This is a genomic window from Burkholderia stabilis (assembly GCF_001742165.1).
Taxonomy (GTDB): Bacteria; Pseudomonadota; Gammaproteobacteria; order Burkholderiales; family Burkholderiaceae; genus Burkholderia; species Burkholderia stabilis.
In genome coordinates this window covers 2,033,208-2,146,925 of sequence record NZ_CP016442.1, presented here as the reverse complement: position 1 = coordinate 2,146,925, position 113,718 = coordinate 2,033,208, and the positions used below count along the sequence as shown (strand labels likewise).

Below are 113,718 nucleotides of genomic sequence, written 5' to 3'. Positions count from 1 at the left end.
AGCACGTCCAGCAGCGCGAGATCGAAGTGATCGAGTTCCAGCATGAGTATGCTCCGCATTGATTCGTGATTTTATGCACGATTATCGCATCAACAAGCAAATCAACGCCAACTATGCGCCCATTCCGCGCGCACACCGCTCTACACTTGCATGGTTCCCAACCACAGCGTGCAGAGCCTGATCATGTCCACTGTCGTCACCGCGAAACTGCAGGAGCAGTTCGACGCGGGCCTCGAAACCCGCGCAGATTTCACCATCGACCAGCCGCTGGCGCATTACGGCCAGGTCGACCATGCGGTGTGGAAGCAGCTCTATGCGCGCCAGTCGGCGCTGCTGCGCGCTCGCGCATGCGACGCGTTCGTCGCCGGTCTCGGGAAGATCGAGCTGCCGGCCGATCGCGTGCCGTCGTTCGCCGACGTGAATCGCCAGTTGAAGCCCGCGACGGGCTGGGAGATCGTCGCGGTGCCGGGCCTCGTGCCCGACCGCGTGTTCTTCGAGCACCTCGCGAACCGGCGCTTTCCGGTCACCTGGTGGATGCGCCGCCCCGACCAGCTCGACTACCTGCAGGAACCCGACTGCTTCCACGACCTGTTCGGCCATGTGCCGCTGTTGATCGACCCGGTGTTCGCCGACTACATGCAGGCGTACGGCCGCACCGCGCTTGCGGTCGCCGATGACGAAGCGGCGCTTGCCCGCCTCGCGCGGCTCTACTGGTATACGGTCGAATTCGGGCTGATCCGCGACCCGCGCGGCACGCACGGGCTGTCGATCTACGGCGCGGGGATCGTGTCGAGCAAGGGCGAAAGCCTGTACAGCCTCGAAAGTGCGGCGCCGAACCGGCTCGGCTTCGACCTCGAGCGCGTGATGCGCACGAAATACCGGATCGACACGTTCCAGAAAACCTACTTCGTGATCGACGATTTCGCGCAGCTGTTCGCGCTCGCCGATGTCGACGGCCGCGCGCTGGCCGACCGGCTGGCGGCGTTGCCCGAATTCGCGGCCGGCGCGGTGCTCGATACCGACCGCGTGCTGCATCGCGGCACCGGCGAAGGCTGGCCCGACGACGCCGACGCGTGAAGGCATGCGCGGCGCCCGTCGCCGCATGGCCGTCCCCGGATGCCCGTCCCGCAACTATGAAACAATGACCGGTGCCGGCTTCGCCGCGCGGCCTCTGCCGTGCGCGGGCGCCGTTACCGAACGAGGTGCAACATGATCCACAAGCTCACATCAGAAGAACGCAAGACCCGGCTCGAAGGCCTGCCGCTCTGGACGGCCATGCCGGGCCGCGACGCGATCCAGCGCAGCCTGCGCTTCGCCGATTTCAACGAAGCCTTCGGCTTCATGACGCGCGTCGCGATCAAGGCGCAGGAGATGGACCACCATCCGGAATGGTTCAACGTGTACAACCGCGTCGACATCACGCTGTCGACCCACGACGCCGACGGCCTCACCGAACGCGACATCGAACTGGCGCAGTTCATCGACCGGGCCGGCGCGCACGCGAAACCGGCTGCCTGAGCCCTTCCTCTACCGCCGCGCATCTTTCGGTGCGCGGCGCGTCAACTTTTCATTTCGATGAACGTTTTCTAGGATGTAGTCAGCGAAAGCCTTCAGCTTTCCAAGCCATCCTTAAGGCGCACGTAAGTCTCGTACGCTTTCCGCGCCTTGGGGTCCAAACCTTCCAGTTGCAGCGCGCTTTCGCGCTGTACAATCAGCAGCGCATACGGCTTGGAGAGCGCGTTGGCCTCTTCGCAGAGTTTGAGTTCGTCGCCGCTCGACGGCGAGCGGGCGCGCCAGAAATTGATCGCGGCTTCAAGGTCGTGGATCGAAATATCGGACATGTTTGGATGTAATCGTTCGCTGGCCGTCATGCTTGATGTCACGCGATGCGGCGCCCCTGTGGAAACGGCTTCGTGCTGTCCGCGTGCCTGAACCGCCAACCCATTGTACTTGAGCGAACTTCATGCGACTCCTTCTGATCGAAGACGACCGCCCCATCGCACGCGGTATCCAGAGCAGCCTCGAGCAGGCTGGCTTCACCGTCGACATGGTGCATGACGGCATTTTTGCCGAACAGGCGCTGGCACAAAACCGCCACGAACTCGTGATCCTCGACCTCGGCCTGCCGGGCATCGACGGGATGACGCTGCTCACGCGCTTCCGCCAGACCAACCGCCACACGCCCGTCATCGTGCTGACCGCGCGTGACGAGCTGAACGACCGGATCCAGGGCCTGAACTCGGGCGCCGACGATTACATGCTCAAGCCGTTCGAGCCGGCCGAGCTCGAAGCGCGCATCCGCGCGGTGATGCGCCGCAGCGGCCCGCACAGCGACATGCCGCGTCCGGAAGTGTCGCTCGGCGGCGTCCGCCTGTCGGGCGTCGACCGCCGCATCTTCAACGACGACAAGCCGCTCGAACTGTCGCCGCGCGAATTCGCGGTGCTCGAGATGCTGCTGCTGCGTCACGGTCGTGTCGTCAGCAAGGCCCAGTTGCAGGATCACCTCACGCACTTCGGCGGCGATCTCGGCGACACCGCGATCGAAGTCTATGTGCACCGCGTGCGCAAGAAACTCGAGCAGTGCCGTGTCGAAATCGTCACGGTGCGCGGCTTCGGCTACCTGCTGCAGGAAATCCGCCAGACGGCGAGCGTCTGAGCGGCGCCATGCGCCGGCCGGCCGCGTGCCGCCAGCGCCTGCGCCCTGCCCCGCGTCGTCGCCCGGCGCACGACCGCGCCGCTCCCCGTGAGCGGCGCTTATCCATTTGCCCGTCGAAATGTCACCTGATCCGGCTGTGACCACCAGCCTGCGCCGCTCGCTGCTCAGGCGCCTCGCCGCCCCGCTGTCGATGCTCGCGCTGATGAGCGGCCTGATTGCCTACTGGCTCGCGTGGCAATACACGCAGCACGTGATCGACCGCTCGCTCGCCGATCTCGCGACCGCCATCTCGAAACAGATCCAGATCGCCGGCCCCGACGCGCCGTTCACCGTGCCGCCGCTCGCGCAGGCGATGTTCTCCGATCCCGCCGAAGCGCTGATCTACCGGATCAGCGACGGCGAGCAGGAACTCGCCGGCGATCCGAAGCTGCCGCTGCAGGGCATCAACGTGCGCCGCATGCATCACGCGTACGTGTTCGAAGCCGAGTACGACAACCGCGCGGTGCGGGTCGCGCAGGTGCGCGTCGACGATGTCGAGGGCGGCAAGCCGATGGTCGTCGAAGTCGCGCAGCCGGTGCGCCACCGCTACCGGATCGCGGCCGAATTCCTCGTCGCGATCATGATGCCGTTACTGCTGCTGCTGCTCGCGGGCTGGGGCATCGTGTGGCGCGTCGTGAACCAGCAGCTCGGCCCGCTCACGCATCTCGCCGATTCGCTCAACCGGCAGACCCACACATCGCTGGAACCGGTCGACGAAACCGACGTGCCGCTGGAGATCCGGCCGCTCACGAGCGCGATGAACGCACTGCTCGGCCGCCTGAAGACCGCGCTCGATGCGCAGCGCAAGTTCATCGCCGATGCCGCGCACCAGCTGCGCACGCCGCTCACGGCCGTGAAGCTGCATGCCGAGCAGGCGGCCGTCGCGCGCGACCCGCATCAGACTTTCACCGCGGTGCGCGAGCTGCGCGCGGCCGCCGACCGTGCGGTGCGGCTGTCGAACCAGCTGCTGTCGCTCGCCCGGGCGGAACCGGGCGAACAGGCTGCGCGCTTCGTCGACGTCGACCTTGCGGCGATGGCGTTCGAGACCGGCGCCGAATGGGTCCCGCGCGCACTCGCGTCGCACGTCGACCTCGGCTTCCAGCGCAGTGACGAACCCGGCGACGACGAGAAGCTGACCGTGCGCGGCAACCCCGTGCTGCTGCGCGAGGTGATCGCCAACCTGCTCGACAATGCGCTGAAATACGTGCCGCTCGCGCGGCCGAACGGCGCGCGGATCACGGTGAACGTTGCGCGCGGCGCGCTCGACGACGGCCAGCCGGCCGCGGAGATCGTCGTCGAGGACAACGGCCCGGGCGTCCCCGCGAACCAGCAGGCCGACCTGTTCAAGCGCTTCTTCCGCGGCGACGCGCAGAGCGGCAACGGCGTCGAGACCGGCGCGGGGCTCGGCCTCGCGATCGTGCACGACATCATCGCGATGCATGGCGGCACCGTGTCGTACGAGGATGCGTCGGAAGGCGGCTCGCGCTTCGTGGTGAGGGTGCCGCTCGTCGGGCGCACGGAGAAGCCGGCCAGCGAAACACCGGCGGCCGCGTCGACGCACTGAGCGGTTCACGGCGGGCAAGCCTTGGCCAGCCCGCCGGATGAAGCAGCACGAAGAACGGCCGCCCAACCCGGCGGCCGTCCGCTGAAACGGCAGCGGCGGCGCACGATGCGCCGCCGCCTGCGTTACTTCCTGCTTTTCTTGTCCTTCGCCCTGGACTCGGGCTTGCCGTCCTTCTTGTCCTTCTTCTTTTTCTTCTTGTCGCCGTCGTCCGACGTCGCGAGCAGCGTGCCGCGGCACGACGCCGCGCCGCAATGGCATGCGTATTCACGCTTGAGCTTCTTCGTCAGCTTCGCGTCGATCACGAGGCCGTAGTCGTAGAACAGCTCCTCTTCCGGCCCGATGTCGCGCAGCGCGTGAATGTACACGCGGCCTTTGACTTCCTCGGCTTCGCAATTCGGCGCGCACGAATGGTTGATCCAGCGCGCGCTGTTGCCGTCGATCTTGCCGTCGATCACGCCGCCTTCGTCCAGTGCGAAGTAGAACGTATGGTTCGGCTCGCTCGGGTCGTGCGGATGGCGGCGCAGCGCTTCCTTCCACGAAATGCGTTCGCCCTTGTATTCCACTACGCGCTCGCCGGCCTTGATCTGCTCCACCGCGAACACGCCTTTGCCGTGTACTCCCGAGCGGCGCACCGCGATCCTGCGTGAACTCATCGAACGAATCCTTGTGAAGACGACTTGAATGGAAGACGGCCGCGATCACGGCCTGGCGTCGCGCCAAACGAAAACGCGGCACCGGTTGGTGCCGCGTCGGGTCATGCGGCGAATCACCCGCATCCTACACGTTCGAGATTGCTTCGTTCAACATCGCGCGCAATATTGCGCGCTTGATGCTCAACGCTGGCCGAATGCGATGTCGCCGAACAACGCCTTGTGCTCGCGCGGCTGCGAGCGCCAGTACTGCGGCGGCGCCGTCACCTGCGCGCCGAGCTCGGCGGCCGCGTGCCACGGCCAGCGCGGGTCGTACAGCATCGCGCGCGCCATCGCGACGAAATCGGCGTCGCCGGCCTCGATGAGACGGTTCGCATGCGCGGGTTCGTCGATGAGGCCGACCGCGAACGTCGGCATGCCGACCGCACGCTTCACGGCCTGCGCGAACGGCACCTGGTAACCCGGCGACAGCGGAATCTTCTGCAGCGGCGACACGCCGCCGGAGGACACGTCGATCCAGTCGCAGCCGCGGCGCTTCAGTTCGTGCGCGAACGCGATCGTGTCGTCGAGCTCCCAGCCGCCCTCGACCCAATCGGTCGCCGATACGCGCACGCCGACCGGCCGATCCTCCGGAAACGCCGCGCGCACGATCTCGAAGATCTCGAGCGGAAAGCGCATCCGGTTCTCGCGCGAGCCGCCGTATTCGTCGGTGCGCCGGTTCGCGAGCGGCGACAGGAACTGGTGCAGCAGGTAGCCGTGCGCCGCATGCACTTCGATCGCGTCGATGCCGAGCCGCGCGGCACGCTTCGCGGCCGCCGCGAACGCTTCGCGAATCCGGTTCAGGCCGGCCGCATCGAGCGCGAGCGGCGGCGTTTCGCCCTCCTTGTGCGGCACGGCCGACGGCGCATGCGGCAGCCAGCCGCCGTCGGCGACGGACACGAGCTGCCCGCCGTGCCACGGCACCTCGCTCGATGCCTTGCGTCCCGCATGCGACAACTGCATCGCGATGCGGATCGGCGAATGCTTGCGGATCGCGGCCAGCACGGGCTTCAGCGCGGCTTCGGTCACGTCGTCCCAGAGGCCGAGGTCGCCATGCGTGATGCGCCCGTCGGGTTCCACGGCCGTCGCCTCGATGCAGAGCAGGCCCGCGCCGGACAGCGCGAGATGGCCGAGGTGAATCATGTGCCAGTCGGTCGCCTCGCCGCGTTCGGCCGAATACTGGCACATCGGGGAAATCACGATCCGGTTCGGAAGGGTCACGCCGCGCAGCGTGAACGGAGAAAACAGCGCTGTCATGGAAGCCGCTCGCCAGGAAAGGGAAAGAGCGGATGAGCGTAGCACGCAGGCCCGAAGCGTGCAGTTGGCGCGACCGGCAGTAAACGGATGGTCAGGTCGGACCGGCAGCCGGTTGCCGGCGATGCGGCGGATGCGCGGCATGCAGCGATGCGCCGGCCTGCAACGGATGCAGGCCGGGCAGGATGTTCGCGGCGAACGGCGCCGCCCGCAGGGTCAGAGCCCGACGCTGTCGAGCCACTCCGCGAACATGCGTCGCGCGGCCGTCTCGAGCGCGGGGCCGTGCTGCGCGGTATCGGCACGCAACTGGCGCGCATCGACGCCGGGCGTCGACGCGATTTCGCCGGCGTTCGCGATCAGCCACGGTTCGAAGCGGTCGGTGCGGATTTCCGGATGACATTGCAGCGCCAGCACGTGCTGCCCCCATGCGAATGCCTGGTGGCGGCAGGCCGGCGTCGACGCGAGATGGATCGCGCCGCCCGGCAGGTCGAACGTATCGCCATGCCAGTGCAGCATCGACGTCGCCGCGCCATCGAGATGGCGCAACGGCGACGCGCGGCCGGCATCGGTGAGCGTCAGCGGCGTCCAGCCGAGTTCGTGCTGTGCAGCCGGATAGACGCGCGCACCGAGCGCACGGGCGATGAACTGCGAGCCGAGGCAAATGCCGAGGATCGGCAGCCCCGCATCGATGCGCTGGCGCACGAGCGCCGCGAGCGGCGCGATCGTCGGATACTGCGCATCGTCGTACACGCTGATCGGCCCGCCGAGCACGACGAACAGCGACGGTTCGAGCACGTCGAGCACCTCGACCCGCGACGACCCGACGTCGACGTAGCGCACTCGCCGGCCGCGTTCGCCGAGCACCTGCTCGAAGCTCCCGAGATCCTCGAAATGCACGTGGCGGATCGCCACGACTTCAGCGTTCATCATCGGCCTCCCGGTCGATCGACGGACGTCAGCCGGCGAAAATCTTCCAGGTCTTCTTCTGCGTCGCCGCGTCGGCTTCCTCCTGCACCGAGCAGTCGAGGCGCAGGTCGCTGTCGGACATCGAGATGTCGAGCGCCGCGCAATGATGCACGGTCTTCTTCGACAGCTTGCCCGGCTGGAAGTGGGCGCAGGTCACGCACATGCGCTGCGGCGGCGTCGCGCCGGCCACCTGCAGCTCGCGCAGCGTCTTCAGCAGCGCGCGATACAGTGCGCCCTGCTCGTCCGCGCCGAGCTTGCCGACCGCTTTCGTCAGGAATTCCGGCCATTGCAGCGCCTTCTTCGCGGCCGTCCGGCCACGGGCCGACAGGCGCACGGCCAGTGCACGGCCGTCGTCCAGCGCACGGCGCTTCTCGACGAGCCCCTTCGTCTCGAGCGTGCTGACCGCGTCGCTCGTGGTCGCCGCGGTGAGCTGCGTCTCGCGCGCGATCTCGCCGAGCCGCATCGGGCCCTTGCGCTGCAGCAGCAGCACGAGAATCTCGCCCTGCGTCGGCGTCAGGCCTGCGCCTTCCGCCCAATCCCATGCCTCGCTTCGCATGGCCGTACTCAACCGCAGCAGGCTGTGGGTGACACGTCCCGAAGCCTGGTTCCCGTAAACGCCTTCGCTCATAGTCTTTTCGCTTTGCCGCCGCCCGGATTACCGAGCGGCCGTAGTGTGGAGATCGAATGTCTATCTCAAAACAGACGCGCTCTTGCGAGTGCGTCAGCACGGCCGTCGCGAGGCACACGCGGCGGTCGCGTTCGCGGCGACCGGTGAGACACGCGTCGTTCCGGTGTCCGCAAAGCCGACATTCTAAGCGAGAGCGGAAAATCGCACAGCTAAGTTATCCCCTGCATTCTGTGGAAAATCGCTGGATAACTGAAATTTTTCGTTGTGCCTGCAATGCCGCGCGCCCGCGGAACGGGGCGCGCAAACATTTTCCTGTTCGAATCGGCCATCGGGGCGACGGCAATGATCCACCGGGTTATCCCGTCTGCAGATCATTGACTTTGCAGCAGAATATCGGGTTATCCACAGATTTTCAGGACGACGGGCAACGATTTCGGCCTGAAACCGGGCCGCGCGCCGTTCAGTGAATCGCGATGCGGTCGACCCCGCAATCTGCAAAACATATTTTCATTCGCGCCAGCGTAAGCACTGCTGGCGAACCGTCTCGTTCAGCGATTTTTCCTGTTTGAAAACGGTTCTCAACCACGATGCGTCATTCACGCGCGCCTTGGCGAGCGCGCCGATCTCGTCGAGCGCCGCGCGCGAACCGAGCGCGGCCGCATGCGGCGCGATCCGGTCGAGCGTATCGAGGATGTCTTCCGCGATCGTGCGGCGTTCACCCGTCTGAGGATTCACGCAGGTGCCCTCGAGCCCGAAGCGGCACGCTTCGAAACGGTTGAACGTGTAGACGAGGTAGTCGTCCTCCGACAGCTTCAGCGGCCGGTCGGTCAGCAGGTAGCGCGCGAGCGTCTGGATGTAGCAGGCGATCGCCGCCGCGCGGTCGACCGACAGCGGCGTGTCCATCACCCGCACCTCGATCGTCCCGTAGCCCGGCTTCGGGCGGATGTCCCAGTAGAAATCCTTCATCGAGTTGACGACACCCGTGTTCACCATCTTCGTGAAGTACTCCTCGAAGCTGTCCCAGGTCAGCACGAACGGCGCGCGGCCCGACAGCGGGAACGCGAACACCGAATTCAGGCGTGCCGAATGGAAGCCCGTGTCGACGTTCTGCACGAACGGCGACGACGCGGACAGCGCGATGAAGTGCGGAATGAAGCGCGACATCGAGTGCAGCAGGAACAGCGCGCTGTCGGGATCGGGACAGCCGATGTGGACGTGCTGGCCGAACACGGTGAACTGTTTGGCCAGATAACCGTACAGCTCGGAGATGTACTGGAAGCGCGGCGCGTCGTAGATCTGCCGGTCGCTCCATTGCTGGAACGCGTGCGTGCCGCCGCCGGCGAGCCCGACGTTGAGCTGGTCGGCCGCCTTCACGAGCACGTCGCGGATCGCATGCAGCTCGCTGACCGCCTGCTCGTGCGAATGGCAGATGCCGGTCGACAGCTCGATCATGCTTTCGGTGATTTCGGGCGTGATGTTGCCCGGGAAGGTCTCGCCCTGGATCAGGCGCATCAGGTCGGATGCCGCCTTGGTGAGGTCGTAGTTGTGCGTGTTGACGACCTGGATCTCCAGTTCGACGCCGAACGTGAACGGTTCGGAATTGACGAAGGTTTCGAGTGCCATGGCAGGTTCCGGAATCAGTTGCTGTCGCTGCGTTCGCCGACCGCCGACAGGCATCGGTAGACGATGAACGGGCTGACGAGCTGCAGGACCACGATCGAGCACATCACGATCGCGCGCAGGTGCGGGTCGAAATTCGGATAGAGCTGGTAGGTGTCGTCGACGAGCAGGTACGACAGCGCGGACATCGGCGTGAGCGCGATGCCGAGCGCGATGCCTTGCTTCATCCCGATGCCGCTCGGTTTCGCGAACGCGGCGACGCCGGCCAGCTTCGCGACGAGCCGCGTGACGATCAGCACGATCGCGAGCAGCCCGCCGAGCGCGATGTCGCCCCACGTAAACGACGTGAGCGTCAACACGAACAGGACCACCGTCAGCAGCCAGCCGGCCGTGCCGAAATGCTCGGGCCACAGCTGCGGACGCGCTTCGAGGTTCTTCACGATGATGCCGGCGAGCAGCAGCGTGAGCAGCGTCGACAGCTTCAGCGCCTGGGCGACGGCAATCGCGAGCATCACGAGCCCGAACAGTGCGACGAACGAATGCTCGTCGCGCATCGTCGAGGTCATGTGACGGAACAGGAAATTGCACGAACGCGCGACGAGGTACGCGACGATGAACGAACCCGCGATCAGATAGAGCGGCTGCAGGATCGTCGCGAAAACGTTGCCGTACGCTTCCTGGTGCAGCCAGCTCGTCACGAGCTTGGTCAGCACGATCGCGTACACGCTGTTGAGCGCGGTGAGCGTGATGAGCCGCTGCGACACCTGCCCTTCCGCGCGCAGTTCGGTCTTGAGCTGGATCACCATCGACGGCGACGTCGCGATCGCGATCGCCGACAGCACGAGCGCGACCATCCCCGATACGCCGAGCGCGAGCATCACGAACAGCACGAGCACGAACGTCAGCGTGGCTTCCGCGAGGCTCGATGCGATGAGCCACGGATTGCGCCGGATCCAGCGCAGGTCGAGACGACTGCCGAGCTCGAACAGCAGCAGGCCGAGCGCGACGTTCATCAGTAGCCGCGAGGTTTCGTCGGTGCTCGAGTCGATCACGCCGAATCCGAACGAACCGGCGATCAGGCCGATCACCGCATAACCGGTGATGCGCGGCAGGCGCCACGCGCGATAGCACAGCTCGCCACACAGGCCGGCCGCAAACAACGCGAGCCCGGCCCAGAACACGGCATCCGGCGCGAGCGGCCAGTTGGGCAGGAATGAGAACGCCGACTTCATCGTGGTGACTTCTCCTTTGGAAGCAACCGCCAGCGACGCGGGGTCAAGCGTCAGGAATGAGATGCGCGCCGGCTGGGTATCGCCCCGAATGTGATTGTTGTGGTCGACGACGGCGGGACATGGGGTCCGCCTGTTCCGCCATCCGGCGGAAAGTCGTACAGGTTGCCGATCTGGATTGTCGGCCTGGTGTGTGAACGGACTGCGCAGTCTCGAAGATTCAGATTCGAAATCGTGCCGACCGTTCCATTGAAGCATGTCCGGCGCCTGGCCGAACGAACGCGAAGGAAACCGATTGTGCCACAGCTTTTTCGCTCTGGAACCGATTGAATCGACTCGCGGCCCTGTGTGGCACCGCAGGTCTTTGGTTTCAAAGGTTTACTTGTATATATACGTAGTAGAAGTTAACAAGGCGCGCACAGTTCTGTGGATAACTTCGGTTTACGCTGATGGATCAATGTGTTGCGGAATCCATAACCCGTTGCACAGGCTGTTCGTGCACAGAAGTTTGAGTTGAGCAACTTTTGGGCCCTTTCACAGCTGTGCGGAGTTGCCCAGTTTACGTCCACTGTGATTACACACGAAGTGCGTGTGGATTTCGCGCGGTTATCCACAGCATCGGGTGGATAACCTTGCGCAGGAAAGTCGGGAAACTGTGCACAGTTCGCGCAACTGGTCAGCGGGTCGGACCGATGCGGCGGGCGCGCAATGCGCGGATCAGGAAGCGTGCCGGGTCGACGGCGTCGGCGAGCTCGCGTTCGAGCGGCCACGGCTCGCCTTCGAGTTGCGAGGCGATCAGTTCGGCGCCGAGTGCGGCCCACACGAGGCCGCGCGAGCCAAAGCCGAATGCGCCGTAGAGGCCAGGCGTGCGCGGCAGGTCGCGTGCCTTTGCACCGCTCAGCGCACGCGCGTTCGCGATGGCCTGGGCTTCGTCGGCGAGCGGACCGATCAGCGGCAGACGGTCGGCGACGACCCAGCGGAACGCCACGCGGCCGCGCAGCGTATCGAGATCCGGCAGATCGCCGATCAGGCCCGGCAGCAGACGCCGCACGCGGTCGAGGTTTTCGAGGTGGCCGGCCAGCCGCATCGCGGGATCGACGTCGTCGGGCTCGAACGTTGCGCCGATCAGCAGCGTGCCGTCATCGAGCGGCACCGCGTAGCCGTCGCCGATCGCCGGGCACGGCAGCGGCGCCGCACTGCCGGGCGGCAGCAGCGTGAGTTGGCCGCGCACCGGTTGCAGCGCGACATGCTGCAGCCCCGCGAGACGCGCGGCGTCGCCCGCGTTCGCGAGCACGACGACGGGCGCGTCGGCCAGCGTGCCGCCCGCATCGTCGAGTGCATGCCATGTATCGCCCCGCCGCTCGAGCCGCGCGACGCCCGCGGATGCGAGCAATCGCACGCGCTCGCCGGCCGCCGCGCATTGCGCTGCGCAAAGCCCGGCCGGCCAGACGGCGCCGCCGTGCGGGAACAGCAGGCCGCCGTGTGCGACCGTCAGGTTCAGATGTGCGCGCGCGGCATCGACATCGAGCAGCGACGCATAGTCGGACGGCGCGCCGAACGCATCGAACGCGTCGCGCATCCGCGCGAAGTCGTCGGCCGATTCGGCGAGATGGATCATGCCGTGCGTGCTGCGCGCGAACGCGTGTCCTGCGCGTTCGAGTGCGCGCCAGCGTGAGATCGCGTGCAGGAAGCCGCTGCGCGTGAGCCGGCTCGCGACGTTGTCGTCGCGCGTCATCAACGGGTGGAATACACCGGCCGGATTACCCGACGCTTCGCTCGCGATTCGTTCGTGCCGTTCGATCAGCGTGACGTCCCAGCCGCGCGCGGCCAGGCGTTCGACGACCGCGCAGCCGGCCAGGCCCGCGCCGATCACGATCGCGCGGCGCGTCGCAACCGGCAGCGCACGCGGCGGCTCGTGCCGGCGCGTGCGCCAGCGCGGCGCATATTCGCCGACGAGCATCGCGCCCGTACCCGCGCAATCGTCGACCTCGCGATACGTGAAGCCTGCTTCGCCGAGTGCATGCTTCACGATGTCGGAGCGCGAATGCGCCGCGAACGTCGCACCTTCGCCAGCGATTTTCGCAACTGCGCGGATCATGTCGACCGATCGTGAATCTTCGTCCTGCGATGAATCGATGCCATCGAGACAGAACGCATCGGCGCGCGCGACGAGCTTCGTCAAGATGTCGACTGCATCGCCGAATGCGAGGGTGAGCACCACGCGCCCCTCGTCGAATTCAAGCCGGTGCAGGCCCGGCACGAGCATCGGCCACGCGTCGGCAAGCGCATCGACGTCTGCCGATATGGTTGTGTTCGCAACTAATTGGGATGCCGCGAGACGGAGGTCTTCGCGCGAGAACGGATGCGGTTCGACGGCGACGAAATGCAGCCGCTCGCAGCGCGCGGGATCGTCGCGCCACGCGGCCCAGGTCGCGAGGAAGCTGCTGCCCGCGCCGAATTGCGTCGCGACGATCGTGAACGTGCGGCGGCCCTGCCAGCGTGTCGGCAACTGGTTACCGGCGACGAAAACATGATGCGCGAGCGTGACTGACGCGTCGCGATGGAGGTCGCCGAACTCGGGCGACGCGAGCGAGCCGTCGTCGCGAAGCGCGAGCATGGCGGGAACAAGTCGGTCGGGCATGCGAAACAAAAAACGTGGCAGCCAAGCCTGGCAAGGGATTGCGCGGGGGTGCCCGGTCGGCCGTTGGAAAAATCCAACGGGGCGGCGCATGGGCGGACCGCGCTGCGTACCCTGTCCGGTTGGCGCAGGTCAAAAAACGGGCAATCGACGATTCATTCGGCGAAATACCGATGAAAATCTTTGAAACCCTTGTCGTTATTGGGTTTGCGCTGCGCTATCATAGCAACGCCGTACCGCGGGGTGGCCGCCGGCAAGCCGGAGGGCGCGTCGCGCGGGCCAGGATTCGGCGCTGTGCCGTCGGAGTCTGACTCTCGACGGCACGGTTCGCGCACGTATAATCGGCGCGTTCGCGCTGTTCGTGTCAACCTAACCTGATAAAGGAACCTTAATGAACAAACAGGAACTGATCGACGCCGTCGCCGCCCAAACGGGCGCCAGCAAGGCTCAAACCGGCGAAACGCTGGACACGCTGCTCGAAGTCATCAAGAAGGCCGTGTCGAAGGGTGATGCGGTTCAGCTGATCGGCTTCGGCAGCTTCGGTTCGGGCAAGCGCGCAGCACGTACGGGCCGCAACCCGAAGACCGGCGAAACCATCAAGATCCCGGCAGCCAAGACGGTCAAGTTCACGGCTGGCAAGGCGTTCAAGGACGCCGTCAACAAGCGTTAAACCAGCGCCTGTTCCAAGAAAAACCCGCCTTTCGGCGGGTTTTTTGTTGGGCGCGCGCGGCATTTTCGCCACAGTCCGCGCTGCCCTTGCAAGATTTAACGGTTGTTTTTACAAGCCGTTACCGAGTCGTTACGCATGCACGATCTGCGTGTCGCCGTGATCGTCGTCGTCGTGCGAATCGATATCCCACGCCGGGAACGGATCGTCGAACGCGCTCCATCCCGCCGCGCCGAGTGCGAATTCCGCATCGGTCAGCAGGCACGCGTCGAGTTTCGCGCGCCATGCATCGGCGTCGATCGCGATGCCGATCAGCACGAGTTCCTGCCGGCGATCGCCGACCGCGCGATCGTCGAGATCGCCCTGCCATTCCGCGCGGATTTCTCCGAGCAGCTCGTCGTCGTCCGGCCATTCCGCGCGATCCTGCGCGGCCCACCAGAGACCGGCGGGGCCATGCCGGCACACACCGCCCGCCTGCGACAGCGAACCCGCGATGTCGTTGCGCGTCGCGAGCCAGAAGAAGCCCTTGCTGCGCAGCACGCCGGGCCATTCCTGATGCAGCAGCGCCCAGAGTCGCGCCGGGTGAAACGGCCGGCGCGCGCGGTAAACAAAATTGCCGATCCCGAATTCGTCGGCTTCGCCGTGCACGTGCGCATGATGCTGATCGTGGCAGTCGGGATCGTCGCAATGCGTGTGATCGTGATCGAGCGATGCGAGCCAGCCCGGCGCATTCGCGGCTTCGTCGAAATCGAAGCGGCCGGTGTCGAGCACTTCGCCGAGCGGCACGGCGCCGAACGTCGACACGACCTGGTGCGCGCGCGGATTGAGCCGCGCGAGGATGTGCTGCAGGCGCGCGAGTTCGTCGGTGCTGACGAGGTCGGCCTTGTTGATCACCAGCACGTCGCAGAATTCGATCTGCTCGATCAGCAGCTCGACGAGCGTGCGGTCGTCGTCTTCCGACGCGGCGATGCCGCGCGTCGCGAGTGCGTCGTCGGAGCCGTAGTCGCGCAGGAAGTTGTACGCGTCGACCACGGTGACGAGCGTGTCGAGCCGCGCGACTTTCGACAGCGACGCGCCGTCGTCGTCGACGAACGTGAAGGTTTCGGCGATCGGCATCGGCTCCGCGATACCGGTCGATTCGATCACGATCGCGTCGAAGCGGCCTTCGGATGCGAGGTTGCGGATCTCAATGAGCAGGTCGTCGCGCAGCGTGCAGCAGATGCAGCCGTTCGACATTTCGACGAGGCGTTCCTCGACGTGCGACAGCGACTGCGCATCACGCACGAGCGATGCGTCGATGTTGACCGCCGCGAGATCGTTGACGATCACGGCGACTTTCAGGCCCGCGCGGTTCGCGAGGATGTGGTTGAGCAGCGTGGTCTTGCCGGCGCCGAGGAAGCCGGACAGCACGGTGACGGGCAACGGCTGGTTCATTGCGGTATGCACCAACGGAAAAGATGAAAAAGCGGCCGCGGCCCCCCTTCCGGGGCGCGATCGGCCCGCGGGCGGGCGAAATTGCGGCGTGAGCCCGCATTGTGCATCAAACGCGCGCCGGCCGGCCGGCATGGCGTCAGGCCGCGGCCCGGCGCGGTGTCATGGTGCGGGCGGCAGCAGCTTCCACTGCGTCAGGATGGCGGCGATCTGTCGTGCGTACTTGTCGCGCAGCGACGGCGTTTCGGAATGGTAGGCGCCGACGGCCTGCCAGGTATTGCCGTAGCGGTTCATCTTCTGTTTGAGATGCCACGCGGCGATATAGACGTTCTTGCACGGTTCCATCAGCGTGTCGCGGCCGATCCCGTAGCGCGACAGCGTCGACAGATGGATCGAATTGATCTGCATCAGACCGTAGTCGATCGAGCCGTTCGTATTCTTGTTCAGCGCCTCGGGCCGATTGCGCGACTCCTGCCACGCGATCGCGCGCAGGATCAGCGGATTGACCTGCTGGTATTTAGCCGCTTCGTTGAAACAATCCGCGCGTGCGTTTGCGCTGGCGAACCAAGCGCCAGCGGCGATCAACGCGATCGAAGCGAATCGTCTTTTCATGGTGCTGAAACGAAAAGGAATTACGCGAAGGTCGGGAAAACCCGTGCCTGTTATTAATACGACGGGAAACGCGTCGCCCGTATCATACCGACAGTCCGTCAGATTGCGACATGCGGAAATACGGCAGCCCGGGTATACCGCATTTTCGTGTCGATTCATCGCGATACGGGGGCGATGGCCGACACGTCGAAGCGACACAGTATCTTACATATTGCATACGGCTCGCCGGATACATGTCGTATGTGAGACAGTCCTCGGATCAATGTGATATTTCGGACATGAAAAACTGCTAATGTCGCCTTTTTCGGACTTGGATCCCAGCACTACCGCCGGAAGTGGCCTGAGCCGGCATCGACCCATTCATCCATGACAAGAAATCGCTTCGTTATGCGGCGAGTTGCCACGACGTTGATCGTCGCCGGCATCATCGTCTCGCAGGCAGCCTACGCTCAGGTCACGCTCAACTTCGTCAATGCGGATATCGATCAGGTCGCGAAGGCGATCGGCGCCGCGACGGGCAAGACCATCATCGTCGACCCTCGTGTGAAGGGGCAGCTGAACCTCGTTGCCGAACGCCCGGTGCCGGAAGACCAGGCGCTGAAGACGCTGCAATCGGCGTTGCGCATGCAGGGCTTCGCGCTCGTCCAGGATCACGGCGTGCTGAAGGTCGTGCCCGAGGCCGACGCGAAGCTGCAGGGCGTGCCGACCTATGTCGGCAATGCGCCGCAGGCGCGCGGCGACCAGGTGATCACGCAGGTGTTCGAGCTGCACAATGAATCGGCGAACAACCTGCTGCCCGTGCTGCGGCCGCTGATCTCGCCGAACAACACGGTCACGGCCTACCCGGCGAACAACACGCTCGTCGTGACCGACTACGCGGACAACGTGCGTCGCATCGCGCAGATCATCGCGGGTGTCGACAGCGCCGCGGGTGCGCAGGTGCAGGTCATAGCGCTGCGCAACGCCAACGCGATCGACCTCGCCGCGCAGATGCAGAAGATGCTCGACCCGGGCTCGATCGGCAACAGCGACGCGACGCTGAAGGTGTCGGTCACGGCCGATCCGCGCACCAACTCGCTGCTGCTGCGCGCGTCGAACGGCGCGCGCCTCGCCGCCGCGAAGCGCCTCGCGCAGCAACTCGACGCGCCGAGCGCGGTGCCCGGCAACATGCACGTCGTGCCGTTGCGCAATGCCGATGCGGTGAAGCTCGCGAAGACGCTGCGCGGGATGCTCGGCAAGGGCGGCAACGACAGCGGCTCGTCGGCGTCGTCCAACGATGCGAACAGCTTCAACCAGAATGGCGGCTCGTCGTCGAGCGGCAACTTCTCGACCGGCTCGTCCGGCACCCCGCCGCTGCCGTCGGGCGGCCTCGGCGGTTCGTCGTCCTCGTCGGGGGGGTACGGCGGCACGTCCGGCAGCGGCGGCCTCGGCACCGCCGGCCTGCTCGGCGGCGACAAGGACAAGGGCGACGACAACCAGCCGGGCGGGATGATCCAGGCCGATGCGGCGACCAACTCGCTGATCATCACCGCGTCCGATCCGGTTTACCGGAACCTGCGCTCGGTGATCGACCAGCTCGACGCGCGGCGTGCGCAGGTCTATATCGAAGCGCTAATCGTCGAGCTGAATTCGACGACGCAGGGCAACCTCGGCATCCAGTGGCAGGTGGCGAGCGGCCAGTTTCTCGGCGGTACGAACCTGGCGGCCACGGCCGGCAGCGTGGCGGGCAACAGCATCATCAACCTGACGACCGGTGGCACGGCTGCCACCGCTGGGCTGGCGGCCAACATCGCGGGGCTGAACCAGGGCCTCAACATCGGCTGGCTGCACAACATGTTCGGCGTACAGGGGCTCGGTGCGCTGCTGCAGTATTTCGCTGGCGTGAGCGATGCGAACGTGCTGTCGACGCCGAACCTGATCACGCTCGACAACGAGGAAGCGAAGATCGTCGTCGGCCAGAACGTGCCGATCGCGACCGGTTCGTATTCGAACCTGACGAGCGGCACGACGAGCAATGCGTTCAATACCTACGACCGTCGCGACGTCGGCCTGACGCTGCACGTGAAGCCGCAGATCACCGACGGCGGGATTCTGAAGCTGCAGCTCTACACGGAAGATTCGGCGGTCGTCAGCGGTACCACGAGCGCGCAGACCGGCCCGACCTTCACGAAGCGCTCGATCCAGTCGACGATCCTGGCGGACAACGGCGAGATCATCGTGCTCGGCGGTTTGATGCAGGACAACTACCAGGTGTCGAACAGCAAGGTGCCGCTGCTCGGCGACATCCCGTGGATCGGCCAGTTGTTCCGTTCGGAATCGAAGCAGCGCCAGAAAACCAACCTGATGGTGTTCCTGCGCCCCGTGATCATTTCCGATCGCAGTACCGCGCAGGCAGTCACGGCCAACCGCTACGACTACATCCAGGGCGTGACGGGCGCATACAAGTCGGATAACAACGTGATCCGCGACAAGGACGATCCGGTCGTCCCGCCGATGCCGCTCGGCCCGAGCCAGGGCGGCACGCCGGCCGGCAACCTGTTCGACCTCGACAAGATGCGCCGCCAGCAGGTGCAGCGCCAGGTCGTGCCCGTCCCGGCCCAGCCGCTGCCGGAGACGACGCCCGCGCAGCCGCAGAGCGTGCCGCAGCAGGCGGTGCCGCAACAGCCGCTGACCGCCACGCCGGGAGCCTCGCAGTGAGCGACGTGCTCGCGTCTTCCGCCCACGACGGCGCGCCGGGCGAACGGCAGCCGCCGTCGCCGATCGCCGCGCGCCTGTTGCCGTACGGCTTCGCGAAGAGCGGCCAGGTGCTGATCGCGCACCAGCTCGACGACACGCTCGAGGTGTGGATCAGCGAACGCACGAGCGACGCCGCGCTCGCCGAGATCGCGCGCAACTTCGGCTCGATTTCCGTACATCGCGTGCCGGCCGACGAGCTCGCGCAGGCGATCAACCAGGCGTACGCGCGTCATGACGGCAGCGCCGCGCAGGTGGTCGGCGAGGTCGAAGGCGAAGTCGACCTGTCGCGCCTGATGCAGGACATCCCGGAAGTCGAGGATCTGCTCGAATCGGAAGACGACGCGCCGATCATCCGGATGATCAACGCACTGCTCACGCAAGCGGCACGCGAACAGGCGTCGGACATCCACATCGAGCCGTTCGAGAATTCGTCGGTCGTGCGCTTTCGCGTCGACGGCACGCTGCGCGACGTCGTGCGTCCGAAGAAGGCGCTGCACGGCGCACTGATCTCGCGGATCAAGATCATGGCGCAGCTCGACATCGCGGAGAAACGCCTGCCGCAGGACGGCCGCATCACGCTGCGCGTCGGCGGCCGGCCGGTCGACGTGCGGGTGTCGACGCTGCCGACCGGGCACGGCGAGCGCGCGGTGCTGCGTCTGCTGGAAAAGGATGCGCAGCGCCTGAACCTCGAAGCGCTCGGGATGGGGCGCGACACGCTCGTCCAGTTCGACAAGCTGATCGCGCGCCCGCACGGCATCGTGCTCGTCACGGGCCCGACGGGCTCGGGCAAGACGACGACGCTGTACGCGTCGATGTCGCGCCTCGAAACCGCGACGACCAACATCATGACCGTCGAGGACCCGATCGAATACGATCTCGGCGGCATCGGCCAGACGCAGGTGAACGAGCGGATCGGGATGACCTTCGCCCGCGCGCTGCGCTCGATCCTGCGCCAGGATCCGGACGTGATCATGATCGGCGAAATCCGCGACCTCGAAACCGCGCAGATCGCGGTGCAGGCATCGCTGACGGGCCACCTCGTGCTCGCGACGCTGCACACGAACGATGCGGCCTCGGCCGTCACGCGTCTGACCGATATGGGCGTCGAGCCCTATCTGCTCGCGTCGTCGCTGCTCGGCGTGCTCGCGCAGCGCCTGGTGCGCCAGCTCTGCCCCGCCTGCAAGGAAGAGCGGCAGGAGGAAGGCCGCACCGTGTGGCACCCGGTCGGCTGCGACAAGTGCGGGCATTCGGGCTACGCGGGCCGGCGTGGCGTATACGAACTGTTGCTGGTCGACGATTCGATCCGCTCGCTGATCCACCGCAACGCGGCCGACGCTGAAATTCTGGCCGCCGGCCGCGCGGAAGGGATGCGCACGCTGCGCGACGACGCCGAACGCTGGCTCGCGTCCGGTGCGACGTCGCTCGAGGAAGTGCTGCGCGTGACGGGAGGCGCATAGCGCGATGCCGGCATTTCGTTTCGAAGCGATCGATTCGGCGGGACGCGCGCAGAAAGGCGTCATCGATGCCGACAGCGCGCGTGCCGCACGCGGCCAGTTGCGCACGCAAGGGCTCACGCCGCTCGTCGTCGAGCCGGCTGCCAGCGCGACGCGCGGCGCGCGTTCGCAGCGGCTCTCGCTCGGCCGCAAGCTGTCGCAGCGTGAACAGGCGATCCTCACGCGCCAGCTCGCGAGCCTGCTGATCGCCGGGCTGCCGCTCGACGAAGCGCTCGGCGTGCTGACCGAGCAGTCCGAGCGCGACTACATTCGCGAACTGATGGCCGCGATCCGCGCCGAGGTGCTCGGCGGCCATTCGCTCGCGAATGCGCTGGGCCAGCATCCGCGCGATTTTCCGGAGATCTACCGCGCGCTCGTCGCGGCGGGCGAACACACCGGCAAGCTGGGCCTCGTGCTGTCGCGTCTGGCCGACTACATCGAACAGAGCAACGCGCTGAAGCAGAAGATCCTGCTCGCCTTCACGTACCCGGGATCGTCACGCTGATCGCATTCGGCATCGTCACGTTCCTGCTGAGCTACGTCGTGCCGCAGGTCGTCAACGTGTTCGCGAGCACCAAGCAGCAGTTGCCGCTCCTCACGATCGTGATGATGGCGCTGTCCGATTTCGTGCGGCACTGGTGGTGGGCGATCCTGATCGCGGTTGCGCTGATCGTGTGGTTCGTGAAGGCGACGCTGTCGCGCGCCGGCCCGCGTCTCGCGTTCGACCGGTGGCTGCTCACCGCGCCGCTCGCCGGCAAGCTCGTGCGCGGCTACAACACGGTGCGTTTCGCGAGCACGCTCGGCATCCTCACCGCGGCCGGCGTGCCGATCCTGCGCGCGTTGCAGGCAGCCGGCGAGACGCTGTCGAACCGCGCGATGCGCGCGAACATCGACGACGCGATCGTGCGCGTGCGCGAAGGCTCGGCGCTGTCGCGCGCGCTGAACAACGTGAAGACGTTTCCGCCGGTGCTCGTGCACCTGATCCGTTCGGGCGAAGCGACCGGCGACGTGACGACGATGCTCGACCGCGCGGCCGAAGGCGAGGCGCGCGAGCTCGAGCGGCGCACGATGTTCCTGACGAGCCTGCTGGAGCCGCTGCTGATCCTGGCGATGGGCGGCATCGTGCTCGTGATCGTGCTGGCCGTGATGCTGCCGATCATCGAGCTGAACAACATGGTGCAGTGACGGCCTGACCGGTTGGCGAGGCCGCCAGCGTTCAACGCATGTAGATCGCGGGGGGCGGCGTGTTCGCCGGGAGCTGGATTTCGGCGCGGGCGCCGTTGCGGTCGACGATGATCGAGCGGGGGCGGACTTCGGCGAGCTTCGCGCCGGGCGTGACGTCCGCGCCGAGCGACACGGCGCGCGGCGGTTCGCCGCCGATGCCGACGATTGCTGCGGCACCGCGATCGAGCGAGAGGATGCCGAACAGGTGGATGTCCTGCACGGGATTCTTGTCGAGCTGACCGCCGAAGAGCGCCGCGGCGTCCTCGGTGCGGATCGGCGGCCGCGCGGCGGCGGCGGGCAGCGGCGCTTCGCGGGCCGACAGCGTGACGACCCAGTAGGTGGCCGTCGCGCACAAACCCGCGAAGAGGGCTAGGGAAAGGATCCGGATCGAGAGCGCGTTCATGCGCGCTATTGTACGGATGTATATGAAATTTGCGTTGGGTGAAAGCCCTCGGCGATGCGCGCCTTACAATGCGTGCTCCGCGCCCGCGGGTTCGGAAGGTTGCCGTCAGGTAATCGTCCGGGCGCACGGGGTGCGTCACTCAATCGACGACATTTTTTTGGAAAGAGGTAGTCAGTCATGCAAACGTGGATCACTCGCCGCAACGCGGCCGTGCGTCGTCAGCGCGGTTTCACGCTGATCGAGATCATGGTGGTGGTCGCGATCCTCGGGATCCTGGCGGCACTGATCGTGCCGAAGATCATGAGCCGCCCGGACGAGGCACGCCGCATCGCCGCGAAGCAGGACATCGGCACGATCATGCAGGCGCTCAAACTGTACCGTCTCGACAACGGCCGCTATCCGACCCAGGAGCAGGGCCTGAACGCGCTGACCCAGAAGCCGTCCACCGATCCGATCCCGAACAACTGGAAGGACGGCGGCTACCTCGAGCGCCTGCCGAACGATCCGTGGGGCAACGGCTACAAGTACCTGAACCCGGGCGTGCACGGCGAGATCGACGTGTTCAGCTACGGCGCCGACGGCAAGGAAGGCGGCGAAGGCAACGATACCGACATCGGTTCGTGGCAATAAGCCGGCGCTGATCGTCAAGACGCTTCGTTCCGGCTCTTCATGCTCGCCATTCGCACGACTTCCCGCTGCGGCCGCGATTGCCGTGCGCATCGCGGCGCGGCGCCGTCCGTATCGGCGCATGCCGTTGGCGGGCCGATGAAGCACGGCGGGCGACGCGCGCGCGGCTTCACGCTGCTCGAGATGCTGGTCGTGCTCGTGATCGCGGGGCTGCTCGTATCGCTCGCGTCGCTGTCGCTGACGCGCAATCCGCGCACCGACCTGCGCGAAGAAGCGCAACGCATCGCGCTGCTGTTCGAGACCGCCGGCGACGAAGCGCAGGTGCGCGCGCGTCCGATCGCGTGGCAACCGACCGCGCACGGTTTTCGTTTCGACGTGAGTTCGTCTGACGGCTGGCGCACGCTGCGCGACGACCTGCTGCGCCCGCGCGACTGGGACGGCGGCGTGACGGGCGCCGACATCGACTACCCGGGCTCCGACACGCATGCGAGCCGCGTCGTGTTCGGTACCGAGAGCATCGACACGCCGGTGCGCGTGACGCTGCATTCGGCGGCCGGCAGCGCGACGATCGTCGGCACCGGCAACGGCCGCTACGAGGTGCAATGACGATGCGTCGTCGCGTGCCCTTCCCCGTTCCCGCATCGCATCCCAGCCCCGCAACGAAATGTCCTGCGGGGCCGGACGCTTCCTGCGAAAACCGGCCTGCGTCCGGTTTTCCCGGCGCGTGCGCCCCAAGGCGACTTCTTGCGGCGCGCGGCTTCACGATGATCGAGGTGCTCGTCGCGCTGGCGATCATCGCGGTCGCACTCGCCGCGTCGATCCGGGCGGTCGGCACGATGGCGACCAACGCTTCCGATCTGCATCGCCGGCTGCTGGCCGGCTGGAGCGCCGACAACGCACTCGCACAGTTGCGGCTCACGCATGCGTGGCCGGAGATCGGCGAGCAGAGCTTCGACTGTTCGCAAGGCAACGTGCAGCTCGTCTGCACGCAGCGCGTGAGCACCACGCCGAATCCCGTGTTCCGGCGCGTCCGGGTGTCGGTGAGCGCGCCCGGGCATGCCGGCGTGCTCGCGCAGATGGTGACGGTGGTCGCGAATGAAACCAGCCGTCCGCTCTGACGCGCCGATGCGACGCCCGTCCGCCCGCCGCGCCCGCGGCTTCACGCTGATCGAGCTGATGATCGCGATCGCGATCCTCGCGGTGGTCGCGATTCTCGCGTGGCGCGGGCTCGACCAGATCATGCGCGGCCGCGACAAGGTCGCGTCCGCGATGGAAGACGAGCGCGTCTTCGCGCAGATGTTCGACCAGATGCGCATCGACGCGCGGCTCGCCGCGACCGACGACGAAGCCGGCCAGCCGGCGATCGGCGTCGCCGGCAATACGCTGCAGATCGTCCGCGAACTCGAGGTGCCGGGCGCCGCGCCGCGGCTGCAGGTGGTCCGCTACCGGATCGCCGGCGGGCGCGTCGTGCGCTATGCGTCGCCGCCGATCGACGACGCGAACCGGCTGCGCAGCATGCTGAAGGACGGCAGCGTCGAAGGCTGGAGCTGGGTCGCGCTGATGGGCGGCGTCGGCGCGATCGACGCGAAGCTGTACGTGCCGCGCGTGGGCTGGACCACCAACCTGCAGACGGCCGACGAAGCGCTCGCGCAAAACAACGATGCGCTCAAGGTGCCGCAGATCGGCAACGCGCCGCCGGCGCGCGCGGTGACGGGGCTGCAGGTCAGCATCGGCGCGACGTCGCTGCGCGTGCCGGTCACGCGCATCTTCCTCGTCGGGGAATGACGATGCGCGCGCGCCCTCCTCACCCTCCTCGCGCGACGAACGCCGCTCGTGCCGCCGTGCGTGTGCGTGCGCGCGGCCGCGAGCGTGGTGCGGCGATCATCACGGCGCTGCTCGTCGTCGCGCTGTCGGCGATCCTCGTATCGGGGATGCTGTGGCGCCAGCAGGTGCAGATCCGCCGCATCGAGAACCAGCGCGTGATCGCGCAGGCGCAGTGGGTCGCGCGCGGCGCGCTCGACTGGACGCGGATGATCCTGCGCTCCGAAGGCGACACGGCGCCCGGCATCACGTATCTCGGCGGGATCTGGGGCGTGCCGATCGCGAAGACGAAGCTGTCGGATTTCCTCGGCCGGATCGGCGCGCCGAACGACAACGGCGGCGAAGACACCTATATCTCCGGCTCGATCGAGGACGCACAGGCGAAGTTCAACCTGCGCAACCTCGTGGCGTCGCCGGCGCCCGGCGTGCTGCAGCTGAACGTCACGCAGCTCCAGGCTTTCCAGCGCCTGCTGACGACGCTCGGCTTCGACGGTGCGTTTGCGAAGCGCATCGCGCTGCAGGTGCGCGCGGGCCTGATGCATTCGGCGACGCGCTTCCAGATGCCGACCTTGCCCGGCGGCGGCGGCACGGCGCCGGCCATCGCGCCGGTCACCACCGACCAGGGCGGCGGCAGCGGCTTTACCGACGATCCCGGCATGTCCGGCGGCGACCGCGGACCGGCACCGCTGATGATGACGGGCGTCGACAGCCTGCTCGACGTCGACGGCGTGACGCCCGAGATGGTCGCGCGGCTGCGCCCGTTCGTCACCGTGCTGCCGACCACGACGCCGGTGAACATGAACACCGCGCCGGCCGAGGTGATCGCGGCGCTCGTGCCGGGGATGAGCGTGTCGTCCGCGCAGGCGCTGGTATCGCGCCGCGAGACCGTGTTTTTCCGCAACGTCGGCGACGTGCAGCTCGCGCTGCGCGGCGCCGGTGCGCCGCCGAACGTGGCGATCGACTCGAGCCTCGTCGACGTCAATTCGAGTTATTTCATCGTGCATGGCCGGATCCAGCACGACCGCGCGGAGGTAGACCGCACGTCGCTCGTGTATCGTGATCCGACCACGCACTCGACACGGGTCGTGCGTATCCGCGACCAGCTATAACGACGCCAATCGGGAGAGGAGCTCTTGTGAGCACGTTGATTGTTTCTTTGCCGCCGCGCGAGCCTGCCGTGCCGTTGCAGGAATGGCAGTGGCCCGAGCTGCCGTTCACGCTCGTCGACAAGGCCGGCCACGTGCAGCGCGCGGGCCGTGCCGCGCTCGCGCTGCTGCCGCGCGCGAACGCGACGGTACTGATCGTCGCCGCGCGCGACGTGCTGCTGCTGGCCGCGGCCGTGCCGCCGCTCAAGGGTCCGAAGCTGCGCCAGGCGCTGCCCAACATCGTCGAGGATCAGCTGATCCAGGATCCGCTCGGCTGCCATATCGCGCTCGATCCGGCGGCGCTGCCCGACGGGCGCCGCGTGCTGGCCATCGTCGACCGCGCGTGGTTTCGCACGATCTGCGAAGCGTTCGCAGCGGCCGGCCACCGGCACCTGAGCGCCGTGCCCGCGACACGCTGCCTGCCGGCGCCGCGCGCGCCGGCCGAAACGGTGTCGACCGCACCGGCCGATGGTGACGCTGCCATCATGGAGGCCGTCGAGCCGCCCGCTCACCCGCCTGCGGTCGCCGCGGTGCTGGGGCTCGCGGCGTCGGTTGAACCGGTGCTCGTCGAGGCGGGTGCGCTGCCGGCCGCGGCCGGTGCCCCGCGCCTCGAACTCGCCGTCGCGCGCGGCGCGCTCGGCGAAGGCTTCGCGGCGCCCGCGTCGCGCGCGGCCGGCACGCTTGCCGCGCTCGCGGGCGGCGGCGCCGTCGAACTGTACGAGCTCGGCGAACCGGGTGCGGAGCCGCGGCTCGCGTCGGTGGGCCGCACCGACGGCCCGCTGCTGCCGGGCGCCGTGCCGCTGTCGTTCGACGCGTTCGCACGGCGCGCGCTCACCGAGCCTTTCGATCTGTGCCAGTTCGAATTCGAGTCGCAGCCATGGCGCTTCGACCGCGCGACGGTGAAGCGCCTGCGCGTGCCGCTCGCACTCGTCGCGGCGACGCTCGGCGTCGCGGTGATCGGGATGAACCTGCATTGGTGGAAGCTGTCGCGCGAGCGCGATGCGCTGTCCGCGCAGATCACCGAGACGCTGTTGTCCGCGTTCCCGAAGACGACGACGGTGCTCGATCCGCCCGCGCAGATGCAGCGCCAGCTCGACCAGTTGCGCCTGGCGGCCGGCGAGCTGTCGCCGAACGATTTCCTCGCGCTGTCGAGCGGGCTGACGCGCTCGATGGGCGCGCTGCCGCTGAACGGTATCGCGTCGCTCGACTATCACGACCGGCGGCTCGACGTCGGCTTCAAGCCGGAGGTCAAGGTCGATCCCGATTTCTCGCAGCGCCTCGCGCGTAACGGACTGTCCGGCGAAGTCGACAGCAACACGGGCAAATGGACGATCCGGAGCCGCTCATGAAAACGGAACAACTGAATCAGACGCTGGCCCAGTTCTGGGGTGAGCGCTCACAGCGCGAGAAGACATTGCTCGGCTGGGGCGGCGCCTTGCTGGCGGTCGTGATCGCGTATTCGGTGCTGTGGTCGCCTGCGCAGGAAGGCCGCGCGCGAATCCAGCGCGAGCTGCCGACGATGCGCCGCGAGCTCGCGCAGATGACCGCGCAGGCGAACGAGGCGAAGTCGCTGACGGCTGCCGCGCAAGGCGTCGCGCCGACCGGGCTCGCACTGAAGGACGCGCTGACCGCGTCGCTGTCCGATCACGGGCTGCAGGGCGCGCAGGTGCAGATCGTTGGCAACGGCGTGCAGGTCCAGATGAAGAACGCGTCGTTCCCGGCGTGGACGCAGTGGCTCGACGATGCCCGCAAGCAGTTCAAGGTGCAGGTCGGCGAGGCGCATGCAACCGCGCTGAAGGAAGACGGTCAGGTCGACCTGACGGCCGTGATGCAACCTTCCGTACAGAAATAAATGACGCAGTGGATGACGCAAGTGGCGGTCGGCCGATGAGGCCGTGGACGAAGCGGCTCGCCGCCGTATTGCCGTGGGTACTGGCGGGGGGCTGGCGACGGCGGTGACGCTCGTCGCGCTCGCGCCGGCTGCGTGGATCGCGCCGCAGTTCGCGCGGGCGACCGGCGCTCACGTGAATCTCGTCGATCCGGAAGGGTCGCTGTGGCACGGCTCGGGCACGCTGATGCTCGCGCCGGGCGCCGACCAGAGCGCGGCGACGCTGCTGCCGGGCCGGGTCGAATGGACCACGCGCTTCTGGCCGCTGCTGACCGGGCGCGTGCAGATGCGCATGCGGCAGACCGAGGCGATGCCCGACGCCGTCACGCTCGATGCGACGTGGCGCGGCGCGGTGCTGTCGGCCGGCGCGATGGCCGTGCCCGCGTCGCTGCTCGCGGGGCTCGGCACGCCGTTCAACACGCTCGACCTGCAGGGTGACGTGCGGCTCGGCTGGACCGACTGGCGCCTGATCGGCAACAACGCGTTCGGCCAGTTGACGGTGACGATCGACTCGATGAGCTCGCGCGTGTCGCGCGTGAAGCCGCTCGGTTCGTACCGCGCGGTGCTGCAGGCGAAGGGTGCGGGTGCCGATCTCGACCTGTCGACGACGCAGGGCCCGCTGTTCCTCGACGGACACGGCAACTTCGGCCCCGGCCAGGGATCGTTCCGCGGCACCGCGCATGCGGCGCCCGAGCAGCAGGCGAACCTCGCGGGGCTGCTGAACCTGCTCGGTCACCCGATCGGGAACAACGAGGTGTCGCTGATCTTCGGCGACGCGACGCGCTGACGCGCGCGTCGCCCCTTCCTTTTTTACTTCTGCGCGAGCGGCGTGGCGGCCGCACCGGACGCCGGCACGGGTGCCGGCGCCGCCATGCCGCCGTTCTCGCGCGCCATGTCCGCCGCATCCCAGCCGCCGCCGAGCGCCTTCACGAGCCCGACCGACGACGTCATCCGCTGCCCGGAGATCGTCGCGAGCTTCTGCTGCGCGGTGAATGCAGTGGTCTGCGCGGTCAGCACGTTCAGGTACGCGACCGTGCCGGCCTTGTACTGGTTCGTGACGATCGCGAGCGCGTGCTCGGCACTGTCGACGGCCTGCCGCTGCACGTCGATTTCGCGCGCGAGGATGCGTTGCGACGCGAGGTTGTCCTCGACATCCTGGAACGCGGTGAGCACCGCGAGGCGATACGCGGCGACATCCTGGTCGTAGGTCGCGCGCGCAGCGTCGGTCTGCGCGGCGCGCAAGCCCGCGTCGAACAGCGTGGCCGCCAGCTGCGGGCCGACCGTCCAGAAACGCGCCGGCAGCGTGAACAACTGCGACCACACCGAGCTCTGCACGCCGCCGGTGGCCGAGAGCGTGAGCGTCGGGAAGAATGCCGAAATCGCGACGCCGATCTGCTCGTTCGCGGCGGCCGCACGGCGCTCGGCGGCCGCGATGTCGGGCCGGCGCTCGAGCAGCGCGGACGGCACGTCGACCGGCGTGATCGGCGGCTCGGCCGTGAGCGGGTTCACCGGCAGCGAGAAGGTCGACGCCGGTTCGCCGATCAGCGTCGCGATCGCATGTTCGTACTGCGCGCGCGCGACGCCGTTGTCGATCGCCGCCGCCTGCGCGCTTTGCAGCTGCGTCTGCGCCTGGATCACGTCCGCGCGCGCGGCGACGCCTTGCGCGTACTGGTTCTGCGTGAGCTTCAACGACTGTTCGTACGACTTCACGGTGTCGTCGAGCAGCTTCTGCAGCGCATCGGACGTGCGCAGCTGGAAATAGGTCTGCGCGAGCAGCGCCTGCTGCGACAACCGCGCGTTCGCGAGATCGGCCGCGGCGGCGGCTTCGCCGGCGCGCTGCGCGCTGACGGTGCGGCTTACCTTGCCCCACAGGTCGGGTTCCCAGCTCGCGTCGAGGCCGACGCTGTAGCTGTTGCTGATCGATCCGGACGAGCCGCTGCCGAAACTCGACGACGACGAGCCGGACGACAGCGACGTGCGCGGCGTGCGTGCGCGCGAGCCCGATGCGGTCAGCCCGACGGTCGGGAAATACGCGGCGCGGGCCTCGGTGACGAGTGCGCGCGCCTGCCGATAGGCGGCTGCCGATTGTGCGATGGTCTGGTTCGATGCGTTGAGCTTGCCGATCAGCGCATCGAGCTGCGGATCGTTGTAGACCGCCCACCACGCGCCGCGGTCGGTGCGGTCCGCGGGCTGCGCGACCTTCCAGCCGGCCGGCGCTTCCTTGAACGCGGCGGGAATCGACGTGTCGGGCCGGTGATAGTCGGGCCCGACGGCGCAGCCGGCGAGCAGCACGGCCGTCGCAACGGCGACGGCGGCGCTCAGCGGGCGAAGGGCGCGCGGGAGGGAGGCGTACGGCATCGTGGTTTTCCTGTCTGGGCGCGACGGCCGGCGAGCGGCGTCGCGCGATGCGGTCGTCATGCCGCTGGCGGACAAATGGTAACTGACGGTGGGGTTGCTGCGCAGCCCTAAGGGTACGGCGCGCGGCGACAGGAATGTGTTACCGGCGCGAGCAGCCGGTTTACCGGCCATTACGGATCGCTTGCGGCGAGACAGGCGCGCGACGGCCGCCGCGGGAGGCGCGGGAGGCGCGGCCGGCGGTCAATCGGAATGGCGGGAACGGTGCGGCGTCAGTGGCAGCGCACGGGCATCGGGACGGGTTCGGCGGCGGGGCGCCATGTCGACGGTTCCGTCGCGGCCGGCTGGCTCGTGCGGCGGGCGCCGCCTTTCGCGTTGTGCTGCCGGCGATGATCGAACCATGCGAACCCGAGCGCCGCGAGCGAGCCGCCAGGCACGACCAGCATCGTCACGTACAACGCGATCTTCCAGCCGCGGTGCGGCCCGGAAAACACATGATGAGCGGTATCGGTCAGGTTGCGGCGCAGCGCGCCGGCGGCATTTTTCAGGAACAGCATCGCGAACATCCTCGGGTGCCCGGCAGCGCGGGCGAATCGGTCAGAACATAGTCTCCGGCAGTGCAACATGCACGTCGTAACTGGTTGCCTCAAATAATATTGACTAAGCAATCATTTTTCAAGATACTGGGCGCGTTTAAATCCGAAACGCACTATTGCTGCGCGCGCAATCGAATGACCGGCGGCCTCTACGATCCCGAGAACATCGCGCTGGAAACGAGCCTCGGCTATTACCTGTCGAAGGCGAAGCAGGCGCTCGTCGAGCGGATGGACCGTGCGCTCGAGCCGCTCGACCTCACCGCGCAGCAGATCGGCGTGATCCTGCTGTTGTCGCGCGGTTATGCAAGCACGCCGTTCGAGCTGTCCCGCAAGATGTCGTACGACAGCGGTTCGATGACGCGGATGCTCGACCGGCTCGAACGCAAGGGGCTGGTCGCGCGCTCGCGCAGCGAGCAGGACCGCCGGATGATCGAGCTGACGCTGACCGAGCGCGGCGCCGAAGCGGCCCGCGCGCTGCCGTCGCTGATCGCGACCGCGCTCAACGCGCAGCTCGACGGCTTCTCGGCCGACGAACTCGCGACGCTCACCGGCCTGCTGCAGCGCTTCATCGCCAACGGGCCCGGCACGTCCGGTTGCCCGAAGCCTGACGAAGCGGACTGCTGAGGCGCGCGGAGGCCCCATGTCTAGGTTAAGCATTCGCTTATTTCTCTGTCTGGGCAGAAGATGACAAGGCACGCGCTCTGTTGTTTCTCCCGATTTTTCCCTTTTCCGTTCCACCCGGCCGGGCCGCGCTGCGTTGCGCGCCCGTGCATTGCGCCGGCGCGTCGCGCGCGCCGCGTCTAGGAGATTCCGATGTCCGCCACCACGGCATCCGCCGCCTCCCCCGCCGCCGGGCCCGCCCCGCTCTCCGGTGGCGCGCTCGCGCTGCTCACCGTCGGGCTTGCGCTCGGCACCTTCATGGAAGTGCTCGACACGTCGATCGCGAACGTCGCGGTGCCGACCATCTCGGGCAGCCTCGGCGTCGCGACGAGCGAAGGCACGTGGGTGATCTCGTCCTATTCGGTGGCGTCCGCGATCGCGGTGCCGCTCACCGGCTGGCTCGCGCGGCGGGTCGGCGAGGTGCGCCTGTTCACGCTGTCGGTGCTCGCGTTCACGATCGCGTCGGCGTTATGCGGCCTCGCGACCAACTTCGAGACGCTGATCGCGTTCCGGCTGCTGCAGGGGCTCGTATCGGGGCCGATGGTGCCGCTGTCGCAGACGATCCTGATGCGCAGCTACCCGCCCGCGAAGCGCGGGCTCGCGCTCGGGTTATGGGCGATGACGGTGATCGTCGCGCCCATCTTCGGCCCGCTCCTCGGCGGCTGGATCAGCGACAACTACACGTGGCCGTGGATCTTCTACATCAACCTGCCGATCGGCCTCTTCTCGGCGGCCTGCGCGTACCTCCTGCTGCGCGGCCGCGAGACGAAGACGTCGAAGCAGCGGATCGACGCGATCGGCCTCGCGCTGCTCGTGATCGGCGTGTCGTGCCTGCAGATGATGCTCGACCTCGGCAAGGACCGCGACTGGTTCAACTCGTCGTTCATCGTCGCGCTCGCGCTGATCGCGGTCGTGTCGCTCGCGTTCATGCTGGTGTGGGAGGCGACCGAGAAGGAGCCCGTCGTCGACCTGTCGCTGTTCAAGGACCGCAACTTCGCGCTCGGCGCGCTGATCATCTCGTTCGGCTTCATGGCGTTCTTCGGCTCGGTCGTGATCTTCCCGCTGTGGCTGCAGACGGTGATGGGCTACACGGCCGGCAAGGCCGGCCTCGCGACCGCGCCGGTCGGGCTGCTCGCGCTCGTGCTGTCACCGCTGATCGGGCGCAACATGCACCGGCTCGACCTGCGGATGGTCGCGAGCTTCGCGTTCATCGTGTTCGCGGGCGTGTCGCTGTGGAACGCGACGTTTACGCTCGACGTGCCGTTCAACCACGTGATCCTGCCGCGGCTCGTGCAGGGGATCGGCGTCGCGTGCTTCTTCGTGCCGATGACGACGATCACCTTGTCGAGCATCTCCGACGAGCGGCTCGCGAGCGCGTCGGGGCTGTCGAACTTCCTGCGCACGCTGTCGGGCGCGATCGGCACCGCGGCCAGCTCGACGTTCTGGGAGAACGACGCGATCTACCACCATGCGCGGCTGTCGGAGTCGGTCAGCATCTACGCGCAGAACACGACCGACTACCAGGGTGCGCTCGCGCAGCTCGGCATCGTCGGGCAGACGGCCAATGCGCAGCTCAACCAGCTCGTCACACAGCAGGGCTTCATGATGGCGACCAACGACTTCTTCCACCTGTCGGCGGGGATGTTCATCGCGCTCGCGGCGCTCGTGTGGATCACGAAGCCGAAGAAGGGCGCGGGGCCGGCGATGGGGCACTGAGCCTGCGGCGGGCGGCCGTTGCGCCTGCCTCTTCCGTCTCTTCCGCTTCATCGCGCGGCGTCGCGGGCATTACTCCCTCGCCCGCAATCCGCCGAACGCGAGATCGTCGCCGGGCGCGACCGGCAGCGTCGCCCGCGCGACGTCGAGCCATGCGCGCGCCGCATGCGACAGGTAGCCCTTCTTCAGCCAGCCGAGCGCGATCGCCCACGTGATTTCCGGCTCGACGATCGGCCGGCACGTGAACTGCCCCACGTCGAGCCGCCGGCAGTAAGGCTCGGGCAGCAGCGCGATGCCGACGCCCGCATGCACGAGCGCGGCCATGAAATCCCAGTGGCCGCTGCGGCTTACGATCGACGGCGTGAAGCCGACCTGCCGGCACGCATCGAGCACCGCGTCGTGCAGCGCAAGACTTTCCGCATAGAACACGAACGACTCGCGCGCGAGATCCGCGAGCGGCACGGTCGCGTGCTCCTCCCAGCGCGACTCGCGCGGCGCGACGAGCCACAGCGGCGCGCGCACCATCGGCAGCCGCTCGAACGTGCCGGGATCGACCGGCTCCAGCAGCCCACCGAGCTCGAGCTCGCCCGTCATCAGCGCGGCCTCGATCATCCGCGCGCCCTGCTCGAACAGCTTCAGCTCGATGTTCGGGTAGCGCTGCTTGTACGCGGCGATGATCGGCGTGAACAGCGACCCGCCGAGCGGCGGGATGCCGATCGTCAGTTCGCCGCGCCCGAGCGTGCCGAGATCGTTCAGCTCCGACTGCAGCTGCGCCTGCGCGGCGAGCACGTCCTGGCCGCGCTGGAACACGATCCGCCCCGCGTCGGTCAGCACCATCTGCCGGCCGTCGCGCAGCAGCAGCGGCGAGCCGATCTCGTCCTCGAGCGCCTTCACCATCTTGCTGATGGTCGGCTGGGTCACGAACAGCCGGTCGGCGGCCGCGGTGAAGCTCTGCTGGCGGACCACCTCGACGAAGTACCGCAGCGCGCGCAATTCCATCGATGTCTCCCCAAGTTGGTGCAACGATCAAAAGAGAATTCCGAATTGGAATATGAAGGATAGAGACAAGTCATTTTATTTATGGTTAGGGGAAACCCTATACTCACACCATCGATGAAACAAATCTGTATGGAGCCTGCCATGAACAAGCCGACCGCTGTTGCCGCCGCCCGCCCCGCCGAGCCGGGCAGCATGACGCGCACGGGCCGGATCGTGCTGCAGTCCGCCGCGCTCGGCGCGCTGTGGCTGGCGGTCGACTGGGCCGTGCGGATGATCGGGCTGCCGATTCCGTCCGGCGTGATCGGACTCGCGGTGCTCCTCGTGCTGCTGTTCTCGGGCCGCGTCGCGCCCGCGTGGGTGAAGGACGGCGCGAACTGGCTGCTGTCCGACATGCTGCTGTTCTTCGTGCCGGCCGCCGTCGCGGCCGTCCAGTACGGCGGGCTGTTCCGCGAGGACGGCTGGCGCATCGCGCTGGTCATGCTCGCGGGCACCGCGTTCGTGATGGTCGCGGTGGCCGTCGCGGTCGACCTCGCCGCGAAGCTCGAGCGCCGGCTCGCCGCGCAGCGCGTGTTCGCTGAACGCCGCCGCGCGCGCCTGAGCGCCGCCTCCGCCCACTGAGCGGGAGCCGAACATGCTTGCGCTGCTGTCGAATCTGCCTGCCGACCACGTGAATACCGCGATTTCGCTCGGCTGCTTCGTGCTGACGGTCGTGCTGTATTTCGCGTCGAAGCGGCTCTATGCGTACAAGAAGACGCTGCTGTTCTCGCCGCTCGTGTTCGTGCCGGGCGTGCTGGTGCTGCTCGTCGTGCTGACCGGCATCCCTTATTCGGTCTACTTCCGCGACACGCGCTGGCTGATGTGGCTGCTCGGCCCGGCGACGATCGCGTTCGCGGTGCCGATCTACGAGTATCGCGACCTGATCCGCCGCCACTGGCTGTCGCTGTCGGTCGGCGTCGCGGTCGGGATCGGCGCGGGCGTGTGCGGGTCGCTGCTGCTCGCGAAGCTGCTGCACCTGTCGCCCGAACTGCAGCGCTCGCTGATGACGCGCTCGGTGTCGACGCCGTTCGCGCTCGCCGTGTCGGACAAGATCCACGCGCCGAAGGACCTCACCGCGTTGTTCGTGATCGCGACCGGCATCATCGGGATGTTGCTCGGCGAGATCGTGCTCGCGCTCGTGCCGATGCGCACGCGGCTCGCGCGCGGCGCGCTGTTCGGTGCGGCCGCCCACGGCGTGGGCACCGCGAAGGCGCGCGAGATCGGCAGCGAGGAAGGCGTCGTGTCGAGCCTCACGATGATGATCGCGGGCGTCGCGATGGTGCTGATCGCGCCGCTGCTGACGCTGTTGCCGATCTGACTGCGCGGCGGGCGTCGGCGCAGCCCGGCGCGATCGTGCCTGTCCTCGTCGGCGCGGCAGGCCCCGCACAGCAAGCGGGAGCGGCACCGCCGCCCGTACCGTTGCCGCCTCCCGGCCGCAGGCCCGGCGGCCGTTTCCGCTTCCCCCAACCCTGCATCGGGCCGACACCCGGCCGACAATCGGCTGAGATAGCCGCAAATCCCCCCTCTTTTCCGCCCATCGGGCTCGGCCCGGATGCCGAACAATGCATGCTACGAGACATCACGCACGCATTCACATGGCCTCCACGACCGCAAACCCGACCGCCGACAAGCCGGCTTCGTCCGGCAAGTTCAAGCGCATCGCGCTCATCGCCGTCATCGCGCTGGGCGCGGCCGCGGCCGCCGCCGGCGGCATGTACGTGTTCCTGAGCAAGGAAGGCGTCGGCCATGCGAGCGCGCCCGCCGAGCCGGCGCCGCTTGCCGCGCCGGTGTTCTTCCCGCTCGACCCGCTGACCGTGAACCTGCAGTCCGACGACGGCGCGCAGCATTACCTTCGCGTCGGCCTGTCGCTGAAGCTCACCGACCCGAAGGCGCAGGAGCAACTGACCGCGCGGATGCCGGAGATCCGCAGCCGGATCCTGCTCGCGCTGTCGAACAAGCATCCCGAGGAACTCGCGACACCGGACGGCAAACGTTCGCTCGCGAAGGAACTGCGGGACCTGATCGAACAACCGACGCAGCCGGGCAACCAGCGCGCGAAGGTCGACGACGTGCTGTTCACCGAATTCGTCGTCCAGTAACGCGACGGCGAAAGGAGCGCGCATGGGCCACCAGGAGTTCATGTCCCAGGAGGAGGTCGATGCCCTCCTCAAGGGCGTCACGGGCGAAACCGATGCAGTCGACGAGCAGCGCGACACATCGGGCGTCCGCCCCTACAACATCGCGACGCAGGAGCGGATCGTCCGCGGCCGGATGCCCGGCCTCGAGATCATCAACGACCGCTTCGCGCGCCTGCTGCGGATCGGCATCTTCAACTTCATGCGGCGCACGGCGGAAATCTCCGTGAGCCAGGTGAAGGTGCAGAAGTACAGCGAGTTCACCCGCAACCTGCCGATCCCGACGAACCTGAACCTCGTGCACGTGAAACCGCTGCGCGGCACGTCGCTGTTCGTGTTCGACCCGAACCTCGTGTTCTTCGTCGTCGACAACCTGTTCGGCGGCGACGGGCGCTTTCACACGCGTGTCGAAGGCCGCGATTTCACGGCGACCGAGCAGCGGATCATCGGCAAGCTGCTGAACCTCGTGTTCGAGCACTACACGGCCGCGTGGAAGAGCGTGCGGCCGCTGCAGTTCGAATTCGTGCGCTCTGAAATGCACACGCAGTTCGCGAACGTCGCGACGCCGAACGAGATCGTGATCGTCACGCAGTTCTCGATCGAGTTCGGGCCGACGGGCGGCACGCTGCACATCTGCATGCCGTACTCGATGATCGAGCCGATCCGCGACGTGCTGAGCTCGCCGATCCAGGGCGAGGCGCTCGAAGTCGACCGCCGCTGGGTGCGCGTGCTGTCGCAGCAGGTGCAGGCCGCCGAGGTCGAGCTGACCGCGAATCTCGCCGAGGTCCCGACGACCTTCGAGAAGATCCTGAACCTGCGCGCGGGCGATGTGCTGCCGCTGGAAATCGACGACACGATCACCGCGAAGGTCGATGGCGTGCCGGTGATGGAATGCGGCTACGGAATTTTCAATGGTCAATATGCGTTGCGCGTGCAGAAGATGATCAGCGCGGGCGACACGATGAAGGAAGGTGGATATGAGTGAGCTGAACCAGACGCCCGAGGACGACGCGCAAGCCATCGCCGACGCGGCTCTTGCGGCATCGGCCGCCGACGCACAGGCGGCGCCGGCCGCCGCGGAAGAGGATCCGGGCATGGACGACTGGGCCGCCGCGCTCGCCGAGCAGAACCAGCAGCCGGTACAGGCGGGCGCGACCGGCGCCGGCGTGTTCCAGCCGCTGTCGAAGGCCGCGGCGAGCTCGACGCACAACGACATCGAGATGATCCTCGACATCCCGGTCAAGATGACCGTGGAGCTCGGCCGCACGAAGATCGCGATCCGCAACCTGCTGCAGCTCGCGCAGGGTTCGGTCGTCGAGCTCGACGGCCTCGCCGGCGAGCCGATGGACGTGCTCGTGAACGGCTGCCTGATCGCGCAGGGCGAGGTCGTGGTCGTCAACGACAAGTTCGGCATTCGCCTGACCGACATCATCACGCCGGCCGAACGCATCCGGAAGCTGAATCGATGAGCTTCGCGCAGCCCGGCCGCCGCGTGCGCCGTGCGATCGCGGCGGCGTTTGCCGTCGCCGCTTCGTTCGGCGTGTCGCTTGCCTGCGCCGCCGATATGAACGCGGTGAACCACGCCGGCGCGATCGCGTCGAGCGTGGTGGTCGGTTCGGCCGCGCCGTCGCTCGGCTTCGGCGCGGTGCTGCAGACGCTCGTCGGGCTCGCGGTCGTGATCGGTCTCGTATTCGCGTGCGCGTGGCTCGCGCGCCGTTTCGGCTTCCAGCCCGCGCGGCGCGGCGGCCCGTTGAAGGTCGTGTCGAGCGTCGCGGTCGGTGCGAAGGAAAGCGCGACGATCGTCGAGATCGGCGATACCTGGCTCGTGCTCGGCGTCGCGCCGGGCAACGTGCGACTGCTGCATACGCTGCCGGCCGGCTCGCCTTCGGCCACCGCGCCGGTCGACGCGCCCGCCGGCGCCGCATCGCCCGACGGCGTGCTGCCCGGCACGTTCGGCTCGCGGTTTCGCGACGCGCTCGCGGGCGAAGCCGCGAAACGCCTCGGTCGCGGCAAGGACCGCTGACATGGCGCCGCGCCCTCTTTCCGTTCCCGCATTCCGATGAAACACGAATTCCTGCGTCGCGTGGCGCGCTTCGCGCCCGTGCTGATCCTCTGCCTGGCCCCCGCGCTCGCCTGCGCGCAGACGAACGGCCTGCCCGCGTTCAACGCGAGCCCGGGCCCGCACGGCGGCACCACGTATTCGCTGAGCGTGCAGACGATGCTGCTGCTCACGATGCTGTCGTTCCTGCCGGCGATGGTGCTGATGATGACGAGCTTCACGCGCATCATCATCGTGCTGTCGCTGCTGCGCCAGGCGCTCGGCACCTCGACGACGCCGCCGAACCAGGTGCTCGTCGGCCTCGCGATGTTCCTCACCTTCTTCGTGATGTCGCCGGTGCTCGACCGTGCGTACAACGACGGCTACAAGCCGTTCTCCGACGGCGCGATGCCGATGGAGCAGGCCGTGCAGCGCGGCATAGCGCCGTTCAAGACCTTCATGCTGAAGCAGACCCGCGAGACCGATCTCGCGCTGTTCGCGAAGATCTCGAAGGCCGCGCCGATGCAGGGGCCCGAGGACGTGCCGCTGTCGCTGCTCGTGCCCGCGTTCGTCACGAGCGAGCTGAAGACGGGCTTCCAGATCGGCTTCACGGTCTTCATCCCGTTTTTGATCATCGACATGGTCGTCGCGAGCGTGCTGATGTCGATGGGGATGATGATGGTGTCGCCGTCCACCGTGTCGCTGCCGTTCAAGCTGATGCTGTTCGTGCTGGTCGACGGCTGGCAGCTGCTGATCGGCTCGCTCGCGCAAAGCTTCACGTAAGCGGCGGAGGAAAACGCGCGATGACGCCCGAACAAGTCATGACCCTTGCGCACCAGGCGATGATGGTCGGCCTGCTGCTCGCTGCCCCGCTGCTGCTGGTCGCGCTCGCGGTCGGCCTCGTCGTGAGCCTGTTCCAGGCCGCGACGCAGATCAACGAGGCGACGCTGTCGTTCATCCCGAAGCTGCTCGCGGTCGCCGCGACGCTCGTGATCGCCGGCCCGTGGATGATGACGACGATGCTCGACTACCTGCGGCAGACGCTGCTGCACGTCGCGACGCTCGGCGTCGGCTGAGCCGCGCGCAGCACCCCGCGGCGATGTTCTCGGTTACCTACGCGCAGCTCAACGGCTGGCTCACCGCCTTCCTGTGGCCGTTCGTGCGGATGCTCGCGCTCGTCGCGACGGCGCCCGTCGTGGGCCATGCGTCGGTGCCCATCCGCGTGAAGATCGGCCTCGGCGCGTTCATGGCGCTGGTCGTCGCGCCGACGCTCGGCGCGATGCCGGACGTCACCGTGTTCTCCGCGCAGGGCATCTGGATTCTCGTCACGCAGTTCCTGATCGGCGTCGCGATGGGCTTCACGATGCAGATCGTGTTCGCGGCCGTCGAGGCGGCCGGCGACTTCATCGGGCTGTCGATGGGGCTCGGTTTCGCGACCTTCTTCGATCCGCACACGAGCGGCGCGACGCCGGTGATGGGCCGCTTCCTGAACGCGATCGCGATGCTCGCGTTCCTCGCGGTGGACGGGCACCTGCAGGTGTTCGCCGCGCTCGCCGCGTCGTTCCAGTCGCTGCCGGTGTCGGCCGACCTGCTGCACGCGCCCGGCTGGCGCACGGTCGCCGCGTTCGGCGCGACCGTGTTCGAGATGGGGCTGCTGCTGTCGCTGCCGGTGGTCGCGGCGCTGCTGATCGCGAACCTCGCGCTCGGCATCCTGAACCGTGCGGCGCCGCAGATCGGCGTGTTCCAGGTCGGCTTTCCGGTCACGATGCTCGTCGGGCTGTTGCTCGTGCAACTGATGGTGCCGAACCTCGTGCCGTTCGTGTCGCACCTGTTCGACATGGGGGTCGATGCGATGGGGCGAGTGTTGATCGGGTGGCGCTGACGAATGGAGCGCCTCGCTCAGTCGCGTTTTCTGAAAAGACATACGAACGACTCGCTCAATCCCACACCTAGCGCCGTCGCAAACAGTGCGGAGAGCGTTCCGGACGGCAGAATCGCGAACTTGAGATTGAGGAAATGCATCGCCACGCAATAGACCATCGTGTTGAGTATCCTGGCGATAAAAACGGCGGTGAATCGAATCACGAATCTCTCCAATCTGAGGGGCGACGTTTGGGCAGCAAAAAATAATCAACCGAAATCGGGCCACCCGGAACCATCTAATGGCATTGCTTGCGCTGGCGACCTGGCCGAGACGGCGCCCGTCTCACGTCCGATGCGCCAATCAAGTCCATTGAAAAAATTGCGCATTCGCACATTTGCCAAACGCAGCATGTTCGCTGTTGAATCCGGCCCGGGCGGCCTGCAGGTCGCTCCTGCCTCCATTTGAATTTGAGCGAATGGGGAGATATCGGATTGCCTCTCGCTGTCCTCTCTATCCCAATTGCTGGAAAACCCCTAACCGAACCACCACCCCGCGAAAGGTTGCGGAAGGTTTCGCCTCCCTATACTCGTCGTGACGATGCAGCAAGCATCGCGCCACACGAATACAACGAACGGAGACGACCCGATGCGACCCATCCTGCGCACCCTCGCCGTTGCAGCCAGCCTGAGCTGCGCGCTTGCCGCTCACCCCGCTTTCGCCGACGACGGCGGCAAGATCACGATCATGGTCGGCGGGATCGCGAAACTGATCTACCTGCCCGCGCGGCTCACGCAGGAACTCGGCTACTTCAAGGCCGAAGGGCTCGACGTCGAGCTGCTGTCGCAACCGGCCGGCGTCGACGCCGAGAACGAGCTGCTCGCGGGCGCCGTGCAGGGCGTCGTCGGCTTCTACGACCACACGATCGACCTGCAGAGCAAGGGCAAGGACGTGAAGGCGATCGCCGTATTCGGCCAGGTGCCGGGCGAAGTCGAGATGGTGTCGACCAAGGCCGCGCCGACGTTCAAGTCGATGGCCGACGCGAAGGGCAAGACGCTCGGCGTGACCGGCCTCGGCTCGTCGACGAGCTTCCTCACGCAATACCTCGCGCTTGCGCACGGCGTGCCGTCGACGCAGTACACGATGCTGCCGGTCGGCGCTGACGCGAGCTTCATCGCCGCGATCAAGCAGGGCCGCATCGACGCCGGGATGACGACCGAGCCGACGGTGTCCGCGCTCGAGAAGATGGGCGACGCGAAGGTGCTGGTCGACCTGCGCACGCTGGAAGGCACGCGTGCCGCGCTCGGCGGCACCTACCCGGCTGCGAGCCTGTACGTGCAATCCGCATGGGCCGATTCGCACAAGGAGCAGGCCGTGAAGCTCGCGCACGCGTTCGCGAAGACGATGCAGTTCATCCACACGCACAGCGCCGAGGACATCGCCGCGAAGATGCCGGCCGACTACCAGAAGGACAAGTCGCTGTACGTGACCGCGCTGAAGGCGTCGCTGCCGATGTATACGGCCGACGGGAAGATGCCGGCCGATGGCCCGGCGACCGTGCTGAAGGTGCTGTCGGCGTTCAATCCGTCGGTGAAGGGCAAGCACATCGACCTCGCGCGCACCTACACGAACGATTTCGTGAACGCGAAGTAAGTTGCAGCGCCGGCGGCGGCGATCCCGCCGCCGTGCGTTCCCCGTTCCGGCCCGCTGACCGGCCCGGCGTTGCGTCACGACGCGACGCTTTCCTCACCCGCAGGACGAATGCGATGAACCAGGCAGTTTCCCCGAGCACACCGGCGATCGAGTTTCGCAATGTGTCGTGCCGCTTCATTTCGCCGGAAGGCAAGGCCACCGTCGCGCTGCGCGACTTCAGCATGAGCGTCGCGCGCGGCGAATTCATCGCGATCGTCGGGCCGACCGGCTGCGGCAAGTCGACGACGCTCAACCTGATCACCGGGCTGCTCAAGCCCGTGTCGGGCGAAGTGCGCGTGATGGGCCGCCCGGTCGACGGCATCGATCCGCGCATCGGCTTCGTGTTCCAGGCCGACGCGGTGTTCCCGTGGCGCAACGTGATCGACAACGTCGCGGCGGGCCCGCTGTTTCGCGGCCGCTCGAAGGACGTGGCCTATGCGCAGGCCGAGGAATGGATCCGCAAGGTCGGCCTCGACAAGTTCACGAAGCACTACCCGCACCAGCTCTCCGGCGGGATGCGCAAGCGTGTCGCGCTCGCGCAGACCTTCATCAACCAGCCGGAAATCCTGCTGATGGACGAGCCGTTCTCCGCGCTCGACATGCAGACGCGCACGCTGATGCAGGACGAGCTGCTGCAGCTCTGGTCCGCGAACAAGGGCTCGGTCGTGTTCGTCACGCACGATCTCGAAGAAGCGATCGCGCTCGCCGACCGCGTGTTCGTGCTGACCGCGCGCCCCGCGACGCTCAAGCGCGTGTATGAGATCGACCTGCCGCGCCCGCGCGTCACGTCGGAGATTCGCTACGACGCGCGCTTCATCGAAATTTCCAAGGACATCTGGCACGACCTGCGCGAAGAAGTGCAGATCGGCTGACGCATACGCCGCACGGCAAGGACAGCAAGGACAGGAGCATGACCGACATGACGCTTCCCCCCACCGCCACTCCGGCAACGACGCTCGAGGACGACGAGCGCGCCGCGCAACGCCGGCTGCGCCGCCGGCGCAACCTCATCGTCACGCTGCGGATCGCCGTGCTCGTCATCGTGCTAGGCGGGTGGGAACTCGCCGCACGACTCAAGTGGATCGATCCGTTCTTCTTCTCGATGCCGTCGCTGATCTTCGAACAGATCCAGGACTGGTTCGTGAACGGCACGTCGCAGGGCCCGCTGCTCACGCAGGTCTGGGTCACGCTGGAAGAAACCGGGATCGGCTTCATCATCGGCTCGGTCGCCGGCGTGATCTGCGGGATCGTGCTCGGCCGCAACAAGCTGATGGCCGACGTGTTCGGTCTCTATATCCAGATCGCGAACTCGATTCCGCGCGTCGTGCTCGGCTCGATCTTCGTGATCGCGCTCGGCCTCGGGATGGCGTCGAAGATCGCGCTGGCCGTCGTGATGGTGTTCTTCGTCGTGTTCGGCAACGCGTTCCAGGGCGTGCGCGAAGCCGACCGCTACCTGATCGCGAACGCGCAGATCCTCGGCGCGTCGCGCCGGCAGATCACCACGGCGGTCGTGATCCCGTCCGCGCTCTCCTGGATTCTCGCGAGCCTGCACGTGAGCTTCGGTTTCGCGCTGGTCGGCGCGGTCGTCGGCGAATTCCTGGGTTCCAAGCAAGGGATCGGCCTGCTAATCTCCACCGCCCAGGGCGCGTTCAACGCGAGCGGCGTGTTCGCGGCGATGATCGTGCTGGCCGTGGTCGCGCTGGCCGCCGATTACCTGCTGACCTGGCTCGAGAAGCGGCTGCTGAAGTGGCGCCCCGCCGCGTTCTGAGCGCGGCTGCCGGACGCATGACATGACAACCCCGACCGCGCCGGCGCCCCCGGCGCGGTTCGGCATTTCGGAGAAGGAGCGCAACAGGATGGCGCACAGCCTGCGCGGTCGGCTGCTGTGGTGGCTGCTGCTGCCGCTCGCGGCCTTCGTGCTGATCGCGGGCGCGATGTCGTACGACACCGCGCGGCGCACGGCCGGGCTCGTGCAGGACAGCGCGCTCGTGGCGTCCGCACGCACGATCGGCGAGGACGTCGAATGGCGCGACGGCTATCTCGCGGCCGACGTGCCGCCCGCCGCGCTGGAGATCTTCGAGTCGCCTTCGGCCGATTCGGTCTACTACAAGGTGATCGACAGCCGCGAGCGCCTGCTCGCCGGCAATCCGGCGCTCGACCTGCCCGCACGGCACGGCGTCGAGCCGACGCTGTACGACACGGCGCTCGACGGCGTGCCGCTGCGCGCGGTGATCTACGACCGCCAGCTGTACAACGAGGGCAAGGTCGAGACGGTCACGGTCGTCGTCGCGAAGACGACACGCTCGCGCAATGCGATGGTCGACACGATCTGGCGGCCGCAGCTCGTGCGCCTGTCGCTGATGCTGATGCTCGCGGTGGTGCTCGTGTATCTCGGCCTGACGCTGGAGCTTCGCCCGCTGATGAAGCTGAAGGACGATGTCGCCGACCGCGGGCCGATGGAGCTGGAGCCGATTCGCCCCGAGCGGCTGCAGCACGAGCTGCGGCCGATCGTCGACGCGATCAACCGGTGCATCGCGCGGCTCAACACGCATACGGCCACGCAGCGCCGTTTCATCGCGGACGCCGCGCACCAGTTGCGCACGCCGATCGCGGTGCTCGACACGCAGATCCAGTACGCGCAGCGGCGCGGCCACGACGATCCGGAGCTGGTGGCCGTGCTCGACAGCATGCAGCGCAGCAGCCGCAAGATGGCCGCCGTGACCGACAAGCTGCTGCTGCTCGCGCATGCGGAAGCCACGCCGTCGACGCTGCTGACCCATCGCGTCGATCTCGCGGCCGTGGTGTCGAGCGTGCTGGAGGAGACGATCGTGCTCGCGCAGCAGCGCGACATCGATCTCGGCGCCGATCTGGGCGAACGGCTCGACGTCGCGGGCAGCGACAGCCTGCTGACCGCGCTGGTGATGAACCTCGTCGACAACGCGGTGCGCTACACGCAGCCGGGCGGCTGCGTGACGGTTGCCGCGCGGCGCGACGGCGAGACGATCGTGCTGGAGGTGGTCGACAACGGCCCGGGCATCCCCGCTGAAGCGCGACCGCACGTGTTCAAGCGGTTCTACCGCGTGTCGGCCGATACCGAAGGCTCGGGCCTCGGCCTCGCGATCGTCCGCGAGATCGCGCAGGCGCACGGCGGCAGCGCGTCGCTCGCGCCGGGCCCCGGCAATCGCGGTATCGTCCTGACCGTACGGCTGCCCGCCTACGAATGAAGAGAACGCAGTCATGAAACTCCTGCTGGTCGAAGACAACGCCGAACTCGCGCACTGGATCGTGAACCTGCTGCGCGGCGAGGATTTCGCGGTCGACTGCGTCGGCGACGGCGAACGCGCCGACACGGTGCTGAAGACCGAACGCTACGATGCGGTGCTGCTCGACATGCGGCTGCCCGGCATCAGCGGCAAGGAAGTGCTCGCGCGGCTGCGCCGCCGCAACGACAACGTGCCGGTGCTGATGCTGACCGCGCACGGCTCGGTCGACGACAAGGTCGACTGCTTCGGCGCGGGCGCCGACGATTACGTCGTGAAGCCGTTCGAGTCGCGCGAGCTGGTTGCGCGGATTCGCGCGCTGATCCGCCGGCAGGCCGGCGTCGGCACGACGCAGCTCGTGTGCGGCGATCTCGTCTATGCGTTCGGCACACGCGAATTCCGCTGCGGCGATGCGGTGCTCGCGCTGCGCCGCCGCGAGCACGCGATCCTCGAAACACTGATGCTGCAGCAGAACAAGACGGTGTCGAAGGCGCGGCTGATGGACAGCGTGTTCGCCCTCGACGACGAACCGAGCGCCGACGCGATCGACATCTACATCCACCGGCTGCGCAAGCATCTCGCGGGCAGCACGGCGGAAATCATCACGCTGCGCGGGCTCGGTTACATCCTGCGCACGAAGAGCGCGCAGGACTGACGGGCGCGCCCGCTCCTTCGAATATCGATTCGTAGCACGAAACATTATCGTCGCCAGCCGGATGCCCGGCAGGCGCGCATGCGCGCGTCTGCATGATTCGCGATTGTTGTGCGTTCGGTGTTTTCACCGATCCGATTCTTGCGCCCGGGAAAGCGTCGTGAAGGATTGCACCCTCTACGATGCTACGCGTCGGCCCTCTCGCTGTGGCCGGCAAGAGTCGGCAGACGTTGCGTACTGCCAACGACCGAATTCAATGCGGCAGCTCGGAGGAGACGATCTTGAAACGAAAAACCCTTGCCCTTTCCATCGCGGCGGCTGGCCTGTGCGCCGGCACCCAGGCGCATGCGCAATCGAGCGTGCAGCTCTACGGCCTGATGGACCTGAGCTTTCCGACCTACCGGACCCACGCCGACGCGAATGGCAATCACGTGATCGGGATGGGCAATGAAGGCGAACCGTGGTTCAGCGGCAGCCGCTGGGGCCTGCGAGGCGCCGAAGACATCGGCGGCGGCACGAAGATCATCTTCCGCCTCGAAAGCGAATTCGTGGTCGCGAACGGCCAGATGGAAGACAACGGCCAGATCTTCGACCGCGATGCGTGGGTCGGCGTCGAGGACGAACGCTTCGGCAAGCTGACAGCCGGCTTCCAGAACACGATCGCGCGCGACGCGGCCGCGATCTACGGCGACCCGTACGGCTCCGCGAGGCTGTCGACCGAGGAAGGCGGCTGGACCAACTCGAACAACTTCAAGCAGATGATCTTCTACGCGGCCGGCCCGACCGGCACGCGCTACAACAACGGCATCGCGTGGAAGAAGCTGTTCAGCAACGGCATCTTCGCGAGCGCCGGCTACCAGTTCAGCAACTCGACGCAGTTCGCGACCGGCTCCGCGTACCAGGTCGCGCTCGGCTACAACGGCGGGCCGTTCAACGTGTCGGGCTTCTACAACCATGTGAACAACGGCGGCTTCACGAACCAGACGTTCTCGGTCGGCGGCAACTACACGTTCAGCATCGTGCGCCTGAATGCCGGCTACTTCCGCTACAACGGCGACCAGGGCTCGCTCGGCCAGCGCCACGACGATTCGTGGACGGTGTCGATGAAGATCGCGCCGAAGGGCGCGCTCGACTACGAGCTCGGCTACCAGCAGATGCGCGTCAAGAACGCCGCGAACAACTCGGACGGCTTCACGCCGAACGCGAACCTCGGCGCATTCAGCCTGACGAACGGCGTCGCCAACGGCTTCAAGGAGACGATCTACGGGTCGGTGTTCTATCACCTGAGCAAGCGCACCGAGGTGTACCTGGCCGGCGACTACATGAAGCTGCACGGCGGCTACACGGTGTCGTCGACGTTCGGCGCGAAGAACCAGCTCGAACTGACCTCGGGCATCCGTACGCGCTTCTGACCTCGAGGCCGGCCATCCGGCGCGGGGCCATCGGGCCCCGTCGTACCCTCCGTCCGGGATTCTCCATGCGGGCACGCCGGCGCTTTGCGCCGACCGTGCCCTTTTTTTCGTCATTTCGGGGGGGCCGCGCGGCCCCGGGAAGCGGCCGCCGGCCGGCGGTGCGACAACCGGCCCGAAGCCGCTTGCGGCCCGTGGGGCGGGCGATCGCGGCCGATGCGCGCACGATCGGCTCACATCGGTGCTTGACCTGCGCCGACCGACTCGCTAGCGTTTCGGGTTTGCCCGGGCGGCCATTGCCGCCGGTGCCGCGAGCGCGCCCGACGTCCTGGCGCGCGCGGCCGGGCTCCGATGGAAAAGACGATGCAGAAACTCGATGCGGCCAGCCCGCAGGCGATGTCGACGGATTTCACCGCCGACAACGTCGCGCGCCTGAAGGCGCTGTTCCCCGAACTCGTGACCGAAGGCCCCGGCGGCGCGTCGGTCGACGTCGACGTGCTGAAGGCGCTGATCGGCGAGCGCACGGTCGGCGACGCCGACGAGCGCTACGGCTTCCACTGGCACGGCAAGCGCAGCGCGCGCCAGGCCGCGCTCACGCCGTCGACGGGCACGCTGCGGCCCTGCCCCGACGACAGCGTCGCGTGGGACGACACGCGCCATCTCGTGATCGAGGGCGACAACCTCGACGTGATGAAGCTGCTGCACAAGAGCTACGCGGGCAAGGTGAAACTCGTCTACATCGACCCGCCGTACAACACGGGCAGCGATTTCGTCTATCCGGACGACTTCAGCGACAGCATCCGTCACTACCTGTCGATCACGGGCCAGGCCGAAGGCGGCGTGAAACGCAGCACGAACACCGAGGCGAACGGCCGGTTCCATACCGACTGGCTGAACATGATGTATCCGCGCCTGAAGCTCGCGCACGCGCTGCTGTCCGACGAAGGGCTGATCGCCGTGCACATCGACGAGCACGAAGTGCATGCACTCGTGCTGATGCTGCGCGAGATCTTCGGCGAGGAGAACGAGCTCGGCGTCGCCGTGTGGGACAAACGCAATCCGAAGGGCGACGCGCGCGGCGTCGCGTACCAGCACGAATCGCTGGTGCTGTTCGCGCGCAACGCCGAGACGCTGCTCGAACAGGCGCCGCTCAAGCGACCGAAGCGCAACGCGCAGCGCATGCTCGACGCCGCGCACGACGCGGTGTACCGCAGCGGCAACGCGAAGGACGCGCAGAAGGCCTACCGCGCGTGGATGAAGGCGCAAACCGGCCTGTCGGGCGGCGAAGTGATGTACGACCGGCTGTCGGAAGAAGGCCGCGTGTACCGCCTCGTGTCGATGGCGTGGCCGAACAAGAAGAAGGCGCCCGACGAATATTTCACGCCGCTGATCCACCCGGTCACCGGCAAGCCGTGCGCGATGCCGGCGCGCGGCTGGCGCAACCCGCCCGCGACGATGCAGGCGCTGATCGAGCGCGGCCAGATCGAATTCGGTGCGGACGAAACCACGCAGCCGCAGCGGATCTACTACCTCGACGAGAACATGTACGAGAACGTGCCGTCGGTGCTGCCGTTCGCGGGCTCCGACGACGCGTTGCTGAAGACGCTCGGCATCCCGTTCGACCTGCCGAAGCCGGTCGATTTCGCGGCGGCCGTGATCGGCTGGTGCACGCGCGGCGACGACATCGTGCTCGACTGCTTCGCGGGCTCCGGCTCGACCGGCCACGCGGTGATGCAGGTGAACGCGACCGACGGCGGCGCGCGCCGCTACGTGCTCGTGCAGCTGCCCGAAGCGCTCGACCGCCGCGACAAGACGCAAACGAGCGCGGCCGATTTCTGCGCGAAGCTGAAAAAGCCCGCGACGCTCGCCGAAATCACCAAGGAACGCCTGCGCCGCGCCGCGCAGCAGGTTGCGCGCGACTATCCGGAAAGCTATGGCGACCTCGGCTTCCGCGTGTATCGGCTCGACACGACCAACGTGATCGAGTGGGACCCGCGCCGTGACGATTTCGACCATGCGCTCTTCGCCTCCGTCGAGCACGTGAAGACCGGCCGCACCGAGGACGACCTGCTCGCCGAGCTGACGCTGAAGCTCGGCCTGGACCTGTGCACGCCGGTCGAGCATCACCAGGTGGCTGGCAAGGCCGTACACCTGATCGGCCGCTCGATCGTCGCGTGCTTCGACGCGCGCATCGCGCGCGACGACGCGGGCCCGCTCGCCGACGGCATCGTCGCGCTCCTCGACGCGAGCGGCGCGACGCGCGACGTCACGTGCCTGTTCCGCGACAGCGGCTTCGTCGACGACGTCGCGAAGCTCAATCTCGCCGCGCTGCTCGAACAGCACGGCGTGAAGCGCGTGCGGAGCCTGTGATGCGGCTGCATTTCGAAGCGGATCTCGACTACCAGCGCGAGGCGATCGACGCCGTCTGCGACCTGTTTCGCGGCCAGGAATCGTATCGCGGCGACTTCAGCGTGCTCGCGAACGCCGCGCCCGGCACCACGGCTGCCGCGCAAGGCTCGCTCGGCTTCGCGGTGTCGGAACAGGGCGTCGGCAACCGGCTGTCGCTGACCGACGACGCACTCGCGCGCAATCTCGCCGACGTGCAGCTGCGCGGCGGACTGCCGCCGTCCGGCCTGCCCGGCTCGCGCGACTTCACCGTCGAGATGGAAACCGGCACCGGCAAGACCTACGTGTACCTGCGCACGATCTTCGAGCTGAACCGCCGCTACGGCTTCACGAAATTCGTGATCGTCGTGCCGTCGATCGCGATCAAGGAAGGCGTGCACAAGACGCTGTCCATCACCGAGGATCACTTCCGCGCGCTGTACGCGGGCGTGCCGTACGACTACTTCCTGTACGACTCCGCGAAGCTCGGCCAGGTGCGCCACTTCGCGGCGAGCGCGGCGATCCAAATCATGGTGATGACGGTCGCCGCGATCAACAAGAAGGAAATCAACAACCTCTACAAGGACAGCGAGAAGACCGGCGGCGAGAAGCCGATCGACCTGATCCGTGCGACGCGCCCGATCGTGATCGTCGACGAGCCGCAGAGCGTGGACGGCGGGCTCGAGGGGCGCGGCCGCGAAGCGCTGGCCGCGATGGCGCCGCTCTGCACGCTGCGCTATTCGGCCACGCACGTCGATCGTCACCACATGGTGTACCGGCTCGACGCGGTCGACGCGTACGAGCGCAAGCTCGTCAAGCAGATCGAGATCGCGTCGGCGATCGTCGAGGATGCGCACAACAAGCCGTACGTGCGGCTCGTGGGCGTGTCGAACCGGCGCGGCGCGATTAGCGCGCGCGTCGAGCTCGACGTCGCGACGGCGGCCGGCGTGAAGCGCCAGATCGTGTCGGCCACCGACGGCGACGATCTCGAGCGCCTGACCAAGCGCGCGCTGTACGCGGGGCTGCGCGTCGGCGAAGTGCATGCGGTGAAGGGCGCCGAATACGTCGAGCTGCGCCATCCGGAAGGCGAGGCATTCCTGTCGCTCGGCGAGGCGTTCGGCGACATCGACACGCTCGCCGTGCAGCGCGAGATGATCCGCCGCACGATCCGCGAGCATCTCGACAAGGAGCTGCGCCTCGCGGAGCGCGGCGTGAAGGTGCTGTCGCTGTTCTTCGTCGATTCGGTCGAGCGCTATCGTCGCTACGACGAGAACGGCATGCCCGTGAAGGGCGACTACGCGCTGATCTTCGAAGAGGAATATGCGCGCGCGGCGCGCGTGCCGGCCTATCGCGCGCTGTTCGACGGCGTCGACGTCGCGCTCGAAGTCGAGCGTGCGCACAACGGCTACTTCTCGATCGACCGCAAGGGCGGCTGGACCGACACGAGCGAGAGCAGCGCCGCGGCGCGCGAGAACGCGGAGCGCGCGTACGGCCTCATCATGCGCGAGAAGGAAGCGCTGCTGTCGTTCGACACGCCGCTGAAGTTCATCTTCTCGCACTCGGCGCTGAAGGAAGGCTGGGACAACCCGAACGTGTTCCAGATCTGCACGCTGCGTGACATCCAGACCGAACGCGAGCGTCGCCAGACGCTCGGCCGCGGGCTGCGTCTCGCCGTCGACCAGGACGGCGAACGCGTGCGCGATGCGGGCGTGAACACACTCACCGTGATCGCGACCGAGCGCTACGAGTCGTTCGCGGAGAACCTGCAGAAGGAAATCGAGGCCGATACGGGCATCCGTTTCGGAATCGTCGAGGAACACCAGTTCGCGGCGCTGCCCGTGCAGGAAGGCGACGGGCCCGCACATGCGCTCGGCATCGAGCTGTCGCGCGTGCTGTGGAACCATCTGCACGAGCAGGGTTACGTCGACGCGCAGGGCAAGGTGCTCGACCGGCTGAAGGATGCGCTGCGCCAGAGCGCGCTCGTGCTGCCTGATGCGTTCGAGGTGCTGCGCGCGCCGATCGTCGCGACGCTGCGCAAGCTGTCGGGCCGCTTCGCGGTGCGCAACGCGGACGAGCGCCGCGCGATCGCATTGCGGCGCGATGCGTCGGGCAAGGCAGTCGTGTTCGGCGCGGATTTCCGTGCGCTGTGGGACCGTATCCGCCATCGCACCGTGTACCGCGTCGAGTTCGACAACGCGAAGCTCGTGCGCGATTGCGCGACCGCGCTGCACGACGCGCCGGACATCGCGCGCGCACGGCTGCAGTGGCGCAAGGCCGAGATCGACATCGGCAAGGCCGGCATCGAGGCGATCGAGATCGCGGGCGCCGGCACGGTGCTGCTCGACGAAGGCGAGCTGCCGCTGCCCGACCTGCTCACCGAGCTGCAGGACCGCACGCAGCTCACGCGCCGTTCGCTCGCGACAATCCTGGCCGACAGCGGCCGGCTTGACGATTTCCGCGTGAATCCGCAGCAGTTCATCGCGGTCGCGGCCGATGCGATCAACCGCTGCAAGCGGCTCGCGCTCGTCGCGGGCATCGCGTACCGCAAGCTCGGCGAGCGTCACGTGCATGCGCTCGAATCGTTCGAGAGCGAAGCGTTGACCGGCTATCTGCGCAACCTGCGGCCCGATGCGCAGAAGTCGATCCACGAAGCGGTCGTGTGCGAGACGGACGCGGAGCGCGCGTTCGCCGATGCGCTCGAAGCGCACGACGGCGTGAAGCTGTACGCGAAACTGCCCGCGTGGTTCCGCGTGCCGACGCCGCTCGGCAGCTATCACCCGGACTGGGCCGTGCTCGCGGAACAGGACGGCGGCGAGCGGCTGTACTTCGTCGTCGATACGCCGAATGCGGACGGCAACGTGCCGAGCGAGCACGAGCGCGCGAAGCTCGCGTGCGGCGAAGCGCATTTCCGTGCGCTGGTGGATGGAGATGGCGCGGCGCGCTTCGTGCGCGTCAGGCATGCGGACGCGTTGTTCGGGCCTGAGGCGACACCGGCGAGCGCCGGGCGCTGAAACGAAGGGTGGCGATGAGCCGCCCTTTTTTATCGGCCGGAGGACCGTGCGCGGGCACCGTGACGATGCCCTTTCCTCGCGCCGGTTTTCCGTCTGTTATCCGCGTGAAAGCGAATCGTATTGGCGCGTATCCGCGGCGCGGTTACGGCTGGTTGCAAATCGGGTCGGCTCGATGTTTTCACGCGACAGCGGGGTTGCGTCTCCGCCATGAAAAAAGGGCGCCGAAGCGCCCTTTCATCGCATTGTCGCGCCGCGCTTACAGCGTCCGGCCGAATGCGTTGTGATGCGAATGATGCGTGGATGCCGACGCATGCGTGGTATGGCCATGCGCATGTGCGTGCGTGTGGCCGCGGCCCGGCTGCGCGCCGGCGCGATCGGCGATCGTATCGGAACGGTCGGCCGCGCGCGACAGGCCCTTGTCGCGGTCGCCCGCATGCATGCCGTTCGAGTTGCTCGACGCGTCGCCGCTCATGTGGCCGCCGGACATGCCGCCCGCGTTGCCGCCGGAGCCGCCTGCGCCATGACCGCCGCCGTTGCCACCGCCATTCCCGCCGGCGGCCGCATGGGCGGAAACCGCACCGAGCGCGAACAGCGCGGCAGCCAGTACGGACAGATACCGTTGATGCTTCATTGTGTGCTCTCCCTGGAGCGTTCGAATGGTTGCATTCTAGGAACGCGCGGAATGCGTGCCGCACGACGTTGTAAATGATCGTAACGATGCACGTTGCGCGTATTCGTCGGATCAATGCGTGTGCGTTCCCGGGAGGTGCGGCGCGCGCGAGTGCCCGGCCGGAGGAAACGGGCGCGGCGCCGCAGCGCCGCGCCGGTGACGCTTACTGCGCCGGCTGCATGCCCTGCGCAGCGGCCTTGTGTTGCGCGGCCTGCTCTTCCGCGTGCTTCTTCGCCATGTGGTGGCCGACGATACAGCCGCCGACCGCACCGACGACCGCGTGATGTCCGGCGTAGTGGCCGGCGACGCCGCCCACCACCGCGCCCTTCATGCAGCCCGCCGCGTGCGCGCTGCCGATCGTTGCGAGCGCAACGATGGCGGCGGTGGCGCACAGCCTGATGTGTCGAATGGGCATCATGTGTTCACTCTCCTCTTGTTGTGATCGTTGAACCGCTTAATCCCAGCGGCCGCCGCGCCAGCCGCCGCGATCGTGCCACTCGTGCTCGCGCCATTCACGGCGGCGCCACTCGTGTTCGCGCCATTCGCGCGCACGCCAGCCGTCGCCACGCCAGCCGTCATCGCGATAGCCGACCGGCGCGTACATCACGGGCGGCGGCGGCGCCACGTAGACGGGCGCCGGCGCATAGACGCCAGGCACGCCGATGCCGACCGACAGGTCGACGTGAGCCGATGCGACGCCCGAAGCTGCCAGCGCCGCTACACCGAGAACTGCACCGAGAATAAGTTTCTTGTTCATCTCGCGACTCCCTGCACGTGTCGTGCGTCATGTGAATACGGTTCGGAGTCTAGGCACGGGGTGCAGACACAGGTGAAACGGGTATGCGAGACCGGTAACGGACGTTTACCGGTACGCGCAAAGCCTTGTGGAGCAAGGGAAAGGCGGGGCTCTACGTGCCGTTGCAACGGCGCATCGAATCGGTAAAAAGGGGATTTTCGGCACGAAACCGGGCAATCGGCACGCGCCGGAGCACACGGAAGGCGAACCCGCCCGCACCGTGTGCGAGCGGGTCGCAAGCGCAGGCGTTACGCGCGGATATCGTCGACGCTGCGCAGCCAGTGCACGCTGAACAGGTTGTCCGCGTCGGTCCACACGGTATCGGGCTCGAATCCCGCGCGGCGCGCAATCGTATGAAATCCGTCGATCGTGAACTTGTGCGAGTTCTCGGTGTGGATGCGCTCACCGGCCTCGAAGCGGAACACGTGGCCGCGCACGTGCACGGTCTGCGCGACGTCGCTGACGAGATGCATCTCGATGCGCTGCCGCTCGCGGTCGTAAAACGCGCAATGCGAGAACGCGTCGAGATCGAAATCCGCGCCGAGCTCGGCGTTCGCGCGCACGAGCAGGTTCAGGTTGAACCGTGCGGTCACGCCCTGCGCGTCGTTGTACGCGTGATGCAGCGTGCGCTCGTCCTTCACGAGATCGGCGCCGACCAGCAAGCCGCCGCCGCGCAGCAGCTGTGCGGCATCGCGCAGGAACGCGTCGGCTTCTTCCGGCGAGAAGTTGCCGATCGTCGAACCGGGAAAAAAGCCGATGCGCCGCCGCGGCGTCGCACTCAGTTCGGCCAGCTGCTCGGCCTTCGTGTAGTCGGCCGCGATCGGCGCGACGTCGAGCCACGGATAGGCCGAACGCAGCCGCGCAGCCGCGTCGTGCAGGTAATCGGCCGAGATGTCGACCGGCACGTAGCGCGCCGGCGCGTTCGCGTAGTTGCCCACGAACGCGTCGAGCAGCACGCGGATCTTCTCGAGCGAGCCCGCGCCGAACTCGACGATGTCCGCATGCGGGCCGACGCGCCGCACGATCTCGGCGGCGCGATCGCGCAGGATGCCGAGCTCGGTGCGGGTCGGATAGTACTCGGGCAACTCGCAGATGCGGTCGAACAGCGCGGAGCCGGCCGCATCGTAGAAGTATTTCGGCGAAATGCTGCGCGGCGTGCGCGACAGTCCGTCGATCAGGTCGCGCTCGAACGCGCTCGGCCGCGAATCGCGGGCGGGTTGCTGGCCACCGCTCGTGGCCGTCAGGTCAGACGTCTCGCGCAAGTCGCACTCCCGTGAATTGCCAGCGCGCGGCCGGCGGAAAGAAATTGCGGTACGTCGGCCGCTCGTGCCCGGGCGGCGTCGCGATGCTGCTGCCGCGCAGGACCTGCTGGCCGACCATGAACTTGCCGTTGTATTCGGCCGCGACACCCGCGAGCGGCCGGAAGCCCGGATACGGTTCGTAGGACGAGCGCGTCCATTGCCACACGTGCCCGAGCATCTGCGTGAGGCCTTCGGCGCCGAACGCTGCTTCCCACTCGAATTCGGTCGGCAGCCGCGCGCCGGCCCATTCCGCATACGCGGCCGCTTCGTAGAAGCTCACGTGGCACACCGGCGCGTCGGGCGCGAGCGCTTCGGCACCGTGCAGGCCGAACGTGCGCCGCACGCGCGTGGCGGCAACATCGTCGTCGTCGGGCATCCAGTACGCGGGCCCTTGCCACCCTTCCCGCTGCACCATCGCCCAGCCGTCGGACAGCCAGTACTCGGGGCGCGTATAGCCGCCGTCGGCGATGAAGGCCGCGAATTCCGCGTTCGTCACGAGGCGGCTCGCGATCTCGTACGGCCGCACGAGCGCCGTGTGGCGCGGCCGTTCGTTGTCGAACGAAAACGCTTCGCCGTCGTGGCCGATCTCGACGAGCCCGCCCGGCTGGCGCAGCCAGCGCTGCGCGCCGGCATCGCCCGCGGCCAGCGCGTGCCCGTCCATCCCGTTGCGCGGCCGGAACGCCGGCTTCAGCGGGTTGCACGAGAACGCATGCAGCATGTCCGTGACGATCAGCTCCTGGTGCTGCTGCTCGTGATGCAGGCCGAGCTCGATCTCGGGCGCAATCGCATCGAGCAGTGCCGGATCGGCGTCGGCGAGCGCGCGCAGCATCGCTTCGTCGACGTACTGCCGGTACGCGTGCACCTCGTCGAGCGACGGACGCGTGAGCAGCCCGCGCTGCGGCCGCGGATGGCGCGGGCCGAGCGCTTCGTAATAGGAATTGAAGAGGAACTGGAACGCGTGATCGAACGGCGCGTAGCCGGGCACGCGGCGCATCAGCACGACGGTTTCGAAGAACCAGGTCGTATGCGCGAGATGCCATTTCGTCGGGCTCGCGTCGGGCATCGACTGTACGGCCTGGTCCTCGGCGGACAGCGTCGCGGTCAACGCGACACTATGGGCGCGCACGTCCTTGTAACGGCGCTGAAGCTGTGATGCAGGGAGGCTCATCGGTTTACCGTCCACGTCGCGATTCGCTGCGTTGCGTTGCCGGAAAAGGGAAAGCCTTGCGCATGATGCGCGCGGCTGACGTGCGACCTACTGCTGCGTCGTCGGGCAGCCGGCGCGCGCGCCGGGCCGCGAATGCGGCGTCACTTCATCTGCCCGTGCAGAACAGTATGGTCCAGAAATGTGAATGCTGCGAATCGGGATGCCGATGAAGCGCGATCGAAAGAAAAATGAAAGTGTGGGCCGCACGCGCATCGCACGAGCGGCAACCCGCCGATGCCAATCGGGGCGGGCGTGCGACGCCGTTCGCCACGCGCTTGCCTGCGCACGCGGCTACTGACGGCCCATGACAGCCGCGCGGGCGTTCGTGACGGCACCGTGACGCGCGGATTCATCGGACGAACCGCCCCGCCCTCGCCGGCGGCCCGCATCCGCGCGCGCTTCGAAAATTTTTTTGCACCGATGTCACACGCGCGGGGTGCTCGCTCGTCATATCACCGGAACCCACACGAAAGGAGAAGGAACCATGACTGCGAAACTCAATCCGTTTGCCGCCGCTCCCGCACTGATGAAGAACTGGATGACCGTATCGGTCGCCGCCGCGAAGAGCCTCGAGCCGACGCTGATCGAGCTGGTCAAGATCCGCGCGTCGCAGATCAACGCGTGCGCCAACTGCATTAACATGCACACCGTCGAAGCGCGCGAGCAAGGCGAGACCGAGCAGCGCATCTACCTGCTCGCCGCGTGGCGTGAAGCGCCCTGCTACACCGACCGCGAACGCGCGGCGCTCGGCTGGACCGAGGCGCTCACGCGGCTGTCGGAAGGCCATGCGGCGCACGAAGCTGCGTATGCGGCGCTGAACGACCACTTCAGCCAGGAGGAACAGGTGAAACTCACGCTGATGATCAACGTGATCAACGGCTGGAACCGGCTCGCCGTCGGCTTCGGGCTGTGGATCGATCCGGCCGACGCGAAGGCTGCCGCCGCGAAGATGGTGGCCTGATGACGAACCTCGAGCCGGCCAAGGGCAGCGCCGAAGAACGGGCCGATGCGGCGGCGAGCTTCGACCCGCTGCGCCGCACGCTGATCCGCGTTGCGTACCGGATGCTCGGTTCCGTCGCGGATGCCGAGGACATGGTGCAGGAGGCGTTCATCCGCTGGATGGACGTCGACCGTACCGAAGTGCGCGTGCCCGAGGCGTTCCTGCGCCGCATGGTGATGCGCATGTGCCTCGATCAGCTGAAGTCCGCGCGGCACCAGCGCGAGACGTATATCGGCCCGTGGCTGCCCGAGCCGGTCGTCGAGGAAGACGAGCAGGAAGATGTCACGCTGCCGCTGATGCTCGCGCTCGAACGGCTCTCGCCGCTCGAACGCGCGGCGTTCCTGCTGCACGACGTGTTCGGCCTCGAGTTCGACGAAGTCGCGACGACGATCCAGCGCGACCCGGCCGCATGCCGGCAGCTCGCCGCGCGGGCACGCACGCATGTGCGCGAGGCGCGGCCGCGTTTTCATGTCGAGAAGCAGCGCGGGATCGAGCTGGCCGAGGCATTTTTCGCGGCATCGCGCAGCGGCGACATGCGCGCGCTCGGCGCGATGCTCGCCGAAGACGTGAGCCTGCACTCGGACGGCGGCGGCAAGCGTTCCGCCGCGGGCAAGCCGGTGTTCGGCTTCGAGCGCGTGATGAAGGTGCACGAATACCTGGCCGAGCTGTTCTCGACGCATGCGTCGAAGCTCGTGCGAGCCGGGTTCATCAACGGGCTGCCGGGTTTCGTCACGCTCGAATCCGACGGCGAGCTGCAGACGACGGCGCTAGAAATCGAGGACGGGAAGATCGTCGCGATCTATGTCGTGCGGAATCCCGACAAGCTGAAGCATCTGCATTGAGGGCGGCGGGATGGCGCGCCGAGTGCCGTGTGGATGCACGGCAACGGCGCCCTCCGCCCGCTTCTTTCCGCCCTGCCTTGCCGGCCGCCGGCTAACGCGATCCATACGTCGCGATCAATACGTCCCGGCCACGAGGTTGCGAATCATGATCATCAGGAAACCGAGCAGCGGCGTCGCGACGGCGAAGCCGGCCGCCGCGAGCCAGTTCGTGCCGCCCTGCGCTTCCAGCAGCGCGAGAAACGATTCGCGGGATGTCGCGTTCGGGCGCAGCTTTTCGATCTTGCGTTCGACGTACGTCTTGTAGATGCCGTTCCCGTACCAGCCGAGCGACACCGCGATCGCGATCGTGACCGGGTCGAGCGTGCTCGATTCGAAGTACTTCGGGAAGTACAGCAACTCGACCAGCGTGATGCCAAGCGTGACGCCCAGCACGGCGGACGCTTGCCAGTACATGCATCGATACGCCATCCAGACCGGGCCCAGGAAGCAGGCCGCCCAGTTCCAGGACTGCCGGCTCTTGCGCGATTCGGCGATCGCCCATTTCCGCTCGAACCACGTCGCTTTCTTGCCGACGTAAGCGGCGATTTCGTCGTTGCTCGCGGACGATGCGGTGCTCGTGACCTCGGACATGGTCGTTTGCTCTCAATCGCGCGGTTCGCGCGTTGTTGTCTTGATGCGGAGGGAATCGGGCGGCATGCGTCGACGCCGCTTCGACTGGCACACGATTCTACTCGTCGTGCAGCGGCCGTTGTGTGGCCGGTCGGGATGCGGGTGATGAACGAGGATGCAATGCCGTGGATCACGCGATGCATCGGGGCACCATGCGCTGTTTCGCGTTGTTTCGGCCGGAAAAAGAAAAACGCCACGCGATGTTGCCGCGTGGCGTTTGTATGTTTGGCGAGCCGCATTGCCTGTAGGCAATGTGTGCTGCCGGACCCCTTCATTTTGTTCGTTGGTAGGCTCGATTGGATTCGAACCAACGACCCCCACCATGTCAAGGTGGTGCTCTAACCAACTGAGCTACGAGCCTAAGAAGCCGCGAATTATAGAGAGGGTTTTTGCAGAGCACAAGCCCCTTCGTGAAAATTTTTTGAATCGAGGGTGACGTGTGTGTGCCGGTGGTGTTGCTCGTTGCGGTGAGTGCGTGAGGTTGAGCGTCACAGCGAAACGCTTCGGTGCTGCAACGTTATCCACATTCCCCTCTGGATAACCGTCCTGCAAGCCTCTGGATTCACAGTGGAACGATTGAGGATATGTCGCCGCGGCTGTGAATCGACGAAAAGTTGTTCTGTGCTGCGCGGAGCTGTTCACGTGAGGTGCCCATGGTTATGCATCCTGCTTCGTGTTGATAATTCAGTGCGTTACGGAGGTTATCCACTGTGAGGCACAGGGCTTGTTAACTATCACTACGTATGTATACGAACCCTGTTAACACCTTTGGATAAGCACAGTGCATCGACTGTGATTCGCGCAGGATATGCACTGCGTGCAGCAGAGCGACGGACGAATCGGAAGGCTGTGAGGCGTGTGGGTGAGAAGTCGTCCGCAGTGTCTGTAGAATCGCCGTCGTTCAGGATGCGAAGGCCTGGCGGACAGGCTCACAGCAAATGGCTGATTCTTCATCGACCCGTCTCGATGCACTCGACATCGATGCCGTCGTACGCCGGTTGCAGCAACACTCAGGCGGCATCGTGTTCGAGCAACGCGTGTCGATACCGGAAGCCGATGTCTTGTGTTGCCGCTACAAGGGCGAGCGATTCAACGTGAAGTTCGATCTCGACTACGGGGTGTTCGTCGATCGAGTCGGCGAGTTGTCCGATGAAGATATCGCGGAGATCGTCGGATGGCTCACAGCGGTATGAGTCGGATGGACCGAAGGGGCTAGCCACATGATCGATTCGTTGACTGCGCTGCAGTGCTGGTACGAATCCCGTTGCGATGGCGTGTGGGAACACGCGCACGGCATCAGGATCGCCACGCTCGACAATCCAGGATGGGAATTGAAGCTCGATGGAGCGTCGGCCGGCAAGGTGATCGATCTGGCGATCGAGCGTGACGAGTCGGATTGGGTATCCGTTCGCGCAACCGAAACTGAATTTGCTGGCTACGGCGGCCCGCGTAACTTGTCCGAGCTGTTGGTGCTTGCGGTCGACTGGAGCAGGGACGGAGATAAGGTGAAGGCATCAAACGACGATGGACGAGGCGTTTGATGAAGGCGCCCGTCAATGAGACGCTTGTGATGGATATTGCCGGCCACGTCGCCGTTGTCGTGACTGATGTGGCAGCCGTCGCTGAGGTGCTGGTCCGGTTGGACTTCGCCTGGCATTCCGATCGCTGGGAACGCACGATCGTGGACGATGATGATCGTCGCTCGTTGTCACGCTTGTCGAGCTCGATGCGTTGTTCTCCGCAGGCCGGGACTGGAGCCCGCAAGCGCTCGTCGAGTATTACCGAGAGATCGGTGTCGTTCGGCGCGGGTACCGTTCGATTGCGTGGCGCGGCCCGGAGCAATACGTCATCGAGCAGCATTGACGCGATAAGCCGGTGTGGATAACCGAGCAGGAAAACAACCCGAAACGCTGTGCATCCCGTCGGTGAGCGTGCGTCTGAATCGCAAGCTGGGTGCGGATTCCAGCGAATCCGGATCGAGACAAGCCAAACCGGACATGTGAGCGAATGATTGGACGGAGGGCTCTCGATCGCATGTTTTTCGCGACGCGATCGCGGGCGGAATATCCACCGCGTTTCTTGCCGGCATGTGGACAACCCGCACACCAACCAGTCGAATCTCTGTGCACTTGACCGGTGAGTGTTCTGCCTTCGATCAGGCGTATCGACCTGAATGCCTTGTCTGTCGGGGCTTTTCGGGAATCGATCGGGCGATGCGATTCGGTTCTCGAGCATCCCCGCGAGTTTGGATGTCTTGTGGATATCGAGGCGCCAAAGAACTCGAAAGCCTGTGCATCCAACGGGTGAGAGTAATCGAACTCGGCACGGAGATTCGTTTTACCGGAAGGGTTGTGGATATAGCAGCCCCAAAACAACCCGAAACGCTGTGTGGACCAAAGGTGAGCGAACCGCCCGATGTCCACATGCGGCACCGACACGATCGATGTGGATATCCCGCTTCGCGGCGACTCGAAACCCTGTGATTTTAAAGGTGAGGATGCCGACGCTGTTCCGATGTGGACAACAGACCGGCAAAGTCAATCGAAACGCTGTGCGCGCGAGTGGTGAGCGTGAGCACGCTCAAGCCGGCAAAGCCGCATGCCTCAAGGCGCCGGCGGCCACCAGCGACCGCCGGCAGGGCGCGCATCGTACCACTCAAGTCTGCTGATCGAGCGCCTGCGCGACCGCTTTTTCCCCGAGGCTCCCGGCCGGCCCGACCACCGCGTAGTTGAGCCCGTTCAGCGACCCATACCGCGCCAGCAGCGCGCCATCCACGCGCTGCCCGGCCGGCAGCAGCCGATTGGCCGATTCCGCCGGCCGGAGATAGAAGCTCAGTGTCCGCCCGGCGTCGTCCTCATAGAGCACCATCGCGGCCGTGCCCCCACGGTCCGTCGTAAACAACCGCCCGCCGACCGGCCTGAACCCGGCCGCGCTCAAATCCGGCAGCTTCGCCGATGCACCCACCCGTCGGGTGAGCCACCCCTGCAAATCGCCCGCACGCGTCGGCCGATAATCGACCTTCGCCGTCTGATCGACCACCGTCATCCGGTAAGCCTCGATCGCATCGCTCATCGGCGCGATGGGCGGCGGCGCGTTCCACCCGCGCGCCTGCCAGCCGCCGAACGTCCCCAGCCCGACGCAGAACACGAACGAAGCCGCCATCGCGAACCGCATCCGCGTGCGCTCCGCCCGCCGCGCGCGAATCGCCGCCGGATCGAGCGCCGGGTTCTCCGCGGGCATCCGCACGCTCTCAAGCGCGGCCCTCAACCGCTGCGCATCCTGCTGCCATTGCTTCACCTGTTCCGCGCGCTCGGGATGCAGCGCGAGATAGCGCTCGACCGCGGCGCGCGCATCGTCGTCGAGCTGGCCGTCGACGTAGGCCTGAAGGTCGTGTTCGTTCGGAGGCGTGTTCATTTCTTCATCAATCGCAGAGAAGGAGCGGGAAGCTCGCCGTCGCTGAGCTGGCGCAGCGCCTGGCGCGCGCGGGAGAGCCGCGACATCACGGTGCCGATCGGCACGTCGAGCAGGTCGGCGACTTCCTGATACGTGAAACCCTCGACCGCGACGAGCAGCAGCAGGCTGCGTTGCTCGTCCGAGAGCCGGCCGAACGCTTCGAGCGTCGCGCGCGCCGCGAATTCGCGTTCGGCGGACGGCCAGTGCGCTTCATCGTCGTCGCGGATGCGGCCGAGCAGCCACGCGTAGCGCTTCGCGCTGCGTTTGCCGTCGAGGAACTGCCGATACAGGATCGTGAAGAGCCAGCTGCGCAGCGACGCGTCGTCGCGACGGCTCGTCCAGCGCGACAGCGCGCGCTCGAGCGTCGACTGGACGAGATCGTCGGCCGCGTGGACGTCGCGCGCGAGCCAGAGCGCGAAACGTCGCAGCCTGGGGAGGAGTTCGCGCAACGCTTCGTCGTCGAGGGCGGTGGAGGGCATGGCCGGGCCGGTTGCCGAAAGGGTCGAGATGCCGCGTAGGACGCCGGGCGGCGCCGATTATTCCATCAAGCATAGGAAAAAAATTTTCCTGGAATAAAGCGGCGCGGGCGGCGTCCTACGCGCGTTCGACAATGATCTGACGATCGGGAGTGCATCCATGAAGCAATCTTCCTCTTCTTCGCCGCAGCGCGAGCCCGGGCGCGGGTGGTGGCGCTGGGCCGTGATCGGCGGCGCGGTGGCCGGCGTGGCCGTCGCGTTCGGGTACGCCGGCGGGTGGCTCGCGCCGGCGCGTCTGACCCCGCAGCGGCTCGTCGACGCGCTGCAGACCAACAGCGGCGTTCATCCCGGCTTCCGGCGCAATCACGCGAAGGGCGTGTGCGTGACCGGTTATTTCGAAGGCAACGGCGCCGCGAGCGCGTATTCGGTCGCGCCGTTCTTCAAGGCGGTGCGTACGCCGGTGGTCGGGCGGTTCGCGCTGCCCGGCGGGAATCCGTATGCGCCCGACAGCAGTGTGCCGATCCGCAGTCTCGCGCTGAAGCTCACCGCGCCGGACGGCGAGCAATGGCGCACCGGGATGAACGCGATGCCCGTGTTTCCGGTGGCGACGCCGCAGGCGTTCTACCAGCAGACGGTGGCGACCCGGCCCGATCCGAAGACGGGCAAGCCTGATCCGGCGAAGGTGAAGGCGTTTTTCGGCGCGCATCCGGAGACGGCTGCGTTCCTGCAGTGGGTGAAGGGTGCGAAGCCGAGCGCGAGCTACGTCACCGAAAGCTATTACGGGTTGAACGCGTTTTACTTCGTCGACGCGAGCGGCAAGCGGCAGCCGGTGCGGTGGCGTGTCGTGCCGGAGCAGACGGCCGGCGCCGGGGACGTCGCGACGGCCGCGGATCCGAACGTGTTGCAGCAGGACGTGACGCAGCGGATCGCGGCGGGGCCGCAGAAGTGGAAGCTGCTGGTCACGCTGGCGGAGCCCGGCGATCCGGTGGACGACGCGACGAAGGTCTGGCCCGCGCAGCGGACGACGATCGATGCGGGCACGCTCGTGCTCGACCGCGTGGAGGCGCAGGACAGCGGGCCGTGCCGCGACGTGAATTACGACCCGACGGTGCTGCCGCAGGGGATTCAGGTGTCGGGAGATCCGTTGCTGGCGGCCAGGTCGGCGGCTTATGCGGATTCGTATCTGCGGCGGACCAGTGAAGAGGCTGGCGTGGCGGGCGTGGCCAAGTTGAGTTCGGAGGGGCGGTGATGAAGACTTCTACGACGTTTAGTCTGCCGGCGCGGGTGCTGCATTGGGTGATGGCCGCGATGATCGTCGCGATGCTGTTTATCGGCGTGGGGATGGTGTCGTCCGTCTCCGAGCGGCATGCGGTGCTGGTGGCGATTCACAAGCCGCTGGGTGTGGCCGTGCTGGTGCTGGTGTGTGTGCGGATCGTGGTGCGGGTTTTGTCGAAGCCGCCGGCGTTGCCTGAAGACTTGCCGTGGTGGCAGAAGCTTGCCGCGCATGGGTCGCATCTCGTGCTGTATGCGCTGATGGTCGCGATGCCGCTGATCGGGTGGGCGATGCTGTCGGCCGGCGGATATCCGGTGACGCTGGGCGGTGGCGTGCAGCTGCCTGCGATCGTTTCGGCTGACCCGGTGACGTTCGCCTGGCTCAGGGTCGCGCATCGGGTGGTGGCATATCTGTTCTTCGCGACGTTCCTCGCGCACTTTGCGGCGGCGCTGTATCACGGGTTGATTCGGCGGGACGGCGTGGTGAGGGCGATGGTGGGGCGGTGAGCGACGGCGGGTTGGTTTCGATACGGCGGGGCGGTTCACGGGCGACCGAGGCTGCTCCTGCCGTGTCGCTTATATATAACCGCCAGGGAGGCTCGGCGGCCTTCGGAACGGCACGTCAAAAAAATTTCACAAAGGGGGTTGCGGAGATCGGGGCGGATGCTTAGAATCTCGCCTCTTTCGCGCTAACGGAAACACGGCGCGGAGGGAAAAAAGGAAGCGGTGCTGTTGAAGTCGATTTTTAGCGACTCCAGTGCACACGAAATTAAACCGCAGTCGTCGCAACGAAGTAGTTAAAAAAGTTGTTGACGAGTTTTAAAAAACGGTTAATAATCTCGCTTCTCTGCTGCTGAAAACGCGGCGCTGCTGAGAAATCAGCGGTTTCTCGCAGAAATGCTCTTTAAAAATTAACAGCCGATAAGTGTGGGCGCTTGATGGAAGCGAGCTGATCTTCGGATCAGAAAGCGAAAGTATCAAGAGTCTCACACTAAAGTAAGTCAGGTTTATGAAGCAATTCATATACCTGTCAGCTTTGAGTGAGCGACCGGTTCTTAACAGAACCGAAAACAGTAACAGGTTTGAACTGAAGAGTTTGATCCTGGCTCAGATTGAACGCTGGCGGCATGCCTTACACATGCAAGTCGAACGGCAGCACGGGTGCTTGCACCTGGTGGCGAGTGGCGAACGGGTGAGTAATACATCGGAACATGTCCTGTAGTGGGGGATAGCCCGGCGAAAGCCGGATTAATACCGCATACGATCTACGGATGAAAGCGGGGGACCTTCGGGCCTCGCGCTATAGGGTTGGCCGATGGCTGATTAGCTAGTTGGTGGGGTAAAGGCCTACCAAGGCGACGATCAGTAGCTGGTCTGAGAGGACGACCAGCCACACTGGGACTGAGACACGGCCCAGACTCCTACGGGAGGCAGCAGTGGGGAATTTTGGACAATGGGCGAAAGCCTGATCCAGCAATGCCGCGTGTGTGAAGAAGGCCTTCGGGTTGTAAAGCACTTTTGTCCGGAAAGAAATCCTTGGTTCTAATATAGCCGGGGGATGACGGTACCGGAAGAATAAGCACCGGCTAACTACGTGCCAGCAGCCGCGGTAATACGTAGGGTGCGAGCGTTAATCGGAATTACTGGGCGTAAAGCGTGCGCAGGCGGTTTGCTAAGACCGATGTGAAATCCCCGGGCTCAACCTGGGAACTGCATTGGTGACTGGCAGGCTAGAGTATGGCAGAGGGGGGTAGAATTCCACGTGTAGCAGTGAAATGCGTAGAGATGTGGAGGAATACCGATGGCGAAGGCAGCCCCCTGGGCCAATACTGACGCTCATGCACGAAAGCGTGGGGAGCAAACAGGATTAGATACCCTGGTAGTCCACGCCCTAAACGATGTCAACTAGTTGTTGGGGATTCATTTCCTTAGTAACGTAGCTAACGCGTGAAGTTGACCGCCTGGGGAGTACGGTCGCAAGATTAAAACTCAAAGGAATTGACGGGGACCCGCACAAGCGGTGGATGATGTGGATTAATTCGATGCAACGCGAAAAACCTTACCTACCCTTGACATGGTCGGAATCCTGCTGAGAGGTGGGAGTGCTCGAAAGAGAACCGATACACAGGTGCTGCATGGCTGTCGTCAGCTCGTGTCGTGAGATGTTGGGTTAAGTCCCGCAACGAGCGCAACCCTTGTCCTTAGTTGCTACGCAAGAGCACTCTAAGGAGACTGCCGGTGACAAACCGGAGGAAGGTGGGGATGACGTCAAGTCCTCATGGCCCTTATGGGTAGGGCTTCACACGTCATACAATGGTCGGAACAGAGGGTTGCCAACCCGCGAGGGGGAGCTAATCCCAGAAAACCGATCGTAGTCCGGATTGCACTCTGCAACTCGAGTGCATGAAGCTGGAATCGCTAGTAATCGCGGATCAGCATGCCGCGGTGAATACGTTCCCGGGTCTTGTACACACCGCCCGTCACACCATGGGAGTGGGTTTTACCAGAAGTGGCTAGTCTAACCGCAAGGAGGACGGTCACCACGGTAGGATTCATGACTGGGGTGAAGTCGTAACAAGGTAGCCGTATCGGAAGGTGCGGCTGGATCACCTCCTTTCCAGAGCTATCTCGCAAAGTTGAGCGCTCACGCTTATCGGCTGTAAATTAAAGACAGACTCAGGGGTCTGTAGCTCAGTCGGTTAGAGCACCGTCTTGATAAGGCGGGGGTCGTTGGTTCGAATCCAACCAGACCCACCATTGTCTTGTCTGGCGGTAGTACCTGAGGAATCTGTACTCATGGGGGCATAGCTCAGCTGGGAGAGCACCTGCTTTGCAAGCAGGGGGTCGTCGGTTCGATCCCGTCTGCCTCCACCAATCTTCAATGGGAAGCGTTTGGATCACACGAAAGTGACGTGTGAGACGAGCATTTGCCATTGGCGATTGAGCCAGTCAGAGTGATATCAAAAGATATCGGCTGTCGTTCTTTAACAATCTGGAAGAAGTAAGTAATTTGGATAGCGGAAGCGTCTTGAGATGGACGTGAAAGTTATCCGGGTTGTGATTGTATCGATGTATCTCAAGATGATTCGAACTCTATGTTTGACTCAATTGGAATACGGCACAACGCGAAAACTCAACCTGTAACGACTGTCGGAGAGACAGACTCGTTATAGGGTCAAGCGAACAAGTGCATGTGGTGGATGCCTTGGCGATCACAGGCGATGAAGGACGCGGTAGCCTGCGAAAAGCTACGGGGAGCTGGCAAACGAGCTTTGATCCGTAGATGTCCGAATGGGGAAACCCACTCCTTTTGGAGTATCCATGGCTGAATACATAGGCCATGAGAAGCGAACGCGGTGAACTGAAACATCTAAGTAACCGCAGGAAAAGAAATCAACCGAGATTCCCAAAGTAGTGGCGAGCGAAATGGGATGAGCCTTGCACTCTTTATTTGTATTGTTAGCCGAACGCTTTGGAAAGTGCGGCCATAGCGGGTGATAGCCCCGTAGGCGAAAACAGTATGAAAGAACTAGGTGTGCGACAAGTAGGGCGGGACACGTGAAATCCTGTCTGAAGATGGGGGGACCATCCTCCAAGGCTAAATACTCGTGATCGACCGATAGTGAACCAGTACCGTGAGGGAAAGGCGAAAAGAACCCCGGGAGGGGAGTGAAATAGATCCTGAAACCGCATGCATACAAACAGTCGGAGCCTCGTAAGGGGTGACGGCGTACCTTTTGTATAATGGGTCAGCGACTTACGTTCAGTAGCAAGCTTAACCGTATAGGGCAGGCGTAGCGAAAGCGAGTCCGAATAGGGCGTTCAGTTGCTGGGCGTAGACCCGAAACCAAGTGATCTATCCATGGCCAGGATGAAGGTGCGGTAACACGTACTGGAGGTCCGAACCCACTAACGTTGAAAAGTTAGGGGATGAGCTGTGGATAGGGGTGAAAGGCTAAACAAACTTGGAAATAGCTGGTTCTCTCCGAAAACTATTTAGGTAGTGCCTCGTGTCTCACCTTCGGGGGTAGAGCACTGTCATGGTTGGGGGGTCTATTGCAGATTACCCCGCCATAGCAAACTCCGAATACCGAAGAGTGCAATCACGGGAGACAGACATCGGGTGCTAACGTCCGGTGTCAAGAGGGAAACAACCCAGACCGCCAGCTAAGGTCCCCAAATATAGCTAAGTGGGAAACGAAGTGGGAAGGCTAAAACAGTCAGGAGGTTGGCTTAGAAGCAGCCACCCTTTAAAGAAAGCGTAATAGCTCACTGATCGAGTCGTCCTGCGCGGAAGATGTAACGGGGCTAAGCTATATACCGAAGCTGCGGATGCGAGCTATGCTCGCATGGTAGGAGAGCGTTCTGTAAGCCTGCGAAGGTGTCTCGGAAGGGATGCTGGAGGTATCAGAAGTGCGAATGCTGACATGAGTAGCGATAAAGGGGGTGAAAGGCCCCCTCGCCGTAAGCCCAAGGTTTCCTACGCAACGTTCATCGGCGTAGGGTGAGTCGGCCCCTAAGGCGAGGCAGAAATGCGTAGCTGATGGGAAGCAGGTCAATATTCCTGCACCATTGTTAGATGCGACGGGGGGACGGATCGCGGAAGGTTGTCCGGGTGTTGGAAGTCCCGGTCGCTGCATTGGAGAAGGCGCTTAGGCAAATCCGGGCGCGGAATTCAAGGGTGTGGCGCGAGCTCCTTAGGGAGCGAAGCAATTGGAAGTGGTTCCAAGAAAAGCCTCTAAGCTTCAGTCTAACGATGACCGTACCGCAAACCGACACAGGTGGGCGAGATGAGTATTCTAAGGCGCTTGAGAGAACTCGGGAGAAGGAACTCGGCAAATTGGTACCGTAACTTCGGGATAAGGTACGCCCTTGTAGCTTGATGCCCCTGCGGGCAAAGGGTGAAGGGGTTGCAATAAACTGGTGGCTGCGACTGTTTAATAAAAACACAGCACTCTGCAAACACGAAAGTGGACGTATAGGGTGTGACGCCTGCCCGGTGCCGGAAGATTAAATGATGGGGTGCAAGCTCTTGATTGAAGTCCCGGTAAACGGCGGCCGTAACTATAACGGTCCTAAGGTAGCGAAATTCCTTGTCGGGTAAGTTCCGACCTGCACGAATGGCGTAACGATGGCCACACTGTCTCCTCCCGAGACTCAGCGAAGTTGAAGTGTTTGTGATGATGCAATCTACCCGCGGCTAGACGGAAAGACCCCATGAACCTTTACTGTAGCTTTGCATTGGACTTTGAACCGATCTGTGTAGGATAGGTGGGAGGCTATGAAACCGGAACGCTAGTTTCGGTGGAGCCGTCCTTGAAATACCACCCTGGTTTGTTTGAGGTTCTAACCTTGGCCCGTGATCCGGGTCGGGGACAGTGCATGGTAGGCAGTTTGACTGGGGCGGTCTCCTCCCAAAGCGTAACGGAGGAGTACGAAGGTACGCTAGGTACGGTCGGAAATCGTGCTGATAGTGCAATGGCATAAGCGTGCTTAACTGCGAGACCGACAAGTCGAGCAGGTGCGAAAGCAGGTCATAGTGATCCGGTGGTTCTGTATGGAAGGGCCATCGCTCAACGGATAAAAGGTACTCTGGGGATAACAGGCTGATACCGCCCAAGAGTTCATATCGACGGCGGTGTTTGGCACCTCGATGTCGGCTCATCTCATCCTGGGGCTGTAGCCGGTCCCAAGGGTATGGCTGTTCGCCATTTAAAGAGGTACGTGAGCTGGGTTTAAAACGTCGTGAGACAGTTTGGTCCCTATCTGCCGTGGGCGTTGGATATTTGAAGGGGGCTGCTCCTAGTACGAGAGGACCGGAGTGGACGAACCTCTGGTGTACCGGTTGTCACGCCAGTGGCATCGCCGGGTAGCTATGTTCGGAAGAGATAACCGCTGAAAGCATCTAAGCGGGAAACTCGCCTTAAGATGAGATATCCCTGGGGACTAGATCCCCTTGAAGGGTCGTTCGAGACCAGGACGTTGATAGGTCAGGTGTGTAAGCGCAGTAATGCGTTCAGCTAACTGATACTAATTGCCCGTAAGGCTTGATCCTATAACAAGTCTGTTTTACAGACAGCGGTTGAATGACCGCGATGTGCTGATACGCACAACCTCAAAAATTACTGCTTCTTCCCGATTGGTTGCGTTGCGAAGCAACGTGACAACCCTCTTTGCCTGATGACCATAGCGAGTCGGTCCCACCCCTTCCCATCCCGAACAGGACCGTGAAACGACTCTACGCCGATGATAGTGCGGATTCCCGTGTGAAAGTAGGTAATCGTCAGGCTCCCTAAGCCAGAAACCCCCGCCCGACCAGGCGGGGGTTTTTGCATTTCGGTGATGGAAATGTGTGCGCGAGAGGAGGGATAGCTTGGCCCGAGCTGGCCGCAGCGCGCCTCGAAACGTACCCGACGGGCCGGGGTCCCGCCATCCCCAAGAGGCCAAAGTCGTTCCGCAATGGCCGCTATCTTCCTCAATTCACTGGCCTATTGGCTGTATCTTCGCTCAAATCTGCAGTCGCTTCCTCTCTACGCATCGGCGCGCACGGTCATGCGTGACCAATCGCATTCCATCGCCCTCGACGAATGCAACGTTGGCGATTCAATTTTCTCCGCGAGAAAAACGCGTATCGCAGCCGAAACCCCCATCCCTTCGAATCATTCCTTAGTCAAAAAAACCCCGGATCCGCACGAAGTGAACGCTTTATCCGGCGCGCCCACGTAAAATTTGCGAACCCCCATCTCTCATTCAAAACGATGAACGCCGCCACACAGGTAGCCCGGGCCGTCTGCCCGCATGATTGTCCGGACACGTGCGCAATGCGTGTAACCGTCGAGAACGGCAAGGCTATCAAGGTCACGGGCGATCCCGACCATCCGCCGACGCAGGGCGTGCTTTGCACGAAAGTCAGTCGATACGCCGATCGCGTTCATCATCCGGATCGCCTCACCGTTCCGCTCAAGCGCGTCGGCGCGAAGGGGGAAGGAAGCTTCGTGCCGATCAGCTGGAACGAAGCGTTCGACGAGATCGGCCGCCGCCTCGGGGAGATCGCCGCGCGAGCACCGGAAGCGATCGTGCCGTACAGCTACGCGGGGACGATGGGGCTCGTGCAAGGCGAGGGCATCGCCCAGCGGTTCTTCCACAAGCTCGGCGCGTCGCGGCTCGAGCGGGCGATTTGCGCCGCGGCAGGCGCAGCGGGGCTGCGCTACACATACGGCGGAAGCCTCGGCATGCACCTCGAGCATTTCGAGGAAAGCGAGCTGATCCTGATCTGGGGCGCGAACCCGATTGCGTCGAGCCTGCACTTCTGGACGCGCGCACAGGAAGCCAAACGTCGCGGTGCGCGTCTCGTCGCGATCGACCCGTATCGCTCGCTGACAGCGGAGAAATGCCATCAGCACATCGCACTGAAGCCGGGTACCGATGGCGCGTTTGCGCTCGGCATGATGCATGTGTTGATTACCGAAGACCTGCTCGATCACGACTACATCGCCAACCATACGCTCGGCTTCGACGCGCTCAAAGCGCGGGCGATGTCGTATCCGCCGGAGCGCGTTGCGGAGATCTGCGGAATCGACGTGTCGGAACTGGTCGATCTCGCGCGGCGTTATGGCGCCACTCGCAAAGCGTCGATCCGTCTTAACTACGGCATGCAGCGCGTACGCGGCGGCGGTAATGCCGTGCGTGCGATCGCGAGCTTGCCGGCGCTGACGGGGGCGTGGCGGGATCGGGCTGGCGGAATGTTGCTTTCGTCGTCGGAGTCCGCACCGGTCAACCAGGCGGCGCTGCTGCGCCCGGATTTGATGCCGGGCTGGCCGCACAAGCTGCCGCGCATCATCAACATGAACGCGATCGGTGACGCGCTGCTACACCCGGGCGACGCGACCTTCGGGCCGAAGGTCGAAGCGGTGATCGTGTACAACTCGAATCCGGTGGCGGTCGCGCCCGACTCGTCGAAGGTTGCCGCAGGGTTCGCGCGAGACGATCTGTTCACGGTCGTTCTCGAGCATTTCAAGACAGATACCGTCGATTTCGCCGACATTGTGTTGCCCGCGACCACGCAGCTGGAGCATCTGGATATCCACAAATCGTACGGTCACACCTACGTGATGGCGAATCTGCCTTCGATTCCGCCGGTGGGAGAGGCGCGGCCGAACACCGAGATCTTCCGCGGCATCGCGCGCAGCATGGGGCTCGACGAACCGGCGCTCTATCAGAGCGACGAAGAGGTCGCGCGCGCGGCGCTCCGATGGGACGATCCGGCGCTCGACAGCGACTGGGACACGTTGAAGCGCGCCGGCTGGCTGAAACTCAAGTTGCCGGACGCGCCGTTCGCGAATGGCGGTTTCCGCACGCCGTCCGGCAAGTGCGAGTTCTATAGCGCCCGGCTCGAACAGATGGGCATGGATCCCGTTCCCGACTACCTGCCGCCGTTCGAATCGGCCGAGGCCGCGCCCGAGCTCGCCGCGCGCTATCCGCTCGCAATGATCTCGCCGCCGGCCCGTCACTTCCTGAATAGCACGTTCGTGAACGTCGACAGCCTGCGGACCACGGAAGGCGAGCCGCACCTCGACATGCATCCGTCCGATGCCGATGCGCGCGGTATCACGGAGGGAGACGTCGTGCGCATCTTCAACGACCGCGGTTCGATGCAGGCGCTCGCGAGAGTTACCGATCGTGCGCGCGCCGGGCTCGTCGTCGGGCTGTCGATCTGGTGGAAGAAGCTGTCGCCGGACGGCCGGAACGCGAACGAGGTGACGAGCCAGGCGTTGACCGATCTCGGCAATTCGGCGACGTTTTACGATTGCCTGGTCGAGGTTGAGCGCATTTGATCGAACATCCGCGTATGATCGGACGAATTCCCCCGGAAGTTCGAAGTGGACATCTAACCCTGTTGTCTCGGGGCGGGCGAGCCGTTACGATGCGTTTTAGCACGACTGACCTGCCCCCTTCGATAGGGCCACGGAGCTTCTAGTAAAGTCCTGTTCAAACATGCTCCTGCAAGACAGGAGCGCCTACTGGTGCCGGATGCTTCGCCGCGAATTCGGCCGGCGACTGGTAGTTCAATGCGCTGTGCGGCCGTGCCTCGTTGTAGTCCCGGCGCCATGCCGACACCACGGCCCGGGCGTGGGCGAGCGTCGTGAACCAGTGCTCGTTCAGACACTCGTCACGAAACTTGCCATTGAACGACTCGATGTACGCATTCTGCGTCGGCTTGCCCGCCTGAATCAATTTCAACGTCACGCCGTTGGCGTAGGCCCACTGGTCCAGCGCGCGGCTCGTGAATTCGGGTCCCTGGTCCGTGCGCAACGCTTTCGGGTAGCCCCTGAAGCGCGCCACCCGGTCCAGCACGCGCGTCACATACCGACCCGAGATGCCGTGGTCCACCACGATCTCGACCGCTTCCTTGGTGAAGTCGTCGACAATGGTCAGGCACTTCAGGCGACGCCCGTTGGACAATGCGTCCATCACGAAATCGAGGGACCACACCTCGTTCGGCGTACTCGGCAAAGCCAGCTGCTCGCGCTCGACCATCACGCCGTGGCGCCGTCGCCGGCGCCGCACGGCCAGTCCGGCCTCGCGATACAGCCGGTGCACGCGCTTGTGGTTTACGTGCCTTCCTTCGCGCGCCAGCAGCGCGTGTAGCCGCCGATAGCCGAAACGCCGCCTCTGGTGCCCCAGCTCGATGAGGCGCGCCTTGAGCGCCTCATTCTCGTGGTCCGGCTGCGCTTCATAATGCAGCACGCTGCGCGAAAGCCCGACAAGCCGGCAGGCACGGCGCTCGGAGACATTGACCTTCTGCCGAATCGCCGCGACCGCCTCGCGCCTGGCCTGCGGGCTCAGGGCTTTCCCTTCACGACCACCTTCAGGGCTTCCATATCGAGCATCGCCTCGGCCAGCAGCTTCTTCAGCCTCGCGTTCTCGGCTTCCAGCTCCTTGAGCCGACGGGCTTCCGACACCTCCATGCCGCCGAACTTCGCGCGCCACGTGTAGAACGAGGCGTCACTGAACCCATGCTTCCTGCACAGCTCCTTCACCGGCAGGCCCGCCTCCGCTTCCTTCAGGAAGCCGATGATCTGTTCTTCCGAAAAGCGCTTCTTCATGTCCGTCTTCCTCTCCGAAAACGGACTTTACTAGATTCCGACTGGCCCGGTTTACGGGGAGCAGGTCACGACCATTCGAAAATCCGTGAGGAGACGCGCAGTATGGACAAAATTTGGCTGAAATCGTACCCACCCGGCGTTCCAGCCGAAATTGACGCGTCTCCCTATCCCTCTGTCCCGGATCTGCTCGACGAAAGCTTCCGGCAGTATCGCGATCGCACCGCGTTCGTCTGCATGGGCAAGGGCATCACCTACGGCGAGCTCGACAAGCTGTCGCGCCAGTTCGGCGCTTGGCTGCAATCCCGCGGCCTGGCGCGTGGCGCACGCGTCGCGATCATGATGCCGAACGTGCTGCAGTATCCGGTGGCGATCGCCGCGGTACTGCGCGCCGGTTACGCCGTCGTCAACGTCAACCCGCTCTACACGCCGCGCGAGCTTGAGCATCAGCTGAAGGACAGCGGTGCGGAAGCGATCGTCATCCTCGAGAATTTCGCGTCGACGCTGCAGGCCGTCATTGCGAATACGGCCGTCAAGCATGTCGTCGTCGCGTCGATGGGCGACCTGCTGGGCCTCAAGGGGTGGCTCGTCAATTACGTCGTGCGCAACGTGAAGAAGATGGTGCCTGCATGGCAGCTTCCGTCGTTCACGCGCTTCAAGGCCGCGTTGTCCGAGGGGGCGCGGCAGGCGTTCAAGCCGCAGAAGATCGGCCCCGACGACGTCGCATTCCTGCAGTACACGGGCGGGACGACCGGCGTGGCGAAGGGCGCGACGCTGCTGCACCGGAACATCGTGTCGAACGTGCTGCAGGCCGGCGCGTGGCACCACCCTGCTCACGAGAAGTACCCGGAGGTGAAGCAGTTCGTGACGGTTGTCGCGCTGCCGCTCTATCACGTGTTCGCGCTGACCGTCTGCGGTTTCCTGACGATGCGCACGGGCGGCATGGGCATCCTGATCCCGAATCCGCGCGACATCGCCGGCATGATCAAGGAGTTGAAGGGGTACCAGATCTCGACGATTCCGGCGGTCAATACGCTGTACAACGCACTGTTGAACCATCCCGAATTCAGTCAGCTCGACCTGTCGAAGCTCGTGATCGCCAACGGCGGCGGCATGGCGATCCAGGAAGGCGTCGCGAAGCGCTGGTACGAAAAGACCCATACCGCGATCATCGAAGGATACGGGCTGTCCGAAACGTCGCCGGTCGCGACCTGCAACCCCGTGACGGCGACCGAATACAGCGGGACGATCGGTCTGCCGCTGCCGTCGACCGAGGTTGCGATTCGCGATGACGCCGGCAACGACGTTGCGCTCGGCGAGCCTGGCGAGATCTGCATCCGCGGGCCACAGGTGATGGCCGGCTACTGGAACCGGCCGGACGAGACCGCGAAGGTCATGTTCCCGGACGGCTTCTTCAAGACGGGCGACGTCGGCGTGATGGATGCGCGCGGTTACGTGAAGATCGTCGACCGGAAGAAGGACATGATTCTCGTATCCGGCTTCAACGTGTACCCGAACGAAGTCGAGGACGTGGTGGCGTCGCATCCTGGCGTGTTCGAGGTGGCGGCGGTCGGCGTGCCGGACGAGCATTCCGGCGAAGCCGTGAAGTTGTTCATCGTGAAGAAGGACCCGGCGCTCACGGACAAGGACATCCTGGCTTATTGCAAGGAGCGGCTCACCGGCTACAAGCGGCCGAAACTGGTCGAATTCCGCACCGAGCTGCCGAAGACGAACGTCGGCAAGATTCTGCGGCGCGAGCTGCGCGACGGACGCGCGTAACGGCGTGGTCGAACGGAAGAGCCCGGCTTGTGCCGGGCTTTTTTGTTTGTGGCGCGAGCGCGGATCGGCGGAGATTGATTCCCGCTGCGGCTGACGGCTGGCCGTGCGTCTGGAAGTCGCGCACGGGTACGGAGCCTCCGGCGCTGCGTGCTGCGTGACTGGCTGATGTCGGACGAGGTTGTCCCCGCAGCGGCTGGCGGCCTGCCGTACGTTTCGAGGCCGCGCACGGGCACGGAGTCCCGGCGCCGCGTGGCGCGCAATCGGCTGATATCGGAACAGGCTGTTCCCGCTACGGTTGGGGGCTGGCCGTGCGTTTCGAAGCCGTACACGGTCACGGAGCCCCGGCGCCGCGTGCTGCATGACCGGCTGATTTCGGAAGCGGTTTTATCCCGCTACGGATGGCGACTGGCCGTGCGTTTTGAAGCCGCGTACGGTCACGAAGCTCTGGCGCCGCGCGTTGCGCGACCGGCTGATATAGGAGCGGTTGTATCCCGCTACGGATGGCGACTGGCCGTGCGTTTTGAAGCCGCGCACGGTCACGGAGCTCCTGGGCGCCGCGTGCTGCGCGACCGGTCCATATCGAAAGAGGCCGTTTCCGCCGGCTGCCGGCGGCAGGCCTACACGGGCGCGGAACCCCGGCGACGCGTACTGCGCGGCCCGGCCCATCCACTGCGCACCGGTCATGCCGCCGCACCGAAAAAGAAAAAGGCGCCCGAAGGCGCCTTCAATATGCTGCGGCTTGTCAGGCAAGCTGATTAGAACTTGTGACGGATACCGACACGTGCTGCGACCTGGTTGCTGGTGCTCGAACCTGCGAGACCGTTGATCGCTGCCGTTGCCTGGATGACGTTGCCGTTCGCGTCGAGCACGTTGCCCGATGCGTGCTGGTACACGCCGATCGCGTAGACGTCGGTGCGCTTCGACAGGAAGTAGTCGACACCCAGCGAGCCTTGGTGGTACTTGGCTGCCGAGCTGCCGTTGATCTTGCTGCCTTGCGTGTAGTCGTATGCTGCGCCGAGAATCAACGCCGGGGTCAACTGATACTTGAAGTTGAGTTCGCCGTTGTTGAACGTCGCGCTTTGGTTCACGAACGGACCGGCCGAGAAGCCCTTGAACTTCGTGTTCGAGTACGTTGCGCCGATCGTTGCTGCGCCGAACGTGTATGCGCCGCCTGCACCGATGACCTGGTACGTGTTCGCATTGTTCGCGTACGTGCCGTAGACCGGCGAAGAAACCGATGCGGACGCGGAGCCGTTGTTGAACATGCCGCCGAATTGATTCGGCGTGCGTGCGTTCAAGTAGCCGACACCCAAGACCAGCGGGCCGTTGTTGTAGCCTGCGCCGAGCGACCAGACCTGGTTCTTCGAGAACTGGCCTGCCTGACCGCCGAAGCTGTACATGCCGCCGAACGAGAAGCCGCCGTAGGTGTTGCTCGTGAACTTGACTGCGTTGTTCACGCGGTACGCGTTGTTGAAGTTGTCGAGGTCGCCCGGGTGAGCGGCGATGTAGCCGCCCCACTGGTCGCCTGCCTCGAGCGGGCCGACGAAGTCGACGACGGAGTCGTATTGACGACCCAGCGTGACCGTACCGTACTGGCTCGACAGGCCGACGTAAGCCTGGCGGCCGAACATCAGGCCGCCCTGACCGAGCTTGCCGCTGTTCACGTCGAAACCGTTTTCGAGGGTGAAGATCGCCTTCAGGCCGCCACCGAGGTCTTCGGTGCCGCGCATGCCGAAGCGGCTGCCTTGCATCACGCCGCTGGCCATGCTGTACAGGTGCTTGCCGCCTGCGTTGTTGTTGAACAGCAGGCCTTCATCGATGATGCCGTAAAGCGTCACGCTGCTTTGCGCATGGGCAGCGCCAGCGAACGCGCCCAGCGCGACGAGCGCGAGAAGCGACTTTTTCATTAACGGATCTCCAAGAATCACTGAATTTTTTTGGCGGGGCAGATAGTTATGTTCTGTTGACGGGCCCCATCAACTTCGCAAGAAGTCGCACGTAATGTAGCAAAACCGTTTTTTGCCACAAAGCGAAATGCCGTCGCTCAAGGTCGCCATGTTTCGTTTATGCAACAATGGTTAAAATCACGGGTTAACCGCAATTTCCGCTGAATAATCAAGTCGGTTACGCAGCGGACTCGTGCCCTTGCCGCTCGCGGCGGCACACGCAGCCAGGAGAACAGGATGGTGTTGGATGAACTGATCAGCGAATTCGATCGCGGCCTGCGATCGCTGACCGGCATTAGCCGGATGAGCCGCCCGGTACCCGTGCCGGCCGAGGCGCCGGCCGACGAACTGACGCCCGCCGAGCGGACGCATGCGGCCGGGCTGATGCGCGTGAACCATGTCGGCGAAGTGTGCGCGCAGGCGCTCTACCAGGCGCAGAAGCTCACCGCGCGTACGGCGACGGCGAAGGCGATGTTCGAAGAGGCTGCGCGCGAGGAGGAGGACCACCTCGCATGGACCGCGCACCGCCTGAAGGAGCTCGACTCGCGCCCGAGCCTGCTGAACCCGTTGTGGTATGCCGGCGCGCTCGCGATCGGCGTGGCGGCCGGCACGCTTGGCGACAAAGTCAGCCTCGGGTTCATGGCCGAGACCGAACGGCAGGTCGAGAATCACCTGGAAGGCCATATGTCCGAGCTGCCGGCGGGCGATAGCGCGTCGCGCGCGATCGTCGACCAGATGCGCATCGACGAGGTGAAGCACGGCAAGGCCGCGACCGACGCCGGCGGGATCGAGCTGCCGCTGCCCGCGCGGATGCTGATGCGCGCCGCGTCGAAAGTCATGACGAGCACTGCGTACTATCTCTGAGATTTGCGCCGGGGCGGCGTGCGACGCCGCCCCGGTTCGCCGCCCCCGATACCGCCCGTTTATTCCTCGTTTTCCCGCCCCCGAAAGCCCCGTCCGCACGCCAGTCTGGCCCGTCTTTCTCATGTATCACCTTCACAGGTTGCACTAGCTCATTCATTTATAACGGTTTTTGGAATGAGGGGCCGCATGAGCATGTGCGCGTAAGTCCTTGTTCTAACTAACAAAATTCGTCAAAAAAGCGGGCCGCTCCCTTGACCGTGCCAAACCCTTCCTCTAAAGTGGGAGACAGTGTGAGAAAGTGTATTTTTGTGTGATTTGGCGGGCTATTCCGGCTAAATTCTCAGCATTGGTCGGGTACTTCGGTGCCCTGAACGGGAGAGCGGAAAGTGTTCCAAGGGGCGTCGGCGCTGACGCTCGATGCGAAAGGGCGGATGTCGGTGCCGGCTCGCTATCGCGAAGCGCTGCAAGGACAGGCAGAAGGACGGGTGACTGTGACCAAGCACCCGGACGGCTGCCTGTTGCTGTTTCCGCGCCCCGAATGGGAAGTATTCCGCGCCAAGATCGCCGCGCTGCCGATGGACGCGCACTGGTGGCGGCGAATTTTTCTCGGCAATGCGATGGACGTCGATCTCGACAGCGCCGGCCGGATTCTTGTATCGCCCGAGCTGCGCATGGCAGCCGGACTGGAAAAGGAAGTCATGTTGTTGGGAATGGGTAGTCACTTCGAGCTGTGGGATTCGCAGACCTACAACGCGAAGGAGCAGGCAGCGATGGCGCAGGGCATGCCCGACGCGCTGAAGAATTTCACGTTCTGATTGCGGTGACGGAGACGCCCGCGATGGGAAACGAATTGCGGCATCGGACGGTGCTGTTGGATGAAGCGGTCGAGTCGCTCGTGACGCGGCCGGACGGCGTGTATGTCGACGGCACGTTCGGGCGCGGCGGCCATAGCCGCGCGGTGCTCGCGCGGCTGGCGGCGGCTGGGCGGCTGATCGCGTTCGACAAGGACCCGAGGGCGATCGAGACGGCGCAGGGCATCGAGGATGCGCGCTTCTCGATCGTGCATGACAGCTTTGCATCGATGCGCGACGCGCTTGCGGCGCGCGGCGTCGAGAAGGTGTCGGGTGTGTTGCTGGACCTGGGCGTGTCCTCGCCGCAGGTGGACGATCCGGCGCGCGGCTTCAGCTTCCGCGCCGATGGTCCGCTGGACATGCGAATGGATCCGACGCGTGGCGAGTCGGCGGCCGAATGGCTCGCACGGGCTTCGGTGCAGGAATTGACGGAGGTGATACGGGATTATGGGGAAGAACGGTTTGCTTTTCAGATTGCAAAGGCGCTTGTTGCTCGCCGGGCAGAGTCCGACCGTCTTGGGCCTCTCGACACCACGGGCGAGCTTGCCCAAATCGTGGGTCACGTCGTCAAAACCCGTGAGAAGGGCAAGGATCCGGCAACCCGCACCTTTCAGGCTATACGGATTCACGTCAATCAAGAGCTTGCGGACCTGCAAGTCGTACTAGACGCGGCATTGTCGTTGCTGGAGCAAGGGGGGCGGCTGGTGGTCATCAGCTTTCATTCACTCGAGGACCGGATCGTCAAACGATTCATGCAGGCGCACGCGAGTGCGCCTGCGGTCGATCGTCGCCTGCCGATCCGCGCCGTCGACCTCCCGAGCCCGCCGCTCAAGATCATCAGCCGCCAGTTTCCGAGTGAAGCGGAAGTCGCCGCGAATCCGCGCGCCCGGTCCGCCGTGATGCGCATTGCGGAGCGCGTCACGCCATGAGCCGCTTCAACATCTTCCTGCTGATCATCGTGATGGGTTGCGCGCTGTCGGTCGTCAACTCGACGAACCAGCAGCGCCAGATCTTCATCCAGTTGCAGCGCGCGCAGTCGCAGGAGCGTCAGCTCCAGCAGGACTACGCGCAGCTTCAATATCAGCAGAGCGCGCTGTCGAAGACGTCGCGCATCGAGCAGCTCGCGAACGATTCGCTGAAGATGCAGCCGATCACGACCGGCCGCACGCAATACCTGACGCTGTCGCCGGGCGCCGCGAAGGCGATCGACGCGCCGATCCCGGCTTCCGCCGACACGGCCGGCAAGGGGGGCGCACGATGAAGCCGTCGCCGAAGCGCCAGAACGTGAAGTTCTCGTCGAGCCCCGTGCTGGGCGTGCATCTGCCGATGTGGCGCTCGAAGCTCGTCGTGTTCATGCTGTTCATGGCGTTCGTCGCGCTGGCCGCGCGGGCGTTCTGGATCCAGGGCCCGGGCAACGCGTTCTATCAGAAGCAGGGCGAGAGCCGCTACCAGCGCACGCTCGAGCTGCCCGCGACGCGCGGCAAGATTCTCGACCGTAACGGGCTCGTGCTCGCGACGAGCCTGCCCGTGCGCGCGATCTGGGCGATTCCCGACGCGGTGCCGGACGATCTCGACGCCGACAAGGTCAACCAGCTCGGCAAGCTCCTCGGCATGACGTCGAAGGAACTGCGCGTGAAGCTGTCGGAAGACAAGGGTTTCGTCTACGTGAAGCGCCAGGTGCCGATCGACATCGCGGACAAGGTCGCCGCGCTCGACATCCCGGGCATCTATCAGCGCAACGAATACAAGCGCTTCTATCCGGAAGGCGAGATCACCGCTCACCTGATCGGCTTCACGAACGTCGAGGACGAAGGGCAGGAGGGCGTCGAACTCGGCGACCAGAAGATGCTGTCCGGCACGTCGGGCGTACGCCGCGTGATCAAGGACCGGATGGGGCACATCGTCGAGGACGTCGCCGAGCAGATCCCGCCGCACAACGGAACCGACGTCGACCTGTCGATCGACAGCAAGATCCAGTACATCGCGTACGCGAACCTGAAGGCCGCCGTCGAGAAGTTCAAGGCGAAGGCCGGCGCGGCGATGGTCGTCGACGTGCGCACCGGCGAAGTGCTCGCGCTCGTCAACTACCCGACGTACAACCCGAACGACCGCTCGCGCATGACGGGCGAGCAGTTGCGCAACCGGATCATGACCGACGTGTTCGAGCCGGGCTCGATCATGAAGCCGTTCACGGTGTCGCTCGCGCTCGACCTGCATCGTGTGACGCCGAACACGCTCGTCGAGACGGGCAACGGGCATTTCGTGCTCGACGGCGCGCCGATCACCGACGACGCAGGCTTCGGCACGCTGACGGTCGGCGGCGTGATCCAGAAGTCGAGCAACATCGGCGCGACGAAGATCGCGATGACGATGCGGCCCGAGGAAATGTGGAATATGTATACGAGCATCGGCCTCGGCCAGGCGCCGAAGGTCGGCTTCCCGGGCGCGGTGGCCGGCCGCCTGCGGCCGTGGAAGAGCTGGCGGCGCATCGAGCAGGCGACGATGTCGTACGGCTACGGCCTGTCGGTGTCGCTGTTCCAGCTCGCACGGGCATACACGGCGATCGCGCACGACGGCGAGCTGATGCCCGTGACCATTTTCAAGACCGACCCCAACCAGCCGGTCGTGGGCACGCAGGTGTTCAACCCGACCACCGCGCGCGAGGTTCGCGCGATGCTCGAGACGGTGGTGGCGCCGGGCGGCACGTCGCCGGATGCGGCGGTGCCGGGCTATCGCGTCGGCGGCAAGAGCGGTACCGCGTACAAGCATGAAGGCCACGGCTACACGCGCAAGTACCGCGCGTCGTTCGTCGGGATGGCGCCGATGCCGAATCCGCGCATCGTCGTCGCGGTGTCGGTCGACGAGCCGACCGCCGGCAGCCACTTTGGTGGCGCGGTGTCGGGCCCCGTATTCTCGGCGATCGCCGGCGACACGATGCGTGCGCTGAACGTGCCGCCGAACATGCCGATCAAGCAGCTCGTCGTGTCTGACGATTCGCCGGCGGCACCGGCTGCGACGGGCCCGCAAAAGCTCGCCGCGGGTAGCGGTGCGAAGCATATGATCGTGTCCAGCACGACGCGTAATTCACCAGGAGTTGTTCGATGAGCGCCGCCCGCAGTTCCCATCCGGCGCATCAGCAGATCGCAGCCGCGCTTGCGTGGCTGCGTCAGCATGTGGCCCCCGCCGCGCAACTGCATGCCGACACGCGCAGCCTCAAGGCCGGCGACGTGTTTCTCGCGTATGCGGTCGACGGGGCAGACAACCGCGCTTTCATGACCGATGCCGTCGCTCGCGATGCGGCCGCCGTGCTGTATCAGCCGGAAGGGCTGGCCGCCGCGCCGGCCGTTCCGGTCGCGCTCGCGGTGCCGGCGCTCGACCAGCTGGCAGGCGAGATCGCCAGCGGCTGGTACGGCGATCCGAGCGACAGCCTGCTCGCGGTCGGCGTGACCGGCACCAACGGCAAGACCTCGTGCACGCAATGGATCGCCGCCGCGCTGACGGCGCTGCACCAGCCGTGCGCGGTGATCGGTACGCTGGGCAGCGGGATGCCCGGCCAGCTCGTGCCGACGGGTTTCACCACACCCGACGCGCCGCAACTTCAGCGCAGCCTTGCGCAGTTGCGCGACGCGGGCGCGAAGGCCGTGGCGATGGAGGTGTCGTCGCACGCGCTGCACCAGGGGCGCGTGAACGGCACGGCATTCGACATCGCGGTATTCACGAATCTCACGCAGGATCACCTCGACTATCACGGCACGTTCGACGCATACGAGGCCGCGAAGGCGAAGCTGTTCGCATGGCGCGGCCTGCGCGCGGCGGTCGTCAATCGCGACGATGCGGCGGGCCGGCGCCTGCTCGAAATGCTGGCCGGCCGCGTGCGCACGATTGCGTACGGGATCGGCGACGCACCGGCGCCCGACGCCGATCGCGAACTGGTCGCGCTCGACGTGCGCGCCACCGCGACCGGCACGGCATTCCGCCTGCGTTCGTCGTGGGGCGACGCGGACGTCGAGGTCGGTACGCTCGGCACGTTCAACGTCAGCAACCTGCTCGCGGTGCTCGGCTCGCTGCTCGCGGCCGACGTGCCGTTCGACGCGGCGATCGCCGAGATCGCGCGACTCGAATCCGTCAACGGCCGGATGCAGCGGCTCGGCGGCCGGCTGCAGAACGACGAACCGCTCGTCGTGATCGACTACGCACACACGCCCGATGCGCTCGAGAAGACGCTCGACGCGCTGCGCCCGATCGCTGCCGCGCGCGGCGGCCGGCTCGTGTGCATGTTCGGCTGCGGCGGCGATCGCGATGCGACGAAGCGGCCGCTGATGGGCGCGATCGCCGAACGGCTCGCCGACGAAACCGTCGTCACGAGCGACAACCCGCGCAGCGAAGATCCGCAGCGCATCATCGACCAGGTCGTCGCGGGCATGACCGCGCCCGAGCGCGCACGCCGTATCGAGGATCGCGCGAGCGCAATCCTGCAGGCCGTGCGCGGCGCCGCACGCGAGGACGTCGTCGTGCTGGCCGGCAAGGGCCACGAGGCAACGCAGGAAATCATGGGCAAGAAACGTACGTTCTCCGACCAGGATCACGCGCGGCTCGCGCTGGCAGCACGTGCGACGCACGGCAAGGGAGGCGGCGAATGACGATGCTCAGCCTCGGCGAAGCCGCTCGCCTGATTCCCGGCGCAACCGTCCACGGCGATGCGGGCGTCACGTTCGAACGCGTGTCGACCGACAGCCGCACGGTCGGCCCGGGCGACCTGTTCGTCGCGCTGAAAGGCGAGCGCTTCGACGCGCACGATTTTCTCGTCGACGTGGCCGCGCGCGGCGCGTCGGCGGCGCTCGTCGCGCACGTGCCGGCAGGTCTCGCGATGCCGGCGATCGAAGGCGGCGAAACGCGTGCCGCGCTCGGCGCGCTCGCACACGGCTGGCGCAAACGATTTCCGCTGCCGCTCGTCGCGGTGACGGGCAGCAACGGCAAGACGACCGTCAAGGAAATGATCGCGTCGATCTTCGCGGCGGCGGTCGGCGCCGACGCGCGGCTCGCGACCGCCGGCAACCTGAACAACGACGTCGGCCTGCCGCTGACGCTGCTGCGCCTGTCGGCTGCACATCGCCTCGCGGTGATCGAGCTCGGGATGAATCACCCCGGCGAGACCGAAGTGCTCGCGCGTCTCACCGCGCCGACGGTCGCGCTCGTGAACAACGCGCAGCGCGAGCACCAGGAATTCATGGCGACGGTCGAAGCCGTCGCGCTCGAACACGCGGCCGTGATCCACGCGCTGCCGCCGGACGGTGTCGCCGTGTTCCCGGCCGACGATGCGTATGCGGGCATCTGGCGTGTCGCGGCGACGGGCAACCGGATCCTCGATTTCGCGCTGAACGATGCGGAACGGCAGACCGAAGCGCAGGTCACGGGCCGTCTGCACGGCGGCGAACTCGCGATCGACACGCCGGCCGGCGCCGTCACGGTGCGGCTGCGTGCGCTCGGCGAGCACAACGCCTGCAACGCGCTGGCCGCGACGGCCGCAGCGCTGGGCGCTGGCGTCGCGCTGCCGGCGATCCGGCAAGGCCTCGAATCGTTCGAGCCGGTCAAGGGCCGGCTGCAGGTGAGGCAGGCGAGCGCCGGCAGTCTCGCGGGCGCGACGGTCGTCGACGATACGTACAACGCGAACCCCGATTCGATGCGCGCCGCGATCGACGTGCTCGCCGCGCAACCGGCGCCGCGCGTGCTGGTGATCGGCGACATGGGCGAGGTCGGCGACGAAGGGCCGGCGTTCCATCGCGAGATCGGTGCGTACGCGCGCGAGCGCGGGATCGACGCGCTGTTCGCGCTCGGCGATGCGTCGCGCGATGCGTGTACGGCATACGGCGACACGGCCCGCCATTTCGGCGACGTCGGCACGCTGGTCGACGCGCTGCTCGCGGCGGGCTACGGCGCGCAGGCGACGGTGCTCGTGAAGGGCTCGCGGTACATGAAGATGGAGCGCGTGGTCGACGCGCTGACGAACCAACCCGCGGCGGGCACGGCGCCCGCTGCACACTGAGTAGAAGGAAGGAAGCATGCTGCTGGCGCTGGCGCAATGGCTGCAAGGTGACGCAAGCTTTTTGCGCTTGTTCACGTACCTCACGTTCCGGGCGGTGATGGCCACCATCACTGCGCTCGGGATCGGGCTCGTGTGCGGACCGTGGGTGATCCGCAAGCTGACGCAAATGAAGGTCGGGCAGGCCGTGCGCAAGGACGGCCCGCAGACGCACCTCGTCAAGTCGGGCACGCCGACGATGGGCGGCGTGCTGATCCTGATCGGCATCGCGGTCGCGACGCTGCTGTGGGGCGACCTGACGAACCGTTTCATCTGGATCGTGATGCTCGTCACGTTCGGTTTCGGCGTGATCGGCTGGGTGGACGACTACCGCAAGGTCGTCCACAAGGACCCGCGCGGGATGTCGTCGCGCGAGAAGTATTTCTGGCAGTCGGTGATCGGGCTGTTCGCGGCCGTCTACCTCGCCTTCAGCGTGTCCGAGGCGAACAACGTGCGCGTGTTCGACCTGTTCATGGCGTGGGTGAGGAGCGGCCTGTCGATGGGGCTGCCGGCGCGCGCCGACCTGATGCTGCCGTTCCTGAAGTCGATCAGCTATCCGCTGGGCGTCTGGGGTTTCATCGTGCTGACCTACTTCGTGATCGTCGGCGCGAGTAACGCGGTGAACCTGACCGACGGCCTCGACGGCCTCGTCATCATGCCGGTCGTGCTGGTCGGGGCGTCGCTGGGTGTGTTCGCGTACGTGATGGGCAGCGCGGTCTATTCAAAATACCTGCTGTTCCCGCACATCCCGGGCGCGGGCGAACTGCTGATCTTCTGTTCCGCGATGGGCGGGGCAGGGCTCGCGTTCCTCTGGTACAACACGCACCCCGCGCAGGTGTTCATGGGCGACGTCGGCGCGCTGGCGCTCGGCGGCGCGCTCGGCACGGTCGCGGTGATCGTGCGCCAGGAAATCGTGCTGTTCATCATGGGCGGCATCTTCGTCGCGGAAACGCTGTCGGTGATGCTGCAGGTGTCGTGGTTCAAGTACACGAAAAAGCGTTACGGCGAAGGGCGCCGCCTGCTGAAGATGGCGCCGCTGCATCACCATTTCGAATTGTCCGGCTGGAAGGAAACGCAGGTGGTGGTGCGTTTCTGGATCATCACGCTGATGCTGTGCCTGTTCGGTTTGACCACCCTCAAGTTGCGGTAAAGGAAAGGTAACAAGGATGTCTGGCGAGATGTTTGGAGATCGGCAACGGCCGATGGTGCTCGTACTGGGGCTCGGGGAATCGGGTCTCGCGATCGCGCGATGGTGCGCGAGGCACGGGTGCCGGCTGCGCATTGCCGATACCCGCGAGGCGCCCCCGAACCTTGCCTCGCTGCAGGCTGAAGGCATCGATGCGGAATTCGTCGGCGGGGCGTTCGCGCCCGCGCTGCTCGACGGCGGCGTCGAACTCGTCGGGCTGAGCCCCGGGCTGTCGCCGCTCGAACCGGAACTCGCTGCGCTGGTCGCGGCCGCGAACGAGCTCGGGATCGCGGTGTGGGGCGAGCTGGAATTCTTCGCACAGGCGCTGCGCGCGCTCGGCACGAGCGGCTACCAGCCGAAGGTGCTCGCGATCACCGGCACCAACGGCAAGACCACGACGACGAGCCTCACGGGCCTGTTGTGCCAGCGCGCGGGCAAGAAGGTCGCCGTTGCCGGCAACATCAGCCCCGCGATGCTCGACCGGCTCGCGGGCGCGATCGACGAAACGGCGCTGCCCGACGTGTGGGTGCTCGAACTGTCGAGCTTCCAGCTCGAGACCGCGCGCACGTTCGCGCCCGATGCGGCCGCGATCCTCAACATCACGCAGGACCACCTCGACTGGCACGGCAGCTTCGACGCCTACGCGAAGGCAAAGGGCCGGATCTTCGGCGCGACGACGACGCGCGTTCTGAACCGCGACGATGCCGCCGTGATGAAGTTCGCGCCGGCCGCCGGCGCGGCCGACGCGCCGCGTACGGTCACGTTCGGCCTGCACGAACCGACGCAGGACGGCGACTACGGGCTGTCGCGCGACAACGGCATCGCGTGGCTGGTGGAAGCCGTCGATCGCGACGCGCCCGATGAAGCGACGACGAGCCGCCGGCGCAAGCGCGACGCCGCGCATACGCCCGACATCGCGCAGAAGCGCCTGATGCCGGCCGACGCGCTGCGCATTCGCGGGCTGCACAACGCGGCGAACGCGCTGGCCGCGTTCGCGCTCGCGCGTGCGATCGACCTGCCGGCCGCGCCGCTGCTGCATGCGCTGCGCGAATACCGCGGCGAAGCGCATCGTGTCGAAGTGATCGCGACGATCGACGACGTCGACTACGTCGACGACAGCAAGGGAACGAACGTCGGTGCGACGGTTGCCGCGCTCGACGGGCTCGCGCAGAAGATCGTGCTGATCGCAGGCGGCGACGGCAAGGGCCAGGATTTCGCGCCGCTGGTCGCGCCGGTCGCGCGCTGGTGCCGCGCGGTGATGCTGATCGGCCGCGATGCGCCGGCGATTCGCGACACGCTCGCCGAAACGGGCGTGCCGCTCGCCGACCACGAAACGCTCGAAGGCGCGGTGCACGCGGCGGCCGATCTCGCGGAGCCGGGCGACGCGGTGCTGCTGTCGCCTGCGTGCGCGAGCCTCGACATGTTCAGGAATTACGCCCATCGCGCGGATGTGTTCCGCGCGGCGGTCGACGAAATCGCCATCGACAAAGGAGCGACGCCATGAGCTGGTCCGATCGCCTCGTCTCCCGTTTCAACGACCGGCGCGAGGCCGGCGGCAATGCCGCGGGCGGCCGTGTCGCGTCCGCCACGCGCGCCGCGACGGGCGGCCTCGCGAGCGTCGTCAACGGCGTGCGCCCGAGCCGTTCGCGGATGCTCGACTTCGATTACTCGCTGCTGTGGGTGGCGATCGCGCTGCTCGGGCTCGGCGTCGTGATGGTGTATTCGGCGTCGATCGCGATGCCGGATTCGCCGAAATACGCGCAGTACCACGATTACGCGTTCCTGATGCGCCACTGCGTGTCGCTCGTCGTCGCGTTCGTCGCGGCGGTGGTCGCGTTCCGCGTGCCGGTATCGACGTGGGACAAGTACGCGCCGCATCTCTTCCTGATCGCGCTCGTCAGCCTCGTGATCGTGCTGATCCCGCACGTCGGCAAGGGCGTGAACGGCGCGCGCCGCTGGATTCCGCTCGGCATCACGAACATGCAGCCGTCGGAAATCATGAAGCTTGCGGTGACGATCTACGCGGCGAACTACACGGTGCGCAAGCAGGAGTACATGCAGAGCTTCGCGAAGGGCTTCCTGCCGATGGCGTTCGCGGTCGGCCTGGTCGGCGCGCTGCTGCTGCTCGAGCCTGACATGGGCGCGTTCATGGTGGTCGCCGCGATCGCGATGGGCGTGCTGTTCCTCGGCGGCGTGAACGGCAAGCTGTTCGGCGGCCTCGTCGCGACGGCGGTCGGCACGTTCACGATGCTGGTGTGGCTGTCGCCGTGGCGTCGCGAGCGGATCTTCGCGTATCTCGATCCGTGGGACGAGCGCTATGCGCAGGGCAAGGCGTACCAGCTCACGCATTCGCTGATCGCGTTCGGCCGCGGCGAATGGTTCGGCGTCGGCCTCGGCGGCAGCGTCGAGAAGCTGAACTACCTGCCGGAAGCGCATACCGACTTCATCCTCGCGGTGATCGGCGAGGAGCTCGGCTTCATCGGCGTGCTGGTCGTGATCCTGCTGTTCTACTGGATCGTGCGTCGCGCGTTCGAGATCGGCCGCCAGGCGCTCGCGCTCGATCGCACGTTCGCGGGCCTGACGGCAAAGGGCATCGGCATCTGGTTCGGCGCGCAGGCGTTCATCAACATGGGCGTGAACCTCGGGCTGCTGCCGACCAAGGGCCTCACGCTGCCGCTCGTGAGCTACGGCGGCTCGGGCATTCTGCTGAACTGCGTCGCGCTCGCGGTGCTGCTGCGGGTCGACTATGAAAACCGGGTGTTGATGCGCGGAGGGAAGGTATGACCGCGTCGCGACGCACGCTGATGGTGATGGCAGGCGGCACCGGGGGCCACGTGTTCCCGGGGCTCGCGGTCGCGCACCGGATGGAAGCGGCGGGCTGGCGCGTCGTATGGCTCGGCAATCCGGCCGGGATGGAAGCGACGCTCGTGCCGAAGCACGGCATTCCGATGGAATACGTGCGGTTCGGCGGGCTGCGCGGCAAGGGCCTGAAGACCAAGCTGACGCTGCCGGTCAACCTGCTGCGCGCGTGCTGGCAGAGCCTCGGCGCGCTGCGCCGAGTGCGGCCGGACGTCGTGCTCGGGATGGGCGGCTACATCACGTTCCCGGCGGGCGTGATGGCTGCGCTGTCGGGTCGTCCGCTCGTGCTGCACGAACAGAATTCGATCGCGGGCCTCACGAACAAGGTGCTCGCGAAACTCGCGAAACGCGTGCTCGTCGCGTTCCCCGGCGCGCTGCCGCACGCGGAATGGACAGGTAACCCGATCCGCACGGAACTTGCGCGCACGGAACCGCCCAAAGCACGCTATGCGTCGCGCAGCGGCCCGTTGAACGTGCTCGTCGTCGGCGGCAGCCTCGGCGCGACCGCGCTGAACGAAGTGGTGCCGCGCGCACTGGCGATGCTGGTGCCGGGCGAACGCCCGCGCATCGTGCATCAGGCCGGCGCGAAGCATATCGATGCACTGAAGGCGAATTACGAAGCGGCCGGTTTCGCGGCCGGCGAAGACGTGCGGCTCGTGCCGTTCATCGACGACATGGCGGCCGCATATGCGGCGGCGGATCTCGTGATCTGCCGGTCGGGGGCGATGACGGTGTCGGAGATCGCGGCGGTGGGCGTGGCGGCGCTGTTCGTGCCGTTCCCGTACGCGGTCGACGATCACCAGACGACCAATGCCGCGTTCCTCGCCGATGCGGGCGCGGCCGTGCTGGTGCAACAACGCGACCTGTCGGCGGACCTGCTCGCCGACTGGCTGCGCGGTCAGTCGCGGGCATCGCTCGCCGACATGGCGGAACGTTCGCGCGCACTGGCGAAGCCCGAGGCCACCGAGGAAGTCGCGCGCGTGTGCGCGAAGGCGGCCGGCGCGAACCTGGAACAATTGCAATGAAACACATCGTCAAACACATTCATTTCGTCGGGATCGGCGGCGCGGGCATGAGCGGCATCGCCGAAGTGCTCGTCAACCTCGGCTACGAGGTCAGCGGCTCGGACCTGTCGCGCAACGCGGTGACCGATCGTCTGCAGGCGCTCGGCGCGCGGATCGCGATCGGCCACGATGCGGCGAACATCGAGGGCGCGAACGCGGTCGTCGTGTCGACGGCCGTGCGCTCGGACAACCCGGAAGTGCTGGCCGCGCGCGCGAAGCGCGTGCCGATCGTGCAGCGCGCGGTGATGCTCGCGGAACTGATGCGCCTGAAGCAGGGCATCGCTATCGCCGGAACGCACGGCAAGACCACGACGACGAGCCTCGTCGCGAGCGTGCTCGCGGCGGGCGGGCTCGACCCGACCTTCGTGATCGGCGGGCGGCTGATCAGCGCCGGCGCGAACGCGCGGCTCGGCACGGGCGACTTCATCGTCGCCGAGGCCGACGAGTCGGACGCGTCGTTCCTGAACCTGTATCCGGTGATCGAAGTCATCACGAACATCGACGCCGATCACATGGACACCTACGGCCACGATTTCGCGCGGCTCAAGCAGGCGTTCATCGAATTCACGCAGCGCCTGCCGTTCTACGGCAGCGCGGTCGTGTGCGTCGACGATCCGAACGTGCGGCAGATCATCCCGTTCATCTCGAAGCCGGTCGTGCGCTACGGCCTGTCGCCGGACGCGCAGGTGCGCGCCGAGGACATCGACGCGCGCGACGGCCGGATGCATTTCACGGTGATCCGCGAAGGGCGCGCGCCGCTCGCGGTCGTACTGAACATGCCGGGCCTGCACAACGTGCAGAACGCGCTCGCGGCGATCGCGATCGCGACCGACCTCGGCGTGACGGACGACGCGATCCAGCTGGCGCTCGCGGAATTCAACGGTGTAGGCCGGCGCTTCCAGCGTTACGGCGACGTACCGACCGCGGACGGCGGCCAGTACACGCTGATCGACGACTACGGCCATCACCCGGTCGAAATGGCCGCGACGATCGCGGCCGCGCGCGGCGCATTCCCGGGCCGCCGCCTCGTGCTGGCGTTCCAGCCGCACCGCTACACGCGCACGCGCGACTGCTTCGACGATTTCGTCAACGTGCTGTCGACGGTCGATGCGCTGGTGCTGACGGAAGTCTATGCGGCCGGCGAGGCCGCGATCGCGACGGCCAGCGGCGACGCGCTGTCGCGTGCGCTGCGCGCGATAGGGAAGGTTGACCCGGTGTTCGTCGCAACGGTCGACGACGTGCCGGATGCATTGGCGAAGGTCGCGCAGAACGGCGACGTGGTGATCACGATGGGCGCGGGTTCGATCGGCGGCGTGCCGGCGAAGGTCGTGCAGAACACGCAACAGAAGGGATGACATGAGCGGGATCGATCCGAAACGTTTCGGCAAGGTGGCGGTGTTGTTCGGCGGCGAATCCGCCGAGCGCGAGGTGTCGCTCACCTCGGGCCGCCTCGTGCTGCAGGGCCTGCGTGACGCGGGCGTCGATGCGCATCCGTTCGACCCGGCCGAGCGGCCGCTGTCGGCGCTGAAGGACGAAGGCTTCGTGCGCGCATTCAACGCGCTGCACGGCGGCTACGGCGAGAACGGCCAGATCCAGGGCGCGCTCGATTTCTACGGGATCCGCTACACGGGCAGCGGCGTGCTCGGGTCGGCGCTCGGCCTCGACAAGTTCCGCACGAAGCTCGTGTGGCAGCAGACGGGTGTGCCGACGCCGCCGTTCGAGACGGTGATGCGCGGCGACGACCTCGCGGTGCGCGCGACGGAAATCGTCGCGAAGCTCGGCCTGCCGCTGTTCGTGAAGCCGGCGAGCGAAGGCTCGAGCGTCGCGGTGCTGAAGGTGAAGACGGCCGACGCGCTGCCGGCCGCGCTCGCGGAAGCTGCGACGCACGACAAGATCGTGATCGTCGAGAAGAGCATCGAAGGCGGCGGCGAATACACCGCGTGCATCGCCGGCGATCTCGATCTGCCGCTGATCAAGATCGTGCCGGCGGGCGAGTTCTACGACTACCACGCGAAGTACGTCGCCGACGACACGCAGTACCTGATCCCGTGCGGCCTGCCGGCCGCACAGGAGGCGGAACTGAAGCGCATCGCGCGCCGCGCGTTCGACGTGCTCGGCTGTACCGACTGGGGCCGCGCGGATTTCATGCTCGACGCAGCCGGCAACGCGTATTTCCTGGAAGTGAACACGGCCCCCGGGATGACCGACCACTCGCTGCCGCCGAAGGCCGCGCGCGCGGTCGGCATCAGCTATTCGGAGCTGGTCGTGAAGGTGCTGTCGCTCACGCTCAACGACTGACGCAGGAACGGAACGACGTATGTGGAACAACGTTCGCCAACTCAACCTTGCCGCCAGCGCGCTGTACGCGCTGTTGCTGCTCGTGTTGGCGGCGGCCGGCTGCTACTGGCTGATCCAGCGCCCGACGTTCGCGCTGCGCGAGATCAAGATCGACGGCGACACCGAGCACATCAACACGCCGACGGTGCGTGCGGGCGTGGTCGGCCGGCTGAAGGGCAATTTCTTCACGGTGGATCTCGACACGGCGCGCGCCGCGTTCGAGCAGATGCCCTGGGTGCGCCATGCGAGCGTGCGCCGGGTGTGGCCGAATGCGCTGGCTGTCACGCTCGAGGAGTACAAACCGCTCGGGACCTGGGGCAGCGACCAGCTCGTGAGCGTCGACGGCGAGCTGTTCACCGCGAACCAGGGCGAGCTGGAGCAGGAGCTGCCCGCGTTCGACGGCCCGGAAGGCAGTGCAAAGGAAGTCGTCACGCGGTACCACGACTTCGGGAAATGGTTTGCGCCGCTGAAGGCGGCGCCGGAAGAAGTGACGCTGTCGGCGCGGTACGCGTGGACGGTGAAGCTGTCGAACGGCATGCAGGTCGAGCTGGGCAAGGAACGCAACAGTGAATCACTGCATGACCGGAGCCAGCGCCTGGTGGCCGCATGGCCGGCCGTCACGGAGCGTTGGGGCAACGACATCGAGTACGCGGACCTGCGCTATCCGAACGGATTCGCGATTCGCGCGGCAGGCATGCGGTTCCTGACCGATACCGACAAGCGCAAGAAGTAACGAGAGATCACACGCAAGAGCACTTTATGAGCAAAGACTACAAGGATCTGCTGGTTTCCCTCGACATCGGCACGTCGAAGGTGGTGGCCATCGTCGCCGAGCTGAAGGGCGAAGGCCACTACGAGGTGATCGGTCTCGGCCAGAGCGAGTCGAAGGGTCTGAAAAAAGGCGTGGTGGTCAACATCGAGGCCACCGTGCAGTCGATCCAGCGCGCGCTCGAGGAAGCCGAGCTGATGGCCGACTGCAAGATCACCAACGTGTTCACGGGGATCGCGGGCAGCCATATCCGCAGCTTCAACTCGAGCGGGATGGTCGCGATCAAGGACAAGGAAGTCACGCAGACGGACGTCGCGCGCGTGATCGAGACCGCGAAGGCGATCAACATCCCGACCGACCAGCAGGTGCTGCACATCCTCACGCAGGAATTCATCATCGACGGCCAGGAAGACGTGCGCGAGCCGATCGGGATGAGCGGCATCCGCCTCGAGGTGAAGGTGCACATCGTGACGGGCGCGGTGAGCGCCGCGCAGAACATCGTCAAGTGCGTGCGCCGCTGCGGGCTCGAAGTGAACGACCTGATCCTGCAGCCGCTCGCGTCGTCGCTGGCGGTGCTGACGGAAGACGAGAAGGATCTCGGCGTGGTGCTGGTCGACATCGGCGGCGGCACGACCGACATCGCGATCTTCGCCGAAGGCGCGATCCGCCACACCGCGGTGATCCCGATCGCCGGCGACCAGATCACGAGCGACATCGCGATGGCGCTGCGCACGCCGACGCCGGATGCGGAAGACATCAAGGTCGGCTACGGGATCGCGAAGCAGGCGCTCGCCGATCCGGACGAGATGGTCGAAGTGCCGGGTCTCGGCGAACGCGGCCCGCGCACGCTGTCGCGCCAGGCGCTGGCGGCCGTGATCGAGCCGCGCGTCGAGGAACTGTTCTCGCTCGTGCAGCAGGTGGTGCGCGAGTCGGGTTACGAAGAACTGTTGAGCTCCGGCGTGGTCATTACCGGCGGTGCATCGATGATGCCGGGCATGGTCGAGCTCGGCGAAGACATTTTCCTGAAACCGGTGCGCATCGGCGCGCCGGAATATGCAGGCGGCCTCTCCGACGTCGTGCGCAATCCGCGCTACTCGACGGCGATGGGGCTGCTCGTCGAAGGCAGCGCTCAGCGCATGCGCGGCCGCAAGGTCGCCGTGCAGTCCGGCAACGCGGGGCAAGTGTTCTCGCGGATGAAGGAATGGTTCTTGAGCAACTTCTGACGAACCGAATCGAAATTCGCGCCGGTGCCGGCGGCTGGCGCGCGACAGGGGGTTGCCCGATCTCCTGCCGAATAACGGCCGAGTAAGTAATTCTCTTGACGGAGGCAACATGGAATTCGAAATGCTGGAAACCGAAACCAACGGCACCATCATCAAGGTGGTGGGCGTTGGCGGCGCTGGCGGCAATGCCGTCCAGCACATGATCAACCGCGGCGTGCAGGGCGTCGACTTCATCGTGATGAACACGGACGCCCAGGCGCTGTCGCGTTCGCGCGCATCGTCGGTCATCCAGCTCGGCAACACGGGTCTTGGCGCCGGTGCAAAGCCGGAAATGGGTCGTGCGGCAGCGGAAGAAGCGCGTGAGCGCATCGCCGATGCACTGCGCGGCGCGCACATGGTGTTCATCACGGCCGGCATGGGCGGCGGTACGGGCACGGGCGCGGCACCGGTGGTCGCGCAGATCGCGAAGGAGATGGGCATCCTGACGGTTGGTGTCGTCAGCAAGCCGTTCGAGTTCGAAGGCGGCAAGCGCATGCGCGTCGCTGAAGCAGGTTCGCAGCAACTGGAGGATCACGTCGACTCGCTGATCGTCGTGCTGAACGACAAGCTGTTCGACGTGATGGGCGACGACGCCGAGATGGACAAGTGCTTCCAGTGCGCGGACGACGTGTTGAACAACGCGGTCGCAGGCATCGCTGAAATCATCAATGTCGATGGCCTCGTGAACGTCGACTTCGAAGACGTGAAGACGGTGATGGGCGAGCAGGGCAAGGCGATGATGGGCACGGCGACGGTCGCCGGCGTCGATCGCGCACGCCTCGCGGCGGAACAGGCCGTGGCGAGCCCGCTGCTCGAAGGCGTCGATCTGTCGGGCGCGCGCGGCGTGCTGGTCAACATCACGTCGAGCCGTTCGCTGCGCCTGTCGGAAACGCGCGAAGTGATGAACACGATCAAGAGCTACGCGGCGGAAGATGCCACGGTGATCTTCGGTGCGGTGTACGACGACGCGATGGGCGATGCGCTGCGCGTGACGGTCGTGGCGACGGGTCTGGGCCGTGCTGCGAAGAAGCAGCAGTCGGCTCCGATGACGCTGCTGCGCACGGGTACGGACAACCAGCCGGTCAGCGCGGTGTCGCACGGTTATGCGCAATCGCATCACGTCAGCACGGCCGACTACGGCGCGCTCGATACGCCGGCGGTGTGGCGCAACTCGCGCGAAACCGCGGCATCGCACGTGCAGGCGCTGCAGGAGAAGGGTGTCGACACCTACGACATCCCGGCTTTCCTGCGCAAGCAGGCTGACTGACGCAAACACAGGCGAAGCCGCGGCGAAGTCGCCGCGGTATCGCCGGCGTGACGGATGCTACGGACCACGACAGGCCGCGTCGGATGCGACGCCGGGCCGGGAAACGTGCCCTCTTCGCTCAGGCGGGGCGGGATGGGCCGTGCTGTCCGCAACACGCTGAAAAACCGTATCGCTATGAGGGACCAGCCATGATTCAAGTGGGCGACGCGCTGCCCGACGCGCAGTTGTTCGAGTTCATCGACGACACGCGCGAAGGCTGCACGCTGGGGCCGAACGCCTTCAGCGTGCGCGACCAGGTCGCGGGAAAGCGGGTGGTGATCTTCGGATTGCCGGGCGCTTTCACGCCGACCTGCTCGGCGCAGCATGTGCCGGGCTACGTCGAACACGCCGAGCAACTGCGCTCGGCGGGTATCGACGAGATCTGGTGCGTGTCTGTCAACGACGCATTCGTGATGGGCGCATGGGGACGTGATCTGCACACCGCGGGCAAGGTGCGCATGATGGCGGACGGCAGCGCGGCTTTCACTCATGCGCTGGGGCTGACGCAGGATTTGTCCGCGCGTGGCATGGGAATTCGTTCCCTGCGCTACGCGATGGTGATTGACGGCGGTGTGGTCAAGACGCTGGCCGTCGAGGCGCCGGGCAAATTCGAAGTGAGCGATGCGGCGAGTGTTCTCGCGACGTTGACGTCCTGATCGTGCGGTGGGCCGTTGCCTGCGGGCAACGCTGCTCACCGGCCTCAGGGCAGTTGTAACACGGGCCGATGACCGGAAACGCCTCCGTTCCGGGCATCGGCCCGTCCCGTATCGGCGCGGGTAAACTGTCGAAACAGATTGATACGCAGTTTCAAACAGCGTTGAATAGGGAATTACGCTATAATCCCGCCTATCGAATATAACTCCTGATTGACATCTTCAATCACGACGAAGAACACCATGCTGAAGCAGCGCACCATCAAATCCATCGTCAAGACCGTGGGTATCGGTGTCCACTCGGGCCGCAAGATCGAGCTGACGCTCCGTCCCGCCGCGCCGGGCACGGGCATCGTTTTTTCCCGCGTTGACCTGCCCACGCCCGTCGACATTCCCGCCTCGGCGATGTCGATCGGCGACACGCGGCTCGCGTCGGTGCTGCAGAAGGATGGCGTGCGCGTGTCGACGGTCGAGCACCTGATGTCCGCGTGCGCGGGCCTCGGCATCGACAACCTGTATGTCGACGTGACGGCCGAGGAAATCCCGATCATGGACGGCAGCGCGGCGACCTTCGTGTTCCTGATCCAGTCCGCCGGCATCGAGGAACAGAACGCGCCGAAGCGCTTCATCAAGGTGAAGAAGACGGTCGAAATCCGAGATGGCGACAAGTTCGCGCGTCTCGATCCGTACTTCGGCTTCAAGCTGAAGTTCTCGATCGATTTCCGTCACCCGGCCGTCGATAAAACGGGCCAGGAACTCGAGGTCGATTTCGCGAATACGTCGTACGTGCGCGAGATCGCGCGTGCGCGCACGTTCGGCTTCGCGCACGAGGCAGAGATGCTGCGCGAGATCGGTCTGGCGCGCGGCGGCAGCATGGACAATGCGATCGTGCTCGACGAGTACCGCATCCTGAACAACGACGGGCTGCGTTACGACGACGAATTCGTGAAGCACAAGATGCTCGACGCGATCGGCGACCTGTACGTGATCGGTCATCCGCTGCTGGCGTCGTACACCGCGTACAAGTCGGGCCACGGGCTGAACAACGCGCTGCTGCGCGAACTGCTCGCGCACGAGGATGCGTACGAGATCGTCACGTTCGACGATCCGCAGGCCGCCCCGCGCGGCTTCGCGTTCGACGCGCAGACGGCCTTCGCCTGATCGGCGTTCGGCACCAGCGATAAAAAAAGCGGCCTGCGGGCCGCTTTTTTGTTGGCCGTTCGCGCCGGCGGCGCGCTCAGCGCGGCGATTTCGCGCCGTGTCGCGCAGCCATCCGGGCGAGCGCGGCCTGCAGCGGTGACGGTTCGAGGTGGTCGGCGAGGTCGCGCAATGCGGCGGCGCCGACGGACGTCATCCGCGCCTGCTTCACGTGCGGCGGCTCCGGCGCGTCCTTCGGCCGTACGCGCACGCGCAGCGCCGAGACCGGCCAGCCGCGTTTCTGGAGATCGCCGAGCAGCCGCGGCTCGACCTGCCGCAACCGGGCGGCGAGCGCATTGTGCGCGGCAAAGAGGGTCAGGGTGCCGTCCTTGATGGAGCCCGGTTCGACATGATTCGCCAGGTAGTCGGGCAGGAGCGCGCCCAGATCGCGCTGCAGCGACGCGACCTGCTCGACGCCGGCGCGCAGCGCCGCGAACGCGTCGGTGCGGTTGAGCACTTCGGACACGGGTTGCGGGCGATACGCGGCGAGCGGGCCGAAACGCTTGGAAAATCGGTTCATCGAGGCATTCTTCGGGCGCGTACATGCGCGGACGTTGACGCCGATTGTACCCGCGCCGGCCCGCACACAGGCGGCTTTCGCCCCGTCAGCCCGGGCGCCGGCACGCAATGCCTGTCCGGCGGAGACACGGGCGCACGCGTTCCCGCGTGCTAAAATTCACCGTTTGAGTCCACTAATTCGCTAAGCCGCCGAGGCTCGGGCGCCGGGGCGCGCATCACGCGCCGGGCGCCGGTGCTGCGACGCAGGATCCGATCCGATGACAACCGGTTTTCTCCAGAAAATTTTTGGCAGCCGCAACCAGCGGCTCGTCAAGCAATACCAAAAGACCGTCACGACGATCAATGCGCTCGAAACGCAGATCGAGAAGCTGACGGACGACCAGTTGCGCGGCAAGACGGACGAATTCCGCCAGCGGGTCGCGGCCGGCGAGTCGCTCGACAAGCTGTTGCCCGAAGCATTCGCGGTCTGTCGCGAGGCGAGCCGCCGCGTGCTGAAGATGCGCCACTTCGACGTGCAGATGATCGGCGGCATGGTGCTCCACTACGGCAAGATCGCGGAAATGCGCACCGGCGAGGGCAAGACGCTCGTCGCGACGCTGCCCGTGTACCTGAATGCGCTGGCGGGCCGCGGCGTGCACGTCGTGACCGTCAACGATTACCTCGCGCAGCGCGACGCCGAATGGATGGCGCGCCTCTACAACTTCCTCGGTCTGTCGGTCGGCATCAACCTGTCCGGCATGGAGCACGACCAGAAGCAGGAAGCTTACGCAGCGGACATCACGTACGGCACGAACAACGAGTTCGGCTTCGACTACCTGCGCGACAACATGGTCTACGAGACCGACGCGCGCGTGCAGCGGGCGCTGAATTTCGCGGTCGTCGACGAAGTGGACTCGATCCTGATCGACGAGGCGCGCACGCCGCTGATCATTTCGGGCCAGGCGGAAGATCACACCGAGCTGTACGTGCGGATGAACGCGCTGCCGCCGCTGCTCGAGCGCCAGATCGGCGAGGAGAAGGCCGACGGCACGGGCGTCGAGAAGCCGGGCGACTACACGCTCGACGAGAAGGCACGCCAGGTGTTCCTGACGGAATCGGGCCACGAGAAGGCCGAGCGCCTGCTCGCCGAATGGGGCCTGATTGGCGAGGGCGAAAGCCTGTACGCGCCGCAGAACATCACGCTGATGCACCACGTGTACGCGGCGCTGCGCGCACACACGCTGTTCCACAAGGATCAGCACTACGTCGTGCAGAACGGCGAAGTGGTGATCGTCGACGAATTCACGGGCCGCCTGATGGCCGGCCGCCGCTGGTCCGACGGCCTGCACCAGGCCGTCGAGGCGAAGGAGCACGTGAAGATCCAGAGCGAGAACCAGACGCTCGCATCGATCACGTTCCAGAACTACTTCCGCATGTACGCGAAGCTGGCGGGCATGACGGGCACGGCGGATACCGAAGCGTACGAATTCAACGAGATCTACGGCCTCGAGACGGTCGTGATCCCGACCAACCGCCCGCCGAAGCGGATCGACAAGCAGGACCAGATCTACAAGACGGCCAAGGAGCGTTACGACGCGGTGATCCGCGACATCCGCGACTGCTACGAGCGCGGCCAGCCGGTGCTGGTCGGCACGACGTCGATCGAGAACTCCGAGCTGCTGTCGCACCTGCTGAAGCAGGCCGGGCTGCCGCACGAGGTGCTGAACGCGAAGCAGCACGAGCGTGAAGCCGCGATCGTCGCGGAAGCCGGTCGTCCGAAGCGCGTCACGATCGCGACCAACATGGCCGGCCGCGGTACCGACATCGTGCTCGGCGGCAATGCCGAGAAGCAGGCCGCGTTCATCGAGGCCGACGAAGCGATTCCGGCCGACGAAAAGGCGCGCCGCATCAAGCAGCTGCACGACGAGTGGGAAACGCTGCACGAGCAGGTGAAGGCCGCGGGCGGCCTGCACATCATCGGCACCGAGCGCCACGAATCGCGCCGGATCGACAACCAGCTGCGCGGCCGTGCGGGCCGCCAGGGCGATCCGGGCTCGTCGCGCTTCTACCTGTCGCTCGACGATCCGCTGCTGCGCATCTTCGCGGGCGACCGCGTGCGCTCGATCATGGATCGCCTGAAGATGCCGGAAGGCGAGGCGATCGAGGCCGGCATCGTCACGCGTTCGATCGAATCCGCGCAGCGCAAGGTCGAGGCGCGCAACTTCGACATCCGCAAGCAGCTGCTCGAATACGACGACGTGTCGAACGACCAGCGCAAGGTCATCTACCAGCAGCGCAACGAACTGCTCGAAGCCCACGACATCACCGAGACGATCAGCGCGATGCGCCACGGCGTGGTTGCCGAAGTCGTCCGCCAGTTCGTGCCGGAAGGCAGCATCGAGGAGCAGTGGGACGTGCCCGAGCTCGAGGAAGCGCTGCGCAACGACTGGCAGCTCGACCTCGCGATCCAGGAAATGGTGAACGAATCGTCGTCGATCACGGCCGAGGAGATTCTCGACGCCGTGACGACGGCCGCCGACGAGCAGTACGAGGCCAAGGTCGCGATGGTCGGCCGCGAATCGTTCAGCGCATTCGAGCGCTCGGTGATGCTGCAGACGGTCGACCGCCTGTGGCGCGAGCACCTCGCGGCGCTCGACCACCTGCGCCAGGGCATCCACCTGCGCGGCTATGCGCAGAAGAACCCGAAGCAGGAATACAAGCGCGAAGCGTTCGAACTGTTCGCCGCGATGCTCGACGCGATCAAGCAGGAAGTCACGCGGATCGTGATGAACGTGCAGATCCAGTCGCCGGAGCAGCTCGAGGAAGCGGCCGAGCAGATCGAGGAGCGCGGCGGCCATCTCGAGAACGTCGAGTACCAGCACGCCGAGTTCGCCGAAGCCGCCGCGCCGGTGGCCGGCGGGGCAGCCGTTGCGGCTGCCGCTGCGACGGCCGACATGGTCGGCAGCGCAATGGCGCACAGCGGCCCCGGCGGCGAGATGCCGAAGGTCGGCCGCAACGACCCGTGCCCGTGCGGCAGCGGCAAGAAGTACAAGCAGTGTCACGGGAAGCTGTCATGATCGACGGCGGCACGCGTCTCGCGTGCCGCTTCGTTCGCAGCTTCGAGTGACTGATGTGTGAGTTGCGGCGGCCCGCGCGTGCGGCCGCCGGTTCTTCCAATCGATGCCGGCACGTGCCGGCATTTTCCATCCGGCAGGTGTGCCCCATGGCTGTCAATTTTCCGTCGATCGATCCCGCCCAACTGCATCCCGTCGCCGGCGTCACCCTCGGCTGGGCGGAAGCGAATATCCGCAAGCCGAATCGCAAGGACGTGCTGGTCATTTCCGTCGACGAAGGTGCGACGGTCGCGGGCGTCTTCACCGAGAACCGCTTCTGCGCGGCGCCGGTCACCGTTTGCCGTGAGCATCTGGCGAAGGTGCGTGCGGGCGGCGCGGGCATTCGCGCGCTGGTCGTGAATACGGGCAATGCGAACGCGGGCACCGGCGAACCGGGCCTCGTGAACGCACGCGAGACCTGCACGGAACTCGCGCGCCTCGCGGGCATCGAGCCGGCGCAGGTGTTGCCGTTCTCGACCGGCGTGATCCTCGAGCCGCTGCCGATCGACCGTCTGAAGGCCGGACTGCCGGCCGCGCTCGCGAACCGCAAGGCCGCGAACTGGTATGACGCCGCGCAGGCGATCATGACGACCGACACGCTGCCGAAGGCCACGTCGCGCCAGGTCGCGATCGACGGCCACACGGTCACGCTGACGGGCATCAGCAAGGGCGCGGGCATGATCAAGCCGAACATGGCGACGATGCTCGGGTTCCTCGCGTTCGACGCGAACGTCGCGCAGCCCGTGCTCGACACGCTCGTGAAGGAAGTGGCCGACCGCTCGTTCAACTGCATCACGATCGACGGCGATACGTCGACGAACGACTCGTTCATCCTGATCGCGTCGGGCAAGAGCTCGCTGCCGGCCATCACGTCGACCGAGTCGCCGGCCTATGCGGCGCTGCGCACTGCGGTGACGGAAGTGGCCCAGGTGTTGTCGCAACTGATCGTGCGCGACGGCGAAGGCGCGACGAAATTCATGACGGTGCAGGTCGAAGGCGGCAAGAGCGTCGCCGAATGCCGCCAGATCGCGTACGCGATCGGCCATTCGCCGCTCGTGAAGACGGCCTTCTACGCATCCGACCCCAACCTCGGCCGGATTCTCGCGGCGATCGGCTATGCGGGCGTCGCGGATCTCGACGTCGGCAAGATCGACCTCTATCTCGACGATGTGCTCGTCGCGAAGGCAGGCGGCCGCAACCCGGCCTACCAGGAAGAGGACGGCCAGCGCGTGATGAAGCAGAGCGAAATCACGATCCGCGTGTTGCTCGGCCGCGGCGACGCGCAGGCAACCGTCTGGACGTGCGACCTGTCGCACGATTACGTGAGCATCAACGCGGATTACCGCTCCTGATCGGGAGCGCTCGAACGATATGGACAAGCTCGAACAGTTTCTGACGCGCGCGGAAGCGATGCTCGGCCGTCTCGAGGCGATGCTGCCGCCTGCCCAGGCGGCCGTCGACTGGAGTGCCGCCCACGCCTTCCGCTGGCGCAAGCGCCAGGGGCGCGGCTACCTGCAGCCCGTGCCGGCCGTTTCGTCGATCACGCTCGACGACCTGCACAACATCGATCGCCAGAAAGGGCTTATCGAACAGAACACGCGGCAGTTCGTGCAGAAGAAGCCGGCCAACAACGTGCTGCTGACCGGCGCGCGCGGCACCGGCAAATCGTCGCTCATCAAGGCATGCCTGAACGCGTACGCGAAGGACGGGCTGCGCCTGATCGAAGTCGACAAGGACGACCTGCACGATCTCGGCGACATCGTCGATCTGATCTCGCAGCGTCCCGAGCGGTTCATCGTGTTTTGCGATGACCTGTCGTTCGAGGAAGGCGAATCGGGCTACAAGGCGCTGAAGGTCGCGCTCGACGGATCGATCGCCGCGCAGTCGGACAACGTGCTGATCTACGCGACGTCGAACCGCCGCCATCTGCTGCCCGAGTACATGAGCGACAACGAGACGTACAAGCATCTCCCGGATGGCGAGATTCACCCCGGCGAAGTCGTCGAGGAGAAGATCTCGCTGTCGGAGCGCTTCGGCCTGTGGGTCAGCTTCTATCCGTTCAAGCAGGACGACTACCTCGATATCGTCGCGCACTGGCTGCGCCATTTCGGCTGCGCGGATGCGGAGATCGCGACCGCGCGCGGCGACGCGCTCGTGTGGGCGCTCGAGCGCGGCTCGCGGTCGGGGCGTGTCGCGTGGCAGTTTGCGCGCGACTGGTCGGGCCGCAAGGAGCAGGCATGAGTACGGATCTCGCAGCGGGCGCGGTGCGCGCGCCGGATGGCCGCAAGGTGACGGAAGTCGCGGTCGGCGTGATGGTGCAGCCGGACGGTCGTTATCTGCTCGCGCAGCGCCTGCTGGGCAAGCCGTACGAAGGCTACTGGGAGTTTCCGGGCGGCAAGCTGGAAGCTGGCGAGAGCGTCGAGGACGCGCTGGCGCGCGAGCTGCACGAGGAGCTCGGCATCGTCGTCACGGCGAGCCACCGCTGGCATACGCTCGAGCACGACTATCCGCACGCGTACGTGCGGCTTTATTTCTGCAAGGTGACGGGCTGGACGGGCGAACCGCACAGCAAGGAAGGGCAGGCGTTCGTGTGGCAGCAGCTGCCGGTTGAAGTCGCGCCGTTGCTGCCGGCTGCGTTGCCGGTGCTCGAACTGCTCGAGAAGGAAGCGGCGTCGCAATGACGCCGCTGCGGCCTGCCTGAAAGGCGGGCCATATCGCCGACGGGCGGCGCGCCGCTCAGCTGTCGCGGCGCTCGTTCGTGCCGTCTTCCTCCGAAGACGGGCCCTCGTCGGCGGTGCCACCGATCCGGTACTTTTCAGCGGCCCATGCGCCGAGGTCGAGCTGCTTGCAGCGGGCCGAGCAGAACGGGCGGAACTGATTTTCAGGTGTCCAGCGCACTTCGGCGCTGCACGACGGGCATTTCACAACGGTAGTCATACGAAAGCATTGATTCGGCACGCGGCCGTTACAGATTGCACAGTGTCAGGTGGAACGGCACGTCGATGTCCACCGCGCGCGGCCGGACGTCGCCATCCTGCGTGGTGAACCGTACCCACAACATGTATTTGTTGGCGCTCGCCTCGGGAATGACGCGCAACTCGGGCGGCACACGCACTTGCATCAGCTGGTAGGTGCGGCCGGACAGCATCTGCTGGTAGCTGCCCTGCATCGCCATGACCTTCGACGCCTGGCCCGATTCGCGTGCGAGCCGCAGCACGATCGTTGCGGCGTCGCGCAGCGGCAGCATCGGCATGACCCATTTCGCGATGTCCTGGCGCCGCTGCTCGGCGGGCCATTGCTGCCAAGCGTAGTACGACGGCAGGTCGAACTTGCACGTGCCGCCGGGAATGACGGCGCGGCTGCGGATGCTGGCAAGCCACTCGTTGTCGACGAGATGCTGCCCGGTCTTGCCCTGCATCTGCGCGAGATTCGCGAGCGTCTGCTCGATTTCGCCGAGCACGGCTTCGAGCGCGTTCTGCTCGATGCCCGGATTGCCGCGAAAGGGGGCGAGCGTCTGGCGTTGACGTTCGAGCTCCTTCATCAGATCCGATTTCAGGTCCGCGCGGCCGGTTACCTCGGCGATTTCGAACAGCGTCGTCAGCGCGACGTGGTGTTCACGCGGGTCCTCCTGAGCCAAAAAGAACGCGAAGCGCTCGAATAGATCTTCGAGACGCAACAGCGTGCGAATTCGCTCGTTGAACGGATACTCGTAAAGAATCAAGCGCGCTCGCCTCTTGGGTAGGGATTGAAACAATGCAGGACATTCTAATGCTCACTCTCTACCCTAGCAACGCGCCAATTTCGTACACCATCACGATCGCGCACGATGCTCAGTGCTGCGCGGCGGCTGCGAACCCGAGATAGCGTTGGTGCAGTGCATCGATTTGCGCGGCGAGCGCATCGGGTGTCGTCGCGTCGTTGACGATCACGTCGTCGGCCGCCGCGAGCCGGGCCTCGCGGGTCGCCTGTCTGGCGATGATCGCTTCGACCTGTTCGCGCGTGAAGCCGTTGCGCCGCATCACGCGTGCGATCTGCGTTTCGACCGGACAGTCGACGACGAGCACGCGATCGCTGCGCGCCTTCCAGTTGCCCGATTCGACGAGCAGCGGCACGACGAACATCACGTACGGGCCCTGCGCTTCGCACGCCTCGCGATCGGTCTCCGCGCGGATCAGCGGGTGCGTGATCGCTTCGAGGCGCTGGCGTGCGTCGTCGTCGCCGAATATCAGCGTGCGCATCTTCGCGCGGTCGAGCGAGCCGTCGGCGGCAACGAAGTCGCGGCCGAATGCCTGCTCGATCGCCGGCATCGCGACGCCGCCCGGCGCGGTGATGCGGTGGGCGATCAGATCGGTATCGACGAGCGATGCGCCGCGCGCGGCGAACAGGTCGGCAACGGTCGTCTTGCCGCTGCCGATGCCGCCGGTGAGTCCTACAGCGAACATGTCAGCCTCCGAGCGCGGAATAGAAAGGGGTGCCGAAAAACAGCGTCGCGACGCCGCCGGCTGCGAGGAACGGGCCGAACGGGATCGGCTCCTCGAAGCGCATGCGGCCGCGCCAGGTCGCGATGAGCCCGACGACCGCGCCCGTCACCGCGGCGAACAGCACGACCTGCGGCAGCGCGGCCCAGCCCATCCATGCGCCGAGCGCGGCAAGCAGCTTCAGGTCACCGAAGCCGATGCCCTCGATGCCGCGCAGCCATTTGAACAGCCAGTAGATCGACCACAGGAACAGGTAGCCTGCCATTGCGCCGATCACGGCCGAGCGCAGCGACGTGAACGTGCCGCCGAGGTTCAGCACGAGCCCGGCCCAGAGAAGCGGCAGCGTCATCGAGTCGGGCAGGTAGCCGGTCCGGATATCGATCGCGCTCATCGCCAGCAGCGCAGCGCACAGCGCAAAGGCGGCCAGCGCGGCGACGGTCGGACCGAACGCGGCGAGCGAGCCGGCGGCGAGCAGCGCGCACGCGAGCTCGACGAGCGGATAACGGATGCTGATCGCGTGGCCGCAGCGCCGGCAGCGCCCGCGCAGCATCAGGTAGCTGACGACCGGGATGTTCTCCCATGCGCGCAGCACGTGGCCGCAATGCGGGCATGCGCTGCGCGGGCGCCACAGATCGTAGCGCGGCGGATAGCCGTCGTCGGGGGCGGCCTCCGCGTTGCCTGTCGCTTCGGCGATTTCGGCCTGCCATGCGCGCTGCATCATCACGGGCAGACGGTGCACGACCACGTTCAGGAAGCTGCCGACGCAGAGGCCGATGACGACCGCGAACACGTACTGCACCACGGGCGGCAGCATCGCCAGCGCGAGCAGCGTGCTCTCGGGCGAATCGGGAACGGCATACAGGGGCGCTGGCGTCATGAGGCTCAAGGTTCGGACTTAAAAGGCGACAGAATCGGTTGCGATGCTACACCACGTTGCCCAGCTGAAGGATGGGCAGGTACATCGCGATTACGAGGCCGCCGACGAGCGCGCCCAGCACGATCACGATCAGCGGTTCGCCGAGCGCGGCGAGCGCTTCGAGGCGCGCGTCGAGCTGGCGTTCGCACAGTGCGGCGATGTCGGCGAGCATCGTGTCGAGCGCACCGGTCTCCTCGGCGACGGCGATCGGCTGGACGACGTCGTCCGGAAAGCAGCCGGCCGACTGCATCGCGTCGGCGAGACGCGCACCGCGCAGCACGCGTGCCGAGATGTGCGCGGTAGCCTGCTCGAACACCGGATGGCCGGCCGTGCGCTCGAGTGTCGAGAACGCATCGGCGAGCGGTACGCCGGCGCCGAGCAGCGTCGCAAGCGAGCGGCACCAGCGTGCGGTCGCGAACCGCGCGAGCGCGCTGCCCGCAAGGGGGGCGTGCAGCAGGCGCCGCGCGACCGCGTGGCGCAGCGGCGGCGACCGCCGAAGCGCGTGATGGGCGACCAGCCCCGTTGCTGCCGCAACGGCCAGGAGTACACCGCCCCACGCCGACAGCGCGGACGACAGCGCGAGCAGCGCACGGGTCGGCGCCGGCAGTGCGGCGCCGAAACCGTCGAAGATCTGCCGGAACGTCGGCACGACCCACACCATCAGCGCGGCCGAAATCGCGAGCGCGAACAGGATCACGGCCGCCGGATACGCGAGTGCGGCGCGCAGCTTGCGCCACTGCGCATCGGCGCGCTCGCGGTGTTCCGCGACCCGTGTCAGCACGATGCCGAGCGAGCCCGACGCTTCGCCGACCTCGATCAGCTGGCGATAGAGCGTGCCGAACTGGGACGGATAGCGAGCAAGCGCGTCGGCGAAGCGCCGGCCGCCGATGATCTCGCGAGCGAGGCCCGCGGCGATGCGCGGCAGGCCGTCGCGCGTTCTGGTGCGGGCGAGCATCTCGAGCGACGGCGCGAGCGGCAGCCCGGCCTGCAGCAGGCTTGCTAGCTGGCGTGTGAAGCGGGTGATGTCCCGGGCGCCGGCCGACGGCGGCCGGGCCGGCCCGCGGGCGTTGAGCGACAGCACCGCGATGCCGTCGCGCGCGAGCGCGGCGCGCGCAGCGGCGGCGTCGAAGGCGATGACGGTCCCGCGACGCGGTGCGCCATCGCGATGGCGGCCGCGCCATGCGAAGCGGGTTTCGCGCGGCGGCGCGCGCATGCTCACGCCACGGGCGTCGCGGCGATGGCTTCCGCGATGCTCGTCGTGCCGTCCTGGACGCGTGCGAAAGCCGCGTCGCGCAGATTGCGCACGCCTTCGGCCGCCGCGCTTTGCGCGAGTTCGCCGACGCTCGCCCGCGCGACGATGCGCTCCGCCAGCCCGGGCGATACCGGCATCGTCTGGTGGAGCCCGATACGGCCGCGATAGCCGATGCCGTGGCAGGCGGGACAGCCTCGCGCGACGAACGGCCGCCATCCGGCGGCGAGGGCCGCCGGGTCGCACCCGGCTTCCAGCAGCACGCGCGCCGGTGCGTCCGAGCGCACGCGGCATGCGACGCACAGGCGCCGCACGAGGCGCTGAGCGGTGACGAGGTGCAGCGCGGCCGCAAGGTTGTAGGGCGCGACGCCGATGTCGAGCAGCCGCGCGACGGCGGCCGGCGCGTCGTTCGTGTGCAGCGTCGACAGCACGAGATGGCCGGTTTGCGCGGCCTTGATCGCGACGTCGGCCGTCTCCGCATCGCGAATCTCGCCGACCATGATGATGTCCGGGTCCTGCCGCAACAGCGCGCGCAGCGCGGTCGCGAACGTAAGCCCGGCCTTCTCCGCGACACCGACCTGGCTGATGCCGTCGAGCTGGATTTCGGCGGGATCTTCGACGGTGCAGACGTTGTGCGTGTCGCGATCGAGCATCTGCAGCGCGCAGTAGAGCGACAGCGTCTTGCCGCTGCCGGTCGGGCCCGTGACGAGCACGAGGCCGTGCGGTGCGCGTATCGCGGCCTCCATCGCGGCCGCCTGTTGCGCATCGAAGCCGAGGCGGGCGAGCGTGAGATCGGGCGGCATCGTTTCGAGGCGCCGCAGCACGAGCTTTTCGCCGAACAGCGTGGGGAGCGAACTCACGCGGTAGTCGCCGCGCACGCCGCCGTCGATCGCGATGCGCAGCCTGCCGTCCTGCGGGAGCCGCCGTTCGGCGATGTCCATGCGCGCGAGGACCTTGATCCGGGTGACGAGCGCGTCGCGCAGGTGAAGGGGCGGCCGCGCATGTTCGTGCAGCACGCCGTCGATGCGCAGGCGGATGCGCCAGCCGGTTTCGAACGGTTCGACGTGGATGTCGGACGCGTCGCGCACGCGTGCAGCATGCAGCGTGTCGGTCAGCAGCCGCACGGCTGGCGCATCGTCGAGCTGGGCTGCGTCGAGCGCGCGTGGCGCGGCGGCAGCCGACGCATCGGAATGAGCGGACGGCGGTTGCGTGTGCAGCGCCGCCGCGGGAGGAGGGAAATGCATGTGAGCCGGCACGTTGGCCGCCTGTTGACCGTGACCTGCAGATGGTCGCGCGTCGCGGGCGGCGCCGGCAGTCAGCCGTTCGGCTAGTGCGTGGCGGTGCGTGCCGCGCGCGTGCCGCGCGGCTTGAAGAGCTTGACGGTGCGCACGGCCTGGTCGTCGCTGCGCATCACCTCGAGCATCACGTCGCCGATTTTCAGGCACACGTCGTCTTCCGGAATCTCCTCGAGGATTTCGAGAATCAGCCCGTTCAGCGTTTTCGGCCCGTTGGTCGGCAGCTTCAGGTGCAGCCAGCGGTTCAGTTCGCGCAGCGGCATGCTGGCCGCGACGATGCATTCGCCGTTGTCGTCCCAGCCGCCCGCGCGTTCGCTGCGCGGCATCGACGTCGTGAATTCGCCGATCAGCTCCTCGATGATGTCCTCGGGCGTGACGAGCCCTTCGAGCTCGCCGTATTCGTTGACGACGAGCGCGGTACGCTGCCGGGACTCTTGGAAATACTGGAGCTGTTGAACGACCGGCGTGCCCGACGGCACGTAGTACGGCTCGGCGAGCAGCGAGCGCAGCGTTTCGCGGTCGAACTCCTGGTTGTGCAGCGCGGTGAGCGTCTTGCGCACGTGCAGCACGCCGAGCACCTTGTCGATGTCGCCTTCGTAGACGACGAGCCGGTTGTGATAGCAGGTTTCGAGCTGGTGCAGGACGTCGTCGAGCGGCGCGTAGAAGTTGAGCGACTCGATCTGGCGGCGCGGCACCATCACGTCGTCGACCGTGATGTTCTCGAGGTCGAACAGGTTGAGCAGGATGCTGCGGTGCTTGGTCGGCATGAAACTGCTCGACTCGAGCACGATGGCGCGCAACTCGTCGGCCGACATCCGCTGGTCGCGGCCCTTCTTCGTGTTGATGCGCAGTACCCACAACACGCCGTTCGCGAGCGCGTTGACGAACCAGACGACCGGCTTGAACACGCGCATCAGCGGCGCGATCACGAGGCTCGCCGGCAGGGCGATGCGCTCGGGGAAGGTGGCGCCGACGATCTTCGGCGCGATTTCCGCGAACACGATGATCAGGAACGCGACGATGCCGGTCGCGATCGACAACGCGAGGTTGTTGCGGCCGAACGTATGGAGCGCGAGCGACGTCGTCAGGACCGGGATGATCGTGTTGAACAGGTTGTTGCCGATCAGGATCACGCTGAGCAGCAGGTCAGTGCGCGTCAGCAGGCCCTGCGTGGTTTTCGCACCGAGCGCGCCCTGGCCGGCGAGATGCTTCAGCCGATGGCGGTTGAGCGCCATCATCGCGGTCTCGGAAATCGAAAAGAAGCTGGAACAGAGGAGAAGCAGGAAGACGGCGCCGATTTGCGCCCATAAGGGAATTTGGTCCACGCGTCGGAAAGGGCAGTGAAGGACAGGGATGGAGGGAATATAGCAGAGGCCGGCGACCACGATGTGTCATGCGCGACACGATGGGCTCGCGGCGACCAGGCAAAAAAAAACCGTGTACGGAGTACACGGTTTTTTAAAAATCTGGTCGGGGTGAGAGGATTCGAACCTCCGGCCTCTACGTCCCGAACGCGATTTCCCCGCCTGATACGGTGCTCCGGATTGCGGTCACTGCATTATAAATCAATGGCTTGCGCTTGGCTTCGCTCCGTTTCGCGCACCTGCGCGCAGTGGCGAGGTTGGCTGATTTGCCACTGATTTGCCACTGATTTCGCCGCGCGTAGTGAGCATCGGGCGCGGGTGGTCGTCGATTTCGCGAAATAGTTCGGGCCATGCCCGGCAGGCGGTTCTATACGGCCGAACCTTGACTTCGGTGCGTACTGCCATGCCCTCTCATCACGAATCCTTTACACCTCTTACGAAGCAGGCAGTTGCCGACGTCCTGGGCATTTCAGTCCGGTCCGTGGAAAACTGGATAAACGACGGTACCTTACCGGCGCCGGTGAAGCTGGGTAATCGCGTTTACTGGCACCCCGATGTGTTTTTCGGTTGGCTGTCACTGCGGTTGCTCGAGCCAGGTGCCGAAGAGGAGGTGGTTACATCCCCCTCCGCGCTCGCCCCGACGCCGACGTCTCAAAAACAGGTCCCTAGTCGGTCCGAATCGGTCGCGACCAGTCTGCGAGCAAGTACGAACAAGAAACTGGCGAGGCTGCGGACAACGCCTTGACGAGGGGGCCACCCGGTGAATGCGCGAGGGAGGCTGACTCCACGGTCGGACCGCCGTCTCATAGCACTTAGGTTCCTCGTCGTCTTGGCGACACGTCCGAGCGAGCTCGCAGAGCCTCGTAAAGCTGCGCAGGCCCCAGCAAAATATCCTTCAGACCGTCGCGCACGCGCGCCGAATCGAGCGCCTGCTTGCTCATGGTGGTATGCGCGTCGAACGCGTCGATGATGGCGTGCATTAGTGCATCCGTAAGGTCGGGGGAGTTGGCGAACTGCTCTTTGCTGTTGCTCGCGGCCTGCTGGACGAGTAGCTCGTTCTCCAGCAGTTTGCCCTTGAGCACTCCGTTTACGTACACGAGCTGGTCATCGTCGGTCAGCTCGCCATCAAAAAGCCCGTTGACCTTCTGAATGATTTCATCGAGGAACGCCTTTTCCTTGTCCTGAACCGCGCCGCTTCCGACGGCGTCCATCGGTGGCAGCTTGGGAGGCTCGCCGTGACCGAGATGCAATGGCTGGCGACCGGTGTTTCTCAGGCTATGGTGCGTCAGCGTGACCTTTGAAAGGTCGACGGTGTCGCGCTCGCGGCCGAACTCAAGCAGCGGAATGAGCCGTTTATAGAATAGGAAGCGCTTCTCGATGTCGGTATTGCCGTAATCGAAAATCTGCGACAGGAAGGCGTAGAGTCGCACGAATGCGCCCATGTCGTTCTTGAACAGCACGAGTGCTTCAAGCGTGTCCTTGGCAGCCTGGACAACCTTCTCGTCGTGCTCTCCTTCGGCGGCGACTTTATCCTGCTGCGCCGTCTTGTAGCGCTTGAGCAATCGGTCGGCCACGGGCGCGATGGCGGCCTGCAACTGGGCCTGAGTGCCCTTCGGGTCCAGTTCTACTCTGGTGACCCGGTCAACCTCGAAGTCGTCGTAGTAGCCTGCGGCATCGAGCTTGGCGCGCAGGTCGTAGACGTGATGCGGGTCGGTGGTGGCCTCCAGTTGGGCGGTCTCGTAATAGGTCTTGAACGCTTTCAGGACGTCGCCCGCATCGTTGACGAAGTCGAGGATGTAGGTTGTGTCCTTGCCGGGGTGAGCACGATTCAGGCGCGATAGCGTCTGCACGGTCTGGATGCCGCCGAGCATCTTGTCGACATACATTCCGCACAGCAGCGGCTGGTCGAACCCCGTCTGGAACTTGTTGGCCACAAGCAGCAGATGATAGTCGGGCTCCGCAAAGGCGTCGCGGATGTCGCGCCCCTTGAGCCCGGGATTCAACTCTTTGCTGGTCTCGCTTACGGGCGCCGGAAAGCTGTCGGGGTCGTCGATTTCACCGGAGAACGCGACGAGAACGCCGAGCGAATAGCCGCGCTTTTCGATATAGGCGCGAATGGCCATCTGCCAGCGCACGGCCTCTTTGCGGCTCGCGACGACCACCATTGCTTTAGCCTTGCCGTCGAGCAATGGCTGCACGTTGTCGCGGTAGTGCTCGACGACGATTTGGACCTTCTGCGCGATGTTGTACGGATGCAGTCGGACCCACTGCATAATGCCCTTCATCGCCGAACTGCGTTCGACTTGCTTTTCGTCGTACTCTTGGCCTTCGTGCGCCAGTCGGAACGCGAGCTTGTAGGTCGTGTAGTTCTTCAGCACGTCGAGAATGAAGCCCTCCTCGATGGCCTGGCGCATCGAATACACGTGGAAGGGTTGAGGCAATCCGTCGGGGTCCAGCCGGCCGAACAACTCCAGCGTCTTCTGCTTGGGCGTGGCGGTGAAGGCCACATAGGTGAGCCCGTTGCTTCCGGCACGCGCTTCCATCTGGGCACCAAGCAGCGTCAGCTGGTCGATTTCGCCGCCGTCCTGCAGGTCCGCCCACTCTTCGGCTGACAGGAATTGCTTCAGCTTGGCCGCCGCCTCGCCTGTCTGCGAGCTGTGGGCCTCGTCGGCGATGACCGCGAAGCGCTTGCCCTCGGTCGCCGCCAGCTCCTGGGCCGCTCGCATAGCGGC

101 protein-coding genes, 3 tRNA genes, 3 rRNA genes and 2 pseudogenes (2 of these 109 running past the window's edge) are annotated in these 113,718 nt (G+C 65.8%); 73 read left to right on the top strand and 36 right to left on the bottom strand.

The features are described from left to right. Window positions 1–44: the 5' end (the start) of an Lrp/AsnC family transcriptional regulator gene (locus BBJ41_RS09980; RefSeq protein WP_006408082.1), read on the bottom strand. 442 nt of this gene lie to the left of the window's left edge; the window shows 44 of its 486 coding nt (coding positions 1–44); the start codon lies at window positions 42–44; its stop codon lies off the left edge, out of view. 139 nt (window positions 45–183) lie between these two features. On the opposite strand from BBJ41_RS09980, the gene phhA reads away from it, so the two are divergent. Next, entirely contained in the window at window positions 184–1,077 is an 894-nt protein-coding gene (gene phhA / locus BBJ41_RS09975; protein ID WP_069747656.1) for a phenylalanine 4-monooxygenase, read from the top strand. 132 nt (window positions 1,078–1,209) lie between these two features. Continuing rightward, entirely contained in the window at window positions 1,210–1,518 is a 309-nt protein-coding gene (locus BBJ41_RS09970) for a 4a-hydroxytetrahydrobiopterin dehydratase (RefSeq protein ID WP_069746364.1), read from the top strand. 92 nt (window positions 1,519–1,610) lie between these two features. On the opposite strand, the gene BBJ41_RS09965 is transcribed toward BBJ41_RS09970, so the two are convergent. Next, complete coding sequence (locus tag BBJ41_RS09965) at window positions 1,611–1,841, bottom strand: DUF3717 domain-containing protein (RefSeq protein WP_069746363.1); 231 nt, start codon at window positions 1,839–1,841, stop codon at window positions 1,611–1,613. Window positions 1,842–1,963: 122 nt separating this feature from the next. Between BBJ41_RS09965 and BBJ41_RS09960 the strand changes: the two genes are divergently transcribed. Then, a complete protein-coding gene (locus tag BBJ41_RS09960; protein ID WP_006401494.1) occupies window positions 1,964–2,656 on the top strand; it encodes a response regulator in 693 nt (230 codons plus the stop codon). Window positions 2,657–2,774: 118 nt separating this feature from the next. Further along, on the top strand, window positions 2,775–4,259 hold the full coding sequence (locus BBJ41_RS09955) for a sensor histidine kinase (protein WP_069746362.1): 1,485 nt from the start codon (window positions 2,775–2,777) through the stop codon (window positions 4,257–4,259). Window positions 4,260–4,381: 122 nt separating this feature from the next. On the opposite strand, the gene BBJ41_RS09950 is transcribed toward BBJ41_RS09955, so the two are convergent. The 7 genes from BBJ41_RS09950 to mnmC all read right to left on the bottom strand — a co-directional run bounded on the left by BBJ41_RS09950 (window position 4,382) and on the right by mnmC (window position 13,286). Next, a complete protein-coding gene (locus BBJ41_RS09950; RefSeq protein WP_069746361.1) occupies window positions 4,382–4,912 on the bottom strand; it encodes an SET domain-containing protein in 531 nt (176 codons plus the stop codon). Window positions 4,913–5,092: 180 nt separating this feature from the next. Further along, a complete protein-coding gene (locus tag BBJ41_RS09945; protein WP_069746360.1) occupies window positions 5,093–6,205 on the bottom strand; it encodes an NADH:flavin oxidoreductase/NADH oxidase in 1,113 nt (370 codons plus the stop codon). 213 nt (window positions 6,206–6,418) lie between these two features. Then, the gene (locus BBJ41_RS09940) at window positions 6,419–7,129 is read right to left on the bottom strand and encodes a glutamine amidotransferase (RefSeq protein WP_069747655.1); all 711 of its coding nucleotides are present in this window, start codon (window positions 7,127–7,129) and stop codon (window positions 6,419–6,421) included. Between the two features lie 28 nt (window positions 7,130–7,157). Beyond that, complete coding sequence (locus BBJ41_RS09935; protein WP_069746359.1) at window positions 7,158–7,796, bottom strand: MarR family winged helix-turn-helix transcriptional regulator; 639 nt, start codon at window positions 7,794–7,796, stop codon at window positions 7,158–7,160. A 507-nt stretch (window positions 7,797–8,303) separates the two neighbouring features. Then, the gene (locus BBJ41_RS09930) at window positions 8,304–9,419 is read right to left on the bottom strand and encodes a YbdK family carboxylate-amine ligase (protein ID WP_006490006.1); all 1,116 of its coding nucleotides are present in this window, start codon (window positions 9,417–9,419) and stop codon (window positions 8,304–8,306) included. Between the two features lie 14 nt (window positions 9,420–9,433). Next, window positions 9,434–10,648, bottom strand: a complete 1,215-nt coding sequence (locus tag BBJ41_RS09925; RefSeq protein WP_069746358.1) for a cation:proton antiporter — start codon at window positions 10,646–10,648, stop codon at window positions 9,434–9,436. A gap of 673 nt (window positions 10,649–11,321) precedes the next feature. Continuing rightward, complete coding sequence (gene mnmC / locus BBJ41_RS09920; protein WP_069746357.1) at window positions 11,322–13,286, bottom strand: bifunctional tRNA (5-methylaminomethyl-2-thiouridine)(34)-methyltransferase MnmC2/FAD-dependent 5-carboxymethylaminomethyl-2-thiouridine(34) oxidoreductase MnmC1; 1,965 nt, start codon at window positions 13,284–13,286, stop codon at window positions 11,322–11,324. Window positions 13,287–13,674: 388 nt separating this feature from the next. Between mnmC and BBJ41_RS09915 the strand changes: the two genes are divergently transcribed. Then, complete coding sequence (locus BBJ41_RS09915; RefSeq protein ID WP_006401505.1) at window positions 13,675–13,953, top strand: HU family DNA-binding protein; 279 nt, start codon at window positions 13,675–13,677, stop codon at window positions 13,951–13,953. A 129-nt stretch (window positions 13,954–14,082) separates the two neighbouring features. Here BBJ41_RS09915 and BBJ41_RS09910 read toward each other — a convergent pair whose 3' ends face one another. Both BBJ41_RS09910 and BBJ41_RS09905 read right to left on the bottom strand, forming a co-directional pair. Beyond that, entirely contained in the window at window positions 14,083–15,396 is a 1,314-nt protein-coding gene (locus BBJ41_RS09910) for a GTP-binding protein (protein ID WP_269462879.1), read from the bottom strand. Between the two features lie 147 nt (window positions 15,397–15,543). Further along, window positions 15,544–15,993, bottom strand: coding sequence for a lytic transglycosylase domain-containing protein (locus BBJ41_RS09905; RefSeq protein ID WP_069746355.1), 450 nt, complete (start codon window positions 15,991–15,993; stop codon window positions 15,544–15,546). Window positions 15,994–16,359: 366 nt separating this feature from the next. On the opposite strand from BBJ41_RS09905, the gene gspD reads away from it, so the two are divergent. The 3 genes and pseudogenes from gspD to gspF all read left to right on the top strand — a co-directional run bounded on the left by gspD (window position 16,360) and on the right by gspF (window position 21,407). After that, window positions 16,360–18,690, top strand: coding sequence for a type II secretion system secretin GspD (gene gspD / locus BBJ41_RS09900; RefSeq protein WP_069746354.1), 2,331 nt, complete (start codon window positions 16,360–16,362; stop codon window positions 18,688–18,690). Further along, on the top strand, window positions 18,687–20,186 hold the full coding sequence (gspE, locus tag BBJ41_RS09895) for a type II secretion system ATPase GspE (protein ID WP_069746353.1): 1,500 nt from the start codon (window positions 18,687–18,689) through the stop codon (window positions 20,184–20,186). The genes gspD and gspE overlap by 4 nt, the downstream gene beginning before the upstream one ends. A gap of 4 nt (window positions 20,187–20,190) precedes the next feature. Continuing rightward, window positions 20,191–21,407 (top strand): annotated as a pseudogene (gene gspF, locus BBJ41_RS09890) (type II secretion system inner membrane protein GspF). Between the two features lie 31 nt (window positions 21,408–21,438). On the opposite strand, the gene BBJ41_RS09885 reads toward gspF, so the two are convergent. Then, the gene (locus BBJ41_RS09885) at window positions 21,439–21,849 is read right to left on the bottom strand and encodes a general secretion pathway protein GspC (RefSeq protein WP_069746352.1); all 411 of its coding nucleotides are present in this window, start codon (window positions 21,847–21,849) and stop codon (window positions 21,439–21,441) included. Between the two features lie 177 nt (window positions 21,850–22,026). On the opposite strand from BBJ41_RS09885, the gene gspG reads away from it, so the two are divergent. From gspG to BBJ41_RS09845, 8 genes and pseudogenes are all read left to right on the top strand, one after another. Beyond that, entirely contained in the window at window positions 22,027–22,479 is a 453-nt protein-coding gene (gene gspG, locus BBJ41_RS09880) for a type II secretion system major pseudopilin GspG (protein WP_069746351.1), read from the top strand. Window positions 22,480–22,518: 39 nt separating this feature from the next. Then, complete coding sequence (locus BBJ41_RS09875; RefSeq protein WP_069746350.1) at window positions 22,519–23,082, top strand: GspH/FimT family pseudopilin; 564 nt, start codon at window positions 22,519–22,521, stop codon at window positions 23,080–23,082. Window positions 23,083–23,240: 158 nt separating this feature from the next. After that, window positions 23,241–23,594, top strand: a complete 354-nt coding sequence (gene gspI / locus BBJ41_RS09870) for a type II secretion system minor pseudopilin GspI (protein ID WP_069746349.1) — start codon at window positions 23,241–23,243, stop codon at window positions 23,592–23,594. A 7-nt stretch (window positions 23,595–23,601) separates the two neighbouring features. Beyond that, the gene (locus BBJ41_RS09865) at window positions 23,602–24,261 is read left to right on the top strand and encodes a PulJ/GspJ family protein (RefSeq protein WP_069746348.1); all 660 of its coding nucleotides are present in this window, start codon (window positions 23,602–23,604) and stop codon (window positions 24,259–24,261) included. 2 nt (window positions 24,262–24,263) lie between these two features. Next, on the top strand, window positions 24,264–25,406 hold the full coding sequence (gene gspK / locus BBJ41_RS09860; protein WP_069747654.1) for a type II secretion system minor pseudopilin GspK: 1,143 nt from the start codon (window positions 24,264–24,266) through the stop codon (window positions 25,404–25,406). Window positions 25,407–25,432: 26 nt separating this feature from the next. Next, entirely contained in the window at window positions 25,433–26,791 is a 1,359-nt protein-coding gene (gene gspL / locus BBJ41_RS09855; protein WP_069746347.1) for a type II secretion system protein GspL, read from the top strand. Continuing rightward, entirely contained in the window at window positions 26,788–27,294 is a 507-nt protein-coding gene (gene gspM / locus BBJ41_RS09850) for a type II secretion system protein GspM (protein ID WP_069747653.1), read from the top strand. The genes gspL and gspM overlap by 4 nt, the downstream gene beginning before the upstream one ends. A 35-nt stretch (window positions 27,295–27,329) precedes the next feature. After that, window positions 27,330–28,117 (top strand): annotated as a pseudogene (locus tag BBJ41_RS09845) (type II secretion system protein N). A 23-nt stretch (window positions 28,118–28,140) separates the two neighbouring features. Here BBJ41_RS09845 and BBJ41_RS09840 read toward each other — a convergent pair. Together BBJ41_RS09840 and BBJ41_RS09835 are read right to left on the bottom strand one after the other, a co-directional pair. Continuing rightward, a complete protein-coding gene (locus tag BBJ41_RS09840; protein WP_069747652.1) occupies window positions 28,141–29,688 on the bottom strand; it encodes an efflux transporter outer membrane subunit in 1,548 nt (515 codons plus the stop codon). A 269-nt stretch (window positions 29,689–29,957) separates the two neighbouring features. Then, the gene (locus BBJ41_RS09835) at window positions 29,958–30,242 is read right to left on the bottom strand and encodes a multidrug ABC transporter ATPase (protein WP_083281901.1); all 285 of its coding nucleotides are present in this window, start codon (window positions 30,240–30,242) and stop codon (window positions 29,958–29,960) included. A gap of 174 nt (window positions 30,243–30,416) precedes the next feature. On the opposite strand from BBJ41_RS09835, the gene BBJ41_RS09830 reads away from it, so the two are divergent. Then, window positions 30,417–30,905, top strand: coding sequence for a MarR family winged helix-turn-helix transcriptional regulator (locus tag BBJ41_RS09830; RefSeq protein ID WP_069746345.1), 489 nt, complete (start codon window positions 30,417–30,419; stop codon window positions 30,903–30,905). Window positions 30,906–31,094: 189 nt separating this feature from the next. Beyond that, window positions 31,095–32,657, top strand: coding sequence for a DHA2 family efflux MFS transporter permease subunit (locus tag BBJ41_RS09825; RefSeq protein ID WP_069746344.1), 1,563 nt, complete (start codon window positions 31,095–31,097; stop codon window positions 32,655–32,657). A gap of 69 nt (window positions 32,658–32,726) precedes the next feature. Here the strand turns inward: BBJ41_RS09825 and BBJ41_RS09820 are convergent, their stop codons facing one another. After that, window positions 32,727–33,653: a LysR family transcriptional regulator gene (locus BBJ41_RS09820; protein WP_069746343.1), complete on the bottom strand. Its 927-nt coding sequence runs from the start codon at window positions 33,651–33,653 to the stop codon at window positions 32,727–32,729. Window positions 33,654–33,794: 141 nt separating this feature from the next. Between BBJ41_RS09820 and BBJ41_RS09815 the strand changes: the two genes are divergently transcribed. The 9 genes from BBJ41_RS09815 (at window position 33,795) to fliR (ending at window position 39,744) form a co-directional block, all read left to right on the top strand. Continuing rightward, complete coding sequence (locus tag BBJ41_RS09815; protein ID WP_069746342.1) at window positions 33,795–34,271, top strand: CidA/LrgA family protein; 477 nt, start codon at window positions 33,795–33,797, stop codon at window positions 34,269–34,271. 13 nt (window positions 34,272–34,284) lie between these two features. After that, window positions 34,285–35,007 (top strand): LrgB family protein, encoded by a 723-nt coding sequence (locus BBJ41_RS09810; RefSeq protein WP_069746341.1) that lies wholly within the window; start codon window positions 34,285–34,287, stop codon window positions 35,005–35,007. A 244-nt stretch (window positions 35,008–35,251) separates the two neighbouring features. After that, window positions 35,252–35,788 carry a flagellar basal body-associated protein FliL gene (fliL, locus tag BBJ41_RS09805; RefSeq protein ID WP_069746340.1) on the top strand — a complete coding sequence of 179 codons (537 nt, stop codon included), beginning with the start codon at window positions 35,252–35,254 and terminating at the stop codon, window positions 35,786–35,788. A gap of 22 nt (window positions 35,789–35,810) precedes the next feature. Continuing rightward, window positions 35,811–36,809 carry a flagellar motor switch protein FliM gene (gene fliM / locus BBJ41_RS09800; RefSeq protein ID WP_069746339.1) on the top strand — a complete coding sequence of 333 codons (999 nt, stop codon included), beginning with the start codon at window positions 35,811–35,813 and terminating at the stop codon, window positions 36,807–36,809. Further along, a complete protein-coding gene (fliN, locus tag BBJ41_RS09795) occupies window positions 36,802–37,293 on the top strand; it encodes a flagellar motor switch protein FliN (RefSeq protein ID WP_069746338.1) in 492 nt (163 codons plus the stop codon). The genes fliM and fliN overlap by 8 nt, the downstream gene beginning before the upstream one ends. Further along, a complete protein-coding gene (fliO, locus tag BBJ41_RS09790; protein ID WP_069746337.1) occupies window positions 37,290–37,847 on the top strand; it encodes a flagellar biosynthetic protein FliO in 558 nt (185 codons plus the stop codon). Before fliN ends, fliO begins: the two co-directional genes overlap by 4 nt. A 36-nt stretch (window positions 37,848–37,883) precedes the next feature. Continuing rightward, window positions 37,884–38,645 carry a flagellar type III secretion system pore protein FliP gene (gene fliP, locus BBJ41_RS09785; protein ID WP_069746336.1) on the top strand — a complete coding sequence of 254 codons (762 nt, stop codon included), beginning with the start codon at window positions 37,884–37,886 and terminating at the stop codon, window positions 38,643–38,645. Between the two features lie 20 nt (window positions 38,646–38,665). After that, window positions 38,666–38,938 (top strand): flagellar biosynthesis protein FliQ, encoded by a 273-nt coding sequence (gene fliQ, locus BBJ41_RS09780; RefSeq protein ID WP_069746335.1) that lies wholly within the window; start codon window positions 38,666–38,668, stop codon window positions 38,936–38,938. 23 nt (window positions 38,939–38,961) lie between these two features. Further along, the gene (gene fliR, locus BBJ41_RS09775; protein WP_069746334.1) at window positions 38,962–39,744 is read left to right on the top strand and encodes a flagellar biosynthetic protein FliR; all 783 of its coding nucleotides are present in this window, start codon (window positions 38,962–38,964) and stop codon (window positions 39,742–39,744) included. 17 nt (window positions 39,745–39,761) lie between these two features. On the opposite strand, the gene BBJ41_RS09770 is transcribed toward fliR, so the two are convergent. Further along, window positions 39,762–39,947: a hypothetical protein gene (locus BBJ41_RS09770; RefSeq protein ID WP_156814762.1), complete on the bottom strand. Its 186-nt coding sequence runs from the start codon at window positions 39,945–39,947 to the stop codon at window positions 39,762–39,764. Between the two features lie 424 nt (window positions 39,948–40,371). Between BBJ41_RS09770 and BBJ41_RS09765 the strand changes: the two genes are divergently transcribed. From BBJ41_RS09765 to BBJ41_RS09730, 8 genes are all read left to right on the top strand, one after another. Beyond that, window positions 40,372–41,376 carry an ABC transporter substrate-binding protein gene (locus BBJ41_RS09765; RefSeq protein ID WP_069747651.1) on the top strand — a complete coding sequence of 335 codons (1,005 nt, stop codon included), beginning with the start codon at window positions 40,372–40,374 and terminating at the stop codon, window positions 41,374–41,376. A gap of 113 nt (window positions 41,377–41,489) precedes the next feature. Next, window positions 41,490–42,287 (top strand): ABC transporter ATP-binding protein, encoded by a 798-nt coding sequence (locus tag BBJ41_RS09760; RefSeq protein ID WP_040142661.1) that lies wholly within the window; start codon window positions 41,490–41,492, stop codon window positions 42,285–42,287. Between the two features lie 38 nt (window positions 42,288–42,325). Next, window positions 42,326–43,183, top strand: a complete 858-nt coding sequence (locus BBJ41_RS09755) for an ABC transporter permease (protein WP_156814761.1) — start codon at window positions 42,326–42,328, stop codon at window positions 43,181–43,183. 88 nt (window positions 43,184–43,271) lie between these two features. After that, window positions 43,272–44,639 carry a sensor histidine kinase gene (locus BBJ41_RS09750; RefSeq protein WP_069746332.1) on the top strand — a complete coding sequence of 456 codons (1,368 nt, stop codon included), beginning with the start codon at window positions 43,272–43,274 and terminating at the stop codon, window positions 44,637–44,639. Window positions 44,640–44,652: 13 nt separating this feature from the next. Further along, window positions 44,653–45,330 carry a response regulator gene (locus BBJ41_RS09745; protein ID WP_069746331.1) on the top strand — a complete coding sequence of 226 codons (678 nt, stop codon included), beginning with the start codon at window positions 44,653–44,655 and terminating at the stop codon, window positions 45,328–45,330. Between the two features lie 278 nt (window positions 45,331–45,608). Beyond that, window positions 45,609–46,739 carry a porin gene (locus tag BBJ41_RS09740; RefSeq protein WP_069746330.1) on the top strand — a complete coding sequence of 377 codons (1,131 nt, stop codon included), beginning with the start codon at window positions 45,609–45,611 and terminating at the stop codon, window positions 46,737–46,739. 348 nt (window positions 46,740–47,087) lie between these two features. Beyond that, window positions 47,088–49,106, top strand: a complete 2,019-nt coding sequence (locus BBJ41_RS09735) for a site-specific DNA-methyltransferase (protein ID WP_069746329.1) — start codon at window positions 47,088–47,090, stop codon at window positions 49,104–49,106. Continuing rightward, window positions 49,106–52,132, top strand: a complete 3,027-nt coding sequence (locus BBJ41_RS09730) for a type III restriction-modification system endonuclease (protein ID WP_069746328.1) — start codon at window positions 49,106–49,108, stop codon at window positions 52,130–52,132. The genes BBJ41_RS09735 and BBJ41_RS09730 overlap by 1 nt, the downstream gene beginning before the upstream one ends. Before the next feature lie 256 nt (window positions 52,133–52,388). Here BBJ41_RS09730 and BBJ41_RS09725 read toward each other — a convergent pair whose 3' ends face one another. The 5 genes from BBJ41_RS09725 to egtB form a co-directional block, all read right to left on the bottom strand. Beyond that, entirely contained in the window at window positions 52,389–52,763 is a 375-nt protein-coding gene (locus BBJ41_RS09725) for a hypothetical protein (protein ID WP_069746327.1), read from the bottom strand. 202 nt (window positions 52,764–52,965) lie between these two features. Next, window positions 52,966–53,220, bottom strand: a complete 255-nt coding sequence (locus BBJ41_RS09720) for a hypothetical protein (protein ID WP_069746326.1) — start codon at window positions 53,218–53,220, stop codon at window positions 52,966–52,968. Window positions 53,221–53,256: 36 nt separating this feature from the next. After that, window positions 53,257–53,559, bottom strand: coding sequence for a hypothetical protein (locus BBJ41_RS09715; RefSeq protein ID WP_069746325.1), 303 nt, complete (start codon window positions 53,557–53,559; stop codon window positions 53,257–53,259). Window positions 53,560–53,846: 287 nt separating this feature from the next. Then, a complete protein-coding gene (gene egtD, locus BBJ41_RS09710; RefSeq protein ID WP_069746324.1) occupies window positions 53,847–54,860 on the bottom strand; it encodes an L-histidine N(alpha)-methyltransferase in 1,014 nt (337 codons plus the stop codon). Then, window positions 54,844–56,067 (bottom strand): ergothioneine biosynthesis protein EgtB, encoded by a 1,224-nt coding sequence (gene egtB, locus BBJ41_RS09705; RefSeq protein WP_069746323.1) that lies wholly within the window; start codon window positions 56,065–56,067, stop codon window positions 54,844–54,846. Before egtB ends, egtD begins: the two co-directional genes overlap by 17 nt. 523 nt (window positions 56,068–56,590) lie before the next feature. Between egtB and BBJ41_RS09700 the strand changes: the two genes are divergently transcribed. Together BBJ41_RS09700 and BBJ41_RS09695 are read left to right on the top strand one after the other, a co-directional pair. Beyond that, on the top strand, window positions 56,591–57,067 hold the full coding sequence (locus tag BBJ41_RS09700) for a carboxymuconolactone decarboxylase family protein (protein WP_069746322.1): 477 nt from the start codon (window positions 56,591–56,593) through the stop codon (window positions 57,065–57,067). Beyond that, window positions 57,067–57,948 carry a sigma-70 family RNA polymerase sigma factor gene (locus tag BBJ41_RS09695; protein ID WP_069746321.1) on the top strand — a complete coding sequence of 294 codons (882 nt, stop codon included), beginning with the start codon at window positions 57,067–57,069 and terminating at the stop codon, window positions 57,946–57,948. The genes BBJ41_RS09700 and BBJ41_RS09695 overlap by 1 nt, the downstream gene beginning before the upstream one ends. A 114-nt stretch (window positions 57,949–58,062) precedes the next feature. Here the strand turns inward: BBJ41_RS09695 and BBJ41_RS09690 are convergent, their stop codons facing one another. Continuing rightward, a complete protein-coding gene (locus BBJ41_RS09690; protein ID WP_069746320.1) occupies window positions 58,063–58,578 on the bottom strand; it encodes a DUF2628 domain-containing protein in 516 nt (171 codons plus the stop codon). Between the two features lie 323 nt (window positions 58,579–58,901). Beyond that, window positions 58,902–58,978: transfer RNA gene (locus tag BBJ41_RS09685), tRNA-Val, on the bottom strand. 577 nt (window positions 58,979–59,555) lie between these two features. Here BBJ41_RS09685 and BBJ41_RS09680 point away from each other — a divergent pair. From BBJ41_RS09680 to BBJ41_RS09670, 3 genes are read left to right on the top strand one after another with little or no spacing between them, the layout of a single operon-like run. After that, entirely contained in the window at window positions 59,556–59,810 is a 255-nt protein-coding gene (locus BBJ41_RS09680; RefSeq protein ID WP_069746319.1) for a hypothetical protein, read from the top strand. 27 nt (window positions 59,811–59,837) lie between these two features. Continuing rightward, window positions 59,838–60,158, top strand: coding sequence for an immunity 53 family protein (locus tag BBJ41_RS09675; RefSeq protein ID WP_069746318.1), 321 nt, complete (start codon window positions 59,838–59,840; stop codon window positions 60,156–60,158). Next, window positions 60,158–60,502 (top strand): hypothetical protein, encoded by a 345-nt coding sequence (locus BBJ41_RS09670; RefSeq protein ID WP_236872011.1) that lies wholly within the window; start codon window positions 60,158–60,160, stop codon window positions 60,500–60,502. Before BBJ41_RS09675 ends, BBJ41_RS09670 begins: the two co-directional genes overlap by 1 nt. 770 nt (window positions 60,503–61,272) lie before the next feature. On the opposite strand, the gene BBJ41_RS09665 is transcribed toward BBJ41_RS09670, so the two are convergent. Both BBJ41_RS09665 and BBJ41_RS09660 read right to left on the bottom strand, forming a co-directional pair. Next, window positions 61,273–62,031, bottom strand: coding sequence for an anti-sigma factor family protein (locus BBJ41_RS09665; RefSeq protein WP_069746317.1), 759 nt, complete (start codon window positions 62,029–62,031; stop codon window positions 61,273–61,275). Beyond that, on the bottom strand, window positions 62,028–62,549 hold the full coding sequence (locus BBJ41_RS09660) for a sigma-70 family RNA polymerase sigma factor (protein WP_034183763.1): 522 nt from the start codon (window positions 62,547–62,549) through the stop codon (window positions 62,028–62,030). Before BBJ41_RS09660 ends, BBJ41_RS09665 begins: the two co-directional genes overlap by 4 nt. A gap of 157 nt (window positions 62,550–62,706) precedes the next feature. On the opposite strand from BBJ41_RS09660, the gene BBJ41_RS09655 reads away from it, so the two are divergent. The 9 genes from BBJ41_RS09655 (at window position 62,707) to BBJ41_RS09620 (ending at window position 72,652) form a co-directional block, all read left to right on the top strand. Beyond that, window positions 62,707–63,795: a catalase family peroxidase gene (locus tag BBJ41_RS09655; protein WP_069746316.1), complete on the top strand. Its 1,089-nt coding sequence runs from the start codon at window positions 62,707–62,709 to the stop codon at window positions 63,793–63,795. Next, window positions 63,795–64,325: a cytochrome b gene (locus BBJ41_RS09650; RefSeq protein WP_069746315.1), complete on the top strand. Its 531-nt coding sequence runs from the start codon at window positions 63,795–63,797 to the stop codon at window positions 64,323–64,325. The genes BBJ41_RS09655 and BBJ41_RS09650 overlap by 1 nt, the downstream gene beginning before the upstream one ends. A 577-nt stretch (window positions 64,326–64,902) precedes the next feature. Beyond that, window positions 64,903–66,435, top strand: a 16S ribosomal RNA gene (locus tag BBJ41_RS09645). Between the two features lie 63 nt (window positions 66,436–66,498). Then, window positions 66,499–66,575 (top strand) — tRNA-Ile (locus BBJ41_RS09640). A gap of 41 nt (window positions 66,576–66,616) precedes the next feature. Next, window positions 66,617–66,692: transfer RNA gene (locus BBJ41_RS09635), tRNA-Ala, on the top strand. 299 nt (window positions 66,693–66,991) lie between these two features. Continuing rightward, window positions 66,992–69,873: ribosomal RNA gene (locus BBJ41_RS09630) — 23S ribosomal RNA — on the top strand. Between the two features lie 121 nt (window positions 69,874–69,994). Continuing rightward, window positions 69,995–70,107 (top strand): 5S ribosomal RNA (gene rrf, locus BBJ41_RS09625). Together the 16S, 23S and 5S rRNA genes with 2 tRNA genes alongside form the textbook arrangement of a ribosomal RNA operon. A gap of 170 nt (window positions 70,108–70,277) precedes the next feature. Continuing rightward, a complete protein-coding gene (locus BBJ41_RS40295) occupies window positions 70,278–70,544 on the top strand; it encodes a hypothetical protein (RefSeq protein WP_156814760.1) in 267 nt (88 codons plus the stop codon). A gap of 32 nt (window positions 70,545–70,576) precedes the next feature. Beyond that, entirely contained in the window at window positions 70,577–72,652 is a 2,076-nt protein-coding gene (locus BBJ41_RS09620) for a molybdopterin-containing oxidoreductase family protein (RefSeq protein WP_069746314.1), read from the top strand. Between the two features lie 154 nt (window positions 72,653–72,806). Here the strand turns inward: BBJ41_RS09620 and BBJ41_RS09615 are convergent. Further along, window positions 72,807–73,924, bottom strand: a protein-coding gene (locus BBJ41_RS09615; RefSeq protein ID WP_370512851.1) for an IS3 family transposase whose coding sequence is annotated in 2 segments (ribosomal slippage) — window positions 72,807–73,666 and window positions 73,666–73,924 — 1,119 coding nt in all. Because the reading frame shifts where the segments join, the coding sequence is not laid out codon by codon here. A gap of 102 nt (window positions 73,925–74,026) precedes the next feature. Between BBJ41_RS09615 and BBJ41_RS09605 the strand changes: the two genes are divergently transcribed. Then, the gene (locus BBJ41_RS09605) at window positions 74,027–75,700 is read left to right on the top strand and encodes a long-chain fatty acid--CoA ligase (RefSeq protein WP_069746312.1); all 1,674 of its coding nucleotides are present in this window, start codon (window positions 74,027–74,029) and stop codon (window positions 75,698–75,700) included. Between the two features lie 755 nt (window positions 75,701–76,455). On the opposite strand, the gene BBJ41_RS09600 is transcribed toward BBJ41_RS09605, so the two are convergent. Beyond that, entirely contained in the window at window positions 76,456–77,607 is a 1,152-nt protein-coding gene (locus BBJ41_RS09600) for a porin (RefSeq protein ID WP_069746311.1), read from the bottom strand. Window positions 77,608–77,883: 276 nt separating this feature from the next. On the opposite strand from BBJ41_RS09600, the gene coq7 reads away from it, so the two are divergent. From coq7 to lpxC, 18 genes are all read left to right on the top strand, one after another. Beyond that, window positions 77,884–78,510, top strand: a complete 627-nt coding sequence (gene coq7 / locus BBJ41_RS09595; RefSeq protein WP_069746310.1) for a 2-polyprenyl-3-methyl-6-methoxy-1,4-benzoquinone monooxygenase — start codon at window positions 77,884–77,886, stop codon at window positions 78,508–78,510. Between the two features lie 386 nt (window positions 78,511–78,896). Then, window positions 78,897–79,325, top strand: a complete 429-nt coding sequence (mraZ, locus tag BBJ41_RS09590) for a division/cell wall cluster transcriptional repressor MraZ (RefSeq protein WP_006487094.1) — start codon at window positions 78,897–78,899, stop codon at window positions 79,323–79,325. Window positions 79,326–79,348: 23 nt separating this feature from the next. Continuing rightward, window positions 79,349–80,290 carry a 16S rRNA (cytosine(1402)-N(4))-methyltransferase RsmH gene (gene rsmH / locus BBJ41_RS09585; RefSeq protein WP_027783449.1) on the top strand — a complete coding sequence of 314 codons (942 nt, stop codon included), beginning with the start codon at window positions 79,349–79,351 and terminating at the stop codon, window positions 80,288–80,290. Beyond that, a complete protein-coding gene (ftsL, locus tag BBJ41_RS09580) occupies window positions 80,287–80,622 on the top strand; it encodes a cell division protein FtsL (protein WP_069746309.1) in 336 nt (111 codons plus the stop codon). Before rsmH ends, ftsL begins: the two co-directional genes overlap by 4 nt. Beyond that, a complete protein-coding gene (locus tag BBJ41_RS09575) occupies window positions 80,619–82,466 on the top strand; it encodes a peptidoglycan D,D-transpeptidase FtsI family protein (RefSeq protein ID WP_069746308.1) in 1,848 nt (615 codons plus the stop codon). The genes ftsL and BBJ41_RS09575 overlap by 4 nt, the downstream gene beginning before the upstream one ends. Further along, on the top strand, window positions 82,463–84,001 hold the full coding sequence (locus BBJ41_RS09570; RefSeq protein WP_069746307.1) for a UDP-N-acetylmuramoyl-L-alanyl-D-glutamate--2,6-diaminopimelate ligase: 1,539 nt from the start codon (window positions 82,463–82,465) through the stop codon (window positions 83,999–84,001). The genes BBJ41_RS09575 and BBJ41_RS09570 overlap by 4 nt, the downstream gene beginning before the upstream one ends. After that, complete coding sequence (locus BBJ41_RS09565) at window positions 83,998–85,404, top strand: UDP-N-acetylmuramoyl-tripeptide--D-alanyl-D-alanine ligase (RefSeq protein WP_069746306.1); 1,407 nt, start codon at window positions 83,998–84,000, stop codon at window positions 85,402–85,404. Before BBJ41_RS09570 ends, BBJ41_RS09565 begins: the two co-directional genes overlap by 4 nt. 16 nt (window positions 85,405–85,420) lie before the next feature. Next, the gene (mraY, locus tag BBJ41_RS09560) at window positions 85,421–86,590 is read left to right on the top strand and encodes a phospho-N-acetylmuramoyl-pentapeptide-transferase (RefSeq protein ID WP_006477019.1); all 1,170 of its coding nucleotides are present in this window, start codon (window positions 85,421–85,423) and stop codon (window positions 86,588–86,590) included. Window positions 86,591–86,618: 28 nt separating this feature from the next. Next, a complete protein-coding gene (gene murD, locus BBJ41_RS09555) occupies window positions 86,619–88,130 on the top strand; it encodes a UDP-N-acetylmuramoyl-L-alanine--D-glutamate ligase (protein WP_069746305.1) in 1,512 nt (503 codons plus the stop codon). After that, window positions 88,127–89,410, top strand: coding sequence for a putative lipid II flippase FtsW (ftsW, locus tag BBJ41_RS09550; RefSeq protein WP_069746304.1), 1,284 nt, complete (start codon window positions 88,127–88,129; stop codon window positions 89,408–89,410). The genes murD and ftsW overlap by 4 nt, the downstream gene beginning before the upstream one ends. Then, window positions 89,407–90,510: an undecaprenyldiphospho-muramoylpentapeptide beta-N-acetylglucosaminyltransferase gene (murG, locus tag BBJ41_RS09545; RefSeq protein ID WP_069746303.1), complete on the top strand. Its 1,104-nt coding sequence runs from the start codon at window positions 89,407–89,409 to the stop codon at window positions 90,508–90,510. Before ftsW ends, murG begins: the two co-directional genes overlap by 4 nt. Next, window positions 90,507–91,904 (top strand): UDP-N-acetylmuramate--L-alanine ligase, encoded by a 1,398-nt coding sequence (murC, locus tag BBJ41_RS09540; RefSeq protein ID WP_069746302.1) that lies wholly within the window; start codon window positions 90,507–90,509, stop codon window positions 91,902–91,904. Before murG ends, murC begins: the two co-directional genes overlap by 4 nt. A gap of 1 nt (window position 91,905) precedes the next feature. Further along, window positions 91,906–92,847: a D-alanine--D-alanine ligase gene (locus tag BBJ41_RS09535; RefSeq protein WP_069746301.1), complete on the top strand. Its 942-nt coding sequence runs from the start codon at window positions 91,906–91,908 to the stop codon at window positions 92,845–92,847. Window positions 92,848–92,866: 19 nt separating this feature from the next. After that, on the top strand, window positions 92,867–93,619 hold the full coding sequence (locus tag BBJ41_RS09530) for a cell division protein FtsQ/DivIB (protein WP_069746300.1): 753 nt from the start codon (window positions 92,867–92,869) through the stop codon (window positions 93,617–93,619). Between the two features lie 26 nt (window positions 93,620–93,645). After that, on the top strand, window positions 93,646–94,878 hold the full coding sequence (gene ftsA, locus BBJ41_RS09525) for a cell division protein FtsA (RefSeq protein WP_006487138.1): 1,233 nt from the start codon (window positions 93,646–93,648) through the stop codon (window positions 94,876–94,878). Window positions 94,879–94,987: 109 nt separating this feature from the next. Next, window positions 94,988–96,184, top strand: coding sequence for a cell division protein FtsZ (gene ftsZ, locus BBJ41_RS09520; protein ID WP_069746299.1), 1,197 nt, complete (start codon window positions 94,988–94,990; stop codon window positions 96,182–96,184). Between the two features lie 188 nt (window positions 96,185–96,372). Next, entirely contained in the window at window positions 96,373–96,879 is a 507-nt protein-coding gene (locus tag BBJ41_RS09515) for a peroxiredoxin (RefSeq protein ID WP_069746298.1), read from the top strand. A gap of 240 nt (window positions 96,880–97,119) precedes the next feature. Beyond that, window positions 97,120–98,037 carry a UDP-3-O-acyl-N-acetylglucosamine deacetylase gene (gene lpxC / locus BBJ41_RS09510; protein ID WP_069746297.1) on the top strand — a complete coding sequence of 306 codons (918 nt, stop codon included), beginning with the start codon at window positions 97,120–97,122 and terminating at the stop codon, window positions 98,035–98,037. A 76-nt stretch (window positions 98,038–98,113) separates the two neighbouring features. Here the strand turns inward: lpxC and BBJ41_RS09505 are convergent, their stop codons facing one another. Then, window positions 98,114–98,593: a DciA family protein gene (locus tag BBJ41_RS09505; protein ID WP_069746296.1), complete on the bottom strand. Its 480-nt coding sequence runs from the start codon at window positions 98,591–98,593 to the stop codon at window positions 98,114–98,116. A 256-nt stretch (window positions 98,594–98,849) separates the two neighbouring features. On the opposite strand from BBJ41_RS09505, the gene secA reads away from it, so the two are divergent. The 4 genes from secA to BBJ41_RS09485 all read left to right on the top strand — a co-directional run bounded on the left by secA (window position 98,850) and on the right by BBJ41_RS09485 (window position 104,365). Beyond that, window positions 98,850–101,648: a preprotein translocase subunit SecA gene (secA, locus tag BBJ41_RS09500; protein ID WP_069746295.1), complete on the top strand. Its 2,799-nt coding sequence runs from the start codon at window positions 98,850–98,852 to the stop codon at window positions 101,646–101,648. A gap of 146 nt (window positions 101,649–101,794) precedes the next feature. Next, entirely contained in the window at window positions 101,795–103,036 is a 1,242-nt protein-coding gene (gene argJ / locus BBJ41_RS09495; RefSeq protein WP_069746294.1) for a bifunctional glutamate N-acetyltransferase/amino-acid acetyltransferase ArgJ, read from the top strand. Window positions 103,037–103,055: 19 nt separating this feature from the next. Then, entirely contained in the window at window positions 103,056–103,925 is an 870-nt protein-coding gene (locus BBJ41_RS09490; RefSeq protein WP_069746293.1) for an ATP-binding protein, read from the top strand. Then, on the top strand, window positions 103,922–104,365 hold the full coding sequence (locus BBJ41_RS09485; RefSeq protein WP_069746292.1) for an NUDIX domain-containing protein: 444 nt from the start codon (window positions 103,922–103,924) through the stop codon (window positions 104,363–104,365). Before BBJ41_RS09490 ends, BBJ41_RS09485 begins: the two co-directional genes overlap by 4 nt. A 55-nt stretch (window positions 104,366–104,420) precedes the next feature. Here BBJ41_RS09485 and BBJ41_RS09480 read toward each other — a convergent pair whose 3' ends face one another. The 7 genes from BBJ41_RS09480 to BBJ41_RS09450 form a co-directional block, all read right to left on the bottom strand. Further along, a complete protein-coding gene (locus tag BBJ41_RS09480) occupies window positions 104,421–104,621 on the bottom strand; it encodes a DNA gyrase inhibitor YacG (RefSeq protein WP_069746291.1) in 201 nt (66 codons plus the stop codon). A 28-nt stretch (window positions 104,622–104,649) separates the two neighbouring features. After that, a complete protein-coding gene (gene zapD, locus BBJ41_RS09475; RefSeq protein ID WP_069746290.1) occupies window positions 104,650–105,405 on the bottom strand; it encodes a cell division protein ZapD in 756 nt (251 codons plus the stop codon). A gap of 109 nt (window positions 105,406–105,514) precedes the next feature. Beyond that, the gene (gene coaE / locus BBJ41_RS09470) at window positions 105,515–106,126 is read right to left on the bottom strand and encodes a dephospho-CoA kinase (RefSeq protein WP_069746289.1); all 612 of its coding nucleotides are present in this window, start codon (window positions 106,124–106,126) and stop codon (window positions 105,515–105,517) included. Window position 106,127: 1 nt separating this feature from the next. Beyond that, window positions 106,128–107,039 carry a prepilin peptidase gene (locus BBJ41_RS09465; RefSeq protein WP_069746288.1) on the bottom strand — a complete coding sequence of 304 codons (912 nt, stop codon included), beginning with the start codon at window positions 107,037–107,039 and terminating at the stop codon, window positions 106,128–106,130. A gap of 46 nt (window positions 107,040–107,085) precedes the next feature. After that, on the bottom strand, window positions 107,086–108,291 hold the full coding sequence (locus BBJ41_RS09460; protein WP_069746287.1) for a type II secretion system F family protein: 1,206 nt from the start codon (window positions 108,289–108,291) through the stop codon (window positions 107,086–107,088). Window positions 108,292–108,293: 2 nt separating this feature from the next. Next, window positions 108,294–109,571 (bottom strand): GspE/PulE family protein, encoded by a 1,278-nt coding sequence (locus BBJ41_RS09455; RefSeq protein ID WP_069746286.1) that lies wholly within the window; start codon window positions 109,569–109,571, stop codon window positions 108,294–108,296. A gap of 83 nt (window positions 109,572–109,654) precedes the next feature. Further along, complete coding sequence (locus BBJ41_RS09450; RefSeq protein WP_069746285.1) at window positions 109,655–110,947, bottom strand: HlyC/CorC family transporter; 1,293 nt, start codon at window positions 110,945–110,947, stop codon at window positions 109,655–109,657. A 442-nt stretch (window positions 110,948–111,389) separates the two neighbouring features. Here BBJ41_RS09450 and BBJ41_RS42085 point away from each other — a divergent pair, with 442 nt between their 5' ends. Then, window positions 111,390–111,731 carry a helix-turn-helix transcriptional regulator gene (locus BBJ41_RS42085; protein WP_156814759.1) on the top strand — a complete coding sequence of 114 codons (342 nt, stop codon included), beginning with the start codon at window positions 111,390–111,392 and terminating at the stop codon, window positions 111,729–111,731. A gap of 67 nt (window positions 111,732–111,798) precedes the next feature. On the opposite strand, the gene BBJ41_RS09445 is transcribed toward BBJ41_RS42085, so the two are convergent. After that, window positions 111,799–113,718, bottom strand: the 3' portion of a protein-coding gene (locus tag BBJ41_RS09445) for a type I restriction endonuclease subunit R (protein WP_069746284.1). It continues 1,197 nt past the right edge of the window; 1,920 of the gene's 3,117 nt are visible here — the last part of the coding sequence; the start codon falls outside the window, past its right edge — the gene reads right to left on this strand; its stop codon occupies window positions 111,799–111,801.

Excerpts from the sequence above, each read along its gene's own strand:
- phhA (WP_069747656.1), top strand. The coding sequence starts at position 184 with ATGTCCACTGTCGTCACCGCGAAACTGCAGGAGCAGTTCGACGCGGGC.
- BBJ41_RS09970 (WP_069746364.1), top strand. The coding sequence starts at position 1,210 with ATGATCCACAAGCTCACATCAGAAGAACGCAAGACCCGGCTCGAAGGC.
- BBJ41_RS09965 (WP_069746363.1), bottom strand. The coding sequence starts at position 1,841 with ATGTCCGATATTTCGATCCACGACCTTGAAGCCGCGATCAATTTCTGG.
- BBJ41_RS09960 (WP_006401494.1), top strand. The coding sequence starts at position 1,964 with ATGCGACTCCTTCTGATCGAAGACGACCGCCCCATCGCACGCGGTATC.
- BBJ41_RS09955 (WP_069746362.1), top strand. The coding sequence starts at position 2,775 with ATGTCACCTGATCCGGCTGTGACCACCAGCCTGCGCCGCTCGCTGCTC.
- BBJ41_RS09950 (WP_069746361.1), bottom strand. The coding sequence starts at position 4,912 with ATGAGTTCACGCAGGATCGCGGTGCGCCGCTCGGGAGTACACGGCAAA.
- BBJ41_RS09945 (WP_069746360.1), bottom strand. The coding sequence starts at position 6,205 with ATGACAGCGCTGTTTTCTCCGTTCACGCTGCGCGGCGTGACCCTTCCG.
- BBJ41_RS09940 (WP_069747655.1), bottom strand. The coding sequence starts at position 7,129 with ATGAACGCTGAAGTCGTGGCGATCCGCCACGTGCATTTCGAGGATCTC.
- BBJ41_RS09935 (WP_069746359.1), bottom strand. The coding sequence starts at position 7,796 with ATGAGCGAAGGCGTTTACGGGAACCAGGCTTCGGGACGTGTCACCCAC.
- BBJ41_RS09930 (WP_006490006.1), bottom strand. The coding sequence starts at position 9,419 with ATGGCACTCGAAACCTTCGTCAATTCCGAACCGTTCACGTTCGGCGTC.
- BBJ41_RS09925 (WP_069746358.1), bottom strand. The coding sequence starts at position 10,648 with ATGAAGTCGGCGTTCTCATTCCTGCCCAACTGGCCGCTCGCGCCGGAT.
- mnmC (WP_069746357.1), bottom strand. The coding sequence starts at position 13,286 with ATGCCCGACCGACTTGTTCCCGCCATGCTCGCGCTTCGCGACGACGGC.
- BBJ41_RS09915 (WP_006401505.1), top strand. The coding sequence starts at position 13,675 with ATGAACAAACAGGAACTGATCGACGCCGTCGCCGCCCAAACGGGCGCC.
- BBJ41_RS09905 (WP_069746355.1), bottom strand. The coding sequence starts at position 15,993 with ATGAAAAGACGATTCGCTTCGATCGCGTTGATCGCCGCTGGCGCTTGG.
- gspD (WP_069746354.1), top strand. The coding sequence starts at position 16,360 with ATGACAAGAAATCGCTTCGTTATGCGGCGAGTTGCCACGACGTTGATC.
- BBJ41_RS09885 (WP_069746352.1), bottom strand. The coding sequence starts at position 21,849 with ATGAACGCGCTCTCGATCCGGATCCTTTCCCTAGCCCTCTTCGCGGGT.
- gspG (WP_069746351.1), top strand. The coding sequence starts at position 22,027 with ATGCAAACGTGGATCACTCGCCGCAACGCGGCCGTGCGTCGTCAGCGC.
- BBJ41_RS09875 (WP_069746350.1), top strand. The coding sequence starts at position 22,519 with ATGCTCGCCATTCGCACGACTTCCCGCTGCGGCCGCGATTGCCGTGCG.
- gspI (WP_069746349.1), top strand. The coding sequence starts at position 23,241 with ATGATCGAGGTGCTCGTCGCGCTGGCGATCATCGCGGTCGCACTCGCC.
- BBJ41_RS09865 (WP_069746348.1), top strand. The coding sequence starts at position 23,602 with ATGCGACGCCCGTCCGCCCGCCGCGCCCGCGGCTTCACGCTGATCGAG.
- gspK (WP_069747654.1), top strand. The coding sequence starts at position 24,264 with ATGCGCGCGCGCCCTCCTCACCCTCCTCGCGCGACGAACGCCGCTCGT.
- gspM (WP_069747653.1), top strand. The coding sequence starts at position 26,788 with ATGAAAACGGAACAACTGAATCAGACGCTGGCCCAGTTCTGGGGTGAG.
- BBJ41_RS09840 (WP_069747652.1), bottom strand. The coding sequence starts at position 29,688 with ATGCCGTACGCCTCCCTCCCGCGCGCCCTTCGCCCGCTGAGCGCCGCC.
- BBJ41_RS09835 (WP_083281901.1), bottom strand. The coding sequence starts at position 30,242 with ATGCTGTTCCTGAAAAATGCCGCCGGCGCGCTGCGCCGCAACCTGACC.
- BBJ41_RS09830 (WP_069746345.1), top strand. The coding sequence starts at position 30,417 with ATGACCGGCGGCCTCTACGATCCCGAGAACATCGCGCTGGAAACGAGC.
- BBJ41_RS09825 (WP_069746344.1), top strand. The coding sequence starts at position 31,095 with ATGTCCGCCACCACGGCATCCGCCGCCTCCCCCGCCGCCGGGCCCGCC.
- BBJ41_RS09820 (WP_069746343.1), bottom strand. The coding sequence starts at position 33,653 with ATGGAATTGCGCGCGCTGCGGTACTTCGTCGAGGTGGTCCGCCAGCAG.
- BBJ41_RS09815 (WP_069746342.1), top strand. The coding sequence starts at position 33,795 with ATGAACAAGCCGACCGCTGTTGCCGCCGCCCGCCCCGCCGAGCCGGGC.
- BBJ41_RS09810 (WP_069746341.1), top strand. The coding sequence starts at position 34,285 with ATGCTTGCGCTGCTGTCGAATCTGCCTGCCGACCACGTGAATACCGCG.
- fliL (WP_069746340.1), top strand. The coding sequence starts at position 35,252 with ATGCATGCTACGAGACATCACGCACGCATTCACATGGCCTCCACGACC.
- fliM (WP_069746339.1), top strand. The coding sequence starts at position 35,811 with ATGGGCCACCAGGAGTTCATGTCCCAGGAGGAGGTCGATGCCCTCCTC.
- fliN (WP_069746338.1), top strand. The coding sequence starts at position 36,802 with ATGAGTGAGCTGAACCAGACGCCCGAGGACGACGCGCAAGCCATCGCC.
- fliO (WP_069746337.1), top strand. The coding sequence starts at position 37,290 with ATGAGCTTCGCGCAGCCCGGCCGCCGCGTGCGCCGTGCGATCGCGGCG.
- fliP (WP_069746336.1), top strand. The coding sequence starts at position 37,884 with ATGAAACACGAATTCCTGCGTCGCGTGGCGCGCTTCGCGCCCGTGCTG.
- fliQ (WP_069746335.1), top strand. The coding sequence starts at position 38,666 with ATGACGCCCGAACAAGTCATGACCCTTGCGCACCAGGCGATGATGGTC.
- fliR (WP_069746334.1), top strand. The coding sequence starts at position 38,962 with ATGTTCTCGGTTACCTACGCGCAGCTCAACGGCTGGCTCACCGCCTTC.
- BBJ41_RS09765 (WP_069747651.1), top strand. The coding sequence starts at position 40,372 with ATGCGACCCATCCTGCGCACCCTCGCCGTTGCAGCCAGCCTGAGCTGC.
- BBJ41_RS09760 (WP_040142661.1), top strand. The coding sequence starts at position 41,490 with ATGAACCAGGCAGTTTCCCCGAGCACACCGGCGATCGAGTTTCGCAAT.
- BBJ41_RS09755 (WP_156814761.1), top strand. The coding sequence starts at position 42,326 with ATGACCGACATGACGCTTCCCCCCACCGCCACTCCGGCAACGACGCTC.
- BBJ41_RS09750 (WP_069746332.1), top strand. The coding sequence starts at position 43,272 with ATGGCGCACAGCCTGCGCGGTCGGCTGCTGTGGTGGCTGCTGCTGCCG.
- BBJ41_RS09745 (WP_069746331.1), top strand. The coding sequence starts at position 44,653 with ATGAAACTCCTGCTGGTCGAAGACAACGCCGAACTCGCGCACTGGATC.
- BBJ41_RS09735 (WP_069746329.1), top strand. The coding sequence starts at position 47,088 with ATGGAAAAGACGATGCAGAAACTCGATGCGGCCAGCCCGCAGGCGATG.
- BBJ41_RS09730 (WP_069746328.1), top strand. The coding sequence starts at position 49,106 with ATGCGGCTGCATTTCGAAGCGGATCTCGACTACCAGCGCGAGGCGATC.
- BBJ41_RS09725 (WP_069746327.1), bottom strand. The coding sequence starts at position 52,763 with ATGAAGCATCAACGGTATCTGTCCGTACTGGCTGCCGCGCTGTTCGCG.
- BBJ41_RS09720 (WP_069746326.1), bottom strand. The coding sequence starts at position 53,220 with ATGATGCCCATTCGACACATCAGGCTGTGCGCCACCGCCGCCATCGTT.
- BBJ41_RS09715 (WP_069746325.1), bottom strand. The coding sequence starts at position 53,559 with ATGAACAAGAAACTTATTCTCGGTGCAGTTCTCGGTGTAGCGGCGCTG.
- egtB (WP_069746323.1), bottom strand. The coding sequence starts at position 56,067 with ATGAGCCTCCCTGCATCACAGCTTCAGCGCCGTTACAAGGACGTGCGC.
- BBJ41_RS09700 (WP_069746322.1), top strand. The coding sequence starts at position 56,591 with ATGACTGCGAAACTCAATCCGTTTGCCGCCGCTCCCGCACTGATGAAG.
- BBJ41_RS09695 (WP_069746321.1), top strand. The coding sequence starts at position 57,067 with ATGACGAACCTCGAGCCGGCCAAGGGCAGCGCCGAAGAACGGGCCGAT.
- BBJ41_RS09690 (WP_069746320.1), bottom strand. The coding sequence starts at position 58,578 with ATGTCCGAGGTCACGAGCACCGCATCGTCCGCGAGCAACGACGAAATC.
- BBJ41_RS09680 (WP_069746319.1), top strand. The coding sequence starts at position 59,556 with ATGGCTGATTCTTCATCGACCCGTCTCGATGCACTCGACATCGATGCC.
- BBJ41_RS09675 (WP_069746318.1), top strand. The coding sequence starts at position 59,838 with ATGATCGATTCGTTGACTGCGCTGCAGTGCTGGTACGAATCCCGTTGC.
- BBJ41_RS09670 (WP_236872011.1), top strand. The coding sequence starts at position 60,158 with ATGAAGGCGCCCGTCAATGAGACGCTTGTGATGGATATTGCCGGCCAC.
- BBJ41_RS09665 (WP_069746317.1), bottom strand. The coding sequence starts at position 62,031 with ATGAACACGCCTCCGAACGAACACGACCTTCAGGCCTACGTCGACGGC.
- BBJ41_RS09660 (WP_034183763.1), bottom strand. The coding sequence starts at position 62,549 with ATGCCCTCCACCGCCCTCGACGACGAAGCGTTGCGCGAACTCCTCCCC.
- BBJ41_RS09655 (WP_069746316.1), top strand. The coding sequence starts at position 62,707 with ATGAAGCAATCTTCCTCTTCTTCGCCGCAGCGCGAGCCCGGGCGCGGG.
- BBJ41_RS09650 (WP_069746315.1), top strand. The coding sequence starts at position 63,795 with ATGAAGACTTCTACGACGTTTAGTCTGCCGGCGCGGGTGCTGCATTGG.
- BBJ41_RS40295 (WP_156814760.1), top strand. The coding sequence starts at position 70,278 with ATGGCCGCTATCTTCCTCAATTCACTGGCCTATTGGCTGTATCTTCGC.
- BBJ41_RS09620 (WP_069746314.1), top strand. The coding sequence starts at position 70,577 with ATGAACGCCGCCACACAGGTAGCCCGGGCCGTCTGCCCGCATGATTGT.
- BBJ41_RS09605 (WP_069746312.1), top strand. The coding sequence starts at position 74,027 with ATGGACAAAATTTGGCTGAAATCGTACCCACCCGGCGTTCCAGCCGAA.
- BBJ41_RS09600 (WP_069746311.1), bottom strand. The coding sequence starts at position 77,607 with ATGAAAAAGTCGCTTCTCGCGCTCGTCGCGCTGGGCGCGTTCGCTGGC.
- coq7 (WP_069746310.1), top strand. The coding sequence starts at position 77,884 with ATGGTGTTGGATGAACTGATCAGCGAATTCGATCGCGGCCTGCGATCG.
- rsmH (WP_027783449.1), top strand. The coding sequence starts at position 79,349 with ATGGGAAACGAATTGCGGCATCGGACGGTGCTGTTGGATGAAGCGGTC.
- ftsL (WP_069746309.1), top strand. The coding sequence starts at position 80,287 with ATGAGCCGCTTCAACATCTTCCTGCTGATCATCGTGATGGGTTGCGCG.
- BBJ41_RS09575 (WP_069746308.1), top strand. The coding sequence starts at position 80,619 with ATGAAGCCGTCGCCGAAGCGCCAGAACGTGAAGTTCTCGTCGAGCCCC.
- BBJ41_RS09570 (WP_069746307.1), top strand. The coding sequence starts at position 82,463 with ATGAGCGCCGCCCGCAGTTCCCATCCGGCGCATCAGCAGATCGCAGCC.
- BBJ41_RS09565 (WP_069746306.1), top strand. The coding sequence starts at position 83,998 with ATGACGATGCTCAGCCTCGGCGAAGCCGCTCGCCTGATTCCCGGCGCA.
- mraY (WP_006477019.1), top strand. The coding sequence starts at position 85,421 with ATGCTGCTGGCGCTGGCGCAATGGCTGCAAGGTGACGCAAGCTTTTTG.
- murD (WP_069746305.1), top strand. The coding sequence starts at position 86,619 with ATGTTTGGAGATCGGCAACGGCCGATGGTGCTCGTACTGGGGCTCGGG.
- ftsW (WP_069746304.1), top strand. The coding sequence starts at position 88,127 with ATGAGCTGGTCCGATCGCCTCGTCTCCCGTTTCAACGACCGGCGCGAG.
- murG (WP_069746303.1), top strand. The coding sequence starts at position 89,407 with ATGACCGCGTCGCGACGCACGCTGATGGTGATGGCAGGCGGCACCGGG.
- murC (WP_069746302.1), top strand. The coding sequence starts at position 90,507 with ATGAAACACATCGTCAAACACATTCATTTCGTCGGGATCGGCGGCGCG.
- BBJ41_RS09535 (WP_069746301.1), top strand. The coding sequence starts at position 91,906 with ATGAGCGGGATCGATCCGAAACGTTTCGGCAAGGTGGCGGTGTTGTTC.
- BBJ41_RS09530 (WP_069746300.1), top strand. The coding sequence starts at position 92,867 with ATGTGGAACAACGTTCGCCAACTCAACCTTGCCGCCAGCGCGCTGTAC.
- ftsA (WP_006487138.1), top strand. The coding sequence starts at position 93,646 with ATGAGCAAAGACTACAAGGATCTGCTGGTTTCCCTCGACATCGGCACG.
- ftsZ (WP_069746299.1), top strand. The coding sequence starts at position 94,988 with ATGGAATTCGAAATGCTGGAAACCGAAACCAACGGCACCATCATCAAG.
- BBJ41_RS09515 (WP_069746298.1), top strand. The coding sequence starts at position 96,373 with ATGATTCAAGTGGGCGACGCGCTGCCCGACGCGCAGTTGTTCGAGTTC.
- lpxC (WP_069746297.1), top strand. The coding sequence starts at position 97,120 with ATGCTGAAGCAGCGCACCATCAAATCCATCGTCAAGACCGTGGGTATC.
- BBJ41_RS09505 (WP_069746296.1), bottom strand. The coding sequence starts at position 98,593 with ATGAACCGATTTTCCAAGCGTTTCGGCCCGCTCGCCGCGTATCGCCCG.
- secA (WP_069746295.1), top strand. The coding sequence starts at position 98,850 with ATGACAACCGGTTTTCTCCAGAAAATTTTTGGCAGCCGCAACCAGCGG.
- argJ (WP_069746294.1), top strand. The coding sequence starts at position 101,795 with ATGGCTGTCAATTTTCCGTCGATCGATCCCGCCCAACTGCATCCCGTC.
- BBJ41_RS09490 (WP_069746293.1), top strand. The coding sequence starts at position 103,056 with ATGGACAAGCTCGAACAGTTTCTGACGCGCGCGGAAGCGATGCTCGGC.
- BBJ41_RS09485 (WP_069746292.1), top strand. The coding sequence starts at position 103,922 with ATGAGTACGGATCTCGCAGCGGGCGCGGTGCGCGCGCCGGATGGCCGC.
- BBJ41_RS09480 (WP_069746291.1), bottom strand. The coding sequence starts at position 104,621 with ATGACTACCGTTGTGAAATGCCCGTCGTGCAGCGCCGAAGTGCGCTGG.
- coaE (WP_069746289.1), bottom strand. The coding sequence starts at position 106,126 with ATGTTCGCTGTAGGACTCACCGGCGGCATCGGCAGCGGCAAGACGACC.
- BBJ41_RS09465 (WP_069746288.1), bottom strand. The coding sequence starts at position 107,039 with ATGACGCCAGCGCCCCTGTATGCCGTTCCCGATTCGCCCGAGAGCACG.
- BBJ41_RS09460 (WP_069746287.1), bottom strand. The coding sequence starts at position 108,291 with ATGCGCGCGCCGCCGCGCGAAACCCGCTTCGCATGGCGCGGCCGCCAT.
- BBJ41_RS09455 (WP_069746286.1), bottom strand. The coding sequence starts at position 109,571 with ATGCATTTCCCTCCTCCCGCGGCGGCGCTGCACACGCAACCGCCGTCC.
- BBJ41_RS42085 (WP_156814759.1), top strand. The coding sequence starts at position 111,390 with ATGCCCTCTCATCACGAATCCTTTACACCTCTTACGAAGCAGGCAGTT.